This window comes from Pseudomonas sp. FP1762 (assembly GCF_030687105.1).
Classification (GTDB): domain Bacteria; phylum Pseudomonadota; class Gammaproteobacteria; order Pseudomonadales; family Pseudomonadaceae; genus Aquipseudomonas; species Aquipseudomonas siliginis.
The window spans coordinates 402,163-517,505 of the sequence record NZ_CP117458.1 but is presented as its reverse complement, the minus strand read 5'-3'; the positions used below and the strand labels follow the sequence as shown (position 1 = coordinate 517,505).

95 protein-coding genes and 3 pseudogenes (2 of these 98 only partly in view) are annotated in these 115,343 nt (G+C 61.0%); 60 read left to right on the top strand and 38 right to left on the bottom strand.

Going from position 1 to position 115,343, the window contains the following annotated elements; genetic code table 11:
- Together glnE and PSH90_RS02215 are read right to left on the bottom strand one after the other, a co-directional pair.
- On the bottom strand, positions 1-1,861 hold the 5' portion of the coding sequence (gene glnE / locus PSH90_RS02220) for a bifunctional [glutamate--ammonia ligase]-adenylyl-L-tyrosine phosphorylase/[glutamate--ammonia-ligase] adenylyltransferase (protein WP_305382064.1). It extends 1,079 nt beyond the left edge of the window; only the first 1,861 of its 2,940 coding nucleotides appear in the window; it begins with the start codon at positions 1,859-1,861; the stop codon falls past the left edge of the window.
- Positions 1,858-1,983, bottom strand: a complete 126-nt coding sequence (locus PSH90_RS02215; protein WP_256584330.1) for a hypothetical protein — start codon at positions 1,981-1,983, stop codon at positions 1,858-1,860. The genes glnE and PSH90_RS02215 overlap by 4 nt, the downstream gene beginning before the upstream one ends.
- Before the next feature lie 262 nt (positions 1,984-2,245).
- On the opposite strand from PSH90_RS02215, the gene aceE reads away from it, so the two are divergent.
- The 5 genes from aceE to msrA all read left to right on the top strand — a co-directional run bounded on the left by aceE (position 2,246) and on the right by msrA (position 12,350).
- Entirely contained in the window at positions 2,246-4,891 is a 2,646-nt protein-coding gene (gene aceE, locus PSH90_RS02210) for a pyruvate dehydrogenase (acetyl-transferring), homodimeric type (protein ID WP_024011316.1), read from the top strand.
- A gap of 11 nt (positions 4,892-4,902) precedes the next feature.
- Positions 4,903-6,864, top strand: a complete 1,962-nt coding sequence (gene aceF / locus PSH90_RS02205; protein WP_150741691.1) for a dihydrolipoyllysine-residue acetyltransferase — start codon at positions 4,903-4,905, stop codon at positions 6,862-6,864.
- Between the two features lie 276 nt (positions 6,865-7,140).
- Positions 7,141-8,538, top strand: a complete 1,398-nt coding sequence (locus PSH90_RS02200) for an alkaline phosphatase D family protein (RefSeq protein WP_305382062.1) — start codon at positions 7,141-7,143, stop codon at positions 8,536-8,538.
- 254 nt (positions 8,539-8,792) lie between these two features.
- Positions 8,793-11,489, top strand: a complete 2,697-nt coding sequence (locus PSH90_RS02195; protein ID WP_305382060.1) for a bifunctional diguanylate cyclase/phosphodiesterase — start codon at positions 8,793-8,795, stop codon at positions 11,487-11,489.
- Between the two features lie 195 nt (positions 11,490-11,684).
- Positions 11,685-12,350, top strand: coding sequence for a peptide-methionine (S)-S-oxide reductase MsrA (msrA, locus tag PSH90_RS02190; protein ID WP_056787451.1), 666 nt, complete (start codon positions 11,685-11,687; stop codon positions 12,348-12,350).
- 124 nt (positions 12,351-12,474) lie between these two features.
- On the opposite strand, the gene PSH90_RS02185 is transcribed toward msrA, so the two are convergent.
- Complete coding sequence (locus PSH90_RS02185; protein ID WP_016772007.1) at positions 12,475-13,314, bottom strand: 23S rRNA (adenine(2030)-N(6))-methyltransferase RlmJ; 840 nt, start codon at positions 13,312-13,314, stop codon at positions 12,475-12,477.
- Between the two features lie 1,209 nt (positions 13,315-14,523).
- On the opposite strand from PSH90_RS02185, the gene PSH90_RS02180 reads away from it, so the two are divergent.
- Positions 14,524-14,757, top strand: a complete 234-nt coding sequence (locus PSH90_RS02180; RefSeq protein ID WP_150638083.1) for a hypothetical protein — start codon at positions 14,524-14,526, stop codon at positions 14,755-14,757.
- A gap of 165 nt (positions 14,758-14,922) precedes the next feature.
- Here the strand turns inward: PSH90_RS02180 and PSH90_RS02175 are convergent, their stop codons facing one another.
- The 4 genes from PSH90_RS02175 to putP all read right to left on the bottom strand — a co-directional run bounded on the left by PSH90_RS02175 (position 14,923) and on the right by putP (position 20,128).
- Positions 14,923-15,243 (bottom strand): hypothetical protein, encoded by a 321-nt coding sequence (locus tag PSH90_RS02175; protein WP_056787448.1) that lies wholly within the window; start codon positions 15,241-15,243, stop codon positions 14,923-14,925.
- Positions 15,244-15,574: 331 nt separating this feature from the next.
- Entirely contained in the window at positions 15,575-16,297 is a 723-nt protein-coding gene (locus PSH90_RS02170; RefSeq protein ID WP_370695110.1) for a DUF4123 domain-containing protein, read from the bottom strand.
- On the bottom strand, positions 16,278-18,293 hold the full coding sequence (gene tssI / locus PSH90_RS02165; protein WP_305382058.1) for a type VI secretion system tip protein TssI/VgrG: 2,016 nt from the start codon (positions 18,291-18,293) through the stop codon (positions 16,278-16,280). Before tssI ends, PSH90_RS02170 begins: the two co-directional genes overlap by 20 nt.
- 350 nt (positions 18,294-18,643) lie before the next feature.
- A complete protein-coding gene (putP, locus tag PSH90_RS02160; protein WP_095181000.1) occupies positions 18,644-20,128 on the bottom strand; it encodes a sodium/proline symporter PutP in 1,485 nt (494 codons plus the stop codon).
- A gap of 458 nt (positions 20,129-20,586) precedes the next feature.
- Between putP and putA the strand changes: the two genes are divergently transcribed.
- Both putA and PSH90_RS02150 read left to right on the top strand, forming a co-directional pair.
- Positions 20,587-24,540, top strand: a complete 3,954-nt coding sequence (gene putA / locus PSH90_RS02155) for a trifunctional transcriptional regulator/proline dehydrogenase/L-glutamate gamma-semialdehyde dehydrogenase (RefSeq protein ID WP_305382056.1) — start codon at positions 20,587-20,589, stop codon at positions 24,538-24,540.
- A 311-nt stretch (positions 24,541-24,851) separates the two neighbouring features.
- Positions 24,852-26,654 (top strand): acyl-CoA dehydrogenase, encoded by a 1,803-nt coding sequence (locus PSH90_RS02150; protein ID WP_305382055.1) that lies wholly within the window; start codon positions 24,852-24,854, stop codon positions 26,652-26,654.
- Positions 26,655-26,797: 143 nt separating this feature from the next.
- Here the strand turns inward: PSH90_RS02150 and PSH90_RS27445 are convergent, their stop codons facing one another.
- Both PSH90_RS27445 and PSH90_RS27440 read right to left on the bottom strand, forming a co-directional pair.
- Complete coding sequence (locus PSH90_RS27445) at positions 26,798-27,505, bottom strand: methyl-accepting chemotaxis protein (protein WP_370695131.1); 708 nt, start codon at positions 27,503-27,505, stop codon at positions 26,798-26,800.
- A 207-nt stretch (positions 27,506-27,712) separates the two neighbouring features.
- Positions 27,713-28,690: pseudogene (locus tag PSH90_RS27440) on the bottom strand (cache domain-containing protein); the annotation flags it as partial.
- Positions 28,691-28,987: 297 nt separating this feature from the next.
- Between PSH90_RS27440 and PSH90_RS02140 the strand changes: the two are divergent.
- Positions 28,988-29,359, top strand: a complete 372-nt coding sequence (locus PSH90_RS02140; RefSeq protein ID WP_056787429.1) for a hypothetical protein — start codon at positions 28,988-28,990, stop codon at positions 29,357-29,359.
- 57 nt (positions 29,360-29,416) lie between these two features.
- On the opposite strand, the gene PSH90_RS02135 is transcribed toward PSH90_RS02140, so the two are convergent.
- Positions 29,417-29,719, bottom strand: a complete 303-nt coding sequence (locus tag PSH90_RS02135) for a cell division protein ZapA (protein WP_056787426.1) — start codon at positions 29,717-29,719, stop codon at positions 29,417-29,419.
- A complete protein-coding gene (locus PSH90_RS02130; protein WP_122508526.1) occupies positions 29,716-29,946 on the bottom strand; it encodes a hypothetical protein in 231 nt (76 codons plus the stop codon). The genes PSH90_RS02135 and PSH90_RS02130 overlap by 4 nt, the downstream gene beginning before the upstream one ends.
- A gap of 277 nt (positions 29,947-30,223) precedes the next feature.
- Between PSH90_RS02130 and PSH90_RS27435 the strand changes: the two are divergent.
- The 5 genes and pseudogenes from PSH90_RS27435 to selO all read left to right on the top strand — a co-directional run.
- Positions 30,224-30,946 (top strand): annotated as a pseudogene (locus tag PSH90_RS27435) (MCP four helix bundle domain-containing protein); the annotation flags it as partial.
- Between the two features lie 30 nt (positions 30,947-30,976).
- A complete protein-coding gene (locus tag PSH90_RS27430) occupies positions 30,977-31,849 on the top strand; it encodes a methyl-accepting chemotaxis protein (RefSeq protein WP_370695130.1) in 873 nt (290 codons plus the stop codon).
- Positions 31,850-32,163: 314 nt separating this feature from the next.
- Positions 32,164-33,906, top strand: a complete 1,743-nt coding sequence (locus PSH90_RS02120) for a potassium/proton antiporter (RefSeq protein WP_150741701.1) — start codon at positions 32,164-32,166, stop codon at positions 33,904-33,906.
- Between the two features lie 34 nt (positions 33,907-33,940).
- Positions 33,941-37,294: a mechanosensitive channel MscK gene (mscK, locus tag PSH90_RS02115; RefSeq protein ID WP_095181005.1), complete on the top strand. Its 3,354-nt coding sequence runs from the start codon at positions 33,941-33,943 to the stop codon at positions 37,292-37,294.
- 48 nt (positions 37,295-37,342) lie between these two features.
- Positions 37,343-38,806, top strand: coding sequence for a protein adenylyltransferase SelO (gene selO, locus PSH90_RS02110; protein ID WP_305382051.1), 1,464 nt, complete (start codon positions 37,343-37,345; stop codon positions 38,804-38,806).
- Positions 38,807-38,811: 5 nt separating this feature from the next.
- On the opposite strand, the gene PSH90_RS02105 is transcribed toward selO, so the two are convergent.
- Positions 38,812-39,174 (bottom strand): type II toxin-antitoxin system PemK/MazF family toxin, encoded by a 363-nt coding sequence (locus PSH90_RS02105; RefSeq protein ID WP_056787412.1) that lies wholly within the window; start codon positions 39,172-39,174, stop codon positions 38,812-38,814.
- Positions 39,174-39,443 (bottom strand): hypothetical protein, encoded by a 270-nt coding sequence (locus PSH90_RS02100; RefSeq protein ID WP_008077592.1) that lies wholly within the window; start codon positions 39,441-39,443, stop codon positions 39,174-39,176. The genes PSH90_RS02105 and PSH90_RS02100 overlap by 1 nt, the downstream gene beginning before the upstream one ends.
- A 236-nt stretch (positions 39,444-39,679) precedes the next feature.
- Between PSH90_RS02100 and trxC the strand changes: the two genes are divergently transcribed.
- Positions 39,680-40,114 carry a thioredoxin TrxC gene (gene trxC, locus PSH90_RS02095; protein ID WP_056787410.1) on the top strand — a complete coding sequence of 145 codons (435 nt, stop codon included), beginning with the start codon at positions 39,680-39,682 and terminating at the stop codon, positions 40,112-40,114.
- Between the two features lie 132 nt (positions 40,115-40,246).
- Here trxC and PSH90_RS02090 read toward each other — a convergent pair whose 3' ends face one another.
- On the bottom strand, positions 40,247-41,017 hold the full coding sequence (locus PSH90_RS02090) for a ParA family protein (RefSeq protein WP_056787407.1): 771 nt from the start codon (positions 41,015-41,017) through the stop codon (positions 40,247-40,249).
- A gap of 356 nt (positions 41,018-41,373) precedes the next feature.
- Here PSH90_RS02090 and PSH90_RS02085 point away from each other — a divergent pair, with 356 nt between their 5' ends.
- The 22 genes from PSH90_RS02085 (at position 41,374) to PSH90_RS01980 (ending at position 60,523) form a co-directional block, all read left to right on the top strand.
- Positions 41,374-42,099 carry a beta-ketoacyl synthase chain length factor gene (locus PSH90_RS02085; RefSeq protein ID WP_041477598.1) on the top strand — a complete coding sequence of 242 codons (726 nt, stop codon included), beginning with the start codon at positions 41,374-41,376 and terminating at the stop codon, positions 42,097-42,099.
- Positions 42,075-42,887, top strand: a complete 813-nt coding sequence (locus PSH90_RS02080; protein WP_041477597.1) for a 1-acyl-sn-glycerol-3-phosphate acyltransferase — start codon at positions 42,075-42,077, stop codon at positions 42,885-42,887. Before PSH90_RS02085 ends, PSH90_RS02080 begins: the two co-directional genes overlap by 25 nt.
- Complete coding sequence (locus PSH90_RS02075; protein ID WP_095181011.1) at positions 42,865-43,140, top strand: phosphopantetheine-binding protein; 276 nt, start codon at positions 42,865-42,867, stop codon at positions 43,138-43,140. The genes PSH90_RS02080 and PSH90_RS02075 overlap by 23 nt, the downstream gene beginning before the upstream one ends.
- Positions 43,141-43,149: 9 nt before the next feature.
- Complete coding sequence (locus tag PSH90_RS02070; RefSeq protein WP_056787400.1) at positions 43,150-43,404, top strand: acyl carrier protein; 255 nt, start codon at positions 43,150-43,152, stop codon at positions 43,402-43,404.
- Positions 43,401-43,946, top strand: coding sequence for a hypothetical protein (locus PSH90_RS02065; RefSeq protein ID WP_305382050.1), 546 nt, complete (start codon positions 43,401-43,403; stop codon positions 43,944-43,946). The genes PSH90_RS02070 and PSH90_RS02065 overlap by 4 nt, the downstream gene beginning before the upstream one ends.
- Entirely contained in the window at positions 43,943-45,622 is a 1,680-nt protein-coding gene (locus PSH90_RS02060; protein WP_305382049.1) for an acyl-CoA synthetase family protein, read from the top strand. Before PSH90_RS02065 ends, PSH90_RS02060 begins: the two co-directional genes overlap by 4 nt.
- Positions 45,615-46,349, top strand: coding sequence for a glycosyltransferase family 2 protein (locus PSH90_RS02055; RefSeq protein WP_041477593.1), 735 nt, complete (start codon positions 45,615-45,617; stop codon positions 46,347-46,349). Before PSH90_RS02060 ends, PSH90_RS02055 begins: the two co-directional genes overlap by 8 nt.
- Positions 46,346-47,293: a glycosyl transferase gene (locus PSH90_RS02050; protein ID WP_252868665.1), complete on the top strand. Its 948-nt coding sequence runs from the start codon at positions 46,346-46,348 to the stop codon at positions 47,291-47,293. The genes PSH90_RS02055 and PSH90_RS02050 overlap by 4 nt, the downstream gene beginning before the upstream one ends.
- Positions 47,274-48,818, top strand: a complete 1,545-nt coding sequence (gene hutH, locus PSH90_RS02045) for a histidine ammonia-lyase (RefSeq protein WP_095181015.1) — start codon at positions 47,274-47,276, stop codon at positions 48,816-48,818. The genes PSH90_RS02050 and hutH overlap by 20 nt, the downstream gene beginning before the upstream one ends.
- The gene (locus PSH90_RS02040; RefSeq protein WP_305382048.1) at positions 48,811-49,236 is read left to right on the top strand and encodes a thioesterase family protein; all 426 of its coding nucleotides are present in this window, start codon (positions 48,811-48,813) and stop codon (positions 49,234-49,236) included. Before hutH ends, PSH90_RS02040 begins: the two co-directional genes overlap by 8 nt.
- A complete protein-coding gene (locus PSH90_RS02035; RefSeq protein WP_305382047.1) occupies positions 49,233-49,835 on the top strand; it encodes an outer membrane lipoprotein carrier protein LolA in 603 nt (200 codons plus the stop codon). The genes PSH90_RS02040 and PSH90_RS02035 overlap by 4 nt, the downstream gene beginning before the upstream one ends.
- Positions 49,819-52,149 carry an MMPL family transporter gene (locus tag PSH90_RS02030; RefSeq protein ID WP_305382046.1) on the top strand — a complete coding sequence of 777 codons (2,331 nt, stop codon included), beginning with the start codon at positions 49,819-49,821 and terminating at the stop codon, positions 52,147-52,149. Before PSH90_RS02035 ends, PSH90_RS02030 begins: the two co-directional genes overlap by 17 nt.
- Positions 52,146-53,309, top strand: a complete 1,164-nt coding sequence (locus tag PSH90_RS02025) for a sodium:proton antiporter (protein ID WP_305382045.1) — start codon at positions 52,146-52,148, stop codon at positions 53,307-53,309. The genes PSH90_RS02030 and PSH90_RS02025 overlap by 4 nt, the downstream gene beginning before the upstream one ends.
- Positions 53,296-54,543: an NAD(P)/FAD-dependent oxidoreductase gene (locus PSH90_RS02020; protein WP_041477586.1), complete on the top strand. Its 1,248-nt coding sequence runs from the start codon at positions 53,296-53,298 to the stop codon at positions 54,541-54,543. The genes PSH90_RS02025 and PSH90_RS02020 overlap by 14 nt, the downstream gene beginning before the upstream one ends.
- On the top strand, positions 54,540-55,265 hold the full coding sequence (locus PSH90_RS02015) for a class I SAM-dependent methyltransferase (protein ID WP_125925750.1): 726 nt from the start codon (positions 54,540-54,542) through the stop codon (positions 55,263-55,265). The genes PSH90_RS02020 and PSH90_RS02015 overlap by 4 nt, the downstream gene beginning before the upstream one ends.
- Positions 55,265-55,876, top strand: a complete 612-nt coding sequence (locus tag PSH90_RS02010; protein WP_177327007.1) for a hypothetical protein — start codon at positions 55,265-55,267, stop codon at positions 55,874-55,876. Before PSH90_RS02015 ends, PSH90_RS02010 begins: the two co-directional genes overlap by 1 nt.
- Positions 55,873-57,069 (top strand): beta-ketoacyl-[acyl-carrier-protein] synthase family protein, encoded by a 1,197-nt coding sequence (locus PSH90_RS02005; RefSeq protein ID WP_305382043.1) that lies wholly within the window; start codon positions 55,873-55,875, stop codon positions 57,067-57,069. The genes PSH90_RS02010 and PSH90_RS02005 overlap by 4 nt, the downstream gene beginning before the upstream one ends.
- Positions 57,066-57,530 carry a hotdog family protein gene (locus PSH90_RS02000; protein WP_305382042.1) on the top strand — a complete coding sequence of 155 codons (465 nt, stop codon included), beginning with the start codon at positions 57,066-57,068 and terminating at the stop codon, positions 57,528-57,530. The genes PSH90_RS02005 and PSH90_RS02000 overlap by 4 nt, the downstream gene beginning before the upstream one ends.
- Positions 57,523-58,251, top strand: coding sequence for a 3-oxoacyl-ACP reductase FabG (gene fabG / locus PSH90_RS01995; RefSeq protein WP_016772040.1), 729 nt, complete (start codon positions 57,523-57,525; stop codon positions 58,249-58,251). The genes PSH90_RS02000 and fabG overlap by 8 nt, the downstream gene beginning before the upstream one ends.
- Positions 58,251-59,477, top strand: coding sequence for a beta-ketoacyl-ACP synthase (locus PSH90_RS01990; RefSeq protein WP_150741717.1), 1,227 nt, complete (start codon positions 58,251-58,253; stop codon positions 59,475-59,477). The genes fabG and PSH90_RS01990 overlap by 1 nt, the downstream gene beginning before the upstream one ends.
- Positions 59,478-59,506: 29 nt before the next feature.
- Positions 59,507-59,950, top strand: coding sequence for a hypothetical protein (locus PSH90_RS01985; RefSeq protein ID WP_041477580.1), 444 nt, complete (start codon positions 59,507-59,509; stop codon positions 59,948-59,950).
- 135 nt (positions 59,951-60,085) lie between these two features.
- Entirely contained in the window at positions 60,086-60,523 is a 438-nt protein-coding gene (locus tag PSH90_RS01980; RefSeq protein ID WP_305382040.1) for an excinuclease, read from the top strand.
- A gap of 103 nt (positions 60,524-60,626) precedes the next feature.
- Here PSH90_RS01980 and PSH90_RS01975 read toward each other — a convergent pair whose 3' ends face one another.
- Entirely contained in the window at positions 60,627-61,529 is a 903-nt protein-coding gene (locus PSH90_RS01975) for a LysR family transcriptional regulator (RefSeq protein WP_305382038.1), read from the bottom strand.
- A gap of 118 nt (positions 61,530-61,647) precedes the next feature.
- On the opposite strand from PSH90_RS01975, the gene PSH90_RS01970 reads away from it, so the two are divergent.
- A complete protein-coding gene (locus tag PSH90_RS01970; RefSeq protein ID WP_095181025.1) occupies positions 61,648-62,922 on the top strand; it encodes an MFS transporter in 1,275 nt (424 codons plus the stop codon).
- Between the two features lie 176 nt (positions 62,923-63,098).
- On the opposite strand, the gene hemE is transcribed toward PSH90_RS01970, so the two are convergent.
- The 11 genes from hemE to PSH90_RS01915 form a co-directional block, all read right to left on the bottom strand.
- Positions 63,099-64,166 carry a uroporphyrinogen decarboxylase gene (gene hemE / locus PSH90_RS01965; protein ID WP_056787355.1) on the bottom strand — a complete coding sequence of 356 codons (1,068 nt, stop codon included), beginning with the start codon at positions 64,164-64,166 and terminating at the stop codon, positions 63,099-63,101.
- 251 nt (positions 64,167-64,417) lie between these two features.
- Positions 64,418-65,836 carry an FAD-dependent oxidoreductase gene (locus PSH90_RS01960; protein ID WP_007909438.1) on the bottom strand — a complete coding sequence of 473 codons (1,419 nt, stop codon included), beginning with the start codon at positions 65,834-65,836 and terminating at the stop codon, positions 64,418-64,420.
- A 33-nt stretch (positions 65,837-65,869) separates the two neighbouring features.
- Positions 65,870-70,315 (bottom strand): glutamate synthase large subunit, encoded by a 4,446-nt coding sequence (gene gltB, locus PSH90_RS01955; protein ID WP_150638042.1) that lies wholly within the window; start codon positions 70,313-70,315, stop codon positions 65,870-65,872.
- Positions 70,316-70,665: 350 nt separating this feature from the next.
- A complete protein-coding gene (locus PSH90_RS01950) occupies positions 70,666-72,252 on the bottom strand; it encodes an AAA family ATPase (protein ID WP_041477574.1) in 1,587 nt (528 codons plus the stop codon).
- A 10-nt stretch (positions 72,253-72,262) separates the two neighbouring features.
- Positions 72,263-73,363 (bottom strand): 3-dehydroquinate synthase, encoded by a 1,101-nt coding sequence (gene aroB / locus PSH90_RS01945; protein ID WP_305382036.1) that lies wholly within the window; start codon positions 73,361-73,363, stop codon positions 72,263-72,265.
- A 152-nt stretch (positions 73,364-73,515) separates the two neighbouring features.
- Positions 73,516-74,034: a shikimate kinase AroK gene (gene aroK / locus PSH90_RS01940; RefSeq protein ID WP_024011270.1), complete on the bottom strand. Its 519-nt coding sequence runs from the start codon at positions 74,032-74,034 to the stop codon at positions 73,516-73,518.
- 4 nt (positions 74,035-74,038) lie between these two features.
- Positions 74,039-76,117 carry a type IV pilus secretin PilQ gene (gene pilQ, locus PSH90_RS01935; protein WP_150638039.1) on the bottom strand — a complete coding sequence of 693 codons (2,079 nt, stop codon included), beginning with the start codon at positions 76,115-76,117 and terminating at the stop codon, positions 74,039-74,041.
- A gap of 13 nt (positions 76,118-76,130) precedes the next feature.
- Entirely contained in the window at positions 76,131-76,655 is a 525-nt protein-coding gene (locus PSH90_RS01930) for a pilus assembly protein PilP (protein ID WP_041477571.1), read from the bottom strand.
- Entirely contained in the window at positions 76,652-77,275 is a 624-nt protein-coding gene (gene pilO, locus PSH90_RS01925) for a type 4a pilus biogenesis protein PilO (RefSeq protein WP_041477570.1), read from the bottom strand. Before pilO ends, PSH90_RS01930 begins: the two co-directional genes overlap by 4 nt.
- The gene (locus PSH90_RS01920) at positions 77,272-77,838 is read right to left on the bottom strand and encodes a PilN domain-containing protein (RefSeq protein ID WP_305382035.1); all 567 of its coding nucleotides are present in this window, start codon (positions 77,836-77,838) and stop codon (positions 77,272-77,274) included. The genes pilO and PSH90_RS01920 overlap by 4 nt, the downstream gene beginning before the upstream one ends.
- A complete protein-coding gene (locus PSH90_RS01915) occupies positions 77,838-78,902 on the bottom strand; it encodes a pilus assembly protein PilM (protein WP_056787331.1) in 1,065 nt (354 codons plus the stop codon). The genes PSH90_RS01920 and PSH90_RS01915 overlap by 1 nt, the downstream gene beginning before the upstream one ends.
- Positions 78,903-79,121: 219 nt before the next feature.
- On the opposite strand from PSH90_RS01915, the gene PSH90_RS01910 reads away from it, so the two are divergent.
- Positions 79,122-81,566, top strand: coding sequence for a penicillin-binding protein 1A (locus PSH90_RS01910; RefSeq protein WP_370695129.1), 2,445 nt, complete (start codon positions 79,122-79,124; stop codon positions 81,564-81,566).
- A 320-nt stretch (positions 81,567-81,886) separates the two neighbouring features.
- Here PSH90_RS01910 and PSH90_RS01905 read toward each other — a convergent pair whose 3' ends face one another.
- From PSH90_RS01905 to rpmE, 3 genes are all read right to left on the bottom strand, one after another.
- On the bottom strand, positions 81,887-83,155 hold the full coding sequence (locus PSH90_RS01905; RefSeq protein WP_016772053.1) for a malic enzyme-like NAD(P)-binding protein: 1,269 nt from the start codon (positions 83,153-83,155) through the stop codon (positions 81,887-81,889).
- Positions 83,156-83,339: 184 nt separating this feature from the next.
- A complete protein-coding gene (locus PSH90_RS01900; protein ID WP_056787325.1) occupies positions 83,340-84,122 on the bottom strand; it encodes a thermonuclease family protein in 783 nt (260 codons plus the stop codon).
- Positions 84,123-84,163: 41 nt separating this feature from the next.
- On the bottom strand, positions 84,164-84,385 hold the full coding sequence (rpmE, locus tag PSH90_RS01895; RefSeq protein WP_041477565.1) for a 50S ribosomal protein L31: 222 nt from the start codon (positions 84,383-84,385) through the stop codon (positions 84,164-84,166).
- 284 nt (positions 84,386-84,669) lie between these two features.
- Here rpmE and PSH90_RS01890 point away from each other — a divergent pair, with 284 nt between their 5' ends.
- Entirely contained in the window at positions 84,670-86,889 is a 2,220-nt protein-coding gene (locus tag PSH90_RS01890) for a primosomal protein N' (protein WP_305382032.1), read from the top strand.
- A 118-nt stretch (positions 86,890-87,007) separates the two neighbouring features.
- Here PSH90_RS01890 and PSH90_RS01885 read toward each other — a convergent pair whose 3' ends face one another.
- Positions 87,008-87,130, bottom strand: coding sequence for a hypothetical protein (locus PSH90_RS01885; protein ID WP_016772057.1), 123 nt, complete (start codon positions 87,128-87,130; stop codon positions 87,008-87,010).
- Here PSH90_RS01885 and argS point away from each other — a divergent pair.
- The 9 genes from argS (at position 87,129) to PSH90_RS01840 (ending at position 97,803) form a co-directional block, all read left to right on the top strand.
- On the top strand, positions 87,129-88,865 hold the full coding sequence (gene argS, locus PSH90_RS01880) for an arginine--tRNA ligase (RefSeq protein WP_305382031.1): 1,737 nt from the start codon (positions 87,129-87,131) through the stop codon (positions 88,863-88,865). The genes PSH90_RS01885 and argS overlap by 2 nt on opposite strands.
- Position 88,866: 1 nt before the next feature.
- Positions 88,867-89,577: an SPOR domain-containing protein gene (locus tag PSH90_RS01875; protein ID WP_305382030.1), complete on the top strand. Its 711-nt coding sequence runs from the start codon at positions 88,867-88,869 to the stop codon at positions 89,575-89,577.
- A gap of 290 nt (positions 89,578-89,867) precedes the next feature.
- Positions 89,868-90,398: an ATP-dependent protease subunit HslV gene (gene hslV, locus PSH90_RS01870; protein WP_007968352.1), complete on the top strand. Its 531-nt coding sequence runs from the start codon at positions 89,868-89,870 to the stop codon at positions 90,396-90,398.
- A gap of 55 nt (positions 90,399-90,453) precedes the next feature.
- A complete protein-coding gene (gene hslU, locus PSH90_RS01865; protein WP_041477561.1) occupies positions 90,454-91,791 on the top strand; it encodes an ATP-dependent protease ATPase subunit HslU in 1,338 nt (445 codons plus the stop codon).
- A gap of 153 nt (positions 91,792-91,944) precedes the next feature.
- Positions 91,945-92,322 (top strand): gamma-butyrobetaine hydroxylase-like domain-containing protein, encoded by a 378-nt coding sequence (locus tag PSH90_RS01860; protein ID WP_133337328.1) that lies wholly within the window; start codon positions 91,945-91,947, stop codon positions 92,320-92,322.
- A gap of 257 nt (positions 92,323-92,579) precedes the next feature.
- Positions 92,580-94,259 (top strand): class II poly(R)-hydroxyalkanoic acid synthase, encoded by a 1,680-nt coding sequence (gene phaC, locus PSH90_RS01855; RefSeq protein ID WP_041477559.1) that lies wholly within the window; start codon positions 92,580-92,582, stop codon positions 94,257-94,259.
- 215 nt (positions 94,260-94,474) lie between these two features.
- Positions 94,475-95,329, top strand: coding sequence for a poly(3-hydroxyalkanoate) depolymerase (gene phaZ / locus PSH90_RS01850; protein WP_076565220.1), 855 nt, complete (start codon positions 94,475-94,477; stop codon positions 95,327-95,329).
- Positions 95,330-95,469: 140 nt separating this feature from the next.
- The gene (gene phaC, locus PSH90_RS01845; RefSeq protein WP_095181035.1) at positions 95,470-97,152 is read left to right on the top strand and encodes a class II poly(R)-hydroxyalkanoic acid synthase; all 1,683 of its coding nucleotides are present in this window, start codon (positions 95,470-95,472) and stop codon (positions 97,150-97,152) included.
- 30 nt (positions 97,153-97,182) lie between these two features.
- Complete coding sequence (locus tag PSH90_RS01840) at positions 97,183-97,803, top strand: TetR/AcrR family transcriptional regulator (protein ID WP_305382029.1); 621 nt, start codon at positions 97,183-97,185, stop codon at positions 97,801-97,803.
- A 254-nt stretch (positions 97,804-98,057) separates the two neighbouring features.
- Here PSH90_RS01840 and PSH90_RS01835 read toward each other — a convergent pair whose 3' ends face one another.
- The 3 genes from PSH90_RS01835 to PSH90_RS01825 all read right to left on the bottom strand — a co-directional run bounded on the left by PSH90_RS01835 (position 98,058) and on the right by PSH90_RS01825 (position 99,903).
- Positions 98,058-98,963: a phasin family protein gene (locus PSH90_RS01835; RefSeq protein ID WP_305382028.1), complete on the bottom strand. Its 906-nt coding sequence runs from the start codon at positions 98,961-98,963 to the stop codon at positions 98,058-98,060.
- Positions 98,964-98,973: 10 nt separating this feature from the next.
- On the bottom strand, positions 98,974-99,396 hold the full coding sequence (locus PSH90_RS01830) for a phasin family protein (protein ID WP_076565216.1): 423 nt from the start codon (positions 99,394-99,396) through the stop codon (positions 98,974-98,976).
- A gap of 231 nt (positions 99,397-99,627) precedes the next feature.
- Positions 99,628-99,903 carry a polyhydroxyalkanoic acid system family protein gene (locus tag PSH90_RS01825; protein ID WP_150638023.1) on the bottom strand — a complete coding sequence of 92 codons (276 nt, stop codon included), beginning with the start codon at positions 99,901-99,903 and terminating at the stop codon, positions 99,628-99,630.
- Between the two features lie 154 nt (positions 99,904-100,057).
- Between PSH90_RS01825 and ubiE the strand changes: the two genes are divergently transcribed.
- From ubiE to PSH90_RS27420, 11 genes and pseudogenes are all read left to right on the top strand, one after another.
- Positions 100,058-100,828: a bifunctional demethylmenaquinone methyltransferase/2-methoxy-6-polyprenyl-1,4-benzoquinol methylase UbiE gene (gene ubiE / locus PSH90_RS01820; RefSeq protein ID WP_016772069.1), complete on the top strand. Its 771-nt coding sequence runs from the start codon at positions 100,058-100,060 to the stop codon at positions 100,826-100,828.
- Entirely contained in the window at positions 100,828-101,451 is a 624-nt protein-coding gene (locus PSH90_RS01815; protein ID WP_122508488.1) for an SCP2 domain-containing protein, read from the top strand. Before ubiE ends, PSH90_RS01815 begins: the two co-directional genes overlap by 1 nt.
- Positions 101,448-103,052, top strand: a complete 1,605-nt coding sequence (ubiB, locus tag PSH90_RS01810) for a ubiquinone biosynthesis regulatory protein kinase UbiB (protein ID WP_056787303.1) — start codon at positions 101,448-101,450, stop codon at positions 103,050-103,052. Before PSH90_RS01815 ends, ubiB begins: the two co-directional genes overlap by 4 nt.
- Positions 103,053-103,172: 120 nt before the next feature.
- Complete coding sequence (gene hisI / locus PSH90_RS01805; protein WP_007899278.1) at positions 103,173-103,574, top strand: phosphoribosyl-AMP cyclohydrolase; 402 nt, start codon at positions 103,173-103,175, stop codon at positions 103,572-103,574.
- Complete coding sequence (locus PSH90_RS01800) at positions 103,567-103,899, top strand: phosphoribosyl-ATP diphosphatase (protein ID WP_003220849.1); 333 nt, start codon at positions 103,567-103,569, stop codon at positions 103,897-103,899. Before hisI ends, PSH90_RS01800 begins: the two co-directional genes overlap by 8 nt.
- A gap of 25 nt (positions 103,900-103,924) precedes the next feature.
- A complete protein-coding gene (locus tag PSH90_RS01795; RefSeq protein ID WP_016772073.1) occupies positions 103,925-104,206 on the top strand; it encodes a twin-arginine translocase TatA/TatE family subunit in 282 nt (93 codons plus the stop codon).
- A gap of 10 nt (positions 104,207-104,216) precedes the next feature.
- Entirely contained in the window at positions 104,217-104,660 is a 444-nt protein-coding gene (tatB, locus tag PSH90_RS01790; protein WP_150741730.1) for a Sec-independent protein translocase protein TatB, read from the top strand.
- Positions 104,657-105,448 carry a twin-arginine translocase subunit TatC gene (gene tatC / locus PSH90_RS01785; protein WP_016772075.1) on the top strand — a complete coding sequence of 264 codons (792 nt, stop codon included), beginning with the start codon at positions 104,657-104,659 and terminating at the stop codon, positions 105,446-105,448. The genes tatB and tatC overlap by 4 nt, the downstream gene beginning before the upstream one ends.
- Positions 105,445-106,152, top strand: a complete 708-nt coding sequence (locus PSH90_RS01780) for a 16S rRNA (uracil(1498)-N(3))-methyltransferase (protein ID WP_056787298.1) — start codon at positions 105,445-105,447, stop codon at positions 106,150-106,152. The genes tatC and PSH90_RS01780 overlap by 4 nt, the downstream gene beginning before the upstream one ends.
- 205 nt (positions 106,153-106,357) lie before the next feature.
- Positions 106,358-107,371, top strand: a pseudogene (locus tag PSH90_RS27425) (methyl-accepting chemotaxis protein); the annotation flags it as partial.
- Positions 107,372-107,401: 30 nt separating this feature from the next.
- The gene (locus PSH90_RS27420) at positions 107,402-108,274 is read left to right on the top strand and encodes a methyl-accepting chemotaxis protein (protein WP_370695128.1); all 873 of its coding nucleotides are present in this window, start codon (positions 107,402-107,404) and stop codon (positions 108,272-108,274) included.
- A 250-nt stretch (positions 108,275-108,524) separates the two neighbouring features.
- On the opposite strand, the gene mdoH is transcribed toward PSH90_RS27420, so the two are convergent.
- From mdoH to hutG, 5 genes are all read right to left on the bottom strand, one after another.
- Positions 108,525-111,095, bottom strand: a complete 2,571-nt coding sequence (gene mdoH / locus PSH90_RS01770; RefSeq protein ID WP_056787293.1) for a glucans biosynthesis glucosyltransferase MdoH — start codon at positions 111,093-111,095, stop codon at positions 108,525-108,527.
- A complete protein-coding gene (locus PSH90_RS01765; RefSeq protein ID WP_162098724.1) occupies positions 111,088-112,869 on the bottom strand; it encodes a glucan biosynthesis protein G in 1,782 nt (593 codons plus the stop codon). The genes mdoH and PSH90_RS01765 overlap by 8 nt, the downstream gene beginning before the upstream one ends.
- A 305-nt stretch (positions 112,870-113,174) precedes the next feature.
- Positions 113,175-113,612, bottom strand: coding sequence for a D-aminoacyl-tRNA deacylase (dtd, locus tag PSH90_RS01760; protein WP_236168190.1), 438 nt, complete (start codon positions 113,610-113,612; stop codon positions 113,175-113,177).
- Positions 113,609-114,580, bottom strand: a complete 972-nt coding sequence (gene pip, locus PSH90_RS01755; protein WP_056787286.1) for a prolyl aminopeptidase — start codon at positions 114,578-114,580, stop codon at positions 113,609-113,611. Before pip ends, dtd begins: the two co-directional genes overlap by 4 nt.
- A 174-nt stretch (positions 114,581-114,754) precedes the next feature.
- On the bottom strand, positions 114,755-115,343 hold the 3' portion of the coding sequence (hutG, locus tag PSH90_RS01750; RefSeq protein WP_305382027.1) for an N-formylglutamate deformylase. 215 nt of this gene lie beyond the right edge of the window; the window shows 589 of its 804 coding nt (coding positions 216-804); its start codon lies off the right edge, out of view; its stop codon occupies positions 114,755-114,757.

Genomic DNA, 115,343 nt, shown 5'->3' with positions numbered 1-115,343 from the left:
CGCGCAACTCGGCCGCCAGTTCCGGCGCCAGCGGCGGCTTGAACAGCCGACCCTCGTTGAGCAATTCGTCGAGCAGCAGCGGGAAGCGCGTGATCTGCTCGGCAATCCACGGGCTCGCCGCACACAAAGTCAGCAGGCGGCGCAGCGCGCCGGGGTTTTCCGTGAGCAAAACCAGATACGCCGAACGCCGCGCCACCGCTTCCACCAGTGGCAGCACGCGCTCGAGCACCAGATCGGGATTGTCGTGCTCCACCGCTTGCGCAAGCAGTCGCGGAATAAAAGCATCGAGACGCTCGCGCCCCAGCCGCTGCATCGCGCGCAATTGCGGACTGCCGCGCAAACCGGCCAGCGCTTTCAGGGCTTTTCCGGCATCGACGAAACCGCCCTCCTGCAACTGTCGGCACGCGGCCTCCTCGTCCTGTTCTTCCTCCCACAGCGGCAGCCATTCACCACCGACCACCACCTCGCTTTCGCCGCCCTCTTCTTCGTCGGGATCAGCGATCACCTGGGCGAAATGCCAGGCCACGCGCCCGCGCCAGTACATCAGCTGTTCGTGGAATGCCGGCCAATCGGCGAAACCCAGCATGAAGGCGATCCGCGCCTGATCCTGCGCGCTGTCCGGCAGCATCTGCGTCTGACGGTCGGCAATCGCTTGAATGGCATGTTCGGTGTAACGCAGAAACTCGTAACCCTCGCGCAGTTCACTGACCACCGCCGGCGGCAGATAGCCCTGCCCTTCCAGCGTGCTCAACACCTTTAATAGAGGACGCTGTTGCAGGCTCAGATCGCGGCCCCCGTGGATCAACTGAAAGGCCTGAGCGATGAACTCGACTTCACGAATGCCGCCGGAGCCGAGCTTGATGTTGTCGGCCATGCCTTTGCGCCGCACTTCCTGCTGGATCAGCTGCTTCATGGTGCGCAGCGCTTCGATCGCCGAAAAATCCAGGTAACGGCGGTAGACGAACGGCCGCAGCATGTCGAGCAACTGCGCGCCGGCAACCTGATCGCCAGCCACCACCCGCGCCTTGATCATCGCGTAGCGTTCCCAGTCGCGGCCCTGATCCTGGTAATACTGCTCCAGCGCATTGAAGCTGAGCACCAGCGCGCCGGACGATCCGTAGGGGCGCAGGCGCATGTCGACGCGAAACACGAAGCCGTCGACGGTCATCGGATCGAGGGCCTTGATCAGACGCTGGCCGAGGCGGATGAAGAATTCCTGATTATCCAGCGAGCGTTTCACGCCGACGGTTTCGCCGCCTTCGGGGTAGGCGAAGATCAGGTCGATGTCGGAAGACAGATTCAGCTCGACCGCGCCGAGCTTGCCCATGCCGAGAATGACCATCTGCTGCGGCTCACCGCTGCGCCGCCCGGTCGGCGTGCCGAACTGCTCGCAATGGCGGCTGTACAGCCATTGATAAGCCTGATCGATGGTGGCGTCGGCCATGTCCGAAAGGTCGCGGCAGGTCTGCACCAGATCGGCCTGGCGGGTCAGGTCGCGCCAGATGATCCGCACCTGATGGCGTGCGCGCTGGCGACGCAAGGCGCGGCCGAGTTCGTCTTCGCTCTGCGCGCTGTTCACAGCGGCGGCGATCTGTGCGCACAGTTCGCCGGGCGCGAACGCCCGATCAAGTTCGCCGGACGCCACCAGCGACAGCAACATCAAAGGGTCACGAATGCTCTGTTCAATGACAAATTCGCTGGCGGCGCTGACGCGGGCGAATTGCGCCCAGCGCTCCGACGTCCAGTTCGACAGGCCGTGATCGTCTTCAAGGGCGGCGACGGACGTACGGAACGACTGCTCGGATCGGCTGACCAACGGCAGGAGAATGGCGGGCAGTTCGGCAAGCACGGGCAGGGTCATGGTCTATCCTTGATCGGCGTAATAAGGGCCGCTTGTAGTGAATGATGAAAACCCGCTACGTGAAGGACTGTCGAACAAAAGTTAGAAATAGCTGAAATTTCTTCTTCTTTGGCATCCAGCATCAAACTTTCACCTTATTCGGATGGAAATCGACCCGCCTTAACGATTATTCTCACAACGCAGTCGGAGGCCACAAGCCTTTCATCTGTAGTTTTACTACTCGTCTATACATTCGAAAGGCTGAAATGCCGGAAGATTTGTAGTAAAACTACACGCCGCCGGAACAACCTGTCGGCAATCCAAGAATTTTAAATCGTCTGCCCACAAGGCCAGTCGCAAACTCAGGCAACCGATTCTGGAAGCCTTTCCGCCCTGGAGCAAGCCATGCAAGACCTCGATCCCGTCGAAACCCAGGAATGGCTGGACGCCCTGGAATCGGTTCTCGACAAAGAAGGCGAAGACCGTGCTCACTATCTGATGACCCGTATGGGCGAACTCGCGACCCGCAGCGGCTCGCAGCTCCCTTACGCGATCACCACGCCTTACCGCAACACGATCCCTGTTACCCACGAAGCACGCATGCCTGGCGACCTGTTCATGGAACGCCGCATTCGCTCGCTGGTACGCTGGAACGCGATGGCCATGGTAATGCGCACGAACCTGCGAGATTCGGACCTGGGTGGTCACATCTCCAGCTTCGCTTCCAGTGCGACCCTGTATGACATCGGCTTCAACTATTTCTTCCAGGCCCCGACCGACGAACACGGCGGCGACCTGATCTACTTCCAGGGCCACACCTCGCCAGGCGTTTACGCCCGCGCATTCATGGAAGGCCGCATCACCGAAGACCAGATGAACAACTTCCGTCAGGAAGTCGATGGTCAAGGCCTGTCGTCCTATCCGCACCCTTGGCTGATGCCTGACTTCTGGCAGTTCCCGACCGTATCGATGGGTCTGGGTCCGATCCAGGCGATCTACCAGGCGCGCTTCATGAAGTACCTGGAGCACCGCGGTTTCATCCAGCCGGGCAAACAGAAAGTCTGGTGCTTCCTGGGCGACGGCGAGTGCGACGAGCCGGAATCCCTGGGCGCGATCTCCCTGGCCGGCCGCGAGAAGCTGGACAACCTGATCTTCGTCATCAACTGCAACCTGCAGCGCCTCGACGGCCCGGTTCGCGGCAACGGCAAGATCATCCAGGAACTCGAAGGCGTGTTCCGTGGTGCGCAGTGGAACGTGACCAAAGTCATCTGGGGCCGTTTCTGGGACCCGCTGCTGGCCAAAGACGTCGACGGCATCCTGCAACGCCGCATGGACGAAGTCATCGACGGCGAATACCAGAACTACAAAGCCAAAGACGGCGCGTTCGTTCGCGAGCATTTCTTCAACACGCCTGAACTCAAGGCGATGGTTGCCGATCTGTCCGACGACGAGATCTGGAAACTCAATCGTGGCGGCCACGACCCGTACAAGGTCTACGCGGCGTACCACGAAGCGGTCAACCACAAGGAACAACCGACCGTCATCCTCGCCAAGACCATCAAGGGTTATGGCACCGGTGCCGGCGAAGCGAAAAACACTGCGCACAACACCAAGAAAGTCGACGTCGACAGCCTGAAGCTGTTCCGCGACCGCTTCGACATCCCGGTCAAGGACGAGGAGCTGGAGAACCTGCCGTTCTTCAAGCCAGAGCCAAACAGCGCCGAAGCCCGCTACCTCGCCGAGCGCCGTGCCGCACTGGGCGGTTTCGTGCCACAGCGCCGCGCGCAGAGCTTCAGCGTACCGACTCCGGATCTGGACACTCTGAAAGCCATCCTCGATGGCTCGGGCGACCGTGAAATTTCCACCACCATGGCTTTCGTGCGGATCCTCGCGCAACTGGTCAAGGACAAGGAAATCGGCCCGCGCATCGTGCCGATCATCCCGGACGAAGCCCGTACCTTCGGTATGGAAGGCATGTTCCGTCAGCTGGGTATCTATTCCTCCGTCGGCCAGCTCTACGAGCCAGTCGATAAGGACCAGGTGATGTTCTACAAGGAAGACCAGAAAGGTCAGATCCTTGAAGAAGGCATCAACGAAGCAGGCGCCATGAGCTCGTTCATCGCTGCCGGTACTTCGTACTCCAGCCACAACCAGCCGATGCTGCCGTTCTACATCTTCTACTCGATGTTCGGCTTCCAGCGTATCGGCGACCTGGCCTGGGCCGCTGGCGACAGCCGTACCCGTGGCTTCCTGATCGGCGGCACCGCTGGCCGCACCACCCTGAACGGTGAAGGTCTGCAGCACGAAGACGGTCACAGCCACCTGCTGGCCGCGACCATCCCGAACTGCCGCACCTACGATCCGACCTACGGCTACGAGCTGGCGGTGATCATTCAGGACGGCATGAAGAAGATGACCGAAGAGCAACAGGACATCTTCTACTACATCACCGTGATGAACGAGTCGTACCAGCAGCCAGCCATGCCGGCCGGTGCCGAAGAAGGCATCAAGAAAGGCATGTACCTGCTCGAGGAAGACACTCGCGATGCGGCGCACCACGTTCAGCTGATGGGCTCCGGCACCATCCTGCGTGAAGTGCGTGAAGCGGCGAAGATCCTGCGTGAAGAGTTCAACATCGGCGCTGACGTCTGGAGCGTTACCAGCTTCAACGAACTGCGTCGCGACGGCCTCGCCGTAGAGCGCAGCAACCGTCTCAAGCCTGGCCAGAAGCCTAAGCTGAGCTACGTCGAAGAGTGCCTGAACGGCCGTAAAGGTCCGGTCATTGCTTCTACCGACTACATGAAGCTGTTCGCCGAGCAGATCCGTCAGTGGGTACCGTCCAAGGAATTCAAAGTCCTGGGCACCGACGGTTTCGGCCGCAGCGACAGCCGCAAGAAACTGCGTCATTTCTTCGAAGTCGACCGTCATTTCGTGGTGTTGGCAGCCCTGGAAGCACTGGCTGACCGTGGTGATATCGAACCTAAGGTTGTGGCCGAAGCCATCGCCAAGTTCGGCATCGACCCGGAAAAACGCAACCCACTGGACTGCTGAGGAGACATTTTGTGAGCGAACTCATTCGCGTACCTGACATCGGCAGCGGTGAAGGTGAAGTAATTGAACTGTTTGTGAAGGTCGGCGACCGCATCGAAGCCGACCAGAGCATCCTGACCCTGGAATCGGACAAGGCCAGCATGGAAGTGCCGGCCCCGAAAGCCGGCGTCATCAAGAGCCTGAAAGTGAAGCTGGGCGACCGTCTGAAAGAAGGCGACGAACTGCTTGAGCTGGAAGTCGAGGGCGCCGCTGAAGCGGCACCTGCGCCTGCTGCTGCGCCTGCTGCGAAAGCCGAGGAAAAACCGGCTGCCGCTCCTGCTGCTGCCGCACCAGCCGCTGCTCCTGCTGCCGCTTCGGTTCAGCAAGTGCACGTGCCGGACATCGGTTCGTCGGGCAAGGCGCAGATCATCGAGATCCAGGTCAAGGTCGGCGACAGCGTCGAAGCTGATCAGTCGTTGATCACCTTGGAATCCGACAAGGCCAGCATGGAAATCCCGTCGCCTGCCGCTGGCGTGGTCAAGGCCATCAGCGTCAAGCTCAACGACGAAGTCGGCACTGGCGACCTGATTCTGGATCTGGAAGTGGCGGGTGCTGCGGCCCCTGCGGCTGCCGCTCCGGCCCAGGCTGCTGCACCGGCCGCTGCCGCTGCGCCTGCTCCGGCAGCCGCGCCAGCAGCACCGGTTGCCGACAGCGTTCAGGACATCCACGTTCCGGACATCGGCTCGGCTGGCAAAGCCAAGATCATCGAAGTGTTGGTCAAGGCGGGCGATACCGTTGAAGCCGACCAGTCGCTGATCACCCTGGAATCCGACAAGGCAAGCATGGAAATCCCATCGCCTGCCGCTGGCGTGGTGGAAAGCGTTTCCATCAAGCTGGATGACGAAGTCGGTACCGGCGACCTGATCCTCAAGCTGAAAGTCAAAGGCGCGGCCCCTGCTGCTGCCCCGGCTCCAGCTGCCGCAGCTCCGAGCGCTCCGGCACCTGCCGCTGCTGCTCCGGCTGCCGCTGCACCTGCTGCCGCCGCTCCAGCCGCCGCACCGGCCAAGCCGGGCGCGAAAGTTCACGCCGGCCCTGCCGTGCGTCAACTGGCCCGTGAGTTCGGCGTCGAGCTGAGCGCCGTTGGCGCCAGCGGTCCGCACGGTCGCATCCTCAAGGAAGACGTGCAGGTTTACGTCAAGGCGATGATGCAGAAGGCCAAGGAAGCCCCGGCCGCTGCTGGCGGCGCTACCGGTGGTGCGGGCATTCCGCCGATTCCGGTGGTCGATTTCAGCCGTTTCGGCGAAATCGAAGAAGTGCCGATGACCCGCCTGATGCAGGTCGGCGCCGCCAACCTGCACCGCAGCTGGCTGAACGTGCCACACGTGACGCAATTCGACTCGGCGGACATCACCGAGCTGGAAGCTTTCCGTGTTGCGCAGAAAGCCGTGGCCGAGAAGGCTGGCGTCAAGCTGACCATCCTGCCGCTGCTGCTCAAGACCTGCGCGCACTTGCTCAAGGAGCTGCCGGACTTCAACAGTTCGCTGGCGCCAAGCGGCAAGGCGATCATCCGCAAGAAATACGTGAACATCGGCTTCGCCGTCGACACTCCGGATGGCCTGCTGGTGCCGGTGATCAAGAACGTCGACCAGAAGAGCCTGCTGCAATTGGCAGCCGAAGCGGCTTCGCTGGCTGAAAAAGCGCGCACCAAGAAGCTGTCCTCGGACGAGATGCAGGGTGCCTGCTTCACCATTTCCAGCCTCGGTCATATTGGCGGCACCGGCTTCACGCCGATCGTCAACGCGCCGGAAGTGGCGATCCTCGGTGTTTCCAAGGCAACCATCCAGCCAGTCTGGGACGGCAAAGCCTTCCAGCCGAAGCTGATGCTGCCACTGTCGCTGTCCTACGATCACCGCGTGATCAACGGCGCTGCAGCGGCACGCTTCACTCAGCGTCTGGGCAGTCTGTTGGGCGACATCCGCACCATCCTGCTGTAACTCAAACGGCCCTCCGGCGACGGAGGGCCGCTTGCTGCACCCTTTCGAGCGCCACACGCTCGTACCTCAACCCCGTCAATTGACGGGGCTTTTTTTGCCTGAAATAAACCGGATCGCGCCTCTTTCCTACAACCTGCGCTGACATCGGCCACAGGTCTGGTCCACTTAACGCCAATATTTTCCGCCGCCGGCCAACTAACCTCTGCTCAGGAAAGTTGCTTCAACGCGCTCCGCTTATTTAATTCTTGTTTATTAAAATCTCGAACGGAATCGATCATGTTCAAACCGACTATCGGCCCCATCGTGGGCCACACCACAACTAACCAAGTGCGCATTTTCATGCGCGGCGAACAACAGGACAAAAAACGTGTATTTGCCGGAGTTCGCGCTCGCAAGGCCGGCACGGAAAAATGGTCGAACAGCGTATTTGCACTTTTGAACCCGGCCAATGACATGTCGGGTGTACTGGTATTGCAGGATCTCGAAGCTGATTGTGAATACGAATATCAAGCCGGCTGGTTAAGTCCGATGAATCCGGTGCATACCATCGACACGGTCATTGAGTTTCCATTGCAATGGCCGCGACAGCTCTACCGCTTTCGCACCCGCACCGCGAAAGCCAGCCAGCCTCGGGGGTTTGTCGTCGGTTCGTGCCGTTATCTGCGGATTACCGCTGGCGTCGCTTCCTTGCCGCAACTGGGCGACCGCATCTTTGGCTCGATCAATCGACTGGTCGAGAACAGTCATCTACCCGTCAGCGCGGTGATCATGACCGGAGATCAAGTGTATGTAGATGATTTGAATGTCATTGCTCCGGATCGCGAAGCCAAAGACATCCTGAAGAAATATCGAACGGCATTTTCGCAACCGAATATTCAGCGACTGATGTCCAATACATCGACTTACATGATGCTCGACGATCATGAAATAGAAGATAACTGGCCTGCCAATGCCACCGCAGCGGACGAGGACTTATATCGCAACGCCATGGCCGCTTATGAACTTTATCAAGCCAGCCACAGCCCGGTTTATGCATGTAATGAGAAGGGTCAGATAAACCGGGATACGTTGAAGCATTACTGGTATCAGTTTGGCGACAGCGATATCGCCTGGTTCGTCACCGACAGCCGCACCCGACGCAACCTCTCGAAAGAAGACCGGCGCATTCTCGACATCGAGCAGGAACAGGCCCTGCTGCAATGGCTGATCCATAGCCCGGCACGAGTGAAGTTCGTGGTGACCAGCGTGATGTTCTATCCTGATCGCAAGTTCAACGGTGACGATGCCTGGAAAGCATTTCCCGAACAGCGTCTGCGCCTGCTGGAAACCATTCGCACTCACCGGATCAAGAACGTGGTGTTCGTCTCCGGCGACGTCCATGGCTCGCTGACCAGTCGCTTGAGTCACAGCGAGGACACCGATTTCGAGGTGCACACTATCGTGTCCTCGCCGCTGCACAATAGCAAATTGCTGCCGTATGCCAAGGCCTCGACGTTCATCCTCGATCAACCGCTGGTGCGCACGGCGGCAGGGGATTATCGGCACGAGCTGACCAGTGCCGTGGTGAGTCAGGACAATTTTGCGCATGTGGTCGTCGAGGCTGATCAGATATTGGTCAATTACCATGACCGCGATGGCAAGAACTTGCAGTCGATCAGTATGAAATTGCGTTGAAACACCCAAAGATCGCAGCCTTCGGCAGCTCCTACACAAGGCGCATTACCCTGTTGGGGCTGCGTGAAGCTGCGATCTTCTGCTCATTTCAGTTGTGCACTGGAGAAATGTTCACTGCAGCCGACATATTCTTATAGCACTTGGCCTTCATCTCTCTTGTCAGTCGGTGCCGCAATGATGCAACCTTGCCGCAGCCAACAGACAAGAGGGCGAGAGCCCGGCGCATTCAGCATATTTCCAAGCGAGTTTCCTTCATGAAGAGCCAGCCCGATGCCGCCAGCCGTATGGCGGCCGAGGTAGTGACGCAGTTGCCTGTGCCCTCGCGGCTCGGCATGCTGCGTTTCGAGCGCTTGAATGAAGCGAGTTGGGCAATGCTGTTCCTCGATCCCAACTGCGAACGCCAGTTTGGCCAGCCGGCCGTCGAGCTCTGCGCACTGGTCGGCTCGCCTTACGCCAGCCTGATGGAGCCCGAGGCGCGCTATCAACTGCACGATGCGATCCAGCAGCAACTGAGCAAAAGCGCACATTACGTCGTGCGCTACACCCTGCACACCGCCGCCGGCGCGTTGAACATCCTCGAGCTGGGTGAAGCCTACAAACAGCACAACCGGCATTTGCTGCGCGGCTACCTGCTGGCGGTCGACGAGGTGTTCGACGAAACCCAGGCGCTGCCTTCGGTGGATCTGGAAACCCAGAACTCGCGCCTGCAAATCGCCCTTGAGCTGAACCAGCGTGCCCAGCAGGAACAACTGCAGCATCTGGAGCGCGTGCGTGCCCAGCAGGATCTGATTCTGCTGCTCGCACGCCAGCGCTACAGCACGCACAACTCGCTGCAGGAAGCCGCTGAACTGATCACCCGCTGCGCCTGCGATATCTACGAGATCGACTGCGCCAGCCTGTGGAACCTCGAAGGCCAGCGCTTGCTGCCGATCTCCGCTTACCATCGCGCGACCCAGGAATACATCCTGCCGGAGCCGATCGATATCAGCGGCTTCCCCGACTACATGGAAGCCCTGCACAGCAGCCGCGCCATCGATGCCCATAACGCCATGCACGACCCGCGTACCCGCGAGATGGCCGAGGCGATGCGTCCGCGTGACGTCAACGCCATGCTCGATGCCAGCATTCGCGTCGACGGCCAGGTTGTCGGCGTGTTGTGCCTGGAACAGACCGGCGTCACCCGTGCCTGGCAGTCCGACGAAATCGCCTTCGCCGGTGAGCTGGCCGACCAGTTCGCACAAGTGATCAACAATCACAACCGGCGCACCGCCACCAGCGCCCTGCACCTGTTTCAGCGCGCGGTCGAGCAAAGCGCCAACGCCTTTTTGCTGGTTAACTGCGACGGCGTGGTCGAGTACGTCAACCCGAGCTTCACTGCGATCACCCAGTACACCACCGAGGAAGTCCACGGCCAGCGCCTGTCGGAACTGCCCGCCCTGGAAAATCTCAGCGAGCTGCTGTTCGATGCGCCCTCGGCGCTGGCCCAGAGCAACAGCTGGCAGGGCGAATTCAAGAGCCGACGCAAGAACCTCGAACCGTACTGGGGCCAGCTGTCGATCTCCAAGGTCTATGGCGATAACCGTGAGCTGACGCATTACATCGGCATCTACGAAGACATCACTCAGACCAAATTGGCCCAGCAACGCATCGAGCGCCTGGCCTACACCGACAACCTGACCAACCTCGGCAACCGTCCGGCATTCATCCGCAATCTCGATGAGCGCTTCGCCCGCGACAGCGATACGCCGATCAGCCTGTTGCTGGTGGACATCGACAACTTCAAGCGGATCAACGACAGCCTCGGTCACCAGACCGGCGACAAACTGTTGATCAGCCTCGCCCGGCGCTTGCGCAACAGCCTCAGCCCGGGTGGCAGTCTGGCGCGTTTTGCCAGTAACGAGTTCGCCGTGTTGCTCGACGACACCGATCTTGAGGCCGGGCAGCAGATCGCCAGTCAGTTGCTGATGACCCTCGACAAGCCGATGTTCGTCGACAACCAGCTTATCAGCGTCACCGGCTCCGTCGGTCTGGCCTGCGCGCCGCTGCACGGGCGCGATCCGCAAACCCTGATGCGCAACGCCGGTCTGGCACTGCACAAGGCCAAGGCCAACGGCAAACACCAGTTGCAGGTGTTCACTGAGGCGCTGAACGCCGAGGCCAGTTACAAACTGTTCGTCGAGAACAACCTGCGCCGCGCCCTGACGCAGAACGAGCTGGACGTGTTCTACCAGCCGAAACTGTGCCTGCGCAGCGGTCGTCTGCTGGGGATGGAAGCGCTGTTGCGCTGGAACCACCCGGAGCGCGGCATGATTCGCCCGGATCAGTTCATCAGCGTCGCCGAGGAAACCGGCCTGATCATTCCGATCGGCAAGTGGATCGCGCGTCAGGCGTGCCGCATGAGCAAATCCTTGACCGCTGCCGGCCTGGGCAATCTGCAGGTGGCAATCAATCTGTCACCGAAACAGTTCTCTGATCCGGATCTGGTCGCCTCGATCGCCAACATCCTCAGGGAAGAAGCGCTGCCGGCCAATCTGCTCGAACTCGAGCTGACCGAAGGCCTGCTGCTGGAAGCCACCGAAGACACGCATTTGCAACTCGACCAGCTCAAGCGCCTGGGCCTGACCCTGGCCATGGATGACTTCGGCACCGGGTACTCGTCGCTGAGCTATCTGAAGAAATTCCCGATCGACATCATCAAGATCGATCGCAGCTTCATCCACGAAATCCCCGACAACCAGGACGACATGGAAATCACCTCGGCGGTGATCGCCATGGCCCACAACCTGAAACTCAAGGTTGTGGCTGAAGGCATCGAAACCGCCGAGCAACTGGCGTTCCTGCGTCGACACCGTTGCGACGTCGGCCAGGGTTATCTGTTCGACCGACCGATTCCCGGTGACGAGTTGATCAAAGCCCTCAAGCGCTACCCGCGTGGGCCGCTGTGCCTCTAAAGCCTGCCTCTATGAAGATCCCTTGTGGGAGCGAGCCTGCTCGCGAAGGCGATAAAACCGTCGACATCTTCGTCGCCTGACACCCCGCTTTCGCGAGCAGGCTCGCTCCCACAGTTTTGATAGTGCGAATTCCGGCATCATTCGGCACACTGGCGGTCTGACTTTTTACCTCCAACCTGACTGAGAGGAACGCTCATGGTTCTGCGCTCGGAAATTCTGGTGAACAAAAACGTGCTTCCAACCAAAGAACAAGCCCTGCCCGGCCGCGAAACCGCGATGACCCTGCCGGAAAAACACTTCGTCTTCGAAGACACCCCGCTGCTCGGTCCATTCTTTCAGGACGTCGACTTTGCGATTTTCGGTCTGGGTTGCTTCTGGGGCGCGGAACGACGTTTCTGGCAGCGCGAAGGTGTGGTCAGCACCGTGGTCGGTTACGCCGGCGGCTTCACGCCGAACCCGACGTACGAAGAAGTCTGCTCGGGCCTAACCGGCCACGCCGAAGTGGTCTTGGTGGTGTATGACAAGGCCCAAGTCAGTTACGAGGAACTGCTGGCGATGTTCTGGGAACTGCACAACCCGACTCAGGGCATGCGTCAGGGCAACGACATCGGCACCCAGTACCGCTCGGTGATCTACGCGACCTCGCCTGAGCATCTGGACGCGGCGCTGAAGAGCAAGGCTGTGTATCAGGCGGAACTGTCGAAGGCGGGTCTGGGCGAAATCAGCACCGAGATCGAACAGGCGCCGACCGTGTACTTCGCCGAGACGTATCACCAGCAATATCTGGCGAAGAACCCTGAGGGTTATTGCGGGATTGGCGGCACCGGCGTTTGCATGCCTGCGAGCCTGGCGGGCAACTAACCCCGCCTGATCGTTCCCACGCTCTGCGTGGGAATGCAGCCCGGGACGCTCCGCGTCCTGACAGCGGACGCAGAGCGTCCATTGAGGCATTCCCACGCGGAGCGTGGGAACGATCGCTCGGCGATCAGCTCTCGGCAATTAACCAATCCATCTGCCAGCCACCCTGGGTCTGCCCCAGCTTCTTCGACAACCACGGCAGCAACTCACGCAACTCTTCTTCCAGCCCCCACGGCGGATTGGCGATCGCCAGCCCGGAACCGTTCAGGCTGTTCGGCGTATCCAGCGGATGCACCAGCAGCTCCACACGCAGCAACTTCGGTGCACCCGTGCCTGCCAGGTCCTGATAGAAACGCCGCAGTGCACGCTGATCCTTCACCGGATACCAGATCGCAGCCACAGTCTGGCGCATGCGGCCGATGGCTTCTTTCATCGACGCCGCGCAACGCTGCATCTCGTCGAGTTGCTCGAACGGCGGATCGATCAGCATCACCGCGCGCTTCTCCTGCACCGGCAACATCGCCCGCGCCACATGCCAGCCCTCGCCCAGATGCACTTTCACTCGACGATCGCCGGCCATGTTGTCCTTGAGCAACACGCCATCTTCGGGATGCTTCTCGTTGAGCATCACCCGATCCTGCGGCCGCGTCAGACGCCGTGCCAGCTCCGGCGAACCCGGGTAATAGCGCAACTGGCCATCCGGGTTCATCTCGTGCAGCACCTTCATATAGTCGGCAGTCAGCGCCGGCAGGTCCGGCTGATCCCACAACCGCGCAATGCCTTCCAGGTACTCGCCGGTGCGATTGGCCTGATCGCCCTGCAAGTCATACAGACCGATGCCGGCGTGCGTGTCGAGATAGGCAAACGGCTGCTCCTTGCGCGACATCAGAGCGATGAGGCGGGTCAAGGTCAGGTGTTTGAACACATCGGCGTGATTGCCGGCATGGAAGGCGTGACGATAATTCATGGCTGCTCCTGCGAGGGCCGCAAAGTTTACCTTTTACCGGGCGGCAAGTCAGGGGTTCGCAGCCGAGTGGACAAACGCCTTTCCCTCACCCTAACCCTCTCCCGAAGGGAGAGGGGACTTACGGTGGCGATCTTGCGAGTTACATCGACCTGAATGATCGACGTGATCTCAGGCTTGGCCAAACGAAGTTCACCGCTGAAGTCGCAGGTCGGCGTACAACACCAAGACAACTCGGTCAGTCCCCTCTCCCTCTGGGAGAGGGCTAGGGTGAGGGGCTTTGCTTTTATGGCGTTAAACTGGCTAACCATCAACGACAGGAAGTCAAAAATTCATGCGATATCTGATCATCTGTTTACTCGGCCTTCTTAGTCCATACCTCGCCCTTGCCGACGAAACCCACATTGAACAGGCACGCCAGACACTAAAGAACTACGGGCTGAGCCAACTGCATCCCGGCGCCATTCAATGAGCAATCAGCCCAGAGAAAAGACATTGCACTATCCGCCAATGCCTACTCATCCATGGGCAACGGCCTGCATTCCATCCAGCAAAATGAAGACACGCTGCAAGTGCTGCACGATCGTTATAAAACAACCAGAAACTATGTGTATGCGGCATCTGAGCAGACACCGTCGATCAGCAAACACTCGAAAAGCCATTTCGTTTTTTATGGGTGCCTGGAGGTCTCAAGTCAGAGGCTTTCGACAGTTTTATCAAGACCCAGGATCGGCACATCGCAGACTGACTGCTGAACCCTAAACGTCAAAAGATCGCAGCCTTCGGCAGCTACTACAGATGATCCCGTGTAGGAGCTGACGAAGGCTGCGATCTTTTGATTTTGCTTCTGAACAGTTCAGGCAGGCATGGCGCCCAGACGTCGCCCGATGACGTCGAGCAAGGGATGGCGCAGAATTTGGCGAAGTCGCTGAGGATCATCGAGTCACCTTGATCGAACGGCGCATGCATATATTCTCCAGCACCAGGAGCACGGCGCAAAGTGGGGAGTAGTTGAAGGCCATATCAGGAAATCGGAGATGAGGAATTTTACGGAGCTGCACAAAGGTCGAATTTGGATAGACGGTAGTATTTAATGCAATTACCTGTCAGATCTGACAGTGGCGTTATCGGTAGCTACTGATCCATAGTCTGAACGACGCGAAAATCAATCGATCGCCCTGATTCTAGACTACGACTGGAAGGAGATTGGAAATGGCAAAAATTACTGTAAATACATCGGGCAATGGCACCGTGATTAGCGCCTATACCAGTGGTGCAGGCGGGCCGTACCCAACATACTCAATAACGGTGAAACCCGATGACAACAGTGGAGACCTGAGCGTAAGCACTCCGGGCGATCCCCGCCTGAAAGTTGGTGACAAGGTCAGCTTTACCATTAGCGACGGCGCTGCTGGCAGACTTCTGGGAAATGTGACAAAGATATAAAAAAAGTAACCCTGATAAAAAATTCTGTTTACCGCTTCAATAAGGTTGGCTTCGCAGCCTAAAACAACGCCGTGACTTGCTCTTCAACGACAAAAGATCGCAGTCTTCGGCAGCCCCTACATGGGATAGGCGTCCACTCTGCCGAAGGCTGCGATCTTCTGATCTTCAGGCGGGCATGCTGCGCAAGCGTCTGCCGATGACATCGAGCACATCACAGCCATCGCGCAATGGGATGGCGCACAGCAGGGCGAAGTCGCTGAGGATCACGGAGTCGCATTCGATCGAGCCGCGCATGCACATGTTTTCCAGGACCTGGACCACGGCGCGGATGCGGTGGTTGGCAGCGTCCATGAGGATATCGAGAGGCACATGGGTGTCGACGAACAGGCTGGGCATGTCGCTGCAATTGCCGGTGAGGGCCATGAAGCGGTTGTCGGGGTGAGGAGTGATTTTTTCGTAGGGTGAATCAGTATGCATATTGGTCATTTTCCGGGTCCCATGATTGATAAACGTGAGCCGCCATCACACCTTCCTACGGGTTAGGGTGGCAGCTGTGCGCGGGAGTAGGAACCGAGCAATCATGGACCTCGGCCACGCCGAAGCGTGCCCCACGCACAGCCGCCGCGAACGATCTTACGGACTTGAACCAAGTGCCGCAAAAAGCCAACGAACTGTAACGTCATGAATGCGGGAATCCTTCATCCTGCCAACGCTCTCGCGGCGACAACGAAAAGACTATCCCTGCAACCCACCGCGCACCAGTTCATGAAAGCCGCCGCGATTCGAAGGAAACGTCCGAAGCGTTTGCCCCGAAATTTCACTCTGCCTCTGCCAGCAAAAACTCCAGAAGGGACGATCGTGACGAATCTTCCGACATCGATAATTTGAAAAACTGCCCGACCTTGCAGCGCAAAACAGCCTCGGGAAACGCCTCGAACACGGCCGGTTGCTCCTCGCTCAGCCATTGCAAAGCATTGGCGATGCGTACGCTTGCATCTGTCTGCGCCAAGAGCGATTGCGGCACGCTCCACCACGGAAAGACCCGCCCCGAAACCAGCGCACGGCCCGCGATTTCGATGGCTTGGCCATTGATCAAGGCTCGTGAAACGACTGGCAGCAATTGCGCGGAATTGACCTCCTCAGAGTGCAAAAGAGGCAGCAGAAACCGACCATCCCAAAAGCGGAAAAACACGGTTTTACCGTCCGGCATCAGCACTTGAGTGAGGCTGCGGAAATGTTCGACCAGCACGTCAAGATCCGCCGAAGACACCGCCAACCATCCCCAATCCCGGGATTCTGTTTCCGCCACCCAACGTAAAAACTCACTGTCTGCAGCGACAATTCCCACGTAGGGCATCACCGCGTCCCACTCGGCATAAATGGTTTCGGCCCAGACCGGATTCGCCGTGCCCTGCCAGGCTTTGAAGGCATCGGCGTCGCTGGCGCGGCTGAAAATGGCGAACAATTGTTCCGACGCATGCAGCGGCTGCCGCGCCAGCCATTGTTCGGGCGTCAATTCCTCACGCTGCACAAACACCATCCTTACAACGCTCACACTCCTCGCAGAATGGCGCATCACCTTTGAGACTCATGATCTGTGCGGCGGTGAGAATCGCCGCTGGCGCAGCGGCCAGTTTCTCCGGCAATCCCGGCACCACCGGCGCAGCGCTGGTCGCCGCCATCGGCGCGCCACCCACAACAATCGGCACGCTGCTGAAAATTCCGCCGGGGCCGATGTTGATCCACTGTCCCCCGGCCTGAATCGTCGCGCTCGCGCCGCCATCAATGACCACTTGCTGGCCTGCGCTGATATGGATCTGCGCCGAGGCGCTGGTGGCCTGGCTGTTCACCCGCACCTGCCGGTCGCCGAGCACGGACAAATGATCATCCTGCCTGACTTCGGTCTGGCGCTGGCCGTGGGTGATGCGTTGCTCGTCGGCCTTGAGTTCATGGCGGGCGGTGCCGGTGACCACCACACTGCGCTGATTATCGACCTGCAGCTGCTGGTCGTTGAGCACATGCTGGGTCCAGTTGCGCTGGGCACGCAGGTAGATTTCCTCGGCGCCTTTTTTGTCTTCGATGCGCAGTTCGTTATAACCGCCACCGCCAGGGCTGCTCTGGCTGCGGAAGATACTGCGGGTCTTGTCTGCCGGCAGATCCAGCGGCACCGGGGTCGCCGCATTCGGCAGGCAACCCATGACCAGCGGCTTGTCGGCATCGCCATCAATGAAGCCGACCAAAACTTCCATGCCGACGCGCGGAATCAACACGCTGCCGTAGTGATCGTGAGCCCAACCGGTCGCAACGCGCAGCCAGCAACTGGAGTGCTCATTGAGTTCGCCATCGCGGTCCCAGGCCAGTTGCACTTTGACCCGGCCGTATTCATCGCAATGGATCTCAAGGTCTTTCGGGCCGGTGACCACGGCAGGTTGGTAGCCCGACATGCGCGGTTTTTCCGGGCACAGCGCCGGACGAAAGACCACGTCCCACGGCGTGGCGACGAAAGTATTGCGGTAGCCCTGGAAGGATTCGCCATCGCTGGTCACCGATTCCTCAAGCACCTGCGGCTGACGGCCGCGATGCTCGACACAGGTGAGCAACCACAGATCATTCCAGTCGCTGCGCGGATGCCCGGTGAGTTGCAGGAAATGGCCGCAGACCAGCGAGGATTCGTCGCTGGTGCCTTCGGCTTGACGGTAATCGGCGACATGACGTTCAAGCGCGCGGCGCGTCAGGCCTTTGCCGGTTTCGCGATCATTGAATTGACCGGGAAAGTGATAGTCCTCCAGCACTGGACGCTGCTCGCCGTCACTGCGACTTTCCAGCGACAGGCGTGGTTTTTCGAAGTTGTAGTCGCGCCGGGTGACGACGCTGGTGCGGGTTTCCACGCGCACATTGAAACGCTGAATCGCCGGCGCGCCCGCCGACATGCCGCTGCCCGGCAGATACAGCGTCGGCTCGGGCAGCTTGGGGAACACGGTCTGGTCGTCGCCGAATACCAGCAAATGGCCTTCGGGGCTGTGTTGAAAGTGGTAATGAATGCCGACTTCGGCACACAGACGCTGGATGAAGGCCAGATCGCTTTCGGCGTATTGCACGCAGTATTCGCGCTCCGGGTATTCGCTGCCCAGGCGAAATTCAAAGGCATCGCGCAGGATCGAATGGTCCTTGAGGATCTGCGTGACAATTTGCGGCACGTTCTGATGCTGAAAAATCCGCTGGTTGATGCGATGCCCCAGATACGTCAGACGCGGGACAAGGCTGAGGTGATAGCGTGTCAGACGTTTCCCGGAATCGCCCTGCCCGACCTGATAAATCTGACCATGAATACCGCAACCCTGAGCATCGAAACTCAGAAACGCCTGACCATGCAGCAGGCTTTCCAGATCCAGGTCCGGCCGCTCGCTGACCAGTTCCAGTTCGAAGCGAAAGGGTTGGCTGATGGCTTCCCTGCCTGTGAACTCAAGGACCTTGAGGTCATGCTGGGCGCCTTCGAGGGTCAACGTGAAACGCGGTTGATTGGCAGGCGCGAACATCCGATGTCTCTCTGCAGTGTGAGGGCGGGCGATTCTGCATGAGGGGCAAGGGGTGCTGAGCAGGTGACGGGAAATTCAGATTTGCCCTACGTGGTTTGCTGAAAGGACCTTGTTAATTCGGCCGTTCGACTACAGACAATTCAATCAAACCTGCCACCCACCCTGTGGGAGCGAGCCTGCTCGCGAAAGCGGCATGTCAGTCGATACATTCATTGAATGATCAATCGCATTCGCGAGCAGGCTCGCTCCCACAATGGATTTCCACAGGATTCGAGAAATCACAGGCCATAAAAAACGGCCCGCCTCCGGTAGGAAACGAGCCGTTTTCATGTGAGCCGAAGCTCAGTCCATCACTTGTTCAAATGGAAATCTTTTTCCGCTGCCTCGAAGCGCTCAACCATGCCGCGAGTCGGTTCACCCGCCTTGCTGACAAAGTAGATGGCCAGGCTGGCGAAGATGAAGCCAGGAATGATTTCGTACAGACCCAGCAGTTCGAAGTGCTTCCAGACCACCACGGTGATCGCGCCGACCAGAATGCCGGCCAGTGCGCCGTTGCGGGTCATGTCTTTCCAGACGACCGAGATCAGCACCACCGGTCCGAACGCAGCACCGAAACCGGCCCAGGCGTAGGACACCAGACCCAGTACACGGTTTTCCGGGTTGGCAGCCATCGCGATGGCAATCAAGGCTACCAGCAGCACCATGGCACGACCGACCCAGACCAGCTCAAGCTGGGAGGCGGACTTGCGCAGGAAGGCTTTATAGAAGTCTTCGGTCAGGGCGCTCGAGCACACCAGCAACTGGCAGCTCAGGGTGCTCATCACCGCAGCCAGAATGGCCGACAGCAGTACACCGGCAACCCATGGGTTGAAGAGGATTTTCGCCAGTTCGATGAACACGCGCTCCGGGTTCTCGGTCACAGGACCGGCCACTTCCGGGTGCGCCGAGAAATAGGCGATACCGAAGAAGCCCACCGCAACGGTGCCGCCCAGGCACAGGATCATCCAGGCCATGGAAATGCGACGCGCCTTGGCGATCGACTTCACCGAATCCGCCGCCATGAAGCGCGCGAGGATGTGCGGCTGGCCGAAGTAGCCCAGACCCCAACCCATCAGCGAGATGATGCCGATGAAGGTGGTGCCTTTGAGCATGTCGAAGTTGCTCGGATCCTGCGCTTCGATGGCCAGGAACGTGGTGTCGACGCCGCCAGTGGCCAGCAGGACGATGATAGGCGTAAGGATCAGCGCGAAGATCATCAGCGTGGCTTGGACGGTGTCGGTCCAGCTCACCGCGAGGAAACCGCCGATGAAGGTGTAGGCAATCGTTGCCGCCGCACCGGCCCACAGCGCCGTTTCGTAGGTCATGCCGAACGTGCTTTCGAACAGACGCGCACCAGCGACGATGCCGGAAGCGCAGTAGATGGTAAAAAACACCAGAATCACGATCGCCGAGATAATCCGCAGCAAGCCGCTTTTATCTTCGAAACGGCTGGAAAAGTAATCCGGCAGAGTCAGGGCATCGCCGTTGTGCTCGGTCTGCACACGCAGACGGCCGGCGACGAACAGCCAGTTCAGGTAGGCACCGACGATCAGGCCGATGGCGATCCAGCTTTCAGACAGACCGGACATGTAGATGGCGCCCGGCAGGCCCATCAGCAACCAGCCGCTCATGTCGGAGGCACCGGCAGACAGCGCGGTGACGACGCTGCCGAGGCTGCGACCACCGAGAATATAGTCAGAAAGGTTGTTGGTGGAGCGATAGGCCATCAAGCCGATCAGCACCATTGCTGCGATGTAGATCACGAACGTGATCAGGGTTGGATTGCTTACGCTCATTGAGTTACGCCCTGGCTTTGTTTTTATGTAGCGGCGGTAGTGAACCGCTCGCAAACGACGACGTTTGGCAGACGATCCGGGATCCCGCGCATTTAAGACTGATGTTTCCCCAGGAAAGCCATCAGCCGGTACACCGGGTTATTCCCGGTTGCACCTTGGCGGCGAATGCTATGCAACAAAGCAAATAAGGTGCAACCAGTTTCGCGAGAATTAGTTGCACCCAGTCGGATTAATCGACGATCACCCCGTTTTTGCTCCCTTTTGTGGCAGTCACGCCTCTTTGCTAGAAGCAAAAGCACCAAGCAGGAGCAGCACTTTCGTACCAGAAATTATTTCCTGACGAGCTGCGTATTATTCCGGCAAAAAAAGGGTTGCACCCGGTTGCACCTCATTCAGCGCACGGCTAATCTTGCGGCCAGCTGATGCCACGCAACTGTGGCAACCATGAGGATAAAAATATGGCTACCACCACCCTTGGGGTCAAACTCGATGACCCGACCCGCGAGCGCCTGAAGGCTGCCGCAACCTCGATTGATCGCACGCCGCACTGGCTGATCAAGCAGGCAATTTTCAATTACCTGGAAAAACTCGAGGGTGGTGCAACCCTGACCGAGTTGAACGGTTTGACCGCCAAAGACGCCGATGACGCAGGCGAAGTGCAGACCGATCACGCTCACCAATGCTTCCTCGAATTCGCTGAAAGCATCCTCCCGCAATCGGTGCTGCGCGCTTCGATCACCGCTGCTTACCGCCGTCCTGAGCCGGAAGTGGTGCCAATGCTGATCGAGCAGGCACGCCTGCCGGCCCCGATGGCCGAAGCCACCAACAAGCTCGCGGCGACCATCGCGGAAAAACTGCGTAACCAGAAGAGTGCCGGCGGTCGTGCGGGCATTGTTCAGGGCCTGCTGCAGGAATTTTCCCTGTCGTCCCAGGAAGGCGTGGCGCTGATGTGCCTGGCCGAAGCGCTGCTGCGCATCCCGGACAAAGGCACCCGCGATGCGCTGATCCGCGACAAGATCAGCACCGGCAACTGGCATCCGCACCTGGGCAACAGCCCTTCGCTGTTCGTCAACGCTGCGACCTGGGGTCTGCTGCTGACTGGCAAACTGGTCTCCACCCACAACGAAGCCGGCCTGACTTCGTCGCTGAGCCGCATCATCGGCAAGAGCGGCGAGCCGATGATCCGCAAGGGCGTCGACATGGCCATGCGCCTGATGGGCGAGCAGTTCGTTACCGGCGAAACCATCGCCGAAGCACTGGCCAATGCGAGCAAGTTCGAAGCCAAAGGCTTCCGTTACTCCTACGACATGCTCGGTGAAGCGGCACTCACTGAAGTCGACGCGCAAAAATACCTGGCCTCGTACGAACAAGCGATCCACTCGATCGGCAAAGCGTCCCACGGTCGTGGAATTTATGAAGGCCCGGGCATCTCCATCAAGCTCTCGGCGCTGCACCCGCGCTACAGCCGTGCGCAGTACGAGCGCGTGATGGACGAGCTGTACCCGCGCCTGCTGTCGCTGACCCTGCTGGCCAAGCAATACGACATCGGCCTGAACATCGACGCCGAAGAAGCCGACCGCCTCGAGCTGTCGCTGGATCTGCTCGAACGTCTGTGCTTCGAGCCGCAACTGACTGGCTGGAACGGCATCGGTTTCGTCATCCAGGCTTACCAGAAGCGTTGCCCGTACGTGATCGACTACGTGATCGATCTGGCCCGCCGCAGCCGCCATCGCCTGATGATCCGCCTGGTAAAAGGCGCGTACTGGGACAGCGAAATCAAGCGCGCCCAGGTTGAAGGCCTGGAAGGCTATCCGGTCTACACCCGCAAGGTGTACACCGACGTTTCCTACATTGCTTGCGCACGCAAACTGCTGTCGGTACCGGAAGTCATCTACCCGCAATTCGCCACGCACAACGCCCACACCCTGTCGGCGATCTACCACATCGCCGGTCAGAACTATTACCCGGGCCAGTACGAATTCCAGTGCCTGCACGGCATGGGCGAACCGCTCTACGAGCAGGTTGTCGGCAAGGTTGCCGAAGGCAAGCTGAACCGTCCGTGCCGCGTGTACGCACCGGTCGGCACCCACGAAACCCTGCTGGCGTACCTCGTGCGTCGTCTGCTGGAAAACGGTGCCAACACTTCGTTCGTCAACCGTATCGCCGACCAGTCGATTTCGATTCAGGAACTGGTGGCCGATCCGGTGGCGCAGATCGAGCAGATGGCCACCGTGGAAGGCGGTTTCGGCTTGCCGCACCCGCGCATTCCGCTGCCGCGTGATCTGTACGGCGCCGAGCGCGCCAACTCGAGCGGCATCGACATGGCCAACGAACATCGTCTGGCCTCGCTGTCCTGCGCCCTGCTCGCCACCGCGCACAACGACTGGAAAGCCGCGCCGATGCTCGGTTGCGCGTCCAGCAACGAAACGCCGGTCGCCGTGCTGAACCCGTCCGATCACCGCGATGTGGTCGGTCATGTTCAAGAAGCTACCGTTGAAGATGTCGACAGCGCCATTCAATGCGCGCTGAACGCCGCGCCGATCTGGCAGGCCACCCCGCCGGCCGAACGTGCGGCGATCCTGGAACGTGCCGCTGACCTGATGGAAGGCGAGATCCAGCCGCTGATGGGTCTGCTGGCTCGCGAAGCCGGCAAGACCTACGCCAACGCCATCGCCGAAGTCCGCGAAGCGGTCGACTTCCTGCGTTATTACGCAGTGCAGGCGCGCAACGATTTCAGCAATGACGCCCACCGCCCACTCGGCCCGGTGGTGTGCATCAGCCCGTGGAACTTCCCGCTGGCAATCTTCAGCGGCCAGGTCGCTGCGGCATTGGCCGCCGGTAACCCGGTACTGGCCAAACCGGCCGAGCAGACTCCGCTGGTAGCGGCTCAGGCTGTGCGCCTGATGCTCGAAGCCGGCATCCCGGAAGGCGTGCTGCAACTGCTGCCGGGTCGCGGTGAAACCGTCGGCGCCGGTCTGGTCGGTGACGAGCGCGTCAAAGGCGTGATGTTCACTGGTTCCACCGAAGTCGCGCGCTTGCTGCAACGCAACATCGCTGGCCGTCTCGACAGCCAGGGCCGTCCGATTCCGCTGATCGCCGAAACCGGTGGCCAGAACGCGATGATCGTCGATTCCTCGGCGTTGACTGAACAAGTCGTGATCGACGTAGTGTCGTCGGCCTTCGACAGCGCCGGTCAGCGCTGCTCGGCGTTGCGCGTGCTGTGCCTGCAGGAAGATTCCGCCGATCGCGTCATCGAAATGCTCAAAGGTGCCATGGCCGAAAGCCGTCTCGGCAACCCCGAGCGTCTGTCCGTGGACATCGGCCCGGTGATCGACGCCGAAGCCAAGGCGGGCATCGACAAGCACATCCAGGGCATGCGCGACAAAGGTCGCAATGTTTACCAGGTGGCGATTGCCGACAGCGAAGAGATCAAGCGCGGCACCTTCGTCATGCCGACCCTGATCGAGCTGGAAAGCTTCGACGAACTGCAACGCGAAATCTTCGGCCCGGTACTGCACGTGGTGCGCTACAAGCGCAAAGAGCTGGATCAACTGATCGGTCAGATCAACGCCTCCGGTTACGGCCTGACGCTGGGCGTGCACACGCGCATCGACGAGACCATCGCCAAGGTGATCGACAACGTCAACGCCGGTAACGTCTACGTCAACCGCAACATCGTCGGTGCCGTGGTCGGCGTGCAGCCATTCGGCGGCGAAGGCTTGTCGGGTACTGGCCCGAAAGCCGGCGGCCCGCTGTATCTGTACCGTTTGCTGTCGACGCGTCCTAGCGACGCCATCGAGCAATCCTTCGCTCGCGGTGACGCCATCGTCGCCCCGGACGTGCGCTTGCGCGATGCCATGAGCCAATCGTTGAACGCTCTGAAAGCCTGGGCCGACAACAACAAGTTCGCCGATCTGAGCACCCTGTGCGTGCAATACGCAGCACAGTCGCAGAGCGGCATCACCCGCGTGCTGGCTGGCCCGACCGGCGAGAAAAACAGCTACGCCATTCTGCCGCGCGAACACGTGCTGTGCCTGGCGGAAGTTGAAGGTGATCTGCTGACGCAACTGGCGGCGGTGCTGGCAGTGGGCGGTTCGGCGGTGTGGCCGGAAACCGAGCTGACCAAGGCGTTGTTCGCCCGTCTGCCGAAGGAAGTCCAGGCGCGGATCAAACGTGTTGCCGACTGGAACAAGGACGAAGTGGTGTTCTATGCCGTGCTGCATCACGGCCACTCCGACCAGTTGCGCGGCGTCTGCCAGCAGATCGCCCAGCGTGGCGGCGCGATCGTTGGCGTTCAGGGACTGTCCCAAGGCGAGACCAACATTGCCCTGGAGCGCCTGGTGATCGAGCGTGCATTGAGCGTGAACACCGCTGCGGCGGGGGGTAATGCCAGCTTGATGACCATCGGTTAAATCGCTGTAAATCCAGGCGACCGCAATGGTCGCCTGGTACGCAATACTCTGTGGGAGCGAGCCTGCTCGCGAAGACGACGTTTCAGTCGACATCAATGTTGCCTGAACCACCGCTTTCGCGAGCAGGCTCGCTTCCACAGAAGATCAAAAGATCGCAGCCTTCGGCAGCTCCTACAGGGAAACGCATTCCAAATGTAGGAGCTGCCGAAGGCTGCGATCTTTTGCTTCTGCATCACTCTCATCAATCATCCTATCCAGCCTCTATTCCCCCGCCTTAGACTCGGCCCAACCCCAATTTCAGGTAGGCCGCCATGTCCGAGACGCTGCTCAGTTCCCGCAATCTGGCTTTCGAGCTGTATGAAGTCCTTGATGCCGAGGGCCTGACCCGGCGTGAGCGCTTTGCCGAGCACAACCGCGAAACCTTCGACGCCGCCATCGGCACCGCGCGCAACATCGCCGAGAAGTACTTTGCGCCGCACAACCGCAAGGGCGACGAGAACGAGCCGCGCTACGAGGATGGTAAGGCGATCCTGATTCCTGAAGTGAAACCGGCGGTGGATGCCTTCCTTGAGGCCGGATTCCTTAACGCAGCGCGAAGTTTCGACGCCGGCGGAATGCAATTGCCGACCCTGCTGTCGCAAGCCTGCTTCGCGCACTTTCAGTCCGCCAACGCAGCGTCGACGTCGTACCCGTTCCTGACCATGGGCGCGGCCAATCTGATCGAGAGCTTTGGCAGCGAAGAGCAGAAACAGCGCTTCCTGCAACCGATGATCGACGGACGTTTCTTCGGCACCATGGCCCTGACCGAGCCCCATGCCGGTTCATCGCTGTCGGACATTCGTACCCGCGCCGAGCCTGCGTCCGACGGCACCTATCGCCTGAAGGGCAACAAGATCTTCATTTCCGGCGGCGATCATCCGCTGTCGGAAAACATCGTACACATGGTGCTCGCCAAACTGCCGGACGCACCGCCGGGGGTGAAAGGTATTTCGCTGTTTATCGTGCCGAAGTTTCTGGTCAACGACGACGGCAGCCTCGGCCAGCGCAACGACGTGCTGCTCGCCGGTTTGTTCCACAAGATGGGCTGGCGCGGCACCACATCGACGGCGCTGAACTTCGGCGATAACGGTGAGTGCGTCGGCTATCTGGTGGGCAAACCGCACCATGGTTTGAGCTACATGTTCCAGATGATGAACGAAGCGCGAATCGGCGTCGGCATGGGCGCGGTGATGCTCGGCTATGCCGGTTACCTGTATTCACTGGAATATGCGCGTGAGCGGCCGCAGGGCCGGGTGCCGGACAGCAAGGATCCGACCACTGCGCCGGTGGCGATCATTCAGCACGCGGACGTCAGACGCATGCTGCTGACGCAGAAATCCTACGTCGAAGGTGCGTTTGACCTCGGCCTGTACGCCGCGCGGTTGTTCGATGACACCACCACGCTGGAAACCGAAGCCGAACGCAAACAGGCTCATGAACTGTTGGACTTGCTGACACCGATCGTCAAATCCTGGCCTTCGGAGTTTTGCCTGAAGGCCAACGAACTGGCGATCCAGATTCTTGGCGGCCACGGCTACACCCGTGAGTACCCGGTGGAGCAGTACTATCGCGACAACCGCTTGAATCCGATCCACGAAGGCACCCACGGCATCCAGTCGCTGGATTTGCTCGGGCGCAAACTGGCGCAGAACGGTGGCGCCGGTCTCAAGCAGCTGATTCGATTGATCGCCAACACGGCCGAACGTGCCACTGAATACGATTCGTTGACCACCCTGCGCGAACCGCTGGAAAAACTCGTTGCCCGCCTGCAAACCGTGACCATCGGCCTGCTCACCGATCTGGCCCAAGGCAAGGTCAACAGCAGCCTGGCGAACTCGGCGCTGTACCTGAAAGTGTTCGGCCACGCAGTGATCGGCTGGCGCTGGCTGGAGCAGGCGATCCGCGCCGAGGAAGGCCTGGCCAAAGGAAATGCGGCGGATGTCGACTTCTATAAGGGCAAGTTGCAGGCGGCGCGGTATTTCCTGACATGGAAAGTGCCGGGTTGCCAGCATGAGCTGGACTTGCTGGAGGCGCGGGATGATACGTGTCTGGGGATGCTGGAGGAGTGGTTCTGATCTGCAAGTTGTTTTGCGACTGAAACCATTCGCGAGCAGGCTCGCTCCCACAGGACAGGTGGTGTTCACAGGATGCGTGAACATGCCGAATCCAATGTGGGAGCGAGCCTGCTCGCGAAGGCGTCAGCCCAGGCGATACAGCTTCAACTCAACTTGAACCCACCCATCTGCCGCGCCAGATCATCCGCCAGCCGCTGCAACATCTGACAATCCTCACGACACGCACGAACCTCCCCCGCCGTCGCCCGTGCCAGATCGGAAATCCCCTGCACGTTGCGGTTGATCTCTTCAGTCACCGCGGACTGCTCTTCGGTTGCCGTCGCTACCTGATGGTTCATATCGCTGATGCGCTCGACCTGACCGGTGATCGCCGTCAGTGACGCGCCGGTACGCTGGCTCGATTCAACCCCGGTCCCGGTTGCAGCCTGACCGGTGCGCATCGATGACACGGCGTTTTCCGCGCCTTGCTTGAGGCTGCCGATCATCAATTGAATTTCGTCGGTCGAGGCCTGGGTCCTGCGCGCGAGGGTGCGCACTTCATCGGCGACCACCGCGAAGCCACGGCCCATATCGCCGGCGCGGGCAGCTTCGATGGCGGCGTTGAGTGCCAGCAGATTGGTCTGTTCGGAAACGCCACGAATCACCGCCAGCACCGAATCAATCGACGCCACTTGCTGCGCCAGCTCACCCACCGCCCCTGCCGCCACGCCGATCTCATCGGACATGCTCTCGATATGACGGATCGAGCCACCAACCACTTCCCGTGCCTGCAACGCCTCATCGCGCGCGGTTTGCGAGGCAAGCGCGGCGTTGCCAGCGTTCTGCGCGATTTCCTGCACGGTCAGGCCCATTTCGTGGACGGCGGTGGCTACCATGTCGGTCATTTCCTGCTGCCGGCCGGAACGCTCGGCGGTGTTGTCCACCACCGTAGCCACTTGCCCTACGGCTGTGCGCAGGCGCTCGCTGGTGGTCAGCACTTCACCGATCATTGCGCGCTGGCTGTCGAGGAAACGGTTGAAGCCGCGCGCCAGGTCGCCCAGCTCATCGGCACGGCTGGAATCTAACCGGTGGGTCAAATCTCCACCACCGCTACCGATGGCCACCAGCGCCCGTGTTACTTGTCGAATCGGTCGCACCAGCCCCTGCGCCAGCCACACCACCAACGCCAGGCAGACCAGCGCCACCACCAGACCGATGCCGCCGCTCATCCACATCGCTTTCCGTGCTTCGGCGTAGATCTGCGACTGCGGCACTTCGGCCACCAGCGTCCAGCCGAGATCGCGCAGGGGCAGGCTGAAGGCGAGGAAGTCTTCACCGTCGCGCTGGAAGCTGCTGTTCACTGCGGATTTGTGCCCCATCAGCGCTTGCGCCGCGTTGGCGCCGATCTGCTCGGTCAAGGTGCGTTTGCCGCTGAACTGCGCTTCAGGATGGACCTGAATCAAACCATCGGAACGCACGAGATAGACCTTGCCGCGCTCGCCGAAACTGAAGTTGTGGATCAGCTCAGACAGCTCTTTCATGCTCAGCCCCAACCCGGCGACACCGACGACTTTGCCGGCCTGCTCGACCTTCAGATCGATGAACAGGGCCAGCTCGCCAGTGGCGCCGTCGTTGTCGATATTGAGGGTGCGCGGCTGATTGCTGTCGAGAAAGGAATAGAACCAGGCGTCGGCCGGTTTCGCGCGACTGAGGGTGCGATCGAGGCCTTTTTCGGTGATGTAATGATTGGATTCGGTGCCGATGATCAACGCGGTAAAGGCTTTGTGTTCAGCGCGGATGCCTTCCAGATATTGCGCGAAAAGCGCGGTTTTGCGGCTGTCTTCGCCGGATGCCAGCCAGTCACGCACCATGGTGTTGCTGGCGATGTCCTTGGCGGCGGTGAGTGGCTGGACGAGGATGCGTTCGATATCGTTGCGCGTCGCTTCAATGCTCGACGGCAGCGCCTGTTCGACCAGATAGCTCTGGGCGAGGCGGTTGACCACCAGGGTATAAATGCCAACCACAATCACGATGCTGATCAGCAGGGCCGCGCCCATGCCGAGAATCAACTGCCACTGAATACTGCGTCGCCACCACTGCATGGAGCACCCCCGAAGAATAAGAGCCTGAACCACTGCAACAGCCGTGCCGATTGTATACAAAGAGCATCAGAATAAAACACAACCTTCGGTACAGCCGTATCCTTACTAGCAAGAAGCTGGCCATTATATCGAGGGATTCACTGTCAAGTCTGACAGGTTACAACTTGCATCGGGTGGCTTAGATTCGCGGTTTCACGTCTGTGACAAGCATCCGCGTCGCAGATCCAAGCCGTCCATCGCAGGAGAAAGAACATGACTGACACCGGTCCACGAGAGAATTTTGTTCAGGCAATGGCTGACAACGATACGTTTGTTAAATCGGCGCTCATTGGCGACTTTGTCGGGAGCTCGACTTCTCAATCGATGATTATTCGCAGGCACTTCACCGAGGTCATGGTTTTCCCGGTAATCCATTACAAAATTACGATCACCACCCTCGCAGGCACGACGTACAGCACAGTTCAGCCAATTCCGTCGGCAGAATATATCTACCTGCTTTCCAAGGGTGATGAAGTGACGATCGAAAATACTACCTATAGAGTTTCCCACTCAGAGTTCATCAAGCAATCCGATGGAGAATGGACAACAAAAGTCTACTGGCAGCCAATACTCCAAGCCTCATAGCAACAAGACCTCAGCATGTTCAGCGCCTCAATGTACCGAGGCGCTGCGAAAAGCGAGTCAACCCTGACTGATCGTCTTGGCAATGGTGTCGACCGTGGCGCTGACTTGCTCTTGATAACGGTCGAGTTCTTCCTGGTGCTGTTTCTTCATTTCGATCTGCTGCGAGCACAGATTCATCGCCGCCAGCACCAGCAAACGGTCACCGATCAGCGTCGGGTATTTGCGCTTGGTGTCTTCCAGCGCGGCCTTGAGCATCATCGCCGCGTCCAACAGGGTCTGTTCTTCCCCGGCCGGTGCCTTGATCGAATAGTCCTCGCCAAGAATGGAGATGACTTTTACCCCTGCTGTGCCGTGGTTCATGCGCTGACAGGACCGGCATTGACGCGATCAACCAGCGCCTGGATGCGCGCGGCGGTGGCGCCGTGTTTTTCTTCCTGCTCCATCAGGTTCAGTTGCAGGCTTTCGTTTTCATCCTTGGCCTGGGCCAGTTCCGTGGACAGGGTCTGGTTGGTCTGCAGCAAGGTCTGGTTCTGTTGCACCAGGTCGCTGACGAGCTGTTCCAATTGGCTGAGGGATGCTTCCAACATTTTGATCTTCCAAGCGTTTTTCAAAGGGCGCGTACGATAAAGAAAAGTCACCACGGATGCCAGGGTTAACCTGGCGCAAGGCCTTGATTTTCCTGGGTGGCGAAGCTTCTCGCGAGTTTAAAAGACTGTGATTGGTCGATCTGGTTCCTGCACTTCGTCGCTCAAGCCTGTCTGCGACAAATACGCACACCACCTCAAGACTTTAGTCGTATGACCGATAAGTCACCCATACAGCAGTCTCAGCCCGCATGGATGCGGCCCTTTTCGGTATCCGCCCATGTCCCTTCGCAATATGAACATCGCCCCACGGGCGTTCACCGGCTTCGCCCTGATCGGCGGCCTGATGTTGATTCTCGGCGTGTTTGCGCTGAACCAGATGAGCAAGATCCGCGCGGCCGGCGAAGACATCGCCACCGCCAGCGTGCCGTCGATCAAGGCTCTGGACGAATTCACCCAACTGACCCTGCGCCTGCGCGTGCTCTCCTATCGTTTGCTGATCAACCGCGAACCCGACGTGCAGCAGAAAACCATCGAACTGTTCGACCTGCGCAATCGCCAGATCGCCGATGCGCAACGCGCATACGAGCCACTGATCGAAGGCCCGCAGGAACGTGCGGCGTACGATCAGTACGTGCAATTGCTGGCGCAGTACCGTCAGCTCGAAGAGCGGATGAAAACCCTGTCGCGCAACAATCAGATCGACGAGTTGCGGCAGATGCTCAACAGCGATTTGCTGAGCAATTCGGAAGCGGTGAATACCGCGCTGGCGCGCTTGCTGGAGATCAACACCCAGCAGATCGCCGAAACCGACCAGGGCGCGAAGGATCAGTATTCGATGTCGTTCAATCTGGTGGTGACCTTGCTGGTGATCGCCAGCGGCCTGACCCTGCTGTTCGCCTGGTTGCTGACCGTGAGCATTACCAAGCCGATTTCCAAGGCACTGGAGGCGGCGGAAACCATCGCCGAAGGCAACCTGACCCAGCCGATCCATGTCGATGGCGAAGATGAAGCCGGGCGCTTGCTGGCGGCGATGGCGAAGATGCAATCGAAGCTGCGCGATACCCTGCAGCGCATCTCCGGTTCGGCCACACAGCTTGCGTCTGCTGCGGAAGAGCTGAACAGCGTCACCGACGAAAGTGCTCGCGGCTTGACCCAGCAGAACAACGAAATCGAGCAGGCGGCCACTGCGGTCAATGAGATGACCAGCGCTGTCGAAGAAGTCGCGCGCAACGCGGTCAGCACTTCGGAAGCCTCGAAAAACGCCACCACCTCGGCGGGCGACGGTCGTGATCTGGTGCAGGAAACCGTCAGCGCCATCGAACGCATGAGCGCCGATGTGCAGAGCACCGCGTCCTTGATCGGCGACCTGGCCAATGAATCCCGCGACATCGGCAAGGTGCTCGACGTAATCCGTGGCCTGGCCGACCAGACCAACCTGCTGGCATTGAACGCAGCGATCGAAGCAGCCCGTGCCGGTGAGGCCGGTCGTGGTTTTGCCGTGGTGGCGGACGAAGTGCGCGCCCTGGCCCATCGCACCCAGCAGTCGACCAGCGAAATCGAGCGGATGATCGGCAGCATCCAGAGCGGCACCGAACACGCCGTGGATTCGATGCGCAACAGCACCGAGCGCGCCGAGTCGACGCTCAACATCGCCCGTGGCGCCGGGATGTCGCTGGACACGATCAACAGCGCCATCGTCGAAATCAACGAGCGCAACCTGGTCATCGCCAGCGCTGCCGAAGAGCAGGCGCAGGTGGCGCGGGAAGTCGATCGCAATCTGGTCAACATCCGCGATCTGTCGGTGCAGTCGGCGACCGGCGCCAATCAGACCAGCGCGGCGAGCAATGAGCTGTCGCGCCTGGCGCTGGATCTGAACAACATGGTTGGGCGGTTCAGCCTCTAAGATCAAAGGCTACCCCCTCACCCCAGCCCTCTCCCCCAAGGGGGCGAGGGGGAAAGGGAGCAGATTGAGGGCCTTTCAGATTTTGAGTTCGGCTCGATATTGCAAGTCGGTGTAACCTGCACAAACACCTCGGTCAGTCCCCTCTCCCTCCGGGAGAGGGCTAGGGTGAGGGCCGCAATCCTCCGCCTGCCGCAAAACCTGATGCACCCTGAAAACCTTTTTGACAGCATCACATTTCAACAGGTTAGAATCGCTGGCACGCAGACTGCATGGTCAGTTTGTGCCCCCGTCTTTACGCTTCTGGAGTACTGCCTTTGAATGCGACGACCATCAACAGCCTGTTCTTGATCGGCGCGTTGCTGGTAGGCGCAAGCATTCTTGTCAGTTCTCTTTCTTCACGTCTCGGCATTCCGATTCTGGTCATCATCCTCGCGGTCGGCATGGCGGCAGGGGTCGATGGTGGCGGGATCATTTTCGATAACTACCCGACGGCCTATCTGGTCGGCAACCTCGCCCTTGCAGTGATCCTGCTCGACGGCGGCTTGCGTACGCGGGTGTCGAGTTTCCGCGTGGCCTTGTGGCCGGCGCTGTCGCTGGCCACGGTCGGGGTGTTGATCACCACCGGGCTGACCGGCATGGCCGCTGCGTGGCTGTTCGACCTCAATCTGATTCAGGGCCTGCTGATCGGCGCCATCGTCGGCTCGACCGACGCCGCTGCGGTGTTCTCGCTGCTCGGCGGTAAAGGCCTCAACGAACGGGTCAGCGCCAGTCTGGAAATCGAATCCGGCAGCAACGACCCGATGGCGGTGTTTCTCACCGTCACCCTGATCGACATGCTCGCCAGCGGCGAAACCGGCCTGCACTGGAGTCTGCTGACCCACCTGATCCGCGAGTTCGGCATCGGTGGTGTGATCGGTCTGGGCGGCGGCTGGATGATGCTGCAACTGGTCAACCGCATCAATCTCGCGGCCGGGCTCTATCCGATTCTGATCATCGCTGGCGGTCTGGTGGTGTTCGCGCTGACCAACGCCTTGCACGGCAGTGGTTTTCTCGCCGTGTACCTGTGCGGTCTGGTGATCGGCAACCGCCCGGTGCGTAGCCGCCACGGCATTCTGCACATGCTCGACGGCATGGCCTGGCTGGCGCAGATCGGCATGTTCCTCGTGCTGGGCCTGCTGGTCACGCCCCACGATCTGCTGCCGATCGCCCTGCCCGCCCTCGGTCTGGCGCTGTGGATGATCCTGTTCGCGCGGCCGCTGTCGGTGATGGTCGGCCTGCTGCCGTTCAAGGCCTTCCACGGTCGCGAAAAAGCCTTTATTTCCTGGGTCGGCCTGCGCGGCGCGGTGCCGATCATTCTCGCGGTGTTCCCGCTGATGGCCGGGCTGCCGCAAGCGCAGCTGTATTTCAACCTGGCCTTCTTCATCGTACTGGTGTCGCTGCTAGTGCAAGGCACGAGCCTGCCGTGGGTGGCCAAATTGCTCAAGGTGACCGTTCCGCCAGAACCCGCGCCGATATCCCGGGCGGCACTGGAAGTGCACGTCACCAGCGAGTGGGAACTGTTCGTTTACAAGCTCGGCGCCGAGAAATGGTGCATCGGTTCGCCCCTGCGTGAGCTGAAAATGCCCGAGGGCACACGCATCGCGGCGCTGTTTCGTGGCCAGCAACTGCTCCATCCGTCGGGTAGTACGGTGCTGGAAGTCGATGATTTGCTGTGTGTTATTGGTCATGAACACAACTTGTCGGCCCTCGGCAAACTGTTCAGCCAGGCGCCGCAACGTGGCCTCGATTTGCGCTTCTTCGGCGACTTCGTACTCGAAGGAGATGCCCAGCTTAAAGCGGTTGCAGCGCTGTATGGCTTGCCGGCCGAAGGCATCGATCCGGACATGACCCTGGGCGCGTTCATCGCCCAGAAAGTCGGTGGTGCACCCGTCGTCGGTGACCAGGTGGAGTGGAACAACACCCACTGGACGGTTGCGGTCATGGACGGGAACAAGATCGGCAAAGTGGGCGTCAGATTCCCCGAAGGAAGTCGCCCGGGCCCCGGACTCTTCCTCTAAACTGCTTCCACTCTCACTTGCTTGACCGGTCTCTATGCCTACCCTGCGCTCCTTTTTCGCCGCGGCCCTGCTGGGCCTCAGTCTTGTCGTCGGCCCGCTGCATGCTGCCGAACCACCGTCCAGCGATGCCGTGCAGGCCAGCCTCGACAAGCTGGCTGACAGCAAACTGCCGGACGCCGACAAGAAGACCCTGCAGACCGTCCTGCAGAACACCCTCAATCAACTGAACAACCAGCGTGATTACGAGCAGAAGCTGATCGATCTCAAGCGTCAGCTGGCCAACGCGCCGAAGCAGACGATTGAAAATACCCGCGAACTGAGCCGCCTCAAGGCCACCGCACCGGTGCCGGTAGCGCAACGTTTTCCGAAAGAGTCGATCCAGCAACTGGAGCAGATCCTCACCGATCGCTCGACCCAGCAAAGCGATCTGCAAAAAGCCCTGGCCGAAGCCAACAGTCTGATCATCACCGCGCAGACTCGCCCCGAGCGTGCGCAGGCGGAGATTTCCGCCAGCCAGACGCGCATCCAGCAGATCAACACCATCCTCAAATCCGGCAAGGACACGGGCAAAACGGTCACCGCCGAACAGCGCGACCAGTTGAACGCCGAACTGGCCGCACTCAATGCACTGATTCCATTGCGCCGCCAGGAACTGGCAGGCAACACCCAGTTGCAGGATCTGGGCAACGCTCAGCATGACTTGCTCTCGGAGAAATCCGATCGCCTCGACCGCGAGATCCAGGAACTGCAAACCCTGATCAACCAGAAGCGTCTGGCGCAGTCGCAGGAAACCGTTACCCAGCAATCGATCGAAGCGCAGAAGGCCGGCGGCAGCAGCCTGCTGGCGAGCGAGAGCGCGACCAATCTCAAGCTTTCCGACTATTTGCTCAAGAGCACCGACCGTCTCAACGAAGTCACGCAGCAGAACCTGCAGACCAAACAGCAACTCGACACCCTGACCCAGAGCGATTCGGCACTGGACGAACAGATCAGCGTGCTCAAGGGCAGCCTGCTGCTGTCGAAAATTCTCTACAAACAGAAGCAGGCGCTGCCGCACTTGAAGGTCGACCGCGACCTCGCCGACCAGATTGCCGATATTCGCCTGTATCAGTTCGATGTCAGCCAGCAGCGGGAGCTGTTGAGCAATCCGGCGACCTATGTCGACAATCTGCTGGCCACGCAGCCGCCAGAGCAGGTCACCCCGCAACTGCGCAAAAGCCTGCTCGATCTGGCCAACACCCGTGCTGATCTGCTCGAGCGGCTGAACCGCGAGTTGAGCGCGATGCTCAATGAATCGATCACCCTGCAGCTCAACCAGAAACAATTGCTGAGCACCGCGCAAAGCCTGCGCGCGACCCTCGACGAACAGATGTTCTGGATCCCCAGCAACAAGCCGCTGGACGTGGAATGGATGCGCGGCGTGCCCGAGCGTCTCGAGCGACAGGTCAACACCCTGCCCTGGGCGTCGAGTCTGAGCGAACTGACTGACGGCCTGACCCAGCGTCCCTTGCTGTTCCTGCCATTGGCGCTGCTGATCGGCGCCCTGTTGTGGCGACGCAAAGCGCTGTACGGACGACTCAACAAGGTTCACCAGGACATCGGCCACTTCAAGCGCGACAGCCAGTGGCACACCCCGCAGGCGATTCTGATCAACATCCTGTTGGCGATGCCGGTGGCGCTGGGTCTGGCGCTGTGCGGTCTGGCCCTGCAGATCGACGCGCGCGGGCAGAACGCCAACATGGGCGCGGCGCTTTTGCAGATGGGCCAGGCCTGGCTGGTGTTCTACACCGCGTACCGGATTCTCGCGCCGGGTGGCGTGGCGGAATTGCACTTCCGCTGGGAAAAACCGCAGGTCGAGTTCCTTCAGGGCTGGGTACGTCGATTGGGCCTTGTGGTCATGGCGCTGGTGGCCGTGGTGGCCGTCGCCGAGTTGCAACCAGCGGCGCTGGCTGATGACGTGCTCGGCATGCCGGTGGTGCTGACCTGCTACGCCTTGATGGCGTGGCTGCTCAGTCGCCTGCTGATCAGCAGCCCGACGCACCAGAACGCTTCGCTGTTCCGCAAAGCCGTCGGAGTGATGTTCACCCTGCTGCCGATCGCCCTGTTTGTCGCGGTGTGCTTCGGCTACTACTACACCGCGCTGAAACTCAGCGACCGCTTGATCAATACCCTGTACCTGCTGATGTTCTGGCTGGTGATCGAGGCCACCTTCGTGCGTGGTCTGAGCGTTGCCGCGCGGCGTCTGGCTTACCAGCGCGCGCTGGCCAAACGGCAGGCGGCAAAAGAGGCCGGCGACGGCGAAGCGGTGATCGAAGAGCCGACCCTGGACATCGAAAAGGTCAACGAACAGTCCCTGCGCCTGATCCGTCTGGCCCTGCTCGGCGGTTTCATCGCGGCGCTGTACTGGGTCTGGTCGGACCTGATTTCGGTGTTCTCGTATCTGGACAACATCACCCTCTACGAATACACCAGCGGCACTGGCGCCAACATGAGCATGGTGCCGATCAGCATCGGCGACATGCTCGGCGCGCTGATCATCATCGGTATCACCTTCGCTCTGGCGCGCAACTTGCCCGGCCTGCTCGAAGTGTTCGTGCTGTCCAAACTCAATCTGGCCCAGGGCAGCGCTTATGCGACAACGACGCTGCTGTCCTACGTGATTGCCGGCGTTGGTTTTGTCACCACCCTGTCGACCCTCGGCGTCAGTTGGGACAAGTTGCAATGGCTGGTGGCAGCGCTGTCGGTGGGCCTCGGTTTCGGTATGCAGGAGATCTTCGCCAACTTCATCTCCGGCATCATGATCCTCTTCGAACGCCCGGTGCGGATCGGTGACACCATCACCATCGGCAACCTGTCGGGCACGGTGAGCAAGATCCGCATCCGCGCCACGACCATCACCGACTTCGACCGCAAGGACATCATTGTCCCGAACAAAACGTTCATCACCGGGCAATTGATCAACTGGTCGCTGACCGACACCATCACCCGCGTCACGCTGAAACTCGGCGTCGATTACGGTTCGGATCTGGACCTGGTCAAGGAACTGCTGCTCAAAGCGGCCCGGGAGAACCCGCGCGTGCTCAAAGAACCTGAGCCACACGTGTACTTCCTCAACTTCGGCGAAAGCACGCTCGACCACGAACTGCGCATGCATGTACGCGATCTCGGTGACCGCAACCCGGTGCTGGATGAGGTCAACCGCTTCATCAATCGCGAGTTCAAGAAGCAGCACATCAACATCTCGTTCCGGCAGATGGAGGTTTATCTGAAGAACCTCCACGGTCAGGAATACAAGATGGTGCCTGTGGAACCCGAGAACAAAACCATCGTGCCGATCGTCGACGGGCAGAAACCGTTGCCGGAACCGCCACCGAGCAAACTCGACTAACCGACATGGTCCCAGCAGAATGCTCGGACATTCTGCTGGAGCCGGCCCGTGAAAGCCCTCGACGAACTGACTTTCGACAATCGCTTCGCCCGCCTGGGCGACGCGTTCTCCGCGCACGTGCTGCCCGAACCGATCGACAATCCGCGTCTGGTGGTCGCCAGCCCGGCCGCTCTGGCCTTGCTTGATCTCGATGCGGCCAGCGCCGACACCGAAGAATTCGCGCAACTGTTTGGCGGCCACAAGCTGTGGGCCGATGCCGAGCCGCGGGCGATGGTGTATTCCGGGCATCAGTTCGGCGGTTATACCCCGCAACTGGGTGACGGGCGCGGTCTGCTGCTGGGTGAGGTGTACAACAACGCTGGCGAGCATTGGGACTTGCACCTCAAAGGCGCCGGGCAGACGCCGTTTTCACGCATGGGCGATGGTCGCGCGGTGCTGCGCTCATCGATTCGCGAGTTTCTCGCCTCCGAGGCGCTGTTTGCGCTGAACATTCCATCTTCGCGGGCCGCCTGCGTGATTGGCTCCGACACGCCGGTCTGGCGGGAAAAGCAGGAACGCGCGGCGATGGTGCTGCGTCTGGCGCCGAGCCATATCCGCTTCGGCCACTTCGAATATTTCTACTACACCAAGCGCCCCGAGCAGCAGAAACAGCTTGGCGAGCATGTGCTGGCGATGCACTTTCCCGAGTGTCTGGAACAACCGGAACCGTATCTGGCGATGTTTCGCGAGATCGTCGAGCGCAACGCCGAGCTGATCGCCAAGTGGCAGGCCTACGGCTTCTGTCACGGCGTGATGAACACCGACAACATGTCGATCCTCGGCATCACCTTCGACTTCGGCCCGTTCGCCTTCCTCGATGACTTCGACGCGCATTTCATCTGCAATCACTCCGATGATCAGGGTCGCTACTCGTTCAGCAATCAGGTGCCGGTGGGCCAGTGGAACCTCAGCGCGCTCGCCCAGGCGCTGACGCCGTTCATCAGCGTCGAGGCCCTGCGCGAAACCCTCGGCTTGTACCTGCCGCTGTTCCAGGCGCACTACCTCGACCTGATGCGCCGCCGCTTCGGCTTCACCACCGCCGAGGACGACGATCAGCAACTGCTGGAAAACCTGCTGCAACTGATGCAGAACAGCGGCGTCGACTACACGCTGTTTTTCCGCCGCCTCGGTGAAGAGTCAGCCGAACAGGCCATCGCCCGCCTGCGCGACGATTTTGTCGATATCAAAGGTTTCGATGCCTGGGGCGAGCGCTACGTCGCCCGGGTTACCCGCGACGGCAATGCCGATCAGGCACAACGCCGCGCACGGATGCATGCAGTCAATCCGCTGTACATCTTGCGCAATTACCTTGCGCAAAAAGCCATCGATGCGGCCGAGCAAGGCGACTATTCCGAGGTGCGCCGATTGCATGCGGTGCTGAGCAAACCGTTTGAGGAGCAGCCGGGGATGGAGGGTTACGCCGAGCGGCCACCGGAGTGGGGAAAGCATTTGGAGATCAGTTGTTCTTCGTAGGCGCTTCAGCTTAGCGGGTCGATTGCACTGATTACACGGTCGACGATGTCAGACATTGTCACGTCATCCAGTCGCTCGATGAATTTGGCCGTGCCGTCTCGTACCCGTTGTTCTATGTCAAAACTGCGAACCTGATTACACACCGCTACACCATTGGTTTCGTGGCCAGTAATGGCGACCGCCAAACCCATATACCGGCTGAAATTCCCACCGCTAGTAACAGGCACCGTCATGCTCACGCCCAATGCGTTGATCTCTCTGGGCGTGATCACCACAAAGCGATGTCTGTTCATCATCTCCCGCCCCGCCACTGGGTTTGGATCAATCCAGTAAACGTCACCCCGCTGAGGGGGCTGTCGGCGCACCATCAACCCAGCTCCCGGCCGACAGAATCACCTTCAAGGGTCTCGCTAGTCTGGGCGTTAAGTTTCTGCAATTCTTCTGCGCCTTCGAGTAGCTCTGACAAACTATAACGCTTACGCGTAGCGGCTACGGCTGGACGAGCAATCAGTTCGCCATCGACCACATTCAGCTCTAGCTGTGCGCCAACCTCCAGATGCAACAACTTTAAAAGCGTGGGCGGAATCGTAATGACGGCAGCGCCACCTTGGCGGCGTATCTTGGAAGTTACGGACATTATGTCGCTCCGATTTGATGCATAGGAATCATCGATTCCTGGATTAGTGCAACAAAAGTAGCACGCGGATAAAGACAAAGCGATCTCCTCACGACAAGCGTAAAACGCCGAATTGGTCTTCAGACTAGCCATCGATCCCGGAACTGTTTTGAGAAAAATGTGAGCAGTTGCGACATTGATAAGTTGGCAGATCGACTCCAAATCAGTTCTATAGACTGCCTATCAGAGAACCAATCATGACCACCCCACTCCTCATCCCCTGCCCCTCCTGCAATGGCGTCAACCGCATTCCAGCCGAGCGTCTCGCCGATCAACCCAAGTGCGGACGCTGCAAGTCTGCGGTGATGGTGAGCAAACCCTTCGAACTCAAACAAGGCGATTACGCCAGTCAGATCAAGGGCGATCTGCCGTTACTGGTGGATGTCTGGGCGGACTGGTGCGGGCCGTGCAAGTCGTTTGCGCCGGTGTTCGAACAGGCTGCGGCGCAGCTGGCGGGCAAGTGCCGGCTGGCCAAGCTCGACAGCGAAGCGAATCAGCAGTTGTCGGCGCAGTTGGGGATTCGCTCGATTCCGAGTCTGATTCTGTTTAAAAACGGCAGGGAAGTGGCGCGGCAGAGCGGTGCGTTGCCATTGCCGCAGTTGATGGCGTGGCTGCGTAGCCAAGGCATCTGACCCACCACAGATCCCCCTGTGGGAGCGAGCCTGCTCGCGAAGGCGGCCGATCATTCAACGCTGATGTTGAATGTGCCGGCCTCTTCGCGAGCAGGCTCGCTCCCACAGGAGATTTGCGTGTGAGTCGGAAAATCAGTGGCCTTCCAGCAAATTGTGCAATTCGACGAATTGCTGCGTGAGCTTGTGCCGTGGATCGAGGTGGATCAGCGGCATGCTGGCCTGGTGCGACTCGCGCATGCGCACCGAACTGCTCAGATACACCGGTAATACCGGCAAGCCTTCGGCGATCAACTCGTCGAGCATCTGCTGTGGCAGGCTGGCCCGCGCCTGGAACTGATTGACCACGATACCTTCGACTTCCAACCCTTCGTTGTGGTCATCCTTCAACTCTTCGATCTCGGCGATCAGTCCGTACAGGGCCTGACGTGAAAAGCTGTCGCAGTCAAAGGGGATCAACACTCGATCCGCGGCAATCAGCGCCGATACCGCGTAGAAATTCAGTGCAGGCGGGGTGTCGAGATAGATCCGGTCGTAATCCTCGGACAATTCGTCCAGCAACTTGCGCAGCTTGTTGATCTTGTGTTTCGCCTCGAGCTTGGGCTGCAGGTCAGCCAGCTCGGCGGTGGCGGTAATGATGTGCAGGTTGTCGAACGGCGTTTCGTAGATGTCCGCCTGATTCTTTTTCGAGAACGGCCCGGAGGACAGGGTCTGTTTGAAGAAGTCAGCGATACCCATCGGGATATCGTCGCCGGTGAGCCCGGTCAGATACTGAGTGGAATTGGCCTGGGCATCGAGGTCGACCAACAACGTGCGATAACCCTCGCTGGCGCTGACCGCCGCCAGATTGCAGGCGATGCTGGATTTGCCCACGCCACCTTTCTGATTGAACACCACGCGCCGCATGACCAAACCTCCGTGTATCAAAGAATGACCGAGTGTAGTTGCCGGTGACCGCGCTTCGCTACCTTCACCGACATGGACTACGTCGTCAGGTGTAAAAATCGACGCCCAGGCATGGAAAAAACCGCCAGCCATTACGGAGACACCTGACAGACACGCCGCGTCAAATCTGGATAATGGCCAAGTGATAGCCATGCAGCGAACCGCTCGGTACATTTTGTTGGGCAAAATGTAACCAACATTTGCTACACACCCGTCGCACCGGGATAATGCGCGCCACCCGGCGCCCTGCGCCAAGCCAAGCCTGCTGCGGCGCTGGCGACTCAACGCGTCAACGAAAGCCCGCAGGGGCGGGATGAATGTCCGTGATCAACTTCAACATCGCCCAATGGCGCGCGTGGGCCCCGGGGCTCGACAGCGTGGACGCCTGGCAGGCCTGGAGCCGACAACCGGTCGTGCTGCAGAGCAGTGATGCCGCGCCCGATGTGTCGTTTCTGCCGGCCATGCAGCGCCGCCGCCTCAGCCGCCTGGCGCGGATGGCCTTCAGCGTTGGCTGGCCGCTGGCCGACGGGCGGGACAATCTGCCGCTGGTGTTCGTCTCGCGGCACGGCGAAACCCCCCGCACGTTTGAAATCCTCCGCGATCTGGCCACCGAGCAGCCCTTGTCGCCGACCCAATTCAGCCTGTCGGTGCATAACGCGATCATCGGTTTGTGGTCGATCATGCGCGGTGAAACCAGCGAAATGACCGCCCTCGCCGCTGCTGGCGACGGCCTCGAACACGGCATGCTCGAAGCGGCGGCACTGCTTGATGAAGGCGCCCCGGCGGTGCTGCTGGTGATCACCGAAGAGCAGCCGCCCGAGGCGTATTCGCAGTGGGTCGATGATGTGCCGTTCCCTTATGCGCTGGGCTTGTTGCTCACGCCCGGTACCGACTGGCGGCTGACCCTGAACAGCAGCACCGAAACCCGGTCAAAGGCGCACTGGCCGCACGCGCTCAACCTGCTGCGAACCCTGCTCGGCCAGCAACCTGACTGCCAACATGCGTGGAAAAATCGTGTATGGACCTGGCATCGCAACCCGTGACCGCCAAACACCGCGACGCCTACTACTGGCGCCTGCTGGCCACTGCTGCGAGCTTCGCCTTGTTCGGGCTCGGCGGGCTGTGTCTGCGCCTGCTGGTATTTCCGCTGCTCGGCTGCCTGCCCGGTGACGCGCTGGTCCATCGCCTGCGCGCGCGGCGTACGGTCAGTCGCTTGTTCTGGTTTTTCGTGCGTTTCATGGCCCGCACCGGCGTGCTCACCTACGACATCGAGGGTGCCGAGCGCCTTGGCCGACCGGGGCAGATGATCATTGCCAACCACCCGTCGCTGATTGATGTGGTGTTTCTCATCGGTCTGGTGCGCCACGCCAATTGCGTGGTGAAAAAAACCCTCTGGGAAAACCCGTTCACCCGTGGCCCGCTGCGCCGCACCGAGTACATCAGCAACGACGGCAGCATGGACATGCTCGACGCCGCCGCGCAGTCATTGCAGGACGGCCAGACCCTGATCATTTTCCCCGAAGGCACCCGCACCCAGCCGGGGCAGGCGCCGGCCTTTCATCGGGGGGCGGCGGCAATTGCCCTGCGCGGTGCGAAAATCGTTACCCCGGTGATCATCAAGGTCAGCCCGACCACCCTGACCAAAGCCGAGCCGTGGTATCGCATCCCCCATCGCCGCGTGCACTTCAGTTTTCGCGTGGGGGCCGATATAGACCCACAGACCTTCGCCGCGCAAGGCCCCGCACCGCAGGCCTCGCGCAAGCTCAACGATTATTTGCATGACTATTTCATTAAGGAGCTCGCCGCAGATGAGCGAACTGAACACCGCTAGCCTGGTGCGTGACATCAAACTGCTGATCATCGATGCCTTGGGCCTGGAAGACATCAGCCCCGAGGACATCGGCGACGAGCAGACATTGTTCGGCGAAGGCCTCGGCCTGGACTCCGTGGACGCGCTGGAACTGGGCCTGGCGATCCAGAAAAAATACGGCATCAAGATCGACGCCGATGCCAAGGACACCCGCAACCATTTCACCAACGTGGCCAGCCTTGCGGCGTTCGTCACGGCAAAAAAGGCAGCTTGAGACCGGACCATGCAAACTCGTGACGATATTTTCAACACCCTGCGCGATGCCCTGGTCGAGCTGTTCGAGCTGGATCCGGCCCGTGTGAACCTAGAGTCCAATCTGTATCAGGATCTGGAAATCGACAGCATCGATGCGGTCGACCTGATCGATCACATCAAACGCCAGACCGGCAAGAAAATCGCCGCCGAAGAGTTCAAATCGGTGCGCACCGTCGGTGACGTGGTCGAGGCGGTGTTCCGTCTGGTTCAACCGGCCGCATGAGCCGACTGATCGGCCTGGGCCTGCTGCTGGCCGGTCTGCTGTACCCCTTTGCGGTGTATTTCGGCATGGAGCATTTCGCCCCGTGGCAATTTGCGCTGCTGTTGGGCAGCCTGTGGCTGGCGCGAGCCCTGACCGGCGAACGCAAGCCTGGCAGCCTGTCGATGGCGTGCGTGGCGATGGTGTTCTGCCTGCTGCTGGCGGTGTTCGACAGCCCGCAGCTGCTGCGCTGGTACCCGGTGCTGATCAGCGCATTCATGCTGGTGCTGTTCGGCGCAAGCCTGAAATTCGGCCCGCCGATGGTCGAGCGTCTGGCGCGCTTGCGTGAGCCGGAGCTGCCGCAGGTTGCCATTCGCTACACGCGCAAGGTGACGCTGGCCTGGAGCGTGTTTTTCTTCTGCAACGGTTTGTGCGCCGCCCTCCTCACCCTGTGGGCGCCGCTGGATTGGTGGATGTTGTACACCGGCCTGATCTCCTACGGATTGATCGGCCTGATGTTTGCCATTGAATGGCTGATACGACAACGGGTAAGAGGCCGTACATGAATTGGATAAAACTTGAGCAGCTGTTGCTCAAGGCACTGCCGGCACGGGCGATCTGCCAGGCGCCGGCACTCGATCACACGCAACTGCGAGCGCAGGCCCTGAGCGTCGCCGCGGGTCTGCAAAGCCAAGGCGTGAAAAGGCTGGCCGTGCATCTGGAAGATGCCGCCGACCTCGCCATCGCCCTGCTCGGCGCGTGGCGTGCCGGCGTCAGCGTGTTGCTGCCGGCGGATCTGCAAGCGCAGACGCGTCAGCGCTGGTCGCAGGAAGTCGATCTATGGCTGACCGATCAATCAGGCGATGCACAGCTGGACGACTTCACTCAGCCCGAACTGCCCGGTGCACAACTGGATCTCGATCAATGCCGACTGAGCCTGTGCACTTCCGGCTCCAGCGGCGAACCCAAGCGCATCGACAAGACCCTGCGCCAATTGGCCAACGAGGTCGAAGCGCTGGAACAGTTGTGGGGCGCTGATCTCGATGAAGCCTGCATCATCGGCAGTGTCGCCACCCAACACATCTATGGCCTGCTGTTTCGCGTGTTGTGGCCATTGTGCGCCGGGCGCCCGTTCGTGCGCCGGCAACTGGCGTTCTCCGAAGACTTGCAGCGCGCCAGCCGCGAATACCCGGCCTTCGCCTGGGTCGCCAGCCCGGCGCTGCTCAAGCGCATGGGCGACAACCTCGACTGGCCGGCCCTGAGCGCGGTGCGCCGGGTGTTTTCCTCCGGGGGCGCGTTGCCGTCGGAAGCGGCGCAAAGCCTGCAACAGCGCTTGCAGCAATGGCCGACGGAAATCCTCGGCAGCTCGGAAACTGGCGGCATCGCCTGGCGTCAGGGCGAGTCGTTGTGGCGGCCGTTTGCTGGCGTCGAACTGAGCCAGGACAGCGACGGCGCCCTGCTTATTTCTTCGCCTTATCTGCCTGCCGGCCACGTCGAACACAGCGCCGACGCCGCACGCATTGCCACCGATGGTCGCTTCGAACTGCTGGGGAGACTGGACCGCATCGTCAAACTGGAAGAAAAACGCATCTCGTTGCCGATGCTTGAGCAAGCCTTGGCAGCCCATGACTGGGTCGCCGAAGCGCGCCTCGGTGTCGTGCAGGAAAACCGCGCCTCGCTTGGTGCGCTGCTGGTGCTCAGCGAATCGGGTCTGTTCGCCCTGCGCGAGCACGGCCGCCGTGAACTGACCGAAACCCTGCGCAAACATCTGAGCCAACATTGCGAAGCCCTCGCCCTGCCCCGGCGCTGGCGCCTGCTGCGGCAAATGCCGTTGAACAGCCAGGGCAAACTGGCGCAAGCCGACGTCGAAGCGTTGCTGCTGGCCGCGCGACCCAAAGCCCCCGAAGTGCTGGAGCAAAGCGCAAGCGACGGCGAGTGGAGCCTGCAACTCAGCGTGCCGCCGGATCTGGCCTACTTCAGCGGGCATTTTCCCAAGGCGCCGGTTTTGCCCGGCGTAGTGCAGGTGGAGTGGGCGCTGAATCTGGGTCGGCAGTTGCTGAAGCTGGACGGCGCGTTTGCCGGAATGGAAGTGCTGAAATTCCAGCAACTGGTGCGCCCGGGTGATGAAATCCAGCTGCATCTGCGTTTCGATGCCGAGCGCGGCAAGTTGTATTTCGCTTATCGCAATGACACGGCGACCTGTTCCAGCGGACGCATTCTCCTGGGGCCTGCCCATGCATAACCCCTGCGCCGTAATCCCGGTATACAACCACGAAACCGCGATCACCACCGTGGTCGATGCCCTGCTTGCACAAGGTCTGCCGTGCATTCTGGTGGACGATGCCAGCGAGCCGTCCTGCGCGCGGGTGCTCGACACCCTGTCCGAGCGCGACAGGGTTTTTCTGGTGCGCCTGACGGCCAATCAGGGCAAGGGCGGCGCGGTGATGACCGGTCTGCGTGAGGCCTCGCGTCTGGGTTACAGCCATGCCTTGCAGGTCGATGCCGACGGCCAGCACGATTTGCATGACGTCGCGCGCTTCGTCGGCGAATCCCGCGGCCATCCCGAGGCGATGATCTGTGGCTATCCGCTGTTCGACGAGAGCGTGCCGAAAGGGCGTTTGTACGCGCGCTACCTGACCCACGTGATGGTCTGGATCAACACTCTGTCATTGCAGATTCGCGATTCGATGTGCGGCTTCCGTGTTTATCCGCTGGCGCCGACTCTGGCCGTGATCGACTCGGCCAAGGTCGGCAAGCGCATGGATTTCGACTCGGACATTCTTGTGCGGCTGGCCTGGCGCAATCAGCCGATGCGCTGGCTGCAGACCAGCGTGCATTACCCGCTGGACGGCGTGTCGCACTTTCGCCTGTTCCACGACAACGCGCTGATTTCCAGCATGCACACGCGGCTGTTTTTCGGCATGTTGCTGCGTTGGCCGGTGATCCTCTGGCGGCGGTGGAAACCATGAGCGAAGAAGTCGACAAGAAGCACTGGGCCGACCGCGAAGAGCGCGGCAGTTTCCTGCTGATGAAATTCACCGCGTTCGCCGCCAAAGTCCTCGGACGGCGCCTGCTCAGCCCGTTGCTGTACGGCATCGTCCTGTATTTTTTCCTCTTCGGCCGCGTCGCCCGGCGCAGTGCCTGGCAGTACCAGCAGCGGCTGGCTGAGTGGAGCCGGCGCGACGACCTGCGCCCGAGCCACTGGCGGGTGTTTGGCCAGTTCATGACCTTTGCCGATTCGCTGCTCGACAAGCTCGACGTGTGGAACGGCAAGCTGAGCATCGAGCAGATCGAAATCATCGACCCGGCGCTGCTGCGCAAGCAGTTGCGCGGCAGTCGCGGGCAACTGCTGGTCGGCGCGCATCTGGGCAATCTCGAAGTGTGCCGGGCGCTGGCGGAGATCGGCGAAAAGGTCACCATGAACGTGCTGGTGCACACCAAGCACGCCGAGCAATTCAATCGCCTGCTCGGCGAGGCCGGGGCGACCAATCTGCGCCTGATTCAGGTCAGCGAACTCGACCCGGTGATCATGCTGCAACTGCACGAACGGCTGGAACGCGGCGAGTGGCTGGCGATTGCCGGTGACCGCGTGCCGCTGCACGGCGGGCGCAGCGTGACGGTGGACTTTCTCGGCCATCCGGCGCCATTTCCGCAAGGCCCGTGGTTGCTGGCCGGCCTGCTCAAGTGCCCGGTCAATCTGCTGATGTGCCTCAAGCAACCCGACGGCCACTATCGCCTGACCCTTGAACCGTTCGCCGAGGCGGTGGTGTGGACACGCCGCGAGCGCGAGCAGGTCATTCATCAGTGGGCCACTCGCTACGCGCAGCGCCTGAGTCACTATTGCCTCGAAGCCCCGCAGCAATGGTTCAACTTTTACCCTTTCTGGAAGACCGATGACGACGCCAACCCATGAGCCGGTAACCTTCGGCGAACGCCCTTTGCGCATCGAAGACGTGCTGGCCCTGGCCAACCGTCAGGCGCCCGTGCAGTTACAGGCTGACGCCGACTATCGCGAGCGCATCGCCAAAGGCGCGCGGTTTCTCGATTCGCTGCTGGACAAGGAAGGCGTGATCTACGGCGTCACCACCGGTTACGGCGATTCCTGCGTGGTCGCGGTGCCGCTGCATCACGTCGAGGCGCTGCCGCGTCATCTCTACACTTTTCATGGTTGCGGCCTGGGCAAACTGCTCGACGCGCAGGCGACCCGCGCGGTGCTGGCGGCGCGCTTGCAGTCGTTGTGTCACGGCGTTTCCGGGGTGCGCGTCGAACTGCTCGAGCGTCTGCACGCGTTTCTCGAATACGACATCCTGCCGCTGATTCCCGAAGAGGGTTCGGTGGGTGCCAGCGGCGATCTGACGCCGCTGTCCTATGTCGCCGCAACCCTGTCCGGCGAGCGCGAAGTGCTGTTCCGTGGCGAACGTCGTCAGGCTGCCGACGTGCATCGCGAGCTCGGCTGGACACCGCTGGTGCTGCGTCCGAAAGAGGCGCTGGCGCTGATGAACGGCACAGCGGTGATGACCGGCCTCGCCTGCCTCGCCTTCGCTCGCGCCGATTATCTGCTGCAACTGGCCACGCGCATCACCGCGCTCAACGTCGTCGCGCTGCAAGGCAACCCGGAGCACTTCGACGAACGTCTGTTCGCCGCCAAACCGCACCCGGGGCAGATGCAGGTCGCCGCGTGGCTGCGCAAGGATCTGGCGATCGACGCGCCGACCGCGCCACTGCATCGTCTGCAGGATCGTTACTCGCTGCGTTGCGCGCCGCATGTTCTCGGCGTGTTGGCCGACAGCCTGAACTGGCTGCGCGGCTTCATCGAAACCGAGCTGAACAGCGCCAACGACAACCCGATCATCGATGCCGAAGCCGAGCGTGTTCTGCATGGCGGGCACTTCTACGGCGGGCACATTGCGTTCGCTATGGACAGCCTGAAAAACCTCGTGGCCAACGTCGCCGATCTGCTCGATCGGCAATTGGCGTTGCTGGTCGACGAGCGCTACAACCACGGCTTGCCGAGCAACCTCTCCGGCGCGCCAGCCGATCGGGCCATGATCAACCACGGCTTCAAAGCGGTGCAGATCGGCACCAGCGCCTGGACCGCCGAAGCGCTGAAAAACACCATGCCGGCCAGCGTGTTCTCGCGCTCCACCGAGTGCCACAACCAGGACAAGGTGAGCATGGGCACCATCGCCGCCCGTGATGCGATTCGCGTGCTGGAGCTGACCGAACAGGTCGCCGCCGCCACGCTGCTCGCCGCCAATCAGGGCGTGTGGCTGCGCGCTCAAGCCGCCGATGCGCGCCCGCTGCCGCCGGCACTGGCAGCGATGCACGAAGAACTCGGCAAGGACTTCCCGCCGGTCATCGAAGACCGCGCGCTGGAAGGCGAACTGCGCCTGTGCCTGCAACGCATCGCCGCGCAACACTGGAGGCTGCATGCGTAGTGCCGGAGTGCTTCACGCCGATACCGAGATTCTCGTGCCGTTTTTCGACGTCGACACCATGCACGTGGTCTGGCACGGCCATTACGTCAAATACCTCGAAGTGGCGCGCTGCGCGTTGCTGGACAAGATCGGCCACAACTACACGCACATGGTCGAGTCGGGTTACGCCTGGCCGATCATCGATCTGCAATTGCGCTACGTGCGCAGCGCGGTGTTCGGCCAACGGCTGAACGTGCGCGCCAGCCTGATCGAGTGGGAAAACCGTCTGAAGATCAATTATCTGATCAGCGACCTGCAGACCGGCGAGCGCCTGACCCGCGCAAGCTCTGTGCAAGTCGCTGTGGAAGTCAGCAGCCGCGAGATGCAACTGGCCTCACCCGAAGTCTTCACCGATGCCGTGGAAAGGATGCTGCGATGAATGTGTTGTTCAAAAGCCTTGGCGCGTTGGCGCTGCTGGCCGTGTCGTCATGGGCCTATGCCTTCGACCTGCAACAACTCAGTGAACAACTGGCGAAACCGGATGTTATCCACGGCCAGTTCACTCAGGAAAAACACCTGCGCGCCCTGCCGCAGCCGCTGATCAGCAAGGGCAGCTTCGTCCTCGCGAAAAATCATGGCCTGCTGTGGCTGTTGAAAACCCCGCTGCAACAGGATTACCGCATCACCGCCAATGGCATCGCCCGCCGTGACACCAATGGCTGGCAACTGCTGCCGAACAAGAGCGCCGGTGCCGAGCAGAACCGTTTGTTCCTCGCCGTGCTGCAAGGTGACAGCAGCGGTTTGCAGCGCGATTTCGAACTGGCCCTGAGCGGCACGGCGCAGCAGTGGCAACTGACTCTGACGCCGCGCTCGATGCTGCTCAAGCAAGTGTTCCAGCAGATCAATATCGACGGCGGTACTCTGGTGCAAACCATCGAACTGCTGGAAACCCAAGGCGACAGCACACTGCTACGCATGCAGGACAGCACGGCCGAGCAACCCTTGAGCGAAGCGGAGCAACATGACTTTGCCGAGTGAACGCAAGCTGCCCTGGCTGTTTCTGAGCCTGCTGCTGGCCGTCGTCGCGCTGGCTGCCTGGCAGTGGCGCGACGGTGCGCCGCTGTCGGCCAATCTCATGGAGCTGGTACCCGGGACCAATCCAGACGCGCTGGAGTTGCGCGCCGAACAGCGCATGCAAGAACCGCTCAATCGCGAAATGCTGGTGCTGGTCGGCCACGCCGATCGCCAGCAAGCGCTGACCATGGCTCAACAACTGGGCGAACAATGGCAGGCCAGCGGTCTGTTCGAAACCGTGCAGTGGAACCTGCAAGCCGACTTGCCGGCGCTGCGCAAGCAATTGCTGCAAGGACGCCTTGCGATGCTCTCGGCGGATGATCGGCAGCTACTCAGCAAGCACCCCGACGCGTTCATCCAGCAGCGAGTACAGGCGCTGTTCGATCCGTTCAACGGCTTTACCCTGGTGCCGAGCCAGGACGATTGGCTGGGCCTGACCGGACGCATCCAGAACAGCCAGCCGAAACATGGCGCAGTGCAACTGGACATTGGCAGCGGCGCACTGGTCGCCGATGCCGACGGCAAGAGCTGGGTGATGTTGCGTGCGCGCACCACCGGCAACGCCTTCGACATGAACCTGCCGTTGCAAGTGGCAGAGCTACTCAAGCACAGCCGCGAACAAGCGGCGCAAAGCGATGTGCAGTTGCTCGCCGCCAGTGGCCTGCTCTACGCCGCCAACGGTCAGCAACAGGCCACCCGGGAGATGACCTGGGTCGGCGGCGGCGCAACGGTCGGCATTCTGCTGTTGCTGCTGTTGGCGTTTCGCCGCTGGGGCGTGCTGCTGGCATTTGTTCCGGTGCTGGTCGGCATGCTGTTCGGCGCGGTGGCCTGCGTGGCGCTGTTCGGCCACATGCATGTGATGACGCTGGTACTCGGTTCGAGTCTGATCGGCGTCGCCGTCGATTACCCGCTGCACTATCTGTCCAAAAGCTGGAGTCTCAAGCCGTGGCGCAGCTGGCCGGCCCTGCGCCTGACCTTGCCGGGGCTGACCCTGAGCCTGATCACCAGCGTTATCGGCTATCTGGCGCTGGCCTGGACACCGTTCCCGGCGCTGACGCAGATCGCCGTGTTCTCCGCCGCCGGCTTGCTCGGTGCCTATCTGTCGGCGGTCTGCCTGCTGCCGGCGCTGCTGAAAAATGTTCAACTGCGCCCGGCGCAATGGCCGCTGCGCCTGGCCGAGCGCCTGATTCATCTGCGTGAGGCGCTGCTCGGTTGCATTCGCACGCCCGCGCTGCTGGCGCTGCTGATTGCCTTCTGCATCGGCGGCTTGATGCAGTTGCAGAGCAAAAACGACATTCGCCAATGGGTTGGCGCGCCGCAGCATCTGACCGACGAAGCGCAGACCATCGCGCGCATCACCGGTTTTCAACCGACCAGCCAGTTTTTCCTCGTCCGCGCGGCCAATCAGGAGCAATTGCTCGAGCGCCAGGCAGCGCTGAGCGAGCGCCTGCAGCAACTGGTCAACCTCGACAAGCTGCAAGGCTATCTGGCCCTCGATCAACTGGTCAGCGCGCCGAGCCAGCAACAGCAAGTGCGCGAATCACTGAACAAGCTGCCGTCATTCTGGCAACCGCTGCTCGATCTCGGCGTGCCAGCGACGGCGTTGCAAAACGAATTGCAGCAATTGCAGACCCTGCCCGCCGAAGACATTGACGCCGCGCTGGCCGGCCCGCTCGGCGAGCCGTATCGCACGCTATGGCTTGGCCCGACTGAAGACGGCGTCGCAGCAATCACCAGCCTGCAGGGCTTGAACAATCCGTCATTGCTGCGCGTGCAGGCACTCGATTTGCCGGGAGTGGTGCTGGTCGATCGCCTCGGTGACCTGAACAAGGTGTTCGCCGCCACGCAGATCAGCGCCGCCGAACTGAAACTGGCCTCCTGCGTGTTGATCGTGCTGGTGCTGATGCTGCCGTTCGGCCTGACCGGCGCCCTGCGTATCGTCGCCCTGCCGCTGCTGGCGGCGCTGTGCAGTCTGGCCAGCCTTGGCTGGCTCGGTCAGCCGCTGACCCTGTTCAGCCTGTTCGGCCTGCTGTTGGTGACGGCGATCAGTGTCGATTACGCAATCCTCATGCGCGAACAGGTCGGCGGCGCAGCGGTAAGTCTGCTCGGCACCTTGCTCGCCGCCGTCACCACGTGGCTATCGTTCGGCCTGCTGGCGGTTTCCAGTACGCCGGCGGTGAGCAATTTCGGCCTGTCGGTGAGCCTCGGCCTGGCGTTCAGCTTCATGCTCGCGCCGTGGGCCGGGCGCCATGAACCGGTTGCGGAGACAAGCGCATGATGGTCTTCGGCTTCTGGTTGCTGGCCTTGGCGCTGTTCGCCTTGGCGACCCGGGTCGGCCGTCACTTCGGCCTGATTCCGATCGTCAGTCAGTTGCTGCTGGCGAGCTTCGGTTTGCCGTTGCTGATGTATTTCTGGATCGAGCCGGGCTGGCAGCTCAGCGGCGCACAACTGATCGCTCCGGACTGGCTGAAAGATCTCTACAGCCTGAGCTTCGCCTTGCTGCTCGGGCACATCCTCAGTGATGTCATCGATCTGCGTCTGGATCGCCAGAGCGTCAAAATCGCTATACCGAGTTTCGCTGTGCCGTTCGCTTGCGGGCTGGCGGTCGCGTACTGGTTGCTGCCGGCGCAGCCGTGGCTCAGCGCACTGGCCATCGGACTGGTCTTCGCCATTACCGCGATCCCGGTGTTGTACCTGTACCTGCGTCACATCGATTACCCGCCCGCTGCCACCCGGCGTCTGGTGCAAACCGCGATCCTTATCGATCTGACCTGCTGGACGCTGTTCGGCCTCGCCCAGGGCAGCCTGCACCTGAGCAGCCTGCTGCTGCCCGTGGCCATGGCCGGCGTGCCGCTGCTTTTGCACCTGCTGCGCGTTCGTCGCCCGCTGACTTACAGCCTCGGCTTCTTCGCGTTGCTGGTCATGGCCGAGCATTACAAACTCAACGCGCTGATTTTCGGCATCGGCTATCTGCTGTGCATGGCGCTGCTGAAAGTGCCGTTGGTGCTGCCGTTGCCGGCACGCTGGATGAGCCGTTTGCAGACGTGGATCGCAATCCCGCTGATCCTCACGTTCGGCATCGTCCAGATCGACGTCCACAGCGCCCTCGCCGGCCTCGACGCCGGGCAATGGGCGGCGCTGCTGCTGTTGCCGATTGCCAGTAAACTGCTCGGCAACTGGCTCGGCCTCGGTTGGGCTGGAGCCTCGTTCGCGGGTGCCAGCCGCTGGCGCGAAAGCGTACTGCTGAACATTCGCGGCCTGAGCGAAATCGTCTTTCTCAATCTGTTGTTGCAACAACAGCTCATCACCCCGGCGCTGTATTTCGCGCTGATGCTGATGGGCCTGATCGCGACGCTGCTGCCGGCCCTGATCGGCCTGCATCGCGCGCCCCTGAATCTGAACAGTCCTCTGCCCCGGAGCTCACGTGCCAATCGTTGAAATGGAATCCCGTCAGGTCGTGATCATCGGTGCCGGCCCGTCCGGTGCTATCGCCGCTGCCCTGCTCAAGCGCAAGGGCCACGATGTGCTGGTGCTCGAGCGCCAGCACTTCCCACGCTTCTCCATCGGCGAAAGCCTGCTCAGCCACTGCCTGGACTTCGTTGAAGAAGCCGGCATGCTCGACGCCGTCAACGCCGCCGGGTTCCAGCGCAAGACCGGCGCGGCGTTTGCCTGGGGCGAGCGCTACAGCGCCTTCGATTTTGGCGACACTTTCACCGCCGGCAAGCCGACCACGTTCCAGGTGCAGCGCGCCGATTTCGACAAGTTGCTGGCCGATCAAGCAGCATTGCAAGGTGCGGAAATCCGTTATGGCGATGCGATTGTCAGCGTCGATTTCGATCAGGCGAAACCACAACTCGATGTGCGCCGCGAAGATGGCAGCGAGTACCGCGTCGAAGCCGATTTCGTCCTGGACGCCAGCGGCTACGGCCGCGTGCTGTCGCGCTTGCTCGACCTCGAAGCACCTTCGAATTTCCCGGTGCGTCAGGCCGTGTTCACCCATGTCGAAGATCACATCGACAACCCGGCGTTCGACCGTGAAAAGATCCTCGTCACCACCCATCCCGAGCATCGCGATGTGTGGTTCTGGACCATCCCGTTCTGCAATGGCCGCTGCTCGGTAGGCGTGGTCGCGGCTGAGGAACATTTCCGGGGTCGCGACAGCGATCTCGATGCCTGCCTGCGCAGCTTCATCGCCGAGACGCCGAGCCTCGCCGGGGTTCTGAACAACGCGGTCTGGGACACCCCGGCGCGCACCCTCGGCGGCTATGCGGCCAACGTGAAATCCCTGCACGGCCCGGGCTTCGCGCTGCTGGGCAACGCCGCAGAATTCCTTGACCCGGTATTCTCCTCCGGCGTGACCATCGCCATGCGTTCGGCGAGCATGGCTGCCGGCGTGCTGCACCGCCAGTTGCAGGGTGAAACGGTGGACTGGCAAAGCGAATTTGCCGAACCGTTGAAACGCGGCGTCGATACCTTCCGTTGCTACGTCGAAGGCTGGTACGCCGGCACCTTCCAGGACGTGATTTTCTATGAGGACAGCCAAGCGGAAATTCGCCGGATGATCTGCTCGATCCTCGCCGGTTACGCCTGGGACGAGCGCAACCCGTTCGTCAGTGAAGCGCGGCGCCGGCTGAAGATGATTTCCCAACTCTGCGCGCAGGACGCCTCATGAATTACTTGAGCGACAGTTACGTCGAGGAAACCCGCTTCGGTCTCTGGTTCTTGCGCAGCCACACCTGGCAGCACCATGTGCTGCGCGTGGCGATCAACGATTTGCGTGGATTATTCAGTGAGCCGCTGCCGGAACACCCGGTGCTGCTCGACGCCGGTTGCGGTCAGGGCAAGTCCTTCGGCCACCTGCGTCAGACCTTCGCCCCGCAGCGACTGATCGGCGTCGACGCCGACCCGCACAGTTTGCAACTCAGCGCCGAAGAGGCCACCCGCCTGGGCATGCCAGTCGAGTTGATCGGCAGCGATTGCGCCACGCTCAACGTCGCCGATGCCAGCGTCGACCTGCTGTTCTGCCACCAGACCTTCCATCATCTGGTCGAGCAGGAAAAGGCTTTGGCCGAGTTCTATCGCGTGCTCAAGCCGGGCGGCTATCTGCTGTTCGCCGAATCCACCGAGGCTTACATTGATACTTGGGTGATTCGCTGGCTGTTCCGCCATCCGATGCATGTGCAGAAGAGCGCCGCCGGCTACCTGCAGATGATCCGCGAGCAGGGCTTCGAGTTTGCCGAGCGCAATGTTTCCTACCCGTATCTGTGGTGGAGCCGGTCGAAGGATTTTGGTTTGCTGGAGCGGCTGGGGTTGAGCAAACCCAAGCCATTCGGTGAGCGCGAAGAGACGCTGGTGAATGTCGTCGCGCGCAAGCCATTGCAGGAATCTGTCTGATGTACGGCTATCGATCTGAACACCTGAAACCCTGTGGGAGCGAGCCTGCTCGCGAAAGCGGTGTATCAGTCAGCCAAAGTGGCGAATGTCAGATGGCATTCGCGAGCAGGCTCGCTCCCACAGGGTTTGCTGCATGGCTGGCGATCGTTTTGTCAGCCTTGCTGTTGAGTGCCTGCGCCAGCCAGCCACCGCTGCCAGCGGCCAACCCGACGCTGCCTCTGCCGCTGCAACTGCACATTGAGCGCGAGCAAGCCGGGCAACGTCAGGACTGGCTGCTGGTGATCCAGCGCGAAGGCGCCGGCACGCGTTGGTCGATGATGGATCCGCTGGGTATTCCCCAAGCCCGTCAGCAACTGATCGATGGGCATTGGCAGGCCGACGGTCTGCTGCCGCCCAATCCCGAGGCGCGGGAGTTGTTCGCCGCACTGCTGTTCGCCTTGACGCCTCCTGCCGAGCTGCTGCGCAATTATCCCGACGCCCGACAACAGGCCGATCAGCGTTCACTGCCGGCGCGCTGGAACATCCGCTATTCACAACCGTTGAGCTTCCAATTGAATCTGCCCCAAGGCCCGCACTATCGCGTTTCCCAGTTAGGTGAATCGACGCCATGACCGCTTACCTGAATGCCCTCGGCGTGATCTGCGCCCTGGGCCGCGACAAGTCTGAAGTCGCGCGCAATCTGTTCGCCGGCGACTGTTCGGGGATGCGCCGCGAGTCCGGCTGGGTCGCCGAACGTGAACTGCCTGTGGCCGGCGTACACGGTGAATTGGCGGCGATCCCTGCGGACCTGGTCGAGCACAGCAGTCGCAACAATCAGCTGTTGCTGGAAGCCGCGCTGCAGATTCGAGACGACATCGATCGTGCGATCCAGACCTTCGGCCGCGAGCGCATAGGCGTGGTGCTCGGCACCAGCACCTCAGGCATCGACGAGGCCAGCCGGGGTCTGGCGCATTACATCCGCGAACAGCAATTTCCCCACGAGTACGACTATCGCCAACAGGAACTCGGCGCCCCGGCGAATTTTCTCGCCGAATGGCTGCAACTGAGCGGCCCGGCCTACGTGATTTCCACCGCCTGTACCTCCAGCGCCCGCGCGCTGATGAGCGCTCAGCGCCTGCTCGATCTGCGCCTGTGCGACGCGGTACTGTGCGGCGGCGTCGACAGTCTGTGCAAGCTCACGCTGAACGGTTTCTCATCGCTGGAAGCCGTTTCAGATGAGCGCTGCAATCCGTTTTCCGCCAACCGCAACGGCATCAATATCGGCGAAGCAGCGGTGCTGTTCGTGATGAGCAAACAGCGCGGCGAAGGCCCGGGCATCGCCCTGCTGGGTGCGGGCGCCAGCTCGGATGCGCACCATATCTCCGCGCCGGAGCCGAGCGGTCGCGGCGCCCTGCAAGCCATGCAAAAAGCCCTTGGTCGCGCTCATCTGCAAGCCGCGCAAATCAACTACCTGAACCTGCACGGCACCGCCACCCAGCACAACGACGCGATGGAAAGTCTGGCGGTCGCGGCGCTGTTTCCCCAAGGCGTCGCCTGCTCGTCAACCAAGCCGCTGACCGGCCACACCCTCGGCGCGGCTGGCGCGCTGGAAGCGGCGTTCTGCTGGCTGAGCCTGAGTGCCGACAACCCTGAGCAGGCGTTACCGCCGCATATCTGGGACGGCCAGGCCGATCCCGCGCTGCCGCCACTCAAGTGGGTGACCGTGAGCGAACGCCTGACGTCCATTGCACCGCGCTACCTGATGAGCAACTCGTTTGCCTTCGGCGGCAACAACGTCAGCCTGATTATCGGAGACGCACCATGAGCCACTGGCCGCTCGCCGAACTGCTGCCGCATGCCGGCGACATGATCCTGATCGACGCCATCGAGCGCTTCGATGACGAGCAGATTTTCACTCGCCTCACGGTCAAGCCCGACGGCCTGTTCAACCTGCCCGACGGCAGCCTGCCGGCGTGGGTCGGCGTTGAACTGATGGCGCAGAGCGTCGCCGCTTTCGCCGGTTGCCACGCCCGGCAAAAAGGCAATCCGCCGGAGCTGGGCTTTCTCCTCGGCACGCGCAAATTCGAGTGCAACGTCGCAGCCTTTGTGGCCGGCAGCGAGCTGACCATCCACGGCCTGCGCTCACTGGAAGACGACAACGGCATGGGCGTATTCGAATGCCATATCCACGGCGACGGCATACATGCCAGCGCCCGGCTGAACGTGTTCCGTCCGCCGCAAGCCAACCAATATCTGCAACAGACACAGGAGTCGCACGATGACTGAATCCGTACTGGTCACCGGCTCCAGCCGTGGCATCGGCCGCGCCATTGCCTTGCGTCTGGCGCAAGCCGGGCACGACATCGTCCTGCATTGCCGCAGCGGCATGACCGAAGCCCAAGCGGTGCAGGCCGAAATCGAAGCATTGGGTCGCCGCGCACGCATTCTGCAATTCGACGTCGCCGACCGTGAAACCTGCAAAAGCATTCTCGAAGCCGATGTCGAAAACCATGGCGCCTATTACGGCGTGGTACTCAACGCCGGGCTGACTCGCGACGGCGCGTTTCCGGCGCTGAGCGATGACGATTGGGACGTGGTCCTGCGCACCAACCTCGACGGTTTCTACAACGTTCTGCACCCGGTGATGATGCCGATGATCCGTCGTCGCGCCGCCGGGCGCATCGTCTGCATCACCTCGGTGTCGGGCCTGATCGGCAACCGTGGCCAAGTCAATTACAGCGCCTCGAAGGCCGGCGTGATCGGTGCGGCAAAGGCATTGGCGATCGAGCTGGGCAAGCGCAAAATCACCGTTAACTGCGTCGCCCCTGGCCTGATCGACACGGCCATGCTCGACGAAAACGTGCCGGTGGAGGAACTGATGAAAATGATCCCCGCGCAACGCATGGGCACCCCTGAAGAAGTGGCCGCTGCGGTGAATTTCCTGATGTCGGCGGAAGCCTCGTACATCACCCGCCAGGTGCTGGCGGTCAACGGAGGCCTGTGCTGATGAAGCGCGTCGTCGTCACCGGCATGGCCGGCATCACCTCGCTGGGCAGCGACTGGCCGACCATCGCCGGCAATTTCGCGGCCAATCGCAGCGGCATTCGCCGGATGGACGAGTGGGATCGCTTCACTGAGCTCAACACGCGTCTGGCCGGGCCTATCGATGATTTTCTCGTACCGTCGCACTGGACCCGCAAGCAATTGCGCAGCATGGGCCGGGTTTCGCGACTGGCGGTCGGCGCAGCAGAAAAGGCTCTGGCCGATGCTGGCCTGCTCGGTGACGAATCGATCAAGGACGGGCGCATGGGCGTCGCTTGTGGTTCATCTACCGGTAGCACTGACGAGATCAAAGCGTTCGGCAACATGCTGCTCAACTCGGTGGCCGAGGGGCTCAACGCCAACTCCTATGTGCGGATGATGCCGCACACCACCGCCGCCAATATCAGCATTTTCTTCGGCCTCACCGGGCGCCTGATCCCGACCTCCAGCGCCTGCACCAGCGGCAGCCAGGGCATCGGCTACGCCTACGAAGCAATCAAGTTCGGCCGCTTGCCGTTGATGCTCGCTGGCGGCGCCGAAGAGCTGTGCCCAACCGAAGCCATGGTGTTTGACGCGCTGTACGCCACCAGCTTGAAAAACGATGCACCCCAGACCAGCCCACGCCCGTACGACAAGGGCCGCGACGGTCTGGTGATTGGTGAAGGTGGCGGCATGCTGGTGCTTGAAGAGCTGGAACACGCCCTCGCCCGTGGCGCGCACATTCACGCGGAAATCGTCGGTTTCGGCAGCAACGCCGACGGCCAGCACACGACCCGCCCGGAACAGGTCACCATGCGCCGCGCCATGGAGCTGGCCTTGGAAGATGCCGGCCTCAGTCCGGACGCCATTGGCTATGTGAACGGCCACGGCACCGCGACCGAACAGGGCGACATCGCCGAAACGTTGGCCACCAGCGGCTTGTTCGGCGAACACATGCCGATCAGCTCGCAAAAGAGCTTTCTCGGCCACACCCTCGGTGCCTGCGGTGCGCTGGAGTCATGGTTCAGCATCGAGATGCTCAACAGCGACCGTTACGTGCACACCTTCAACCTCGACGAGGTCGACCCGCACTGCGGCAAGCTCGATTACCTGCGCGGCGAGTTTCGTCAGATGCACCACGATTACGTGATGAACAACAACTTCGCTTTCGGTGGCGTCAACACTTCGTTGATCTTCCGCCGCTGGGCATAACCGAATCAATCCAGGTCAAGGAGACCTACATGCACTTCAAGAAATTCGCCGCCGTTACCCTGCTGCTCTGCGCCCTGCCAGCGGTCAGCCAGGCCCGCGACACGGCGGTCTACCTGCCATTCGACAAAGCCGTCGCCGAAGCCACCCGCTCCGGCAAGATCGATGGCAGCGTGAAATTCTATCTGGCCGGCAACACCCCGGCCGGCAAAGTCACCGTCGTCAGCCCCGACGCCGTGACCAACAAGAAAACCAACGCCTTCAACAAATCCGATGAAGTCGCCTGCGAGTGGGTCGCCCAATCGGCAATCATCAGCCTGCACCAGGCCGCGAAAAACGCCGGCGCCAACGCCGTGACCAACATCGTCAGCTTCTACAAGCGCAACGAGCGCAAGGACGCGCAAACCTACGAATGCCACGCCGGCGCGATCATGGCGGGCGTTGCGCTGAAGGGTGATCTGGCGAAGGTTCAGTAAACGCCAGAAATGACAAAGGGCGCCGTTTGGCGCCCTTTTTATTTGCAGTGATTCAGCAGCATCTACACTCGCTGATGCAGGTCGCAGCACCGTCACCTGCCCTCGCAGTCTCTTTCACCGTCAAAGGAGATGACCATGCAAGTGAAAGCCCTGATGGCCGCTGCGCTTATCGCCCTGCTGCCCAGTGCCAGCCATGCCACCAACCTCATGTACATGCCTTTCGAAACCGTGCTGTCGGACGCCATTCGCGCCGGGCGACTGGACGGCAGTGTGAAGTTCTACCTGATCGGCTACGGGCCGCAGGGCACTCAGCAGTTGCTGCGCCAAGGGGTGGTCAGTGATTTGAAAACCAACGGCTTCAACAAGAGCGATCAGGCTTCGTGTGAATGGGTGTTGCAGTCGAATCTGATCAAATTGCAGGCTGATGCCAAGCGGGTCGGGGCGAATGCGGTGGTCAATATCGTCAGCTACTACGACCAGCGTGTACGCAAGGATTTGAATACCTACGAGTGCCGGGCAGGAGTTTTTGTTACCCGGGTGGCTTTGAAGGGGGATTTGGTGCGGTTGCCCTGAAATCTGTGATGTTTGGGCCGACGCCTTCGCGAGCAGGCTCGCTCCCACCTTGGAATGCGTTTCCCTGTGGGAGCGAGCCTGCTCGCGAAAGCGCCAGCCGCCTTCACACCGTCAGCGGTTCAACCTTGCGCGTAAGCAGTTCGACAAACGCCTTGGCCATCGGCGATTTCTGGTCTTTGCGCTGCACCAGCCACACCGCCGAAATCGCTTCGGGATCGAGCAGCGGACGGTAGACCACGCCGTCGATGCGCATGCGTTGGTAGGACGCTGGCAGCACCGATACACCGAGGCCCGCTGCGACCAGACCGATGATGGTCATCGCCTCGCCGGCCTCTTGGGCGAAGTGCGGGCTGAACCCGGCATCGCGCGCCAGACTGAGCAGTTGTGCATAGAGCCCGCTGCCATAGCTGCGCGGGAAAAACACGAAGGGCTCCAGCGCCAGCGCCGATAGAAACAGACCTTCATCGCTACTTTGGGCCAGTGGATGCTTGGAACTGAGCACCGCCACCAATGGCTCGCGCATCAACTCCACAACACTCAGTGAATCTGGCAATCCCAGCGGGCGCATGATGCCGACTTCGATCGACTCGTCCACCAGAGCGTCGGCGACCATGGTGCTGCTCATTTCGTGCAAATTCAGATGCACCGCCGGAAAGCGCTGACGAAAGGAAAAAATCGCCTGCGGAATCGTCGAGTTGAACGGCGCCGACGAGGTGAAACCAATCTTCAACTCACCCAGCTCACCAAGTTGCGCACGCCGGGCGACATCCGCGGCCTTGTCGACCTGCGCCAGCACCAGCCGCGCCTCCTGCAGAAACAGGCGACCGGCCTCGCTCAACTCGACCCGACGGTTGGTGCGCTCGAACAAGCGCGCGCCGAGCTGTTGCTCCAGCGCCTGAATCTGTTGGCTCAGTGGTGGCTGGGAGATGCCCAGCACCTGTGCGGCCCGGCCGAAATGCAGTTCTTCGGCGACTGCGATGAAGTAACGCAGATGACGCAGTTCCATAGGATTTCCATTAGGTCGCTGAAGCTATCAAACAGGTCGAACAATATATTGGATAGAAACATTAGCCAGCTATATGATTTTTTCATTGCCTGCCCGGCTGTGCTTTCCGAGGTCTGAAGTGAAAACTGCTGTCGCGCCCCTTGCCCACGAAGTCCCGCCCGCTGCCGGCGACGATACCCTCGCCGAGCTGCAAGAGATCTACATCGAAAAAGGCACGCCGGCGTTCATGCGCACGGTGCTGGCGCTGTTCTGTGGCGGCTTTGCGACGTTTGCCCTGCTCTACTGCGTACAACCGATGATGCCGCTGCTGTCCCACGAATACGGGATCAACGCGGCGCAGAGCAGTCTGATCCTCTCGGTGGCAACCGGCATGTTGGCCTTCGGTCTGCTGATCACCGGGCCGATCTCCGACCGCATCGGCCGTAAACCAGTGATGGTCGCGGCGCTGTTCGCTGCCGCGTTGTGCACCATCGCCAGTTCGATGATGCCGAGCTGGCACGGCGTATTGATCATGCGCGCGCTGATCGGCCTGTCGTTGAGCGGCCTGGCAGCAGTGGCGATGACCTATCTGAGCGAAGAAATCCATCCTCAACACATCGGCCTGGCGATGGGTTTATACATCGGCGGCAACGCGATCGGCGGGATGAGCGGACGCTTGATAACTGGCGTGCTGATCGACTTCGTCAGCTGGCACACGGCGATGCTGGTGATAGGCGGTCTGGCGCTGGTCGCGGCGGCGGTGTTCTGGAAGATCCTCCCGGAGTCGCGCAACTTCCGCGCCCGCTCACTGCACCCGCGCAGCCTGCTCGACGGCTTCACCATGCACTTTCGCGACGCCGGCCTGCCGCTGCTGTTTCTTGAAGCGTTCGTGCTGATGGGCGCGTTTGTCACGCTGTTCAACTACATCGGCTACCGCTTGCTGGCTGCGCCGTACAACCTCGATCAGGTATTTGTCGGATTGCTCTCGGTGGTCTACCTGTCGGGGATCTACAGCTCGGCGAAGATCGGTTCGCTGGCGGACAAACTGGGGCGGCGCAAAGTGCTCTGGGCGACGATTGCGCTGATGTTCGCCGGGCTCGCGCTGACGATGTTCACGCCGCTGTTGCTGGTCATCATCGGCATGCTGGTGTTCACCTTCGGCTTCTTCGCTGCGCACTCGGTGGCGAGCAGCTGGATCGGCCGGCGCGCGTTGACCGCCAAGGGTCAGGCGTCGTCGCTGTATCTGTTCAGTTATTACGCCGGGTCGAGCATTGCCGGGACTGCGGGCGGGGTGTTCTGGCATCTGGGCGGGTGGAACGGCATCGGCCTGTTTATTGGTGCGTTGTTGCTGATTGCCCTGCTGGTGGCGTTGAAGCTGGCGAAGTTGCCGCCGTTGCAGGGTGTCAAAGCCTGACATAAAACCCTGTGGGAGCGAGCCTGCTCGCGAATGCACTGTGTCAGGCAACATCAGTGTTGAATGACACACCGCTTTCGCGAGCAGGCTCGCTCCCACAGTTGATTTGGGTACGACATTAGATCGTGCAAAAGAAAACGCCCGGCATTGGCCGGGCGTTTTTTATTGGGCGCTGATCACTCGTGATACTGCGCTGACAGCTCATGCACCGCACGCAGGAACGCGCCGGCATGTTCCGGATCAACTTCCGGGGTGATGCCATGACCAAGGTTGAACACGTGGCCGCTGCCCTTGCCATAACTGGCCAGAATGCGCCCGACTTCAGTGCGGATCGCTTCCGGTTTGGCGTAGAGCACGGTCGGGTCCATGTTGCCTTGCAGCGCGACCTTGTCGCCGACACGGGCACGGGCGTTGCCGATGTCGCAGGTCCAGTCCAGGCCGAGGGCGTCGGCGCCGGCTTCGGCGATGCTTTCCAGCCACAGGCCGCCGTTTTTGGTGAACAGAATCACCGGCACTTTGCGTCCGTCGTTCTCGCGGATCAGGCCGCTGACGATTTTCTTCATGTAAGCCAGGGAGAATTCCTGATACGCCGCCGCCGACAGGTTGCCGCCCCAGGTATCGAAGATCTGCACCGCTTGCGCACCGGCCATGATCTGGCCGTTGAGGTACGAAGTCACCGACTGCGCCAATTTGTCGAGCAGCAGGTGCATGGCTTGCGGGTTGTCGTAGAGCATCGCCTTGGTCTTGCGGAAGTCTTTCGAGGAGCCGCCTTCAACCATGTAAGTCGCGAGGGTCCACGGACTGCCGGAGAAACCGATCAACGGCACGCGACCGTTGAGTTCGCGACGGATGGTGCTGACCGCATCCATCACGTAGCCGAGGTCTTTGTGCGGATCCGGGATCGGCAACGCTTCGATGTCGGCCATCGTGCTGACGACTTTTTTGAAGCGCGGACCTTCACCGGTCTCGAAGTACAGGCCCTGGCCCATGGCATCGGGAATGGTGAGGATGTCGGAAAACAGGATCGCCGCGTCCAGTTGCGGGTAGCGGTCGAGCGGTTGCAGGGTGACTTCGCAGGCGAATTGCGGATTCATGCACAGGCTCATGAAGTCGCCGGCATGCGCGCGGCTGGCGCGGTACTCCGGCAGGTAGCGACCGGCCTGGCGCATCATCCACACAGGGGTGACGTCAACGGGTTGCTTGAGCAGGGCGCGGAGGAAACGGTCGTTCTTCAGGGCAGTCATGTCGGCATCCGGAAAAAAAGTGCGGGCATTTTCTCAGAGCGCGAGGCAAAAGGCACGGATGTGGGTCAGCCTTTTGTCTATCGGGTCAATTTGTCGCGCTGGAATGCGCTATCAGCAACACCGAGAAACAACTGTGGGAGCGAGCCTGCTCGCGAAGAGGGCTTCACATTCAACATCTCTGTTGACTGATCCACCGCTTTCGCGAGCAGGCTCGCTCCCACAATTAATCCCATTCCAATTTTGGAAAGTGATCAGACACCCAGGTAATCGAGGATCCCTTCAGCCGCATTGCGCCCCTCGAAGATCGCCGTCACCACCAGGTCGGAACCGCGCACCATGTCGCCGCCGGCGAAGATTTTCGGGTTGCTGGTCTGGTGCTTGTACTGACCTTGCTCAGGCGCAACAACGCGGCCCTGGCTGTCGGTCTGGATCTCGAACTGTTCGAACCACGGCGCCGGGCTCGGGCGGAAGCCGAAGGCGATGACCACGGCATCGGCCGGGATGATCTCTTCGGAACCCGGGATCGGCTCGGGGCTGCGACGGCCACGGGCGTCCGGTTCGCCGAGACGGGTCTCGACCACCTTCACGCCTTCGACCTTGTCTTCACCGACGATGGCGATCGGCTGGCGGTTGTAGAGGAATTTGACGCCTTCTTCCTTGGCGTTCTTCACCTCTTTGCGCGAGCCGGGCATGTTCGCTTCGTCGCGACGATAGGCACAGGTCACCGACTTGGCGCCCTGACGGATCGAGGTGCGGTTGCAGTCCATCGCCGTGTCGCCGCCGCCGAGTACCACGACCTTCTTGCCTTTCATGTCGACGAAATCTTCCGGCGACTTTTCAAAGCCCAGGTTGCGGTTGACGTTGGCAATGAGGAAATCCAGCGCGTCATAAACGCCCGGCAGATCCTCCCCGGCAAAACCGCCCTTCATGTAGGTGTAGGTGCCCATGCCCATGAACACCGCGTCGTATTCGGCGAGCAGTTGTTCCATGGTCACGTCTTTACCGACTTCGGTGTTGAGACGGAACTCGATGCCCATGCCGGTGAAGACTTCGCGACGATTGCTCAGCACGGTCTTTTCCAGCTTGAACTCGGGGATGCCGAAGGTCAGCAGGCCACCGATTTCCGGGTTCTTGTCGAACACCACCGGAGTTACACCGCCACGCACCAGCACGTCGGCACAACCAAGACCCGCCGGGCCTGCGCCGATGATCGCCACGCGTTTGCCGGTCGGTTTGACCTTGGACATGTCCGGGCGCCAGCCCATGGCGAACGCGGTGTCGGTGATGTACTTCTCGACCGAACCGATGGTCACCGCGCCGAAGCCGTCGTTCAGGGTGCAGGCACCCTCGCACAGACGATCCTGCGGGCACACCCGGCCGCAGACTTCCGGCAGGGTGTTGGTCTGGTGCGACAGCTCGGCGGCCTGAAGGATGTTGCCCTCGGCCACCAATTTGAGCCAGTTTGGAATGAAGTTGTGCACCGGGCACTTCCATTCGCAATACGGGTTGCCGCAACCCAGGCAGCGGTGGGCCTGATCGGCCGACTGCTGGGGTTTGAACGGTTCGTAGATTTCAACGAACTCTTTCTTGCGTTGACGCAACAGTTTCTTCTTCGGATCCTTGCGCCCGACATCGATGAACTGGAAGTCGTTATTCAGACGTTCAGCCATTGTTAAAACCTCATCAAACTCTTCAGGCGCATATCACTGCGGGTTGGCACGAGTGCTGGAAAGCAGGGTTTTCAAGCTGGCAGCCTTGGGCTTGACCAACCAGAAACGCCGCAAGTAATCGTCGAGGTTCTCGGCGAGTTCACGACCCCACTCGCTGTCGGTTTCGGCGACGTACTCGTTCAGCACGTTCTGCAGGTGGCTGCGATAGGCTTCCATCGCCTCGCCGCTGATTCGCTGGATTTCCACCAGTTCGTGATTGACCCGGTCAACGAAGGTGTTGTCCTGATCGAGCACGTAGGCGAAACCACCGGTCATGCCAGAACCGAAGTTGTAACCGGTCTTGCCCAGCACGCAGACGAAACCACCGGTCATGTACTCGCAGCAGTGATCGCCAGTGCCTTCCACGACGGTGTGGGCACCGGAGTTACGCACGGCGAAACGCTCGCCTGCGGTGCCGGCGGCGAACAACTTGCCGCCAGTGGCGCCGTACAGGCAGGTGTTGCCGATGATGGCGCTTTCCTGAGTTTTATAGACGCTGCCCTTCGGCGGCACGATGACCAGCTTGCCGCCGGTCATGCCTTTGCCGACGTAGTCGTTGGCGTCGCCTTCCAGGTACATGTTCAGACCGCCGGCGTTCCACACACCGAAGCTCTGACCTGCCGTGCCCTTGAAGCGGAAGGTGATCGGCGCTTTCGCCATCCCCTGGTTGCCATGCTTGCGCGCGATTTCGCCGGAGATCCGCGCGCCGATCGAACGGTCGCAGTTGCAGATATCCAGCTCGAACTCGGCACCGCTGAGGTCGTTGATCGCCGACGCGGCCAGCTCGACCATCTTCTCCGCCAGCAGACCTTTGTCGAACGGCGGGTTGCGCTCGACGCCGCAGAACTGCGGTTTGTCCGCCGGGATGTGATCGCTGCCCAGCAGCGGGGTCAGGTCCAGGTGATGTTGCTTGGCGGTCTGGCCTTCGAGGATTTCCAGCAGATCAGTGCGACCGATCAGTTCTTCGAGGGAGCGCACACCAAGCTTGGCCAGCCACTCACGTGTTTCTTCGGCGACGTAGGTGAAGAAATTCACCACCATGTCGACGGTGCCGATGTAGTGATCCTTGCGCAGCTTCTCGTTCTGCGTCGCGACGCCAGTGGCGCAGTTGTTCAGGTGGCAGATGCGCAGGTATTTGCAGCCCAGTGCGATCATCGGCGCGGTGCCGAAGCCGAAGCTCTCGGCGCCGAGGATTGCCGCTTTGATCACGTCGAGGCCGGTTTTCAGGCCGCCGTCGGTCTGCACCCGGACTTTGCCGCGCAGGTCGTTGCCGCGCAGGGTCTGGTGGGTTTCAGCGAGGCCGAGTTCCCAAGGTGCGCCCGCGTATTTGATCGAAGTCAGCGGCGAAGCACCGGTACCGCCGTCGTAACCGGAAATGGTGATCAGGTCGGCATAGGCCTTGGCCACACCGGCGGCGATGGTGCCGACGCCCGCTTCAGCTACGAGTTTCACCGAAACCAGCGCCTGCGGGTTGACCTGCTTGAGGTCAAAGATCAGTTGCGACAAGTCTTCGATCGAGTAGATATCGTGGTGCGGCGGTGGCGAAATCAGGGTCACGCCCGGCACTGCGTAACGCAGTTTGGCGATCAGCCCGTTGACCTTGCCGCCCGGCAGTTGCCCGCCCTCGCCCGGCTTGGCGCCTTGGGCGACCTTGATCTGCAGCACTTCGGCGTTGACCAGGTATTCCGGGGTTACACCGAAACGGCCGGTGGCAACCTGCTTGATTTTCGAGCTCTTGATGGTGCCGTAACGCGCCGGATCTTCGCCGCCTTCGCCGGAGTTGGAACGCGCGCCGAGGCGGTTCATGGCTTCGGCCAGGGCTTCGTGAGCTTCCGGCGACAGTGCCCCCAGCGAGATACCGGCGGAATCGAAACGCTTGAGCACCGACTCCAGCGGCTCGACTTCACTGATATCCAGCGGCGTGTCGAGGGTCTTGACCTTGAACAGGTCGCGAATCATCGACACCGGACGGTTGTCCACCAGTGAGGTGTATTCCTTGAACTTGGCGTAGTCGCCCTGCTGCACAGCGGCTTGCAGAGTGTTGACCACGTCCGGGTTGTACGCGTGATATTCGCCACCGTGGACGAACTTCAGCAGACCGCCCTGCTGGATCGGCTTGCGCGGGCTCCAGGCTTCGACGGCGAGGGCTTTCTGCTCGGCTTCGATGTCAACGAAGCGCGCACCCTTGATCCGGCTTGGCACACCACGGAAGCTCAGTTCGCAGACTTCTTCGGACAGACCAATGGCCTCGAACAGCTGCGCACCACGGTACGAAGCGATGGTCGAGATACCCATCTTCGACAGGATCTTGAGCAGGCCTTTGGTGATGCCCTTGCGGTAGTTCTTGAACACCTCATAGAGGTCGCCCAGGACTTCACCGGTACGGATCAGGTCACCCAGCACTTCGTAGGCCAGGAACGGATAGACCGCCGAGGCACCGAAACCGATCAGCACCGCGAAGTGATGCGGGTCACGGGCGGTCGCGGTTTCAACGAGGATGTTGGAATCGCAACGCAGGCCTTTTTCGGTCAGACGGTGGTGCACTGCACCGGTCGCCAGCGAAGCGTGGATCGGCAGCTTGCCCGGGGCGATATGACGGTCGCTGAGGACGATCTGGGTACGCCCGGCGCGCACGGCTTCTTCAGCCTGATCGGCAACGTTGCGGATCGCCGCTTCGAGGCCAAGGCTTTCGTCGTAGTTGAGGTCGATGATCGCCCGTTCGAAACCCGGACGGTCGAGGTTCATCAGCGAGCGCCACTTGGCCGGAGAGATCACTGGCGAGCTGAGGATCACGCGCGAGGCGTGTTCCGGCGACTCCTGGAAAATGTTGCGCTCGGCACCGAGGCAGATTTCCAGCGACATCACGATCGCTTCACGCAGCGGGTCGATCGGCGGGTTGGTCACCTGCGCGAACTGCTGACGGAAATAGTCGTACGGCGTGCGCACACGCTGGGACAGCACAGCCATCGGCGTGTCGTCGCCCATCGAGCCCACGGCTTCGTAACCTTGCTCGCCAAGCGGGCGCAGCACCTGATCACGCTCTTCGAACGTGACCTGATACATCTTCATGTATTGCTTGAGCTGATCGACGTCGTAGAAAGCCGAACCGTGGTCGTTGTCTTCCATGGTCGCCTGAATGCGCAGGGCATTCTTGCGCAGCCATTGCTTGTACGGATGACGGGATTTCAGACGGTTGTCGATCGCATCGGTGTCGAGGATCTGCCCGGTTTCGGTATCCACGGCGAAGATCTGGCCCGGGCCGACGCGACCCTTGGCGAGCACGTCTTCAGGCTGGTAGTTCCACACGCCGATTTCCGAGGCGAGAGTGATGAAACCATTCTTGGTGGTGACCCAGCGCGCCGGACGCAGACCGTTACGGTCGAGCAGGCACACCGCGTAGCGACCATCGGTCATCACCACGCCGGCCGGGCCGTCCCACGGTTCCATGTGCATCGAGTTGTACTCGTAGAACGCACGCAGATCCGGGTCCATGGTTTCGACGTTCTGCCACGCTGGCGGAATGATCATCCGCACGCCACGGAACAGGTCGATGCCACCGGTGACCATCAGTTCGAGCATGTTGTCCATGCTCGATGAGTCGGAACCGACACGGTTGACCAGCGGGCCGAGCTCTTCCAGATCCATCAGATCATTGGTGAACTTGGTCCGACGGGCCTGCGCCCAGTTGCGGTTACCGGTGATGGTGTTGATTTCGCCGTTGTGGGCGAGGAAGCGGAACGGCTGCGCCAGCGGCCATTTCGGCAGGGTGTTGGTGGAGAAGCGCTGGTGGAACACGCAGATCGCGGTTTGCAGGCGCTCGTCACTCAGGTCCGGATAGAACGCGGCCAGGTCGGCCGGCATCATCAGGCCTTTATAGATGATGGTCTTGTGCGAAAAGCTGCAGATGTAATGGTCGGTGTCAGCGGCGTTGGCCACCGACGAACGGCGACGGGCGCTGAACAGCTTCACGGCCATGTCCTGATCGCTCAGGCCTTCGCCGCCGATGTAGACCTGCTCGATCTGCGGCAGGCGCTCAAGGGCCAGGCGGCCGAGGACGCTGGTGTCGATCGGCACTTTGCGCCAGCCGATCAGTTGCAGGCCTTCGGCGAGGATCTCGCGGTTCATGTTCTCGCGAGCGGCTTCGGCCTTGGCCGGATCCTGATTGAAGAACACCATGCCCACGGCATATTGCTTGGGCATTTCGACACCGAAGCTCTCCTGGGCAATGGCTCGCAGGAAGGCGTCGGGTTTTTGAATCAGCAGACCGCAACCGTCACCGGTCTTGCCGTCGGCATTAATCCCACCGCGGTGGGTCATGCAGGTCAGGGCCTCGATGGCCGTTTGCAAAAGGGTATGACTGGGCTCGCCCTGCATATGAGCTATCAGGCCGAAACCGCAGTTATCCTTGAATTCATCTGGTTGGTACAGACCTGCTTTCATAGACACTTTCTCACCAGGCTGCCTCTATTCGAGGCAAATTTCTTTTCAATTCAACCACTTGCGTTCCGCGCCGAACGTACGCCGGCTTAGCGGGGGCAAAAGGGTGGTCATTGTACACAGCGACACAGAGGCTCACAAATTTGACGACGAACTGTCGCAAATTCATGTCGCATTTGTGAAAGGTTTAAAGCGATCTGCTGTGCTAGTAAAAACTTTTTTAATTTTGACCGCAACGACTCAAAGACTACTGTGACGCAGACACCACAAGGCACGCGGCCCTTTCAGGCGGCGCGCACTCGTGGAGATTTTGAGGTGCCGGGAGAGGCGGCCTGGGTAAGGCCGCCGAATCTTCAGCGAGTTGTTGCCAGTTCCTGTTGGACGCTGGCGACAGTGCGAGGCCAAGGTTTACCAGCCTGAACCTTCGCTGGCAAGGCCTTGATGGCAGAAACGGCCGCATCACGATTGGCAAAGTTGCCGTAGGTGATCACGTAAAGCGGCTTGCCGTTGAGGACTTTCTTGAAATAACGGTACTCGCCGCCCTGCTCCTTGACGAAGTTCTGCGCAGCGGTTTCCGAGCTGGTGCCGAGGATCTGCACGACATAGTTGCTGGTCGGCTGACCGGCGTACCAGCTGCCACCGGCGGCTTTGGCAACCGTGACCGGCTTGTCGGCAGGCTTGGACGGAGCGGGGGCCGGTTTCGCGGCTGGCGCTGGCGTGGCCGGAGCAGGCTTGGCCGTGGCGATCTGCGTCGGTGCCGGTGTTGGTGCCGGTTTGGCGGCAGGGGTCGGAGCCGGTGTCGGCGCAGGACCGGCCGGAACGCCCGCAGGCGGTGCAGAGGTGGTTACGGTCGGCGGAGTATCGCTGGAGCCTTCCAGCGGCACGCCGTCGTCGCCTTCGGTAATGCCACCGGCGGCTTCCGCCAGCGGGCCACGCATGACCGGCTGCGAGTTGCCGACCAATGGCAGCGGCATCGGCTGGGTATTGCCGGCGAATTCGACGGACGGGTTGGCGCCGTTCGCTGCGCCCTGACCCAATGGCAGTTGCGCCTGTTCGTTGGCCGGAGCACCGGTGGTCGGTGCCTTGCTGCGACCCGGCATCAGCCAGGCGGCGGCAACCGCGACCACAACGACGGCGGAAATCGCCAATACGTGTTTCTTCGGCATGTTGAACCCCATACTTGGACGCTTGACCGCAGAGCGGCTGGCAATCATGACTTCGATCAGTGCATCGCGAGCGACCTGGTTGATGTTGCCCGGCCAGCCCTCGGAGCTTTCGTGAATATCAGAGATCTGATCTGCGGTGAAAAGTTCGACACCCCGGCCCGCGCCTTCCAGCCGCTGGTCGAGATATTCGCGGGTCTCTTCTTCGGTGTACGGCTGCAATTCGATGACGTGGAAACGCTCTTCTTCGAGCTGCAACGCCTCAAGCTGAGCGATCAGCGACGACTCGCCGAACAGGAACACATGCGGACGACCTTCCGGCGTGCCGGCGCCGAGCGCCATCAACGCTTCCAGCGCGGACTCGTCGAGCTGCTCGGCATCGTCCACGAGCAGATAGACTTCCTGCCCGGTCAGACCCAGTTGCACCACCTGCTCGAGAATCGCGCCGACTTCGGCCTGCGCGACATCCAGCGCCTGCGCCACCTGGCGCAGCACGCCGGCCGCATCACCGGCGCCACGGGCGGAAACCACCACGCTCTGCACCGATTGCTTATTGGTGCTGGCCACCAGCGCCTGCCGCAGCAGGGTCTTGCCGCTGCCTTGCGGGCCGGTGACCACCAGCAGCAACTGGCTATAACGCGCCAGGTGATGCAGTTGACCCAGCACCGGTTTGCGCTGAGCCGGGAAGAATTTGAAGCCCGGCACCCGTGGCGCGAACGGGTCGTGACTTAACTGGAAATGGCCGAGAAACGCCTCGTCGGCATGCAAACTAGTCATCGGAATCGTTTTAACCTTTAAGCTGAGCCAGGGCGCGGTAATCCGCTCCCAGCGTGGCCTGTAGAACCTCTTTCGGATAATCGTCGGTCACTACCGCTTCGCCCATCCGGCGCAGCAGCACCAGGCGCAGACGACCGTCGATCACTTTTTTATCAATTGCCATGTGTTGGAGAAAATCGGCTTCGCTCATCTCTTCAGGCGGAATGACCGGCAGGCCGGCCCGCTGGAACAGACGAATGCCGCGATCACGCTCCTGCTCGCTGATCCAGCCCAGGCGCGCGGACATTTCCAGCGCCATCACCGTGCCCGCCGCCACCGCCTCGCCATGCAGCCAGACACCATAGCCCATGTGGGTTTCGATGGCGTGGCCGAAGGTGTGGCCGAGGTTGAGCGTAGCGCGGACGCCGGTTTCCTTTTCATCGGAGCCGACTACCGCAGCCTTGGCCGCGCAGGAACGCTCGATCGCATAGGTCAGCGCGGTTTGATCCAGCGCGCGCAGGGCGTCGACGTTTTCTTCGAGCCAGGTCAGGAATGGTTCGTCGCAGATCAGGCCGTACTTGATGACTTCCGCCAGGCCCGCCGACAGCTCGCGCTGCGGCAGGGTTTTCAGCGATGCGGTATCGATCAGCACCACGTTCGGCTGATAGAACGCGCCGACCATGTTCTTGCCCAGCGGATGGTTGATGCCGGTCTTGCCGCCGACCGACGAATCGACCTGCGACAGCAGCGTGGTAGGAATCTGGATGAAATCGACACCGCGCTGATAGCAAGCGGCAGCGAAACCGGCCATGTCGCCGATCACCCCGCCGCCCAGGGCGATCACGGTGGTGCGGCGGTCATGACGGGCGGTCAGCAGACCGTCGAAAATCAGTTGCAGGGTTTCCCAGTTCTTGAAGGCTTCGCCGTCAGGCAACACCACCGAGATAACCGAAAACTGCGCAAGGCTGCGGGTCAGACGTTCGAGATAGAGCGGCGCGACGGTTTCGTTGGAGATGATTGCCACCTGCCGCCCGTGGATATGCGGCGCCAGCAGTTCCGGCTGATCCAACAGACCTTCGCCAATATGAATCGGGTAGCTGCGCTCGCCTAGATCGACCTTGAGTGTCTGCATGTGTCCCCACAGTGAAGATGGAAGCAGGCGTCCTGCCCTGAAATTATTGGTGTTCTGCGGCCTGTAGCGGTATGACGCCGCTCGCCCGGCAACCGCCACACCCTCGGCGGGCGCTGACAGGACGCCGAGGATAGCGCATTTCGGGCGATGCTTTAACGGGGTGGCAACTGCGCGAGACGATCGAGAATGTCGAGCACCACCATGCGTGGCGGCCGCTCGTCGGTTTCCACCACCAGATCGGCAATTTCCCGATAAAGCGGATCACGGATCTCGAGCAGGTCGCGCAGGGTTTTCGCCGGATCGGCGGTACGCAGCAGCGGCCGATTGCGGTCGCGGGAGGTGCGGCCGACCTGCTGCTCGACGGAGGCGTGCAGATACACCACGCGCCCGCCTTCATGCAGGGCCTTGCGATTGGCATCACGCATCACTGCGCCGCCGCCGGTCGCCAGCACCACGCCATCGAACGCGCACAGCTCGGCGATCATCGCCTGCTCACGGTCACGAAAGCCGGGCTCGCCTTCCTTGTCGAAGATCCATGGGATATTGGCACCCGTGCGCAGCTCAATTTCCTTGTCGGAATCCTTGAACGGCAGGCGCAGCTCTTTGGCCAGCAATCGGCCGATGGTGCTTTTGCCAGCACCCATCGGTCCTACAAGTATCAAATTTCGCACAGAATCAACGACTCACAGCAATCGCCTGGTTATTCATGATACGCGGAGTGAGAAATACCAGCAGCTCGGATTTTTTCTCCGAAACCACATCACGCCGGAAAAGGCGGCCAAGATACGGCACATCGCCAAGAAATGGCACCTTATCTACGACCTTGCTCTGAGTATTTGAAAAAACGCCGCCGATTACGATGGTCTCGCCGTCATTTACCAGCACTTTGGCGTTGACCTCGTTTTTCTTGATCGGCGGCACATCCTGCACTTTGTTCAGGTAATCGGGCTCATCCTTGGTGACCTTGACCTCCATGATGATGCGGTTGTCCGGGGTGATCTGCGGTGTGACTTCCAGTGACAGCGAAGCCTCCTTGAACGACACCGAGGTCGCGCCGCTGGAGCTGGCCTCCTGATAGGGAATCTCGGTGCCTTTGAGGATTTTTGCGGTTTCCTTGTCCGAGGTGACTACCTTCGGCTGCGAGACGATTTCACCGTTGCCGGTCTTTTCCATCGCCGTCAGTTCCAGATCCAGCAGCACGTTGTCGGTGATGAACGCGATGCCGATCCCCGAGGTATTGTTGACCGTGCCCATGTCGACGAACGGCGAGTTGGTGCCGGTGCTGCCCGGCGTACCGATGGTGCTCGAGGAGCCATTGACCCCGGACGCGTTCCAGTTGCCCTTGTTCTGCACCGAACCGCCCCAGCGCACGCCCAGGCTCTTGTCATAATCGACGTTGGCCTCAACGATGCGCGCCTCGATCATCACCTGGCGTACCGGAATATCCAGCTGCGCGACGATCCGCCGGAGTTCATCGAGGCGATCCTGGGTCTGGTAGGCAATGATGTTGTTGGTTCGCTCATCGACGGTAATCGAACCGCGCTCGTCGACCTTGGCCTCGGCACTGGTCACCGACTGGAACAGCTTGGCAATGTCCGCTGCCTTGGCGTAATTGACTTGCAGCAGCTCACGACGCAGGGGCGCCAGCTCGGCGATCTGCTTCTGCGATTCCAGTTCCTGACGCTCGCGAGCGGCAATTTCATCGGCCGGCGCGACCAGCAGCACGTTGCCGATCTTGCGCTTGTCCAGCCCCTTGGTTTTCAGCACCAGATCCAGTGCCTGATCCCACGGCACGTTTTGCAGGCGCAACGTGATGCCGCCCTGCACCGTGTCGCTCGCCACCAGGTTGAGATTGGTGAAGTCCGCGATCAGTTGCAGCACCGAGCGCACGTCGATGTCCTGAAAATTCAGCGAGAGCTTGTCGCCGACATAGGCCTGACGGTCGGCGTTGCGCTTTTGCAGGTCGTCGATGCTCATCGGACGAACGCTCACGGTGAGCTTGTTGTCGGTCTGGAATGTGGAATAGTCGAAGGTGCCGCTGGGCTCGACACTGATCACCGTACGATCGCCGGTGAGCGCTGCGTTGACGAACTGCACCGGGGTGGCGAAGTCCTTGACGTCGAGGCGCACGCGCAGTTTTTCCGGCAGTTGCGTACGGGCGAAGCTGAGGATGATCTTGCCGTCGTGCTCCTGGATATCCGGGGCGATGGTCGGATCAGAGAGATCGATGACCACATTGCCCTCGCCCTCGGTGCCGCGCTGGAAATCGACGCCGCGAATCGCCCTGCTGCGTTGCGCGGCCGGTCTGGCCGGTGCTGCGGCGGCCGTGGCGGCACGCGGTGCAGCGACGGCCGGGCGCGGCGCAGTCGCGGAAGCGCCCTGACCGACCACCACAAACAGATTATTGCCCTCGACCCGCGTGCTGTAAGGCGCCAACTGCGTCAGGCTGACAATCAGCCGCGTGCGATCCTTGGCTTCGGCCACCGTGGCCGTGCGCGCGTTGCCGCTGCCCAGATCAAGATTCTTGTTGGTCAGCTGGCTGGTCACGCCCGGCAGATCCAGTGCAATGCGTGCCGGTGACTCGGTTGTGTAGCCCTTGGGCTGTGGTGGCGGGCCGTCGAACGACAGCTTCAATTCGACGCGGTCACCCGGCAGCGCGGCGACATCCAGCGCTTTCAGACTGGCCGCCATTACCATCGGTGACACCAGCGCTATCCATAGCGAAAAACCGAGGGTGGAGAAAATCCTGTTCATTATTCGACTTCCACTATGAGTGCTCTTTCAAAGGAATGGTGCGCGGCCGCTCCAGCCAGGCGCCGGCGCCGTCGGGCACGATCTCGACGACATCGACCTGGGTAGGGCTGATGGCGACGATGCGGCCGTCGTTGCGGCCCAGGTAGTCGCCGACTTTCAGGCGATGCACCCCGCCTGCGCCGCGCAACAGCGCAAACGAGCCCGAGGCATTGGCGATCGTGCCGACCATTTCGAACTGCTCGATATTGAATCCTTCAAGATATTGCTTGACCCGGTTAGGGTCGGGTTTGACGTTGCGCGAGCCGTGTTTCTGCCCGGCCAGATCGACCCGCGCCTGCCGCGAGAACGGACTGCGCAGGTTGGCGGCGCTGTATGTGAATGTGGGGTAAGACCGGAATGTCGGCGTTGGTTCAATCCTGCCCGCCGGACGCAGGCGCACTTCGTTGAGGTACGCGTCGAGGTCGCTGAAGTCATCGCCGCCACCGCAGCCGCTTAGCGCCAGCATCATGGGCAGGACGAGATAACGAATCGGGGTCATTTTTCCAGCCCCTTGTCGTTATAGCGGTACGTCTTGGCAAGAATACTCATGCGCAGCTTCGTCCCGCCCTCGGGATTGGCCGGCGCCAGTTCAAAATCGTGCAGAGTGACAATTCGCGGCAGCCCGGCGACGCCGCTGACGAAGGTCGCGAGGTCGTGATAGGCGCCTGTCACGGTGATCTGGATCGGCAGCTCGATGTAGAACGGCTGGGTCACTTCCGGCAGCAGCTTGATCTCTTCGAATTCCAGGCCGCTGCCCAGACCGGTGCGAGTGATGTCTTCGAGCAGGCCCGGCACTTCGGTGTCGCTGGGCAATTGCCGCAGCAGCACGCCGAAGGTGTTTTCCATTTCCTTCATTTGCTGGGTATACAGCTCAAGGTTCGCCGACAGCCGCGCCTTGCTGGCGAATTGTTCCTTGAGGGTGGTTTCCTCTTCGCGCTTGAGGTCGAGCTGATTTTCCATATCGCTGATAAAGAAGTAATAGCCAAGCGCGAGGATCAACACCATCACCAGCGCACCGCACAGGGTTTTTACCGCCGGGGGCCAGGAGCCGATGTTGCTGGTGTCGAGGTCGTTGAAATCGATATTGCGCAGGCTTTGCAGCCATTCGGAGGCGTTCATTGCTCGTCCTCCAGAACCTTGGGCTGGGTCTGACGAACGGTCAGCTGGAAGACGTTGGCCTGTTCGACCTGATCGGCGCTGGTGGCCTTGACCTCATTCAGGCTTGGCGCGTCGAACCAGTCGGACGCGTCGAGATTGCGCATCAGCTCGGAGACCCGGTTGTTCGACTCCGCCGCGCCACTGATGGACAGGGTCTTGCCGGCCATTTTCACATCGGTGAAATACACGCCGTCCGGCAGGGTACGCGCCAGTTGGTCGAAGACCCGCCCGCTGATCTGCCGATTGCCCTGCAGGTCCTGGATGATGCGCATGCGCTCGACCAGTTGCTGGCGGCGCGCCTTGAGCTCGCTGATTTGCTTGATGCGTTCGTCGACCACGGCAATCTGTTTGCCGATGTAATCGTTGCGCGCCATTTGCCGCTCGATCGCTGCGGTGATGATCTGGTCGGCAATCAGCACCGCGCCGATCGAGCCGGCCAGCACGCCGATAAGTACCAGCAGAAAGCGTTTGCGCCGTTCTTCGCGGCGTTCCTCGCGCCAGGGGAGAAGGTTGATCCGCGCCATCAGTCGAAACTCCTGAGCGCGAGCCCGCAGGCAATCATCAAGGCTGGCGCGTCGCTGGCCAGCGCTCCTGCGTTGACCTTACTGCCCAAGGCCATGTCGGCGAATGGGTTGGCGACCTGCGTCGGCGTGTCCAGCCGCTGTTCGATCAGACGGTCCAGGCCGGGCACCGAGGCGGTGCCGCCGGCCAACAGGATATGGTCGACCGCGTTGTACTGGCCGGAGGCGAAGAAGAACTGCAGCGAACGCGAGACTTGCTGCACCAGTGCCTCGCGAAATGGCTGCAAGACCTCGCTGACGTAATCGTCAGGCAGCCCGCCCTGTTTTTTCGCCAGGCCCGCCTGTTCGACCGTGAGGCCGTAACGGCGCTGGATCTCTTCTGTGAGCTGACGTCCGCCGAACAATTGCTCTCGGGTATAGATGATCTTGCCGTTGTGCAGGACGCTGAGAGTGGTCATGGTCGCACCGATGTCGACCACCGCCACGGTCAGGCGCTCCTGGGAGGCCGCCAGATGCGTCGCCAGCAGACCGAACGAGCGCTCGAGGGCGTAGGCCTCGACGTCCACCACCCGCGCGGTCAGGCCGGCGAGCGCCAGCGCCGCTTCACGTACCTCGACGTTTTCCTTGCGACAGGCGGCAAGCAGCACGTTGACCCGATCCGGGTTGCGCGGCGAGACGCCCTGGACTTCAAAATCGATGGCGACTTCGTCCAGCGGATAGGGAATGTATTGGTCGGCCTCGATCTTGAGCTGGTTTTCCAGTTCGTCGTCGGACAGCCCGGCGTCCATCTCGATGACCTTGGTGATCACCGCAGAACCGGCCACCGCCACCGCCACGCTCTTGACCCCGGTTCGCGCTTTCACCAGCAACCGGCTCAGCGCCTGGCCGACGCCTTCGAGGTCGGCGATGTTCTTTTCGACCACGGCGTTCGCCGGCAACGGCTCCACCGCATAGGCCTCGACCCGGTAGCGCTCGCCCTGACGGCTCAGTTCCAGCAGCTTCACCGACGTGGAGCTGATGTCGATCCCCAGTAACGCATTGGTCTTTTTATTGAAGAGTCCCAGCACTACCAATTCCCTATGACTTTCCGTGAGTTACGGACTCTGTAATACGCATTGCGTTCCTTCACCCCCGTCTTGACAGAAGCGCCAATGACGCCCCCGACGGAAAAGTGCTTATAATGCCCAGCGATTTTTTCCGCTTTTTACTGCCAGCGCGGATGGCTCTGTGTGTAACCGCAGCCCCGTGCCAAATTCATTCTTTGCCCTGGATGTCCAAAAGCCTTGATTCGTCTGCTGAAATTTTTCGGTTGGTCCATCGTCGCCGTTTTCTGCGGACTGCTCTTAGGTCTCAGCGGCGCCTTTCTTTACCTTAGTCCGGGTTTGCCGTCTGTGGAGGCGCTGAGAAGCATTCAGTTGCAGATTCCTCTGCGCGTCTACAGCAGCGACAACAAGTTGATCGCAGAATTTGGCGAAATGCGCCGTACACCGATTCGTTTCGCCGACATTCCGCCCAACTTCATCAATGCGTTACTAAGTGCTGAAGACGACAATTTTGCCAACCACTATGGCGTCGACCCGAGCAGCCTGATGCGCGCGGCGACGCAACTGGTCAAGAGCGGGCATATTCAGTCCGGCGGCAGCACCATCACCATGCAGGTGGCGAAGAACTTCTTCCTCACCAGCGAGCGCAGCTTCTCGCGTAAAACCACAGAAATTCTCCTCGCCTTGCAGATCGAGCGACAGCTGACCAAGGACGAGATTCTTGAGCTGTACGTCAACAAGATCTACCTGGGCAACCGCGCCTACGGCATCGAGGCGGCGGCGCAGGTGTATTACGGCAAATCGATCCGTGACATCAGCCTGGCGCAGATGGCGATGATCGCCGGTCTGCCAAAAGCTCCGTCTCGCTTCAACCCGCTGGCCAACCCGGCGCGCAGCAAAGAACGCCGCGACTGGATCCTCGGGCGCATGTACAAGCTGGGCAAGATCAGCGAAGCCGACTACACCGCCGCGATCAACGAGCCACTGAACGCCAGCTATCACGTGCCGACCCCGGAAGTGAACGCACCGTATATCGCCGAAATGGCCCGCGCCGAAATGGTCGGTCGTTATGGCAGCGAGGCCTACACCGAAGGCTTCCGCGTCACCACCACGGTGCCGAGCAATCTGCAGGAAATGGCCAACACCGCGCTGCACGAAGGCTTGATGACCTACGACCAGCGCCATGGCTACCGTGGTCCCGAGTCGCGCCTGCCAGGCAAGACTCGCGAGGCCTGGGCCAGCGAACTGACCAAGCAGCGCACCATCAGCAGCCTCGAACCTGCGATCGTCACCCAGGTCGATAAAACCGGCCTGCAGGTGTTGACCCGCACCGGTGAAGAGCACGTAGCCTGGGACACGATGAAATGGGCGCGACCGTTCCTCAACACCAACAGCATGGGCGCCAACCCGCGCCAGCCGTCGGATGTCGCGCAGGTCGGTGATCTGATCCGCGTACAACGCCAGACGGACAATTCGTTGAAATTCAGCCAGATTCCCCAGGCTCAGGGCGCACTGGTGTCGCTGGATCCGCAGAACGGTGCGATCCGTTCGCTGGTGGGTGGCTTCGCCTTCGAGCAGAGCAACTACAACCGCGCCATGCAGGCCAAGCGTCAGCCGGGTTCGAGCTTCAAGCCATTCGTTTACAGCGCTGCGCTGGATAACGGCTACACCGCTGCCAGTCTGGTCAACGATGCGCCGATCGTGTTCGTCGACGAGTACCTGGACAAGGTCTGGCGCCCGAAGAACGACACCAACACCTTCCTCGGCCCGATCCGCCTGCGTGAAGCGCTGTACAAGTCGCGCAACCTGGTGTCGATCCGCCTGTTGCAGGCCATGGGCGTGGGCAAGACCATCGACTACATCACTCGCTTCGGCTTCAACAAGCAGGACCTGCCGCCGAACCTGTCGCTGGCACTCGGCACCGCAACGCTGACGCCGATGGAAATCGCCACTGGCTGGAGCACCTTTGCCAACGGTGGCTACAAGATCACCCCGTACATCATCGACAAGATCGAAAGCCGTAACGGTGACACTTTGTTCGTCGCCAACCCGCCGACCGTGCCACAGGGTGGTGCGGCGACCGACGGTATCGCTGCGCCGGCTACCGAGTCGTTCACGGTCAATGCCGCTCCGGTTGCCGGTGAAGCGTCGGGCAATCCGGTAGTGCCGCAAGCGCCGGCCGTGGCCGAGCGGATTGTCGATGGACGTACCACCTACATCCTCAACAGCATGCTGCAGGACGTAATCAAACTCGGCACCGGCCGCCGTGCGCTGGCCATGGGCCGCAGCGATATAGCCGGCAAGACCGGCACCACCAACGAATCGAAAGATGCCTGGTTCTCTGGCTACAACGCTGATTACGTAACCACGGTGTGGACCGGTTTCGACCAACCGGAAAGCCTCGGTCGCCGTGAATTCGGCGGTACTGTGGCGCTGCCGATCTGGATGAATTACATGTCGGCCGCGCTGAAAGACAAGCCGCCGCATGTACAGCCTGAGCCAGAAGGCTTGCTCAGCCTGCGGGTAGACCCGGTCAGCGGCCGTGCAGCAACACCGAGCACACCGGGTGCGTACTTCGAACTGTTCAAGGCCGAAGACACGCCGCCATCGGTGAACGAGCTGGGCAACGGCGCAGTGCCAGGCAGCCCGCTGCCGGCGGATGAACAGGCGCCGATCGATTTGTTCTGATCCTGATGCCGCAAAAAGGCCCCGCCTTCGTGAGAAGTGCGGGGCTTTTTATTACCCGAAGATCAAAAGCCCCTCACCCTAACCCTCTCCCAGAGGGAGAGGGGACTTACCGAGTTGTCTGGGGTCAAACACCGACCTGAAAGTGTGGTGTCGATTATGGATTCAAAACCATACATTCAGGTCGGCGTAGCTCCCAAGCGTCCCCCAATCAGTCCCCTCTCCCTCTGGGAGAGGGTTAGGGTGAGGGGCTCTTGATCTTCAGGCATAAAAAAGCCCCGACTCTCACGAGCCGGGGCTTTTGTTTGAAGCGCTACAACGACTTAGCCGTTGAACACGTCATCCACGCTTTTCAGCGGGTAGTTCTTCGGATACGGCAGGGTGGCCACGCCGGTCTCGATCGCAGCCTTGGCCACGGCGTCGGAGATCAGGGTGATCAGGCGCTTGTCCATTGGTTTCGGAATGATGTACTCACGACCGAATTCCAGCGGAGCACCGCCGTAGGCATCGCACACGTCCTGTGGAACAGGCAGTTTGGCCAGTTCGCGCAGGGCGTTGGCGGCGGCGACTTTCATTTCTTCGTTGATGCGCTTGGCGCGAACGTCCAGGGCACCACGGAAGATGAACGGGAAGCCCAGTACGTTGTTGACCTGATTCGGGTAGTCCGAACGGCCGGTTGCCATGATCACATCGCTACGGGTGGCGTGCGCCAGTTCCGGGGAGATTTCCGGATCCGGGTTGGAGCAGGCGAACACGATCGGGTTGGCCGCCATCGACAGCAGGCCTTCGGCGCTCAGCAGGTTCGGACCGGATAGACCGACGAATACGTCAGCGCCTGCCAGTGCGTCTGCCAGGGTGCGCTTTTCGGTAGCGTGGGCGAATACGGCTTTGTACTGGTTCAGGTCGTCACGGCCGGAGTGGATCACGCCGGTACGGTCAACCATGAAGATGTTTTCGATGCGAGCGCCCATGCTCACCAGCAGTTTCATGCAGGAGATGGCGGCAGCGCCGGCGCCGAGGCAGACGATTTTTGCTTCCGGCAGGGTTTTGCCAGCGATTTCCAGGGCGTTGATCATGCCGGCAGCGGTCACGATCGCGGTGCCGTGCTGGTCATCGTGGAACACCGGAATGTCGCACTGCTCGATCAGAGCGCGTTCGATCTCAAAGCACTCTGGCGCCTTGATGTCTTCCAGGTTGATGCCACCGAAGGTGATGGAGATGCGCTTGACGGTGTCGATGAAGGCTTGCGGGCTTTCCGAGTCGACTTCGATGTCGAATACGTCGATGCCAGCGAAGCGCTTGAACAGCACGCCCTTGCCTTCCATCACAGGCTTGGACGCCAACGGGCCGAGGTTGCCCAGGCCGAGAATCGCGGTGCCATCGGAAATGACTGCCACCAGGTTGCCCTTGCCGGTGTATTTGTAGGCCAGTTCAGGATCGCGAGCGATCTCGCGTACTGGTTCAGCTACGCCGGGGCTGTAGGCCAGCGACAGGTCGCGGGCGGTAGCAGTGGCCTTGGTGAGCTCGACACTCAGCTTCCCCGGACGAGGATTGGCGTGGTATTCGAGAGCGGCAGTTTTCAGATCAGACATTTTGGCATTCCGCTTTTTTACTGTTGGACAGACTGGTCAGCGAGGATACGCGCCTCGCAAAGTCCCCACAAGACTGGGCAGTCACCGCTGTCAAGCGCCCTGCCCTACGACTTTGGGCCAAGAGCCACGGCGCACAAGGGCTGGACTGTTCACAATCAGCTGTAAAAATGTCTACAATTTTTCTTCAACGCGGTACGTGCAGCATCGAAGGATCGGTCAACGGCAACAACCAGCGCGCCTGACCCTTTTGCAATCCACCGCGCCGGGATCGGTCAACCACCCAGCCACGCGCCTCGATCTGCCTGCCTTTCAGTGCTTCCAGATCAGCACTGTCAAATCGTCCGAGCAGATTGGGTGCAACCCGCAATACAACCCTGTCCTGCAACTCGATCCAGATTCCGCCGCGATTGCGCTGCACCTTGCTCACCCGACCGCTGACTACGGCAAAGCCTGAACGCTGGATCTCCTGCGCTTTCCGCACCGGCGATTGCCGCCAGAGACCAACCCCGGCCTGTCGAGCGCTGCGTTCGGCGGCCTGCTGGCAGGCGACCAGGTCGACATTCGGCGCGACCGCAACGTGAAAACCCAGGCCATCGGCAAGCATTTGCGCTTCGAGATTCACTCCGCTGACGCTGTAAACATGCGCGAGCGTACGGCCGTAATGGTCTTTCGCCTGCTTGCCGGGCCGCAAGCCGACCCGGCCGCCGCTCTCATCCACCAGCGCTTGCAGGCGTTTACGCGCCGCCACGGCGAAGGGTTCGTCGCTGCGGCCCTGCTTGCCCAGTTCCGGCGTATTGAGGCCGATCATGCGCACATTGCGCCCGTCGCTCAGGCGCAGGGTGTCGCCATCGACCACCCGCTGCACGCTGACGCTGGTCAGCCCTGCGGGTGTCGGGCAGAACGCCTGGGCGGCGGACAGCCAAATCGCAGACACAAAAAAGGCGCCCGCAAGGGACGCCTTTTTCATCAGTCTGGAGAAGTCGAAACGACCATCCAAAATGATCAGCCTCAGGCTTTTTTGCCGACGCCGAAAGTAGCGAAACGGTCTGCGAACTTCTGCACACGGCCGCCGGTGTCCAGAGTCTTCTGCTTACCGGTGTAGAACGGGTGGCATTCGTTGCAAACGTCGATCGCCAGGGCTTTGCCGTAGGTCGAACGAGTTTCGAACTTGTTACCGCAGCTGCAGGTAACAGCAATTTCCGGGTAGTTCGGATGGATATCGGCTTTCATGGTGTCTTCCTCAGGCTAGCGTGCCGCCACCCAACACTATTGTTGAATACCGCACGTAATTAGGCCGCGGATTCTACCAGACCTTTTCAATCGCGCAAGCTGTCACCGAGACCGACCGTCTGCTAGGCTCCCGGCCTTGAACGCACTTCCCTGTGGGAGCGAGCCTGCTCGCGAAGGCGCCATGGCAGTCGACACATGTGTTGCCTGACCCACCGCCTTCGCGAGCAGGCTCGCTCCCACAGGTCATGCATATCCGATCATTTTGCGTATCGAGATCCCCCCGCGTGCCCGACGCCATTCTGCGCCTTGCCCTGCCTTCGCCTCTGCGCCGCCTGTTCGATTACCGGGCGCCGGCCGGGGTGCGGCGTGAGCAATTGCAGCCGGGCATGCGCTTGCGGGTGCCGTTCGGTCGGCGCGAGATGATCGGGATTCTGGTCGAGGTCACCGACACCAGCGAGGTGCCGGCAGAAAAACTCAAACCGGCACTGGCCCTCCTCGACTCGACTTCACCGCTGCCGCCGGCGCTGTTCAAGCTGTGCCTGTGGACGGCGCAGTATTATCAGCACAGCCTCGGCGACACCTTGAACTGGGCCTTGCCAGTGCTGCTGCGTCAGGGCGAGCTGGCCGAAGCCCGCCAGGAACGCTTCTGGTCGGTGGCCCCCGGCGCCAGCGTCGATGACCCGCGAGTGGCCCGTGCGCCACGCCAGCGCGAGGCGCTGACCACGCTGGCCCAGCACCCCCACGGCGTCGCCCATCAGTTGCTGAGCAAACTGATGCTGAGCAAGGACAGCCTCGATCTGCTGCTGGCCAAGGGACTGGTGCAAGTCGAAATCCGCCGCCACGCCCCCGGCGTCCGCCATGAACACTGGCTGGCACAACCGGAGCTGCCGCTCAACAGCGAACAACGCGCGGCGTATGAAGCGATTCGCGCTGGCTTCGACAGCTATCACGCCTTCCTGTTGGCCGGCGTCACCGGCAGCGGCAAGACCGAAGTCTATCTGCAACTGATCCGCGAAACCCTCGAAGCCGGCAAACAGGCACTGGTGCTGATCCCGGAAATCAACCTCGGCCCGCAGACCCTGGCGCGTTTCGAACAGCGCTTCAATGCGCGCATCGCCCTGCTGCACTCGGCGGTAAATGATCGCGAACGCCTGGAAGCCTGGCTCGCCGCCCGTGATGGCGAGGCCGACATTATTATCGGCACCCGTTCGGCCCTGTTCACGCCAATGAAAAATCCCGGGCTGATCATCATCGATGAAGAGCACGACGGCTCCTATAAACAGCAGGAAGGTCTGCGCTACCACGCTCGCGATCTGGCACTGGTACGCGCGCGGCAGGAAAACATCCCGATCGTGCTCGGCTCCGCCACGCCGTCGCTGGAAAGTCTGCATAACGCTTACACCGGTCGCTATGGCCTGTTGCGCCTGAACGAACGCGCCGGCGGCGCCAAGCAACCGCGCTTCCTGCGGCTGGACGTGAAAAGCCGTCCGCTCGACAGCGGTATTTCCGGGCCGATGCAGCAAGCCATCGGCCAGACCCTCGCCAACGGCCAGCAGGTGCTGGTGTTCCTCAACCGTCGCGGCTTTGCCCCGACCCTGCTCTGCCACGATTGCGGCTGGATGTCCGAGTGCTCGCGCTGCGATGCGCGCATGACCGTGCATCAACGTTACGGCGAATTGCGTTGCCACCATTGCGGCAACGTCGAGCGCACGCCGCGCCAGTGTCCGAAGTGCAGCAAGGTCGATCTGCGCCCCGTCGGCGCCGGCACCGAACGCGCCGAAGAACGCCTGGCGATTCTGTTCCCGGATTACCCGGTACTGCGCGTCGATCGCGACAGCACCTCGCGAAAGGACGCGATGAATCAGCTGTTCGCGACAATCCAGAAAGGCCAGCCGTGCATTCTGGTCGGCACGCAGATGTTGGCCAAAGGGCACCATTTCCCCCGGGTGACGCTGGTATCGATTCTGGATGCCGACGGTGGCCTGTTTTCCGGCGACTTCCGCGCCAGCGAGCGCATGGCGCAGTTGATCGTCCAGGTCGCCGGGCGCGCCGGCCGGGCTGAGGAGCCGGGCAGGGTGATCATCCAGACGCATTTGGCCGACCACCCTTTATTGGTGCAACTGACCGAGCAGGGTTATTTCGCCTTCGCCGAACAAGCCTTGAGCGAGCGCCGCGCGGCCGGGTTGCCGCCGTTTGCCCATTTGGCGCTGTTGCGTGCCGAAGCGCACAAGCCGGGGCAGGCGGAAGGTTTTCTCGATGAAGCGTGCAGCGAAGCCGAACGCCTGCTGGCCGAATTGAATCTGAGCGGCATCGAGTTGCTCGGGCCGGTGCCGGCGCCGATGGAGCGCCGAGCCGGGCGTTATCGCGCCCAGCTGTTGTTACAGGCGACCGCGCGGGCACCGTTGCACCGGTTGCTGGCGAGCTGGATGCTGGTGCTGGAGCAGATGCCGAGTGGGCGGGCAGTGCGCTGGTCGCTGGATGTTGATCCGGTGGATCTGTATTGAGCTGAAGATCGCTTTCGCGAGCAGGCTCGCTCCCACAGTGGATCAGCGCCGTACATACCTTGTGTGTCCTGCGCAAAACCTTGTGGGAGCGAGCCTGCTCGCGAAAGCGGACTTTTTGTCACCACATATCCACATCCTGCCTGCTAAGGTTGGCAAGCCCGTCTTCGCAACGGATAATGCCCAGTTTTTCCACCCGCGCATCGATGCGCCCGCCGCGCTTGCGGTCGAAAGAGAAGACCATGAAAGACACCATTCGCCAGCTGATCCAGCAAGCCCTCACCCAACTCGTCAACGAAGGTGTGTTGCCTGAAGGCCTGACGCCGGCGATCCAGGTGGAGAACGCCCGCGACAAGACCCACGGCGACTTCGCCAGCAACATCGCCATGATGCTGGCCAAGCCGGCCGGCATGAAGCCACGGGATCTGGCGGAGAAAATCATCGCCGCACTGCCCGCTGACGAGAACGTCACCAAGGCCGAAATCGCCGGCCCGGGCTTCATCAATTTTTTCCAGAACACCCAGGCACTGGCCTCGCGCCTCGACGCCGCACTGGCCGACGCCCATGTCGGCGTGCGCAAGGCCGGCCCGGCGCAGCGCACCGTGGTCGATCTGTCGGCGCCGAACCTGGCCAAAGAGATGCACGTCGGCCACTTGCGCTCGACCATCATCGGCGACGGCGTGGCCCGCGTGCTTGAGTTCCTCGGCGACGAAGTGATCCGCCAGAACCACGTCGGCGACTGGGGCACCCAGTTCGGCATGTTGATGGCGTACCTGCAGGAAAACCCGATCACCAGCGACGAATTGTCCGATCTGGAAAACTTCTACCGTGCGGCCAAGCAGCGTTTCGACGAGTCCGAAGAATTTGCCGATCGCGCGCGTGGCCTGGTGGTCAAGTTGCAGGCTGGCGATGCCGAATGCCTGGCGCTGTGGATCAAGTTCAAGGACATCTCGCTGTCGCACTGCCAGAAGATCTACGAACTGCTCAACGTCAAACTGACCATGGCCGACGTGATGGGCGAAAGCGCCTACAACGACGACCTGATCAACGTGGTCAACGACCTCAAGGCTGCCGGCATGCTGGTCGAGAGCAACGGCGCCCAGTGCGTGTTCCTCGACGAGTTCAAGAACGCCGATGGCGACCCGCTGCCGGTGATCATCGTCAAGGCCGATGGCGGTTACCTGTACGCCACCACTGACCTGGCGGCCGTGCGTTACCGCAGCGGCAAGCTCAAGGCTGATCGCGCGCTGTATTTCGTCGACCAGCGTCAGGCCCTGCACTTCCAGCAGGTTTTCGCTGTGGCGCGCAAGGCCGGTTTCGTCACCCATCCGATGGAAATGGAACACATGGGTTTCGGCACCATGAACGGCGCCGATGGCCGTCCGTTCAAGACCCGTGATGGCGGCACTGTGAAGCTGATCGACCTGCTCACCGAAGCCCAGGAACGCGCCTACAACCTGGTGAAAGAGAAGAACCCGACCCTGGCCGAAGACGAATTGCGCAACATCGCCAAGGTCGTCGGCATCGGCGCGGTGAAATACGCCGACCTGTCCAAGCATCGCACCAGCGACTACAGCTTCAACTTCGACCTGATGCTCAACTTCGAAGGCAACACCGCGCCGTATCTGCTGTACGCCTACACCCGCGTGGCCGGTGTGTTCCGCAAACTGGGCAAGGACTTCAGCGAAGTCGACGGCCAGATCGTCCTCGAAGCGGCGCACGAGCAGGAGCTGGCGGCGAAGCTGGCGCAGTTCGGCGAAGTGCTGAACAACGTGGCTGAAAAAGGCACGCCGCACATTCTCTGCACTTACCTGTACGACGTCGCCGGCCTGTTCTCCAGCTTTTACGAGAACTGCCCGATCCTCGCCGCCGACACCCCGGCACAGATGCAGAGCCGTCTGCGTCTGGCCGCACTGACCGGTCGCACCCTCAAGCAAGGCCTGGAGCTGTTGGGTCTGGAAACTCTGGAGCGTATGTAAGTTGGCTGCCAAGAAAAAACCTGCACCCAAACGCGGCGCCAGCCGCTATCAGGCCCCGGCGAAACAACCGATTCCGGGCTGGCTGTGGATGGCCATCGGCCTTGCCGTCGGCGCGTTCATCGTGTTTCTGATGAAACTGGAACCGGGCAAGGGCAGCGACACGGTCAAGCGCGAGAAGGTCGAACAGCAGCAGAAAGCGTCGAAGATCGCCGAGGCCAACAAGACCCCGCCGAGCCCGACGCAACCGGTGAAACCGAAGTACGACTTCTACACCCTGCTGCCGGAATCGGAAGTGATCGTGCCGCCGGACGCGGTGCCGGAAAAGACCCTGCCGACGCCGCAAGTGCCGGCCGTCCCGACCACGCCGGTAACCCCGGCCGAAGCGGCGAAGATCGACACCGCACGGGCACAGGCAGCTCTGGCGGGGATCACGCCGCCGCCAGCGCCACCGGTGAGCAAGGCCGCGCCAGTGACCAAGTTTTTCCTCCAGGCCGGTTCGTTCCGCAAGGAAACCGATGCCGACAAGGTTCGCGCGCAGATCATTCTGCTCGGCCAGGCCGTGTCGGTGGAGTCCGGCACGGTCAAGGATGAAACCTGGTATCGCGTGCTGGTCGGCCCGTTCAGCAACCGTGAACAACTGACCACGGCGCAGAAACAACTGGCTGGCGCCGGCTTCAGCAACCTGTTGTTACAACAACGCCAGAGCCGCTAAGGCTCTCAGAGGTCAGCTGCAACTTGCAGGTGACCTTCAAACTTTGTGGCGAGGGGATTTATCCCCGTTTGGCTGCGGAGCAGCCCTGAAACCAGCCATTGCGGTGCAGCAGGCATACCGCAAATGATGGTTTCGCGACTGCTCCGCAGCCGAACGGGGATAAATCCCCTCGCCACAGTCATCACACACACCATTCGTCTCCCATCGTCCCTGCCGGTTGAAATCCCCTCCAGCACCCCCATATGAATGGGCATAAGGCATTTTCGCCCCGCTGCGTGGAGACTCTTCCCTTGACCACCATCGTTTCAGTCCGCCGCCACGGCAAAGTCGTCATGGGCGGCGACGGCCAGGTTTCTCTCGGCAACACCGTGATGAAAGGCAACGCCAAAAAGGTCCGTCGCCTGTACCACGGCCAGGTCATCGCCGGTTTCGCCGGTGCCACCGCCGACGCCTTTACCCTGTTCGAACGTTTCGAAGGCCAGCTCGAAAAACATCAGGGTCACCTGATCCGCGCCGCCGTCGAACTTGCCAAGGAATGGCGCACCGACCGCTCCCTGAGCCGCCTCGAAGCGATGCTCGCGGTCGCCAACAAGGATGCTTCGCTGATCATCACCGGCAACGGTGACGTGGTCGAACCCGAAGATGGCCTGATCGCCATGGGTTCCGGCGGCGCCTACGCGCAAGCCGCCGCCAGCGCCCTGCTGAAAAAGACCGACCTGTCGGCGCGCGAGATCGTCGAAACCGCTCTCGGCATCGCCGGCGACATCTGTGTATTCACCAACCACACCCAGACCATTGAGGAGCAGGATCTCGCTGAATAAGCCTGTTGCGGCCCATGTGCCACGGCTTGTTTCTGCTTGAGGACCGTCAATTACTATGTCCATGACTCCCCGCGAAATCGTCCACGAACTCAACCGCCATATCATCGGCCAGGACGATGCCAAGCGCGCCGTCGCGATTGCCCTGCGCAACCGCTGGCGCCGCATGCAGCTGCCTGAAGAGCTGCGCGTTGAGGTGACCCCGAAGAACATCCTGATGATCGGCCCGACCGGTGTCGGTAAAACCGAGATCGCCCGTCGCCTGGCGAAACTGGCCAATGCGCCGTTCATCAAGGTCGAAGCGACCAAATTCACCGAAGTCGGTTATGTCGGCCGTGACGTCGAGTCGATCATCCGTGATCTGGCCGATGCCGCGATCAAGATGCTCCGCGAACAGGAAATGACCCGCGTACGCCACCGCGCCGAAGACGCTGCCGAGGACCGCATCCTCGACGCGTTGCTGCCGCCGGCACGCATGGGCTTCAGCAATGAAGAGGCGCAGAGTTCCGATTCCAACACGCGTCAGCTGTTCCGCAAGCGTCTGCGCGAAGGCCAGTTGGACGACAAGGAAATCGAGATCGAAGTCGCCGAAGTCTCCGGCATCGAGATCGCCACGCCGCCAGGCATGGAAGAGATGACCAACCAGCTGCAATCGCTGTTTGCCAACATGGGCAAGGGCAAGAAGAAGTCGCGCAAGCTCAAGGTCAAGGAAGCGCTGAAATTGGTGCGTGATGAAGAAGCCGGGCGTCTGGTCAACGAAGAAGAACTGAAGGCCAAGGCGCTGGAAGCGGTCGAACAGCACGGTATCGTCTTCATCGACGAGATCGACAAGGTCGCCAAGCGCGGCAATGTCGGCGGCGCCGATGTCTCCCGTGAAGGCGTACAGCGCGACCTGCTGCCGCTGATCGAAGGCTGCACCGTCAACACCAAGCTGGGCATGGTCAAGACTGACCACATCCTGTTCATCGCTTCCGGTGCGTTCCACCTGAGCAAGCCGAGCGATCTGGTACCGGAGCTGCAAGGTCGTCTGCCGATCCGCGTCGAGCTCAAGGCGCTGAGCCCGGAAGACTTCGAACGCATCCTCAGCGAACCGCATGCATCGCTCACCGAGCAATACTGCGCGCTGCTGAAAACCGAAGGCCTGAACATCCAGTTCCAGCCCGAGGGCATCAAGCGTCTGGCGGAGATCGCCTGGCAGGTCAACGAGAAAACCGAGAACATCGGTGCCCGTCGCCTGCACACCCTGCTTGAGCGTCTGCTCGAAGAGGTGTCGTTCAGCGCCGGCGACCTCGCCAGCGCCCATGATGACAAGGCGATTCTGATCGACGCCGACTACGTCAACAGCCACCTCGGCGAATTGGCGCAGAACGAAGATCTGTCCCGTTATATCCTGTAAGCCATACTTACAGCGGTAGCGGACCCTGTGGGAGCGAGCCTGCTCGCGAAGAGGTCGTGTCAGGCGGTATCAATGCCGTCTGACCCGCCGCTTTCGCGAGCAGGCTCGCTCCCACATTTGAATCAGGGTCGCCCACACATCGGACGCCAGCCCATGAATCGAATCCCCACCGACATCAAACTGCACAAAGCCTCGAAAACCCTGACGCTCACTTACGCGTCCGGCGAGGAATTCACCCTGCCCGCGGAGTTTCTGCGCGTGCACTCCCCTTCTGCCGAGGTCCAGGGCCACGGCAAACCGATCCTGCAATTCGGCAAGCTCAACGTGGGTCTGAGCAAGCTGGAACCGGCTGGCAACTATGCACTGAAACTGACCTTCGACGACGGTCACGACAGCGGCCTGTTCACTTGGGAATACCTCTACGAACTCGGCAAACGCCAGAACGAACTCTGGGACGATTATCTTGCCGAGCTGCGCGCGGCCGGAAAATCCCGCGATCCGAACGAGTCGTTCGTCAAGCTGATGCTCTAGGCCGTGGCTCTTGCTCTTTAGAGGGCATTTTCTAACTTCATCTGTTTGAATGCTCCGCGCATATGGCCCCGGATCGGCCGCTTGCGAAAAAAATTAAACTCGGGTAACCAATGGAGCTGGCAAGTTCCCTGCAGTGCTCTACGACTGTAAAGCAGCTATGCAGAATCAACGGTCACCCGAGCAGTAGTACCCGGCATTGGCTGTGGAAGCGACAGCGTGAAACCGGGTACTCGTCTCAGGACAATGGAGCGTCGTAGATGAGTGACAAGAATAACGATGACCTGAAGTACCAAGCCTCGGAAAACACTCTGGGGCTTAACCCCGTCGTCGGGCTGCGCGGAAAGGATCTGCTGGCCTCTGCTCGGATGGTGCTGAAACAGGCCATCAGACAACCGATTCACAGCGTCAGGCACGTGACCCATTTCGGCCTCGAGCTGAAAAACGTGCTGCTGGGCAAATCCGCGCTGCAACCGGCCGGTGACGACCGCCGTTTCGCCGACCCGGCGTGGAGCCAGAACCCGCTGTACAAACGTTATCTGCAAACCTACCTGGCCTGGCGCAAGGAACTGCATGCCTGGATCGATGACAGCAGCCTGTCCCCCAAGGACATCGCTCGCGGGCATTTCGTCATCAACCTGATGACCGAAGCCATGGCGCCGACCAACACGGCGGCCAACCCGGCGGCGGTCAAACGCTTCTTCGAAACCGGCGGCAAAAGCCTGCTCGATGGCCTCTCGCATCTGGCCAAGGATCTCGTGCACAACGGCGGCATGCCGAGCCAGGTCAACATGGGCGCGTTCGAAGTCGGCAAGAGCCTCGGCGTCACCGAAGGTGCTGTGGTGTTCCGCAATGATGTGCTGGAGCTGATCCAGTACCGGCCGATCACCGAGCAGGTCCACGAACGCCCACTGCTGGTAGTGCCGCCGCAGATCAACAAGTTCTACGTCTTCGACTTGAGCCCGGACAAGAGTCTGGCGCGCTTCTGCCTGCGCAACAATGTGCCGACCTTCATCATCAGCTGGCGCAACCCGACCAAGGCCCAGCGCGAGTGGGGTCTGTCGACGTATATCGAAGCGCTGAAGGAAGCGGTCGACGTAGTCACCGCGATCACCGGCAGCAAAGACGTCAACATGCTCGGCGCCTGCTCCGGCGGCATCACCTGCACCGCCCTGCTCGGCCACTACGCCGCGCTCGGCGAGAACAAGGTCAACGCCCTCACCTTGCTGGTCAGCGTGCTCGACACCACCCTGGACAGCGACGTCGCCCTGTTCGTCGATGAGCAGACTCTGGAGACCGCCAAGCGCCACTCCTACCAGGCCGGCGTGCTCGAAGGCAAAGACATGGCCAAGGTCTTCGCCTGGATGCGCCCCAACGATCTGATCTGGAATTATTGGGTCAACAACTACCTGCTCGGCAATGAGCCGCCAGTGTTCGACATTCTGTTCTGGAACAACGACACCACCCGCCTGCCCGCTGCGTTCCACGGCGACCTGATCGAGATGTTCAAAAACAATCCACTGATCCGCCCCAATGCACTGGAAGTGTGCGGCACGCCGATCGACCTCAAGCAGGTCACCGCCGACATCTTCTCGCTGGCCGGCACCAACGATCACATCACGCCGTGGAAGTCCTGCTACAAGTCGGCGCAACTGTTCGGCGGCAAAGTTGAATTCGTGCTATCGAGCAGCGGCCATATCCAGAGCATCCTCAACCCGCCGGGCAACCCGAAATCGCGTTACATGACCAGCGAAGAGATGGCGGCGACTGCCGATGACTGGCAGGAAAACTCGACCAAGCACACCGATTCCTGGTGGCTGTACTGGCAGGCATGGCTGGCCGAGCGCTCGGGCAACCTGAAAAAGGCCCCGACGAAACTGGGCAACAAAGCGTACCCGGCAGGCGAGGCTTCGCCGGGCACTTATGTTCACGAACGGTAACTGACACCACCCATTGTGGGAGAGGGCCTTGTGGCGAGGGGATTTATCCCCGTTGGGTTGCGAAGCGACCCCGAATCCTGAAACCGTGATTTGTCAAACGCACCGCGGCTACTCGATTCACGACTGCTTCGCAGCCGAACGGGGATAAATCCCCTCACCACAAGGTCCGCTCCTACAGGAATACGGGTGGACTTGAAATCTACAGGGCCTCACGCATGCCGCAACCGTTCATATTCCGCACCGTCGATCTGGATGGCCAGACCCTCCGCACGGCGGTGCGTCCCGGCAAGCCTCATTTGACGCCTCTGCTGATTTTCAACGGCATCGGCGCCAACCTGGAGCTGGTGTTCCCGTTTGTCGCGGCGCTCGACCCGGATCTGGAAGTGATCGCCTTCGACGTGCCAGGGGTCGGCGGATCGTCGACGCCGAACCGGCCGTATCGCTTCCCCGGCCTGGCCAAACTGACGGCGCGGATGCTCGACTATCTCGACTACGGCAAGGTCAATGTGATCGGCGTGTCGTGGGGTGGAGCTCTGGCGCAGCAGTTTGCCTACGACTATCCCGAGCGCTGCAAGAAACTGGTACTGGCGGCGACCGCGGCCGGTGCAGTGATGGTCCCGGGCAAGCCGAAAGTGCTGTGGATGATGGCCAGCCCGCGCCGCTACATTCAGCCATCCCATGTGATCCGCATCGCGCCGATGATCTACGGCGGCTCGTTCCGTCGCGACCCGACGCTGGCTGCCAGCCATGCGGCGAAAGTGCGCTCGGCGGGCAAGCTCGGTTACTACTGGCAACTGTTCGCCGGCCTCGGCTGGACCAGCATCCACTGGCTGCACAAGATCCATCAGCCGACGCTGGTGCTGGCCGGCGATGACGACCCGCTGATTCCGCTGATCAACATGCGCATGCTCGCCTGGCGCATTCCCAATGCGCAGTTGCACATCATCGATGACGGCCATCTGTTCCTGATCACTCGCGCCGAAGCGGTGGCGCCGATCATCATGAAGTTTCTCGAAGAGGAGCGTCTGCGCGCAGTCATGCACCCGCATCCGACCCCGCTCGGCGGCTGATCGCGGCGGCCTGCTTTATGCAGCACTTTCCAAATCAAGCGCGCGGCAGGACGCCGCGCAGGCAGCAACCGGTAACAGCGTCTATGGTGTTCTGGTTCGGTGAGTGTGTTTTTGCCCTGAAGACGAAGGAGTGTTGAGTCATGCGCGAAAAACCAGCGACGGGCGTGGTGCCCAGCCCCGCCGTGTTTATCAACGCCCAAAGTGCGATCGCCGGTCTGCGTGGCAGGGATCTGCTGTCGACACTGCGCAGCGTCGCCGCCCACGGCTTGCGCAATCCGTTGCACAGCGCCAGGCACGCGCTGAAGCTTGGCGGGCAGTTGGGGCGCGTGCTGCTCGGCGAAACCCTGCACCCGACCAATCCGCAAGACAGCCGCTTCGCCGATCCGGCGTGGAGCCTCAACCCGTTCTACCGACGCAGCCTGCAGGCTTATCTGGCCTGGCAGAAACAGGTCAAGAGCTGGATCGATGAAGGCGACATGAGCCCTGAAGATCGTGCCCGTGCGCACTTCGCTTTCACTCTGCTCAATGACGCCGTAGCGCCGTCCAACACCCTGCTCAATCCGCTGGCGGTCAAGGAGCTGTTCAATTCCGGCGGGCAGAGTCTGGTGCGTGGCCTGAGCCATCTGTTCGATGATCTGTTGCACAACGACGGCCTGCCACGGCAAGTGACCAAGCAGGCGTTCGAGGTCGGCAAAACCGTAGCGACCACCACTGGGGCTGTGGTGTTTCGCAATGAAATGTTCGAGTTGATCCAGTACAAATCGATGAGCGAAAAGCAGTACGCCAAGCCCTTGCTGGTGGTGCCGCCGCAAATCAACAAGTACTACATCTTCGATCTGAGCCCGCAGAACAGCTTCGTCCAGTACGCCCTGAAAAACAGCCTGCAGACCTTCATGATCAGCTGGCGCAACCCTGATGTGCGCCATCGCGAGTGGGGCCTGTCGAGTTACGTCGAAGCGGTCGAAGAAGCGATGAACATCTGCCGGGCGATTACCGGCGCGCGTGAAGTGAACCTGATGGGCGCCTGCGCCGGCGGCCTGACCATTGCCGCCCTGCAAGGGCATTTGCAGGCCAAACGGCAACTGCGCCGGGTCGCCAGCGCGACGTACCTGGTCAGTCTGCTCGACAGCCAGATCGAAACCCCGGCCACGCTGTTCGCCGACGAGCAAACACTGGAAGCGGCCAAACGTCGCTCGTACCAGCGAGGCGTGCTCGATGGTCGCGACATGGCCAAGGTCTTCGCCTGGATGCGCCCCAACGATTTGATCTGGAGCTATTTCGTCAACAACTACCTGCTGGGCAAGGAGCCGCCAGCCTTCGACATTCTCTACTGGAACAACGACAACACCCGCCTGCCGGCGGCGCTGCATGGCGATCTGCTGGACTTCTTCAAGCACAACCCGCTGATCCACGCTGGCGGTCTCGAGGTGTGCGGTACGCCGATCGATCTGCAGAAGGTCAATGTCGACAGCTTCAGCGTCGCCGGCATGAACGACCACATCACGCCGTGGGACGCGGTGTATCGCTCGACCCTGCTGCTCGGTGGCGAACGACGTTTCGTGCTGTCCAACAGCGGCCACGTGCAGAGCATCCTCAACCCGCCGAGCAACCCGAAAGCTGCCTACGTCGAGAACGCCAAACTGAGCAGCGACCCGCGTGCCTGGTACTACGATGCCAAACACGTCGACGGCAGCTGGTGGCCGCAGTGGCTGGAATGGGTCGCCCAACGCTCCGGCGCTCTGAATGAGACTCGCACCACCCTCGGCAATCCGAACTACCCACCGATGGAAGCGGCACCCGGCACCTATGTGCATGTGCGCTGACGCTCAACCGATTTTTTCTAAGAAGACTGGATGAAAACCCGCGACCGGATTCTCGAATGTGCGCTGCAACTGTTCAACGAAAAGGGTGAGCCGAACGTTTCCACCATGGAGGTGGCCAACGAAATGGGGATCAGCCCGGGCAATCTCTACTACCACTTCCACGGTAAGGAACCGCTGATTCTCGGCCTGTTCGAACGCTTCCAGCACGAGCTCGCGCCCCTGCTCGACCCACCGCCGGACGTTGAACTGGCGCCGGAGGATTACTGGCTGTTTCTGCATTTGATCGTCGAGCGCCTGGCGCAATACCGGTTCCTGTTCCAGGACCTGTCGAACCTCGCCGGGCGCTTGCCGAAACTGGCCAAGGGGATTCGCAATCTGCTCAATGCGCTGAAGCGCACGCTGGCGTCGTTGCTGGCGCGATTGAAGGCTTCGGGGCAACTGGTCAGCGATACCCAGGCATTGGGGCAACTGGTGGAGCAGGTGACCATGACGTTGCTGTTCTCGCTGGATTACCAGCGGATTCTTGATCGTGAGGGTGAGGTCAGGTTGGTGGTTTATCAGATCATGATGCTGGTGGCGCCGCATTTGCTGCCGCCAGTGAAGGTGGCGACAGAGCGGGTGGCCTTGCAATACCTTGAGGATCACGACTGACCCGAAAAGCCCCTCACCCTAACCCTCTCCCGGAGGGAGAGGGGACTGATTGGGGGATGCTCGCGAGCTACGCCGACCTGAGCGAGCTTCTTTGAATCGATAATCGACTCGATTTGTTCAGGTCGACGTATGACGCAGGACACCTCGGTCGGCTCCCTCTCCTTGGGGAGAGGGCTGGGGTGAGGGGCCGCTTGGAATGCACAAACAAAAACGCCCGACCTTCACAGGCCGGGCGTTTTTGATTTGCCCTGAAATCAGGACTGACTGGATGGCGTCGACGGTGTCGATGCTGCAGTCGGAGTAGCGGCTGCCGTAGGTGCCGCAGCGGAGTTTGCCGCGTTGGCCGGAGCTGTTGGAGCAGTCGATGGTGCGGCGGCCGGTTTCGGCGCAGCGGCTTTCGGCGCAGCCGGTTTTTTCACTGCAGGCTTTTTCGCCGCAGCCGGTTTGGCCGCAGGCTTCGCAGCGGGTTTGGCGGCAGCAGTTTTCGCTGCTGGCTTGGCCGCTGGTTTCGCTGCAGCTTTAGCCGCAGGTTTTGCTGCCGCTTTGGTTGCCGGTTTGGCAGCGGCCTTGGCGGCAACCGGTTTGGCTACCGCTTTGGCCGCAGGCTTGGCGGCCGCAGTTTTGGTCGCAGCTTTCGCAGCCGGTTTTGCTGCCGCTTTGGTCAGTGGCTTGGCTGCGGTTTTCGCCGCAGGTTTGGCAGCTGCAGTTTTAGTGGCAGGTTTCGCCGCAGCGGTTTTTGCCGCCACAGGCTGCGCTTTCAGACCGGTGAGTTTTTCGATCTGCTTTGTCAGCGTATCGACCTTGGCGTTGAGCGCCTTGACCTCATTGCGGCTCGGCACACCCAGGCGCGAAATCGCGCTGTTCAGGCGCTTGTCGAAAGCCCCTTCCAGCTCGTCCCACTTGCCCAGTGCGCGATCTTTCACGCCGCTGATACGCGACTTGGCCGAGGAGGTCGAGTCCTCGACTTTCTTGCCGACGGCAGTCTTGGTGAGTTTCTCGGCTTTCTCGCCGTCTTTGACCAATGCATCGAAGAGTTTGCTGCCGTCAGTGTCGATCTTCGAGTACACGCCTAAACCAGCCAGCCAGATTTTGCGGGAGTAGGACTCGACCTTCCCGACCCACGAGCTGCTTTCTTTATCGGTGTTCTTTTTGCCAGCCATCCCGTTCTCCTTAAGATTTTCGCGCGACGCGTTCGAGCAATGCCGTCAGCTCATCGAGCTTAGCAGAGAGTGCCTCAACGTCATGTTTAGACGGAATGCCGATCCGATTCAAGGCGCTGGCTACACGGTTGTCGAAGGCCTTCTCGACCTTGTCGAGCTGAACTTCCACGCGACCCTTGAACGAGCTGACCTGAGTGGCCGCGTCATCAATCTCGGCGTTGGCCGCATGGAGTTTTTCGCTGACGGCTTTTTTGCCTTTCTTTTCAACAGTTTGACCGGCGGCGACGAGCTCTTGAAAGTACTCGCTGCCCTCTTGGCCGACCTTGGTGTAGGCGCCCAGGCCTGCCAGCCAGATCTTGCGGGCATAGGATTTGACGTCGCTCAGGGTAGAAGTCGGAGCGTCGATTTTTTTCTTCAAAATGACTTTGGCCATGGTGCACCTCACGCGCAGAAGGTTTGAGGAACTGCCGGACGAGTGTCGGGCTCAGGCACAAAGTAGGGAGAAAAATTAGAAAGGGCACCCTAACCAGCGGGAGCATCACAAAACAAATGTGGGAGCGAGCCTGCTCGCGAATGCGTCATATCAGCCAACATTTCAGTCAACTGATACACCGCTTTCGCGAGCAGGCTCGCTCCCACAGGGGACTGAATTTCAATCTGGAAATCAGGCCAGGGCTTTGTCGAGGGCTTTCTCGATCTCGGCTTTGATCATGCCGCTCATGGCCGACATCATCAGGCCCAGTTCGACGTCGACCCTGATCGAATCGTCCGCCACATGCACTTCGCCTTTCACGCCGGAGCGCTTGAGGTTCAGGGTGTCGCCTGACCATTGCGGCTCCAAGCCGTATTGTTCATTGAGCTTTGTGGCCAGTTTGTCGGCCTTTTCGCGGGCGGCTTCCTTGCCCAGGGTGTGGGCGCGCTCAACACTGATTTTGGCCATGGAATGACTCCTGATGATTGAATGGCTTACGTTGAATCTTGACCGCATCTGCGGCAAATCGTCCCGAAGGTTGCCCATCTTACCTTTAGCCATTCCAAGACAAAGCATGGCTTGGGGATTAGAATGTCGCGCATTCTCTTTTGGTGACAGCGATATGACTGATCAGCGCAAAGGCAGCGATGCCGAACCCACCACTCACTTCGGCTTCAAAAACGTTCCGGAAAGCCAGAAAGCGGAAAAAGTCGCTGAGGTTTTCCATTCCGTAGCCGCTAAATACGACCTGATGAACGACCTTCTGTCGGGCGGCATGCACCGTCTGTGGAAGCGTTTCGCGATCGAGCTTTCCGGCGTGCGCAGCGGCAACCGCGTGCTCGACATCGCTGGTGGCACCGGCGACCTGACGCGCAAGTTCTCGAACCTCGTCGGCCCGACCGGCCAGGTCGTGCTGGCCGACATCAACGAGTCGATGCTCAAGGTCGGCCGTGATCGTCTGCTCGATCTGGGCGTTGCCGGCAACGTCGAATTCGTCCAGGCCGACGCGGAAAAACTGCCATTCCCGGACAACCATTTCGACTGCGTGACCATCGCCTTCGGCCTGCGCAACGTGACGCACAAAGAGGACGCGTTGCGTTCGATGCTGCGCGTGCTCAAGCCCGGCGGCCGCCTGCTGGTGCTGGAATTCTCCAAGCCGACCAACGCGCTGATGTCCAAAGCCTACGACGCCTACTCGTTCGCCTTCATGCCGCTGATGGGCAAGCTGATCACCAATGACTCGGAAAGCTATCGCTACCTGGCCGAATCGATCCGCATGCACCCGAATCAGGAAACCCTGAAGTCGATGATGGTCGAGGCCGGTTTCGACCGCGTGACCTATCACAACATGACCGCAGGCATCGTCGCCCTGCACCGCGGCATCAAACCCTGATGTTGCTCACCGGGCTGCTCGCCAGCGTCGAACTCGGCCTCAACCGGGTGCTGCGTCTCGACAGCACGGCGCTGCCGCGCCTGGCGCATCTGACCGGCAAGGTGATTGCCGTCGACTGCCGCAACCCGGCGCTGCAACTGTTCATACTGCCCAGTGACGAAGGCCTGATGCTGGCTTCGCAGTGGGCAGCGGACGTCGATTGCACGTTGCGCGCACCGGCATCGAGCCTGGTGAAACTGGCCCTGAGCAAGGACAAGACCGCCGTGCTGCATGCACCGGAAGTCGAGCTCGATGGCGACAGCGGTGTGTTGCTGGAGCTGGCCGGCGTACTGCAGGATCTTGAGCTGGACTGGGAGTACGAACTCTCGCGCTGGCTCGGTCCGGTCGCCACGCAATTGCTCGGTGGTCACCTGCGCAGCCGCGCACGCTGGTATCAACAAGGATTTGCCAGCCTCAACCAGAATCTTGCCGAATACCTCGCCGAAGAATCACGCACCCTTGTCGGGCAGCGTGAAGCCGAAGCGCGATTCAGCGAACTGGACCGGATCAAACTCGATCTGGAACGACTCGAGGCGCGTTTCGAGCGCCTTTCCCGATCCCTCGACCCAAGCGATAACGCATGAAGCTGCTTGCCGTCCGCCGTCTGTTGCGCATCCAGCGCGTCGTGATCCGCTACCGCCTCGATGACCTGCTGTTCGATCTGCCGCTGCCCTGGTTTCTTCTGGCCGTGCGCTTTTTGCTGCCGTGGCGCTGGCTGCCGCGCAAGCCGCTGGAACTCAATCGTGGTGCGCGCCTGCGTCTGGCGTTGCAGGATCTGGGGCCGATCTTCATCAAGTTCGGGCAGATTCTTTCGACCCGCCGCGACTTGCTGCCGGAAGACATCGCCGATGAGCTGATGCTGCTGCAGGACCGCGTGCCGCCGTTCGACTCGCAGCTGTCGATCAAGCTGATCGAAGAACAGCTGGGCAAGAAAATCAGCGAAGTATTCAGCCGTTTCGACGTCGCCCCGCTGGCCTCGGCCTCGGTAGCGCAGGTGCACGCGGCGCAGCTCAAAAGCGGCGAAGAAGTCGTGGTCAAGGTCATTCGCCCGGGCCTGAAGCCGATCATCGCGCAGGATCTGGCGTGGCTGTTCATCCTCGCCCGCGCCGCCGAGAAGTTCTCCGCTGACGCGCGCCTGCTGCACCCGGTCGACGTGGTGCAGGATTACGAAAAGACCATTTACGACGAACTCGATCTGTTGCGCGAGGCGGCCAACGCCAGCCAGTTGCGCCGCAACTTCGAAGGCTCGCAGCTGCTGTACGTGCCGCAAGTCTATTGGGACTGGTGCCGGCCGAAAGTGCTGGTGATGGAGCGCATCTACGGCATCCAGGTCACCGATCTGGCGACCCTCGCTGACCAGCGCACCGACATGAAAATGCTCGCCGAGCGTGGCGTGGAGATCTTCTTCACTCAGGTGTTCCGCGACAGCTTCTTCCACGCCGACATGCACCCGGGCAACATTTTCGTCAGCACCGTCAATCCGTGGAGCCCGCAATACATCGCGATCGACTGCGGCATCGTCGGCAGCCTGACCCCGGAAGACCAGGATTATCTGGCGCGCAACCTGTTCGCCTTCTTCAAGCGTGACTACCGCCGTGTGGCGCAGTTGCACATCGACTCGGGCTGGGTGCCGGCGGAAACCAAACTCAACGAATTCGAAGCGGCGATCCGTACGGTGTGCGAACCGATCTTCGAAAAACCGTTAAAAGATATTTCATTTGGCCAGGTGCTGATGCGCCTGTTCCAGACCGCACGCCGCTTCAACATGGAAGTGCAGCCGCAACTGGTGCTGTTGCAGAAGACCTTGCTGAACATCGAAGGCCTCGGTCGTCAGTTGTATCCGGATCTGGATCTGTGGAACACCGCGCAGCCGTTTCTCGAGCGCTGGATGCGCGAACGCGTCAGCCCGAAAGCCTTGCTGGGCAACGTGCAGAGCCAGCTGGAGCAGATTCCGCACCTGTCGAACATGGCCCGCGATCTGCTCGAACGCATGTCGCAACCCCACGCCAAAGACCCTCCGCCGCCGTGGCACAAACGCAAGGACGACTGGTTCCTGCGCCTGCTCGGCTGCGCGCATCTGGCCGGCGGCGCGATCCTCGCAGCGGGTGGTCCGTTGACCGAGTGGGCGCACTGGCCCGCCGGAATCATGATCGCGGTCGGTTTGTATCTGGTCGTTCGCCGATAGCACGATTGAGCTGCAAGTTATAAGCTGCCAGCTTCAAGCTTGACGCTACAGGCACGCCGCAACGTGCGTTTACTTGCAGCTCGAAGCTCATGGCTTGCTGCTGCTTTTCGAGATTTGACGATGAAAAACTGGCTGGACGAGATCAAGTGGGATGCTGACGGCCTGGTGCCGGCGATTGCCCAGGATCACAAGACCGGGCGCGTATTGATGATGGCCTGGATGAACCGCGAAGCGCTGGAACTGACCGCTGCGGAGAATCGTGCAATCTACTGGTCACGTTCCCGTGGCAAGCTGTGGCGCAAGGGCGAAGAGTCCGGCCATGTGCAGACCCTGCATGAAATGCGCCTGGACTGTGACGCCGACGTGATCATCCTGATGGTTGAACAGATCGGCGACATCGCCTGCCACACCGGCCGTCAAAGCTGCTTTTACCGGGTCTTCGAAAACGGCGACTGGAAAACGGTCGACCCGGTTCTGAAAGACCCGCACGCTATCTATTCCGCAGGACACACACATGAGTGACACCCTGACCCGCCTCGCTCAGGTACTTGAAGAGCGCAAAGGCGCAGCCGCCGACAGTTCGTATGTCGCCAGCCTGTATCACAAGGGGCTGAACAAGATTCTGGAGAAAGTCGGCGAAGAGTCGGTCGAAACCATTATTGCCGCCAAGGATGCCGCCATCAGCGGCGATTGCAGTGATGTGATCTACGAGACCGCCGACCTGTGGTTCCACAGCATGGTCATGCTCGCCCAACTGGGGCAGCATCCGCAGGCCGTGCTGGATGAACTGGACCGTCGCTTCGGCTTGTCCGGACACGTCGAGAAAGCCTCGCGTCCGTCCGCCTGAACAACTTTTAGAGAGGAATCGCCACATGGGCATTTTTGACTGGAAACACTGGGTCGTCATTCTGATTGTCGTGGTGCTGGTGTTCGGTACCAAAAAACTGAAAAACCTCGGCACCGACGTTGGCGAATCGATCAAGGGCTTTCGCAAAGCCATGAACGACGACGAAAAACCGGCCGAGCCGAGCGTGACCCCGCCGGCCCAGCCTGTGCCACCGGTGCAGCCGCAAACCACCGCTCAGGCCAACCCGCCGCACACCATCGATGTGCAGGCGCAGAAAGTCGAAGAGCCGATCCGCAAAGACGTGTGAGCACTGACTAATGTTTGGTATCAGCTTCTCTGAACTGCTGCTCGTCGGCCTCGTCGCCCTGCTGGTGCTCGGCCCCGAGCGTCTGCCGGGCGCGGCGCGCACCGCCGGTCTGTGGGTCGGCCGCCTGAAGCGCAGCTTCAACGCGATCAAACAGGAAGTTGAACGTGAAATAGGTGCCGACGAGATCCGTCGGCAACTGCACAACGAACATATTCTGTCGCTGGAGCAAGAGGCGCGGAAGATCTTCAATCCGAGCCAACAGGAGCCGACGCCGGTCGAGCCTGTGGGCGAGCAGACGATTCACAGCGCTGCCGCTCCGACTCCTGCACCTGTTGTAACACCGCCAGGACCGGCGCCGGTTACCACAGACACATCGGTTGAACCCGTAGCGCCCTCCGCCGCGCCGACTACACCAGCGCCTCAAGACCCTACACTGCCGCCGCGAGCCCCATGAGCGATCTTCCGGAAAACGACCAGCACATGCCGCTGGTATCGCACCTCACCGAGTTGCGCACCCGCCTGCTGCGTTGCGTGGCGGCGATCTTCATTATCTTTGCCGGGCTGTTCGCGTTCACCCAGCAGATCTACACCTTCGTCTCGACGCCGTTGCGCCAGTACCTGCCGGTCGGCGCGACGATGATCGCCACCGACGTGTCGTCGCCGTTCCTGACGCCGTTGAAGCTGACCATGATGGTTTCGCTGTTTCTTGCGATTCCGGTGATCCTGCATCAGATCTGGGGCTTTATCGCGCCGGGCCTGTACAAGCATGAAAAACGCGTCGCGGTACCGCTGCTGATCTCCAGCATCCTGCTGTTCTACATCGGCATGGCGTTCGCCTATTACTTCGTCTTTCCATTGATCTTCAAATTCTTCGCCGCTGCCACCCCGGCCGGCGTGGAGATGATGACCGACATCGCCAGTTACCTTGATTTCGTCATGACGCTGTTCTTCGCTTTCGGCGTGGCGTTCGAGATTCCGGTGGCCGTGGTCCTGCTGGTGTGGATCGGCGTGGTCGACGTCAAATACCTGAAGAAGATCCGCCCGTACGTGATCATCGGCTGCTTCGTGGTCGGCATGATCCTGACCCCGCCGGACATCTTCTCGCAGACCCTGCTGGCTGTGCCGATGTGGATGCTGTTCGAGATCGGCATCCTCTTCGGCGCGCTGGTCAGCAAGCGCGAACGCCCGGACGAAACGCCGGCCGACGACCACAACGACCAGCCGCCAGCGACCCAGGCATGAACCTGCTGCTGCTCGAAGAGGCCGACTTCATTGCGGCCGACCGCGTGGTCCTGCGCGACCGGCGCCTGACCCACATGCAGGAAGTTCATCGCTCGGAAGTCGGCGACAGCCTGCGCGTCGGGCGCATCAACGGACTGATGGGTTCGGCTGAGCTGCTGCGTCTGGAAGCGGGCGAAGCAGAGTTGCGTGTCAGCCTTGATCAGCCACCGCCGGCCAAGCTGCCGCTGACCCTGGTACTGGCCCTGCCCCGGCCGAAAATGCTCCGCCGCGTGTTCCAGACCGTCGCGACCATGGGGGTGGCCAAGGTGATTCTGGTCAACAGCTATCGCGTCGAAAAAAGCTTCTGGCAGACGCCATTTCTCGAGCCGGAAGCGATTCGTGAGCAGTTGATCCTCGGGCTCGAACAGGCTCGCGACACGGTGTTGCCGGAGATCGTCATCGAAAAGCGCTTCAAGCCTTTCGTTGAGGATCGGCTGCCGGCGATCAGCGCGGGCACCCTCGGCCTGGTCGGGCACCCCGGCCACTTCCCGCCCTGCCCGCGCGCCCTGAACGAACCGGTGACCCTGGCCATTGGCCCCGAGGGTGGCTGGATTCCCTACGAAATCGATCTGCTGGCCAAATCCGGCCTGCAACCGGTGCAATTGGGCGAGCGCATCCTGCGCGTCGAAACCGCCGTCACCGCCCTGCTCGCACGCCTGTTCTGACGCGACCCCGATCCTGTGTAGGAGCTGCCGAAGGCTGCGATCTTTTGATCTTGTTTTTAAAAGCAAGATCAAAGATCGCAGCCTCGTTGCACTCGTCAGCTCCTACAAGCCCCTACAGTCGCAGACAAGTGGCGTTACAGATTGCCACCACCCAGCCGATACAGCCCCTATAAGTCCAATTAAGTGGTCCGAAGGGAGTGGTCGCATGTACCGTTGGTTAGCCGAGAGTCTTGGAAACGTCAGCGTCAAACGCAAGCTGGGCATCGGTTTCGGCCTGGTGCTGTTGCTGACGCTGTTGATCACGTTCACCGGCTGGACCGGCATGAGCGGCATCATCAGCCGTGGCGACAAGCTCGGCTTCATTTCCAGCCTCAATGAGCTGACCAAAGACCTGCGCCTGGCGCGCATGGACTACGACATGCGTCGTGGTGAACAGGGTCCGGGCGCGGTCAATGAATTGCTCAGCAAACTCGAAAGCGGTTTGCAGTCGGCACGCGGCATGATCGAGCAGCCGTCCGATGTGGCGATGGTCGACCAGCAACTGGCTGCGGTTGCCGAATACAAACGCGCTTTCGGCGAAATGACCCAGGCCACCGTGCACCGTGAAGATGCGCGCAGCAAGCTTGGCGCCAATGCCGATAATGCCGTGGCCAAGGTCGGCGAAGTCGAAAGTGCGCTGCTGCAAGGCGACAGCGTTGCGCAGTACAACGCTGTCATCGAGCTGAGCAAACTGTTGCAGCAGGCGCGCTATCAGGTGCGCGGTTACACCTACAGCGGCAAGGCCGATGCCGAGCAACCGGCGCTGACCGCCATCGACAACGCCTTGAAGAACCTCGAAAGCCTGCCGACCCGCGTGCCAGAGCAGCACATCGCCAACCTGCAGCAGGCCACCGACTCGCTCAAGGCTTACCGCGCCGCTGTCGCTCAGTTCCGTGATTCACAGGTCAAGAACGCCGCCGCACTGGCCAACATGTCGGCTCAGGGCGACATCCTGATCGCGGCGAGCAAAAAGCTCACCGAATCGCAAACCGTGGTGCGCGACACCGATGCCGCCCACGCCAAGAACATGCTGCTTATCGCTACTGCGCTGGCGCTGGCCTTCGGTCTGATTGCCGCTTGGGCGATCACCCGACAAATCATCATTCCGCTGACCCAGACTCTGAAAGTGGCCGAGCGCGTGGCCGCCGGTGACCTGACCCACAACCTGGTTTCCCTGCGTCGCGACGAACTCGGCCAGTTACAGCGCTCGATGCAAAGCATGACCCAGGGCCTGCGCGAGTTGATCGGTGGCATCAGCGACGGCGTCACGCAGATCGCCAGCGCCGCTGAAGAACTTTCGGCGGTGACCGAGCAGACCAGCGCCGGGGTCAACAATCAGAAGGTGGAGACCGATCAGGTCGCCACCGCCATGAACGAAATGGCCGCCACCGTGCAGGAAGTCGCACGCAACGCTGAAGAAGCCTCAGAGGCCGCTGTCGCCGCTGACCAACAGGCCCGTGAAGGCGACAAGGTCGTCGGCGAAGCCATCGCCCAGATCGAGCGTCTGGCAATCGAGGTGGGTCACTCCACTGAAGCCATGGGCGAGCTCAAGCGTGAAAGCGACAAGATCGGCAGCGTCCTCGACGTGATCAAGTCTGTTGCCCAACAAACCAACCTGTTGGCCCTCAACGCTGCCATCGAAGCGGCCCGTGCCGGGGAAGCCGGGCGTGGTTTCGCCGTGGTTGCCGATGAAGTGCGCAGCCTTGCCCAGCGCACGCAGAAGTCCACCGAAGAGATCGAAGAGCTGATCGTCGGCCTGCAAAACGGTACCCAGCAAGTGGCGACGATCATGGACAACAGCCGCAGCCTCACCGACAGCAGCGTCGAACTGACCCGGCGTGCCGGTGGCTCACTGGAGAGCATCACCCGCACCGTCTCGGCGATCCAGGCGATGAACCAGCAGATCGCCGCCGCTGCCGAGCAGCAGAGCGCCGTGGCCGAAGAGATCAACCGCAGCGTGCTGAACGTGCGCGATGTGTCCGATCAGACCTCGGCGGCGAGCGAGGAGACTGCCGCATCCAGCGTTGAATTGGCGCGACTGGGCACGCATCTGCAGATGCTGGTAGGCCGTTTCAAAGTCTGAGTTGATGCACAACCCCGGTTTGCCTGAAACCGAGGTGATGCCATTCGCGAGCAGGCTCGCTCCCACAGGGAAACGCATTCCAAGGTGGGAGCGAGCCTGCTCGCGAAGGCAGCGGCGCGGTCTGCGCGTCGTAGGTAACGGGCGCGCCAATTTGGCGACGGATGCTATGCACTGGTTTTAGGCTTTATCCGGATTTGTTCGCAAATCAGCGGACATAAAAAAACCCCGCTGAATCAGCGGGGTTCTTTTATCAGGCCGGCTGAGCCTGCAGGCTCACCGGTCGCAGCGGCAGCAACGGCGCGTGCGGATCGGCTTTCACCGAAGCGCGCCAAGCATCGAGCCACTCGGCAAGCCCTTCGGCCCAGACCTGCTCGTGCAAACGTGCCAGTGCAACAGGGTCGCTGAGCAGTTGCAGACGATCATGGTTGTTCAGCCCGGCCGGGCCGACCTTGATCGCGTGGCGCACACGTTCCTGACGCAGCCACTCGATCGGCTCGGCCTGGCCGTGACGCGAGGTCGCCAGCGAGCACGCCAAGGCGTTCTGCTGAGGATCGACCACGGCGCGGACGAAGCCGTCGTTGAGGGCGTGATAGCGGTTTTCGTGGGTGTACTGATCGGTTGCCAGCAAGGCCTGTGGCGGATTGTATTCCTCAGGGATGAGGAACAGGCTCTCGTCACGGGTCTTCAGACCAAGGCCGACACGGCTGGAGATCACCGAGACCGGGATCGACAGCATCAGCGAACCGACGATCGGCACCAGCCACCAGAGGAAGCTCGGGTTCAACCAGATCACCAGCAGCGCCCACAAGAAGCCCAGCAACGTCTGCGGACCGTGGCGCTTGACCGCTTCGCTCCACGGCGTCGAGTCGTCGTCACGCTGCGGCGAGTTCCAGGTCGCGGCCCAGCCGAGGAACGCGGCGAGGACGAAGCGGGTGTGGAAAATCATCCGCACCGGCGCCAGCAGCATGGAGAACAGCATCTCCAGCAGCATCGACAGGGTCACCTTGAACTTGCCGCCGAACTCTTTCGCACCCTTGGCCCAGATCAGGATGATGCTCAACAGCTTCGGCAGGAACAGCAGCACGATGGTCGTCGAGAACAGCGCGATGGCCTTGTCCGGGTGCCATTGCGGCCACAGCGGATAGAGCTGGCGCGGTTCGAGGAAGTACTGCGGCTCCATCAGCGTGTTCACCGCCAGCAGCGCGGTCGACAACACCAGGAAGAAGAACCACAACGGCGCCGACAGGTAGGACATCACGCCGGTGAGGAACACCGCGCGGTGCACCGGGTGCATGCCCTTGACCAGGAACAGGCGGAAGTTCATCAGGTTGCCGTGGCACCAGCGACGGTCACGCTTGAGCTCGTCGAGCAGGTTCGGCGGCAACTCTTCGTAACTGCCCGGCAGGTCGTAGGCAATCCACACGCCCCAACCGGCACGGCGCATCAGCGCAGCTTCGACGAAGTCGTGGGAAAGGATTGCACCGGAGAACGCGCCTTTGCCCGGCAACGGCGCCAGAGCGCAGTGGTCGATGAACGGCTTCATGCGGATGATCGCGTTGTGACCCCAGTAGTGGGATTCACCCAACTGCCAGAAGTGCAGACCGGCGGTAAACAGCGGGCCGTACACACGGGTGGCGAACTGCTGCATGCGCGCATACAGGGTGTCCATGCCCGACGCACGCGGCGCGGTCTGGATGATCCCGGCGTCCGGCGTGGCTTCCATCAAGCGCACCAGACTGGTCAGGCACTCACCGCTCATCACCGAGTCGGCGTCGAGCACGACCATGTACTTGTAGTCACCGCCCCAACGACGGCAGAAGTCGTCGAGGTTGCCGCTCTTGCGCTTCACACGACGGCGACGACGGCGATAGAAGATCTTGCCGAAGCCCTTGGCTTCGCGGCAGACGTCCAGCCAGGCCTGCTGCTCGGCGACGCAGATATCGGTGTCGTTACTGTCGCTGAGAACGAAAAAGTCGAAGCGATCCAGATCACCGGTGGCCGCTACCGATTCGAACGTCGCACGCAGACCGGCGAATACACGCGGCACGTCTTCGTTGCAGATCGGCATTACCAGCGCAGTACGCGCGTCTTTGGGAATCGGCTCGTTACCGGCGCTTTTCCCGGAAATACGGTATTTATCGTGGCCGGTGAGCAACTCGAGGAAGCCCATCAGTGCGGTCCAGAAACCGGCCGATACCCAGCAGAACAGAATCCCGAACAGAATCAGGATGCTGGTTTGCAGCGCATACGGCAGCACTTGCGTGGCGGTTTGCAGCAGCGGCTGATGCAGGACTTCTTCCAGATCGACGAACGACCAGCCCTGGTACGGCATGATGCCTTTCATGTACCAACCGGCAACGATGGTCTGGCCGAGCATCAGCAGCAACAGGATGTAGCGACGGATCGAGCCGACGGTGCGCCAGCGCGCGGCCGGCAGGACGTTGGCGTCCTTCGGCGGCTGCGGCGGGTTGGTGCGCCCGGTCAGACGGCGCCAGCCACGCACCAGAATATTGGTGCGCCATGGCTCCGGCACGACCTTGGTGCGGCGGATTGGCGGGGTCGCCTTGAGGCTGACCCGACCACTGGCGTCGAGCACCAGCATTTCCGCTTCGGCCAGTTCTTCGGCAGTGCTCAGGGTCAGGCGCTTGCCCACCGAAGCCTGGGCGGCTTCGGCAGGGGCGTCGAATGTCGAGGACGACAGGCGTTCATGCAGCTCGCTGAACGACTGGCAACCCGCGAGTTCCGCGCGTTGCTCGTCGGTCATCGGCAGATGCGCCAGATACTCGGACAGAGTCTCTGGCTGGACTGGTGAATTACTCATCGGCAGGCAACTGATAGCTCCAGGTCTCGGTCAGGACTTCTTCAGTCGGCGCCGATTCCGGTGTGGCTGGGGCCGCGTCGGCAGCGACTGGCTGCTTGGCGTCTTTGTTGGCCTTGTCCTTGGCGTCGGCTGCAGGCTTGGCTTCAGCCTGTTTGGCTTCGGCGGCCTTGGCTTCCTTGTCGAGTTTTTCCTGTTGCTTGGCGGCAACCTTGTCAGCCTTGGCGACCGACGAATTGGACGCCGGCACCGATTTGCCCAGATCTGCGGTGACCACCGGCTGAACCAGGGCGGCACGCATTTCGGTTGCCTTGCTCGGGTCCTTGATCTTCATCCGCAGGGTCAGGCGCCAGCCCTTGGTTTCCGGGTTGTAGCGCACGCTGTTCTCGACCAGTTCGGCGTTGTCACCGACGCTGACCTGACTGCGCACGTCGGCATCCGGCGTCAGGGCCGCCAGCGACGGGCCTTCGAAGTCGACCAGATAGGCCACGCTGCCATCGGGCTGACGGATCAGGTTCGATTGCTTGACGTCACCGGTCGAACGCAGGGTCTGCGCCACCCAGGCGCTGTCCGGCGCATGGAGTGCTGCTTCGTCCATGGTCCAGTGCATACGGTAGGCGAAGTCCAGCGGCTGGCCTGGCTCCGGCATTTTTTCCGGGCTCCAGAACGCAACGATGTTGTCGTTGGTTTCGTCAGCGGTCGGAATCTCTACCAGATCGACAGTGCCCTTGCCCCACTCGCCCTTCGGCTCGATCCAGGCACTTGGGCGCTTGTCGTAGCGGTCGTCGAGGTCTTCGTAGTGGCTGAAATCACGGCCACGCTGCAGCAGACCGAAACCACGCGGGTTCTCGACGCTGAAGTTGCTCACAGCCAGATGTTTCGGGTTGTTCAGTGGGCGCCAGATCCACTCGCCGTTGCCGGCATGGATCGACAGACCGCTGGAGTCGTGCAGTTCACGACGGTAGTTGAGGACTTTCGACGGCTGGTTGGCGCCGAACAGGAACATGCTGGTCAGCGGCGCGATGCCCAGTTTGCCGACCTTGTCACGCAGGAACATCTGCGCCTTGACGTCGACGATGGTGTCGCTGCCCGGACGCAGGATCAAACGGTAGGCACCAGTGGCACGCGGCGAGTCGAGCAGAGCAAAGATCACCAGGTGCTTGTCGCCCGGCTTGGGCTGCTGAATCCAGAACTCGCGGAAACGCGGGAACTCTTCACCCGACGGCAGCGCGGTATCGATCGCCAGACCACGGGCCGACAGACCGTAGGTGTGGCCTTTGCCAACGACGCGGAAGTAACTCGCGCCGAGCATGGTCATGATCTCGTCTTGCTTGTCGGCCTTGTTGATCGGGTACAGCACACGGAAACCGGCATAACCCAGTTGCTCGGTGGCTTTCGGATCGAATTTCAGATCGCCGAAATCGAAGCGGCTCGGATCGTATTTGATCTCCGAGACGGTATTGGTGGTGATTTCGTTGATTTTCACCGGTGTATCGAAGTGCATACCCTGGTGATAGAAGGAGAGCTTGAACGGCGTCTTCTGATCGGCCCACTCAGCCTTTTCGGTGAGGAAGCGGATCTTCTGGTAGTCCGCGAACTTCATTTCGCGGAATTCGTTCGGCAGGTTGCTGCGCGGGGCTTCGAACTTCTGCCCGGCCAGCTCTTTGGCCTTGGCCGATACGTCGTCAAGATTGAACGCCCAAAGCTGACCGGCGCTGAGCAGGCACAGGAGCGCCGAACCCGCTACCAGAGCACTTCGCATGCGTTTGGCAGACATTTTTGCTGCATTACAGGGACTAACAATCACGAGCAACCCTCGCCGAAAACAGATCAATAAACCAACGGCCAGCTATCTTTATGCCAGGTTGGCGAGCATTGTTCCGACTCCGCCGGGGCAAAATGATTCCCCAATCGGATCCAGACAAGTCTCTACCTAAGTCAAAACGGATCAACGAATGTCGATCCCCGCAGCGCGCGATTATCTAGTAGCCCGGATGACAACGCATCAGGGGTAACAAAGTATTTATCGCGAAAACAGCCTAAAAACAGTCGAAATTTCCGAAAAAGGTGTTTCAGGCACTGTCAGGTCTGTAACAAAAAGGTAACCGGGCCATCGTTGACCAGGTGCACCTGCATATCGGCGCCGAATCTACCTGATGCCACAGTGCCATGCACCTGTTTCGCCTGGCTCAATAAATAGTCGAACAATTCCTCACCCAGTGCCGGCGGTGCGGCCGTGGAAAAGCTCGGGCGCAGGCCGCTTTTGGTGTCGGCGGCAAGTGTGAACTGAGAGACCAGCAGCAACCCGCCACCCACATCCGCCAGGGACAGATTCATCTTGCCCTCGGCGTCACTGAATACTCGATAGTTAAGCAGCTTATGCAGAAGTTTGTCGGCGCTGGTACGCGTATCGTCGGGTTCTACCGCGACCAGCACGAGCAAACCCTGATCGATTGCGCCGACAATCTCCCCAGTGACTTCAACCCGCGCGCCGCGTACGCGCTGTAACAGCGCCTTCATGCTTCTTCGAGTGGCAAGTCGAGCAGGCGCTGGGCCATTTTGCTCGCCGCGCGCACCAGCGCATCGGTGATGCCTGGCTCGGACGCGGCGTGGCCGGCGTCGCGGATCACCTGCAATTCGCTGTTCGGCCAGGCCTGGTGCAATTCCCAGGCGTTGTCGAGCGGGCAGATCACGTCGTAGCGACCGTGAATGATCACGCCGGGCAGATGAGCGATCTTGCCCATGTCGCGGATCAGCTGGTTCGGCTCAAGGAAGGCGTTGTTGGTGAAGTAGTGGCATTCGATCCGCGCGATCGACAGCGCGCGCTGCGGCTCGGAGAAACGATCGACCACCAGCGGGTTCGGCCGCAGGGTCGCGGTACGCCCTTCCCAGGTCGACCACGCCTTCGCTGCATGCATCTGGGCGATCTGGTCGTTGCCGGTCAGGCGTTTGTGGAAAGCACTGAGCAGGTCGTCGCGCTCGTCCAGCGGGATCGGCGCGATGTAGTCCTGCCAGTAATCCGGGAATAGACGGCTGGCGCCGGCCTGATAGAACCATTCGATTTCCTGCGGACGGCAGAGGAAAATCCCGCGCAGAATCAGACCGTGCACGCGCTCCGGGTGGGTTTGCGCGTAGGCCAACGCCAGGGTCGAACCCCAGGAGCCGCCGAACAGCACCCATTTTTCAATGCCCAGGTGTTTGCGGATGCGCTCAAGGTCTTCGACCAGATCCCAGGTGGTGTTGTTTTCCAGGCTGGCGTGCGGGGTGGAGCGACCGCAGCCGCGCTGGTCGAAGGTGACGATGCGATACAGATTCGGATCGAAATAGCGTCGGCTCTGGGCGTCGCAGCCGGCGCCGGGGCCACCGTGGATGAATACAACCGGCAATCCTTCCGGCGAGCCGCTTTCATCGACGTACAGCGTATGGGTGTCATCGACAGCCAGATCGTGCCGGGCGTGGGGTTTGATCTGCGGAAACAAAGTCTGCATTGCGCGCTCCGTAAGGGGTCGAGGTCATCCCTGGGGGGACTCGTATTATTCTGCCGTTGGGCATCATAAACCCGATTTGCGTCAATGAGCATGCTCCGGGGCCTGATCGTTCCCACGCTCTGCGTGGGAACGATCAAACGGACGCCTTCGCGAGCAGGCTCGCTCCCACAGGGGTTAGGCGCTGTAGTGAGATTTTGCCCAGGCCAGATAGCCCTGCAGCAATTCCCTGAGCACCACCCGCGTCGGCTCGGCCAGGTCAGCGCGGTAGCGGAACGGTTCGAACTCTTCCATGTAGGTGGACTGGCACAGTTCCAGCTGCACGGCGTGGATGTTCTGCGCCGGATCGCCGTACTGGCGGGTGATGTGCCCGCCCTTGAAGCGACCGTTGAGCACATGGGTGAACTGCGCGTGCTGCGCACAGATCGCTTCCAGTTGACTCGCCAGTTGCGGATCACAACTGGCGCCATTGAACGTGCCGAGGTTGAAGTCTGGCAGTTTGCCGTCGAACAGGTGCGGGATGAGCGAGCGGATCGAGTGCGCATCGAACAACAGCGCGTAACCGAATTCGGCTTTCAGTCGCGCCAGTTCCTCCTGCAAGGTGCGGTGATACGGCGTCCAGATCTGCTCCAGGTATGTTGCGCGCTCCTCTTTCGACGGCTCCTGCCCCTCCTCAAACAACGGAATGCCGTCGAACAACGTCGCCGGATACAACCCGGTGGTCGCCCCGGCATACAACGGCTTGTCGTCGGACGGCCGGTTGAGG

Bases quoted from the DNA above. Each gene is read 5' to 3' on its own strand.
- PSH90_RS01900 (WP_056787325.1), bottom strand. From the start codon at position 84,122: ATGAAAAAGGCGTCCCTTGCGGGCGCCTTTTTTGTGTCTGCGATTTGG.
- ubiB (WP_056787303.1), top strand. From the start codon at position 101,448: ATGAAGCTGCTTGCCGTCCGCCGTCTGTTGCGCATCCAGCGCGTCGTG.
- PSH90_RS01990 (WP_150741717.1), top strand. From the start codon at position 58,251: ATGAAGCGCGTCGTCGTCACCGGCATGGCCGGCATCACCTCGCTGGGC.
- PSH90_RS01960 (WP_007909438.1), bottom strand. From the start codon at position 65,836: ATGGCTGAACGTCTGAATAACGACTTCCAGTTCATCGATGTCGGGCGC.
- tatB (WP_150741730.1), top strand. From the start codon at position 104,217: ATGTTTGGTATCAGCTTCTCTGAACTGCTGCTCGTCGGCCTCGTCGCC.
- PSH90_RS02075 (WP_095181011.1), top strand. From the start codon at position 42,865: ATGAGCGAACTGAACACCGCTAGCCTGGTGCGTGACATCAAACTGCTG.
- PSH90_RS02100 (WP_008077592.1), bottom strand. From the start codon at position 39,443: ATGTCCGTAACTTCCAAGATACGCCGCCAAGGTGGCGCTGCCGTCATT.
- PSH90_RS02135 (WP_056787426.1), bottom strand. From the start codon at position 29,719: ATGAACCACGGCACAGCAGGGGTAAAAGTCATCTCCATTCTTGGCGAG.
- PSH90_RS01920 (WP_305382035.1), bottom strand. From the start codon at position 77,838: ATGGCGCGGATCAACCTTCTCCCCTGGCGCGAGGAACGCCGCGAAGAA.
- phaZ (WP_076565220.1), top strand. From the start codon at position 94,475: ATGCCGCAACCGTTCATATTCCGCACCGTCGATCTGGATGGCCAGACC.
- argS (WP_305382031.1), top strand. From the start codon at position 87,129: ATGAAAGACACCATTCGCCAGCTGATCCAGCAAGCCCTCACCCAACTC.
- dtd (WP_236168190.1), bottom strand. From the start codon at position 113,612: ATGAAGGCGCTGTTACAGCGCGTACGCGGCGCGCGGGTTGAAGTCACT.
- PSH90_RS02000 (WP_305382042.1), top strand. From the start codon at position 57,066: ATGAGCCACTGGCCGCTCGCCGAACTGCTGCCGCATGCCGGCGACATG.
- PSH90_RS01780 (WP_056787298.1), top strand. From the start codon at position 105,445: ATGAACCTGCTGCTGCTCGAAGAGGCCGACTTCATTGCGGCCGACCGC.
- PSH90_RS02175 (WP_056787448.1), bottom strand. From the start codon at position 15,243: ATGACCAATATGCATACTGATTCACCCTACGAAAAAATCACTCCTCAC.
- PSH90_RS01815 (WP_122508488.1), top strand. From the start codon at position 100,828: ATGTTGCTCACCGGGCTGCTCGCCAGCGTCGAACTCGGCCTCAACCGG.
- putA (WP_305382056.1), top strand. From the start codon at position 20,587: ATGGCTACCACCACCCTTGGGGTCAAACTCGATGACCCGACCCGCGAG.
- PSH90_RS02050 (WP_252868665.1), top strand. From the start codon at position 46,346: ATGAGCGAAGAAGTCGACAAGAAGCACTGGGCCGACCGCGAAGAGCGC.
- hemE (WP_056787355.1), bottom strand. From the start codon at position 64,166: ATGACTGCCCTGAAGAACGACCGTTTCCTCCGCGCCCTGCTCAAGCAA.
- PSH90_RS01930 (WP_041477571.1), bottom strand. From the start codon at position 76,655: ATGACCCCGATTCGTTATCTCGTCCTGCCCATGATGCTGGCGCTAAGC.
- putP (WP_095181000.1), bottom strand. From the start codon at position 20,128: ATGAGCGTAAGCAATCCAACCCTGATCACGTTCGTGATCTACATCGCA.
- pip (WP_056787286.1), bottom strand. From the start codon at position 114,580: ATGCAGACTTTGTTTCCGCAGATCAAACCCCACGCCCGGCACGATCTG.
- PSH90_RS01980 (WP_305382040.1), top strand. From the start codon at position 60,086: ATGCAAGTGAAAGCCCTGATGGCCGCTGCGCTTATCGCCCTGCTGCCC.
- PSH90_RS02105 (WP_056787412.1), bottom strand. From the start codon at position 39,174: ATGGTGCGCCGACAGCCCCCTCAGCGGGGTGACGTTTACTGGATTGAT.
- aceE (WP_024011316.1), top strand. From the start codon at position 2,246: ATGCAAGACCTCGATCCCGTCGAAACCCAGGAATGGCTGGACGCCCTG.
- ubiE (WP_016772069.1), top strand. From the start codon at position 100,058: ATGACTGATCAGCGCAAAGGCAGCGATGCCGAACCCACCACTCACTTC.
- PSH90_RS01830 (WP_076565216.1), bottom strand. From the start codon at position 99,396: ATGGCCAAAGTCATTTTGAAGAAAAAAATCGACGCTCCGACTTCTACC.
- mdoH (WP_056787293.1), bottom strand. From the start codon at position 111,095: ATGAGTAATTCACCAGTCCAGCCAGAGACTCTGTCCGAGTATCTGGCG.
- PSH90_RS01825 (WP_150638023.1), bottom strand. From the start codon at position 99,903: ATGGCCAAAATCAGTGTTGAGCGCGCCCACACCCTGGGCAAGGAAGCC.
- PSH90_RS02090 (WP_056787407.1), bottom strand. From the start codon at position 41,017: ATGCGGCGCGTGGTGTTCAATCAGAAAGGTGGCGTGGGCAAATCCAGC.
- phaC (WP_041477559.1), top strand. From the start codon at position 92,580: ATGAGTGACAAGAATAACGATGACCTGAAGTACCAAGCCTCGGAAAAC.
- PSH90_RS01765 (WP_162098724.1), bottom strand. From the start codon at position 112,869: ATGTCTGCCAAACGCATGCGAAGTGCTCTGGTAGCGGGTTCGGCGCTC.
- PSH90_RS01950 (WP_041477574.1), bottom strand. From the start codon at position 72,252: ATGACTAGTTTGCATGCCGACGAGGCGTTTCTCGGCCATTTCCAGTTA.
- PSH90_RS01860 (WP_133337328.1), top strand. From the start codon at position 91,945: ATGAATCGAATCCCCACCGACATCAAACTGCACAAAGCCTCGAAAACC.
- PSH90_RS02055 (WP_041477593.1), top strand. From the start codon at position 45,615: ATGCATAACCCCTGCGCCGTAATCCCGGTATACAACCACGAAACCGCG.
- aroB (WP_305382036.1), bottom strand. From the start codon at position 73,363: ATGCAGACACTCAAGGTCGATCTAGGCGAGCGCAGCTACCCGATTCAT.
- PSH90_RS02010 (WP_177327007.1), top strand. From the start codon at position 55,265: ATGTACGGCTATCGATCTGAACACCTGAAACCCTGTGGGAGCGAGCCT.
- hisI (WP_007899278.1), top strand. From the start codon at position 103,173: ATGAAAAACTGGCTGGACGAGATCAAGTGGGATGCTGACGGCCTGGTG.
- PSH90_RS02140 (WP_056787429.1), top strand. From the start codon at position 28,988: ATGACTGACACCGGTCCACGAGAGAATTTTGTTCAGGCAATGGCTGAC.
- pilQ (WP_150638039.1), bottom strand. From the start codon at position 76,117: ATGAACAGGATTTTCTCCACCCTCGGTTTTTCGCTATGGATAGCGCTG.
- pilO (WP_041477570.1), bottom strand. From the start codon at position 77,275: ATGAACGCCTCCGAATGGCTGCAAAGCCTGCGCAATATCGATTTCAAC.
- PSH90_RS02170 (WP_370695110.1), bottom strand. From the start codon at position 16,297: ATGGTGTTTGTGCAGCGTGAGGAATTGACGCCCGAACAATGGCTGGCG.
- PSH90_RS02130 (WP_122508526.1), bottom strand. From the start codon at position 29,946: ATGTTGGAAGCATCCCTCAGCCAATTGGAACAGCTCGTCAGCGACCTG.
- PSH90_RS02085 (WP_041477598.1), top strand. From the start codon at position 41,374: ATGTCCGTGATCAACTTCAACATCGCCCAATGGCGCGCGTGGGCCCCG.
- PSH90_RS02195 (WP_305382060.1), top strand. From the start codon at position 8,793: ATGAAGAGCCAGCCCGATGCCGCCAGCCGTATGGCGGCCGAGGTAGTG.
- PSH90_RS27430 (WP_370695130.1), top strand. From the start codon at position 30,977: ATGGCGAAGATGCAATCGAAGCTGCGCGATACCCTGCAGCGCATCTCC.
- PSH90_RS02150 (WP_305382055.1), top strand. From the start codon at position 24,852: ATGTCCGAGACGCTGCTCAGTTCCCGCAATCTGGCTTTCGAGCTGTAT.
- PSH90_RS02035 (WP_305382047.1), top strand. From the start codon at position 49,233: ATGAATGTGTTGTTCAAAAGCCTTGGCGCGTTGGCGCTGCTGGCCGTG.
- PSH90_RS02040 (WP_305382048.1), top strand. From the start codon at position 48,811: ATGCGTAGTGCCGGAGTGCTTCACGCCGATACCGAGATTCTCGTGCCG.
- rpmE (WP_041477565.1), bottom strand. From the start codon at position 84,385: ATGAAAGCCGATATCCATCCGAACTACCCGGAAATTGCTGTTACCTGC.
- PSH90_RS02070 (WP_056787400.1), top strand. From the start codon at position 43,150: ATGCAAACTCGTGACGATATTTTCAACACCCTGCGCGATGCCCTGGTC.
- PSH90_RS01800 (WP_003220849.1), top strand. From the start codon at position 103,567: ATGAGTGACACCCTGACCCGCCTCGCTCAGGTACTTGAAGAGCGCAAA.
- PSH90_RS02185 (WP_016772007.1), bottom strand. From the start codon at position 13,314: ATGAATTATCGTCACGCCTTCCATGCCGGCAATCACGCCGATGTGTTC.
- PSH90_RS02180 (WP_150638083.1), top strand. From the start codon at position 14,524: ATGGCAAAAATTACTGTAAATACATCGGGCAATGGCACCGTGATTAGC.
- PSH90_RS02030 (WP_305382046.1), top strand. From the start codon at position 49,819: ATGACTTTGCCGAGTGAACGCAAGCTGCCCTGGCTGTTTCTGAGCCTG.
- PSH90_RS01985 (WP_041477580.1), top strand. From the start codon at position 59,507: ATGCACTTCAAGAAATTCGCCGCCGTTACCCTGCTGCTCTGCGCCCTG.
- PSH90_RS02080 (WP_041477597.1), top strand. From the start codon at position 42,075: ATGGACCTGGCATCGCAACCCGTGACCGCCAAACACCGCGACGCCTAC.
- PSH90_RS02065 (WP_305382050.1), top strand. From the start codon at position 43,401: ATGAGCCGACTGATCGGCCTGGGCCTGCTGCTGGCCGGTCTGCTGTAC.
- tatC (WP_016772075.1), top strand. From the start codon at position 104,657: ATGAGCGATCTTCCGGAAAACGACCAGCACATGCCGCTGGTATCGCAC.
- trxC (WP_056787410.1), top strand. From the start codon at position 39,680: ATGACCACCCCACTCCTCATCCCCTGCCCCTCCTGCAATGGCGTCAAC.
- PSH90_RS01905 (WP_016772053.1), bottom strand. From the start codon at position 83,155: ATGTCTGATCTGAAAACTGCCGCTCTCGAATACCACGCCAATCCTCGT.
- PSH90_RS01795 (WP_016772073.1), top strand. From the start codon at position 103,925: ATGGGCATTTTTGACTGGAAACACTGGGTCGTCATTCTGATTGTCGTG.
- PSH90_RS02200 (WP_305382062.1), top strand. From the start codon at position 7,141: ATGTTCAAACCGACTATCGGCCCCATCGTGGGCCACACCACAACTAAC.
- PSH90_RS01840 (WP_305382029.1), top strand. From the start codon at position 97,183: ATGAAAACCCGCGACCGGATTCTCGAATGTGCGCTGCAACTGTTCAAC.
- hutH (WP_095181015.1), top strand. From the start codon at position 47,274: ATGACGACGCCAACCCATGAGCCGGTAACCTTCGGCGAACGCCCTTTG.
- gltB (WP_150638042.1), bottom strand. From the start codon at position 70,315: ATGAAAGCAGGTCTGTACCAACCAGATGAATTCAAGGATAACTGCGGT.
- PSH90_RS01885 (WP_016772057.1), bottom strand. From the start codon at position 87,130: ATGGTCTTCTCTTTCGACCGCAAGCGCGGCGGGCGCATCGATGCGCGG.
- hslU (WP_041477561.1), top strand. From the start codon at position 90,454: ATGTCCATGACTCCCCGCGAAATCGTCCACGAACTCAACCGCCATATC.
- PSH90_RS02025 (WP_305382045.1), top strand. From the start codon at position 52,146: ATGATGGTCTTCGGCTTCTGGTTGCTGGCCTTGGCGCTGTTCGCCTTG.
- msrA (WP_056787451.1), top strand. From the start codon at position 11,685: ATGGTTCTGCGCTCGGAAATTCTGGTGAACAAAAACGTGCTTCCAACC.
- mscK (WP_095181005.1), top strand. From the start codon at position 33,941: ATGCCTACCCTGCGCTCCTTTTTCGCCGCGGCCCTGCTGGGCCTCAGT.
- fabG (WP_016772040.1), top strand. From the start codon at position 57,523: ATGACTGAATCCGTACTGGTCACCGGCTCCAGCCGTGGCATCGGCCGC.
- PSH90_RS02005 (WP_305382043.1), top strand. From the start codon at position 55,873: ATGACCGCTTACCTGAATGCCCTCGGCGTGATCTGCGCCCTGGGCCGC.
- PSH90_RS02015 (WP_125925750.1), top strand. From the start codon at position 54,540: ATGAATTACTTGAGCGACAGTTACGTCGAGGAAACCCGCTTCGGTCTC.
- PSH90_RS27445 (WP_370695131.1), bottom strand. From the start codon at position 27,505: ATGGGCCTGACCGTGCAGGAAATCGCGCAGAACGCTGGCAACGCCGCG.
- tssI (WP_305382058.1), bottom strand. From the start codon at position 18,293: ATGTTCGCGCCTGCCAATCAACCGCGTTTCACGTTGACCCTCGAAGGC.
- phaC (WP_095181035.1), top strand. From the start codon at position 95,470: ATGCGCGAAAAACCAGCGACGGGCGTGGTGCCCAGCCCCGCCGTGTTT.
- PSH90_RS02060 (WP_305382049.1), top strand. From the start codon at position 43,943: ATGAATTGGATAAAACTTGAGCAGCTGTTGCTCAAGGCACTGCCGGCA.
- PSH90_RS01835 (WP_305382028.1), bottom strand. From the start codon at position 98,963: ATGGCTGGCAAAAAGAACACCGATAAAGAAAGCAGCTCGTGGGTCGGG.
- PSH90_RS02215 (WP_256584330.1), bottom strand. From the start codon at position 1,983: ATGCTGGATGCCAAAGAAGAAGAAATTTCAGCTATTTCTAACTTTTGT.
- PSH90_RS01975 (WP_305382038.1), bottom strand. From the start codon at position 61,529: ATGGAACTGCGTCATCTGCGTTACTTCATCGCAGTCGCCGAAGAACTG.
- PSH90_RS27420 (WP_370695128.1), top strand. From the start codon at position 107,402: ATGCAAAGCATGACCCAGGGCCTGCGCGAGTTGATCGGTGGCATCAGC.